The following is a 111833-nucleotide window of genomic DNA, read 5'->3' as shown; positions in this document are numbered from 1 at the left end:
TGCGTGGATGCGGAAGAACCGCAAGATACGCAGATAGTCCTCGGCGATGCGCTGATCCGGATCGCCGATGAACCGCACCCGCCGCGCGGCGATGTCGTCGAGGCCGCCGACATGGTCGTGCACCACGCCGTCGGCGGAGACCGACAGCCCGTTGATGGTGAAGTCGCGGCGCTGGGCGTCGCGGACCCAGTCGCGGCCGAACGCGACCTTGGCCTTGCGGCCGAAGGTCTCGACATCCTCGCGCAGCGTGGTGATCTCGAAGCCGTGGCCATCGAGCACCAGCGTCACGGTGCCGTGCTCGATTCCGGTCGGAACGGCCTTGATGCCGGCCGCCCTGGCGCGGCGAACGACCTCGTCGGGCAATGCGGTGGTGGCGATGTCGACGTCGCCGATCGGCAGCTTCAGCAGCGCGTTGCGCACTGCGCCGCCGACCACACGCGCTTCCTCACCATGGCCGTCGAGCAGTGCGAGAACCTGGGCAGCCGGGCCGACATGCAGCCACGGCGCGTCGGCGCGCACCGCTGCGGTCATTTTTCGACTCCGGGAACGAGCCGGCCGTCCTCGATATGCGCGGGCACATAAGTCGCGCCCGGCGGAGCGCCGGAATAGTGCACGAGCAACAGCAGGCTGACGATCACCAACATCAGCGCCGACAACAGCAGCCAGCCGACAACGCGCAGCGGCCATGACGAGCGATGCGTCAGCGCCGAACGCGTGATCACCAGATAGGCCGCGTAGAGAATGAAGGGGATGAGGAAGACTGCGACTTCCGTCAGTACGGCACGAATCATGGCAGGCAGATCCGTTCGTATAATACCCGCAGGATGCCTGCGGTCGCGCCCCAAATGTAACGCTCGGCGAACGGCATCGCGTAGTAGGAGCGCTGCGCGCCGCGGAATTCCTTGCTGTGCAACTGGTGATTACCCGGGTTCATCAGGAACGACAACGGCACCTCGAAGGCGTCGTCGACTTCCGATTTGTTGATGGTCAGTTCGAAGCCGGGCCGCACGCGCGCGACCGTCGGCAGAATGCGGAAACCGAAGCCGGTGCCGTAGACGTCGAGATAGCCGATCGGTTCGACATAGGAGCGGTCGAGGCCGATCTCCTCTTCCGCCTCCCGCAGCGCGGCGTCGAGCGGCGAATTGTCGGTAGCGTCGATCTTGCCGCCGGGAAATGCGATCTGCCCGGCATGATCGTTGAGATGCGCGGCGCGCATCGTCAGCAGCACGGTCGGCTCGGCGTGTTCGATCACCGGGATCAACACTGCGGCGGGCCGGATCGGCTGCTCCTGCGCGATCAGCCGAAGCATCCGGTCGGTGCCGTGATCGCCGCTTGCGGGAATGACGCTGGCGTCGGTCAGCGCCGGAGGCACGTCGAACCGCAACCGCCGCAGCGCGCGATCGAAGAAGTCGGCCGAACTGATGCTGCCCAAGGCAGACTCAATCCCCATCATCGGCTCGTTCAAAGTGCTTCCGGCCCGTTCAAAGTGCTTCCCTCATCTGCTCCGCGTCGGCCATCGCGAAGAACGCGCCGCCGGAAGCAATTCCATATTTCGGATGACCATCGACCACCCGCTCCTCGCCGATGTCAACCAGATCGTAATACAACGCCCGCGTCACCTTGGCCCAGAGGTCGGCGCGGACGTGCAGATAGGGCACGATTCCGCCATCGGCGGCGGTTTCGAATCGCAATCCGTGATCCGCGTCGCACGTGATCCAGTCGTCGACATTGGTGCGGAAGCGCAGCACGCGCCCGAGCGCATCCTCGTCCTTGACCATTTCAACCGCCAGAAACGGCGCATCATCGACCTTGATGCCGACCTTCTCGACCGGTGTCACCAGAAAGTGTTTGCCATCCTCGCGCTTGAGGATGGTCGAGAACAGCCGCACCAAGGCCGGCCGGCCGATCGGCGTGCCGAGATAAAACCAGGTTCCATCGCTCGCGATGCGCATGTCGAGGTCGCCGCAGAACGGCGGATTCCACAGATGCACCGGCGGCAGGCCCTTGCCGGTCGCGGATCGGCCCGCAGCCTCACGCGCGGCTTCGGTCAATCCGTCGAGACTGTGGTTTGCGGTCTGCCCTTGCTTCGCCATGGTTTACCCTGACCCTGATCTCCAAGAAATTGCACGATAGCTGCGCATCTTTGCCAACGTACGGCGCGATTCAACTCTCCACATCGTGATGGGCGCAAATCCGCGATGCTCATAATGTGGGGATAGATTTGGCTAATAAAACCATAGCCTTCGCTTCGCCGCAGCGGCAGCCTAGCATGGCTGCGGAAATCGCACGACGCCGCTGCGACAGGTCGGACCGGTCGACAGGCGAACGTGAACAGGAGAGACTGGATGGCAGGCGCGGACAGTGTCGAGAAACTTGAAGACGTCATCGTGCGCTCTGCCGAGCAGGTCGCCAGCGACGTCCGCGCCGCCAAAGAGTCGATCTCCACGGTTATTTTCGGCCAGGACCGCGTCGTCGAGAACACGCTGATCACGATTCTCGCAGGTGGCCACGCGCTGCTGATCGGCGTGCCGGGCCTCGCGAAGACCAAGCTGGTGGAAACCTTGGGTGTGACGCTCGGTCTCGACGCCAAGCGCATCCAGTTCACGCCCGACCTGATGCCGTCCGACATTCTCGGCGCCGAAGTGCTCGACGAGACCGCCGCCGGCAAGCGCTCTTTCCGATTTATCGCCGGGCCGGTGTTCGCACAGCTGCTGATGGCCGACGAGATCAACCGCGCCAGCCCGCGCACGCAGTCGGCGCTGCTGCAGGCGATGCAGGAACAGCACATCACCGTGGCCGGCGCACGGCACGACCTGCCGAAGCCGTTCCACGTGCTCGCAACCCAGAACCCGCTGGAGCAGGAAGGCACCTATCCGCTGCCAGAGGCCCAACTCGACCGCTTCCTGATGGAGATCGACGTCGACTATCCGGATCGCGACGCCGAGCGCCGCATCCTGTTCGACACCACCGGCGCCGAGCACGCGGTCCCCAAAACGACGATGAATGCCGAGCTTCTGGTTTCGGCGCAGCGGTTGGTGCGCAGGCTGCCGGTCGGCGACTCGGTGGTCGAAGCGATCCTCTCGCTGGTTCGTTCGGCGCGTCCCGGTCCGGAGGCCGGCGATCTCGGCAAGCTGATCGCCTGGGGGCCCGGCCCGCGCGCCAGCCAGTCGCTGATGCTGGCGGTGCGCGGCCGCGCGCTGCTCGACGGCCGGCTCGCGCCGTCGATCGACGACGTGCTCGACCTCGCCGAACCCGTGCTGAAGCACCGGATGGCTCTGACCTTCTCGGCCCGCGCCGAAGGCCGCACTATTCCGGACGTGATCCGGCAGCTCAAGAGCCGGATCGGTTGATGGCGCAGGCGACCGAGCAACCGAACAAGGAGACGCTTGCAGTCCGACGCGCGGATGGCGAAAGCCGCACGCTCGCCGCGTCACTGCCGCGGCTGATGCTCGAGGCCCGCCGGATCGCCAACAACGTCACCCACGGCCTGCACGGACGCCGCCGCGCCGGCGCCGGCGAGAATTTCTGGCAGTATCGCCGCTTCGTATCCGGCGAGCCGGCGCAAAACGTCGACTGGCGCCGCTCGGCGCGCGACGATCATCTTTACGTCCGCGAACTGGAGTGGGAGGCGGCGCATACGGTGTGGCTGTGGCCGGACCGTTCGGCCTCGATGGCCTACGCCTCAAAGGGCGCACGCGACAGCAAGCTCGAGCGTGCGCTGATCGTGACGTTCGCGCTGGCCGAACTGCTGGTCGCCGGCGGCGAGCGCGTCGGCATTCCCGGGCTGATGAACCCGACCTCGAACAACAACGTGATCGACCGGATGGCGCAGGCGATCCTGCACGACACCCGTTCGCGCGACAGTCTGCCGCCGTCCTTCGCGCCGTCGTCGCTGGCCGAAATCGTGGTACTGTCGGACTTCTGGTCGCCGATCGGCGAGATCCGGCAGATGCTCGCCGGGCTGTCCTCGTCCGGCGCGCACGGCACCCTGGTGCAGGTTGTCGATCCTGCGGAAGAGAGCTTTCCGTTCTCCGGCCGTGTCGAATTCGTCGAACCCGAAGGCGGCGGCGCGATCACCGCCGGCCGCGCCGAGACCTGGGCGGCCGATTATGTGGCGCTGGTGGCGGCGCATCGCGACCAGATCCGGATCGAAACCGGCAAGCTCGACTGGCTGTTTTCGACTCACACCACCAGCCGCTCGACCGCTGAGCTGCTGCTGTTCCTGCACGCCGGAATGACCTCAGCCAAGGGCGTCGAACGCGGCGCCAAAGCGGGGCTCGGCGCATGATCGGCGGTTTGCCTCTGTCCTTCGCCGAACCGTTGCTGCTGATCGGGCTCGCTGCGCTGCCGGCGCTGTGGTGGCTGCTGCGGGTGACGCCGCCGCGGCCACGCCGCATCGACTTTCCGCCGACCCGGCTGCTGTTCGAGATCGCCCCCAGGGAAGAAACGCCGTCGCGCACGCCGTGGTGGCTGACCGCGTTGCGGATGCTCGCCGCGGCGCTGGTGATCATCGCGCTTGCCGGCCCGATCTGGAATCCGCAGACCGCCGCAGGCAACAGCCGCGCGCCGCTGCTGATCATGCTCGACGACGGCTGGAGTTCGGCGTCGAACTGGGAGATGCGGATCAAGGCCGCAGACGAACTGATCGCCGAAGCCGATAGTTCGCGCCGCGCCGTCGCGCTGGCGCCGTTGTCGGAAGCGACGCGCGATCCGACCTTGATGCCGGCGGGCACCGCGCGGGTGTCGCTGCGCCAGCTCGCGCCGAAACCCTACGCGGTCGAACGCGTCGAGGCGCTGCCGCCGATCGAGCGCTTCCTGAAGGCCTCAGGCGACGCCGAGATCGTTTGGTTGACGGACGGCGTCGACACCGGACGCGGCGGCGAATTCGTCCAAGGCCTGAACAAACTGGTGCAGAACCGCAGCGTCACCATCGTCGAGGGCGGCGCGCCGCCGGCCCATGCGCTCGCCGCCGCGGAGAACGCGGCCGCCAAGATGACGGTCAAGGTGCTGCGTTCGCAGGCTGGCGGCCTCGACACCGGCACGGTGCGGGCGCTCGACGCCAAGGGTGCGCCGATCGGCGAGGCGCGCTTCAGTTTTCCGCCGCAGGATCGCGAGACCGACGCCGCTTTCGAGCTACCGGTCGAGCTGCGCAACGATATCGCGCGGCTGGAAATCGCCGGCGAACGCTCTGCCGGCGCCGTGCAGTTGCTCGACAAGCGCTGGCGCCGCCGCGCCATCGGCATCGTCTCAGGCGCGAGCTCCGACACCGCGCAGCCACTGCTGGCGCCGACCTTCTACCTCGCCCGCGCATTGTCGCCGTTCGCCGACGTCCGGCTCGGCGACCGCGCCGCGCCGCAGCAGGCCATTGCGCAGTTTCTCGATCAGAAGCTGCCGATGATGGTGATGGCCGATGTCGGCGCGCTGTCGCCGGAGCTTCGCCAGCGGCTCGACGCCTGGATCGAACAGGGCGGCGTGCTGGTGCGGTTCGCGGGGCCACGGCTTGCGCGCCAGAACGACGACGATCTGGTGCCGGTGAAGCTGCGGCGCGGCGGCCGCAGCCTCGGCGGCAGCCTGACCTGGGAGAAGCCGCAGCACCTCGCGTCATTTGCGGCCGATGGCCCATTCGCGGGGATTGCTGTGCCGGCCGACGTCACCGTCAATCGCCAGGTGCTGGCCGAGCCCGACGCGGTGCTGGCGACAAAAAGCTGGGCCTCGCTCGCCGATGGTACGCCGCTGGTCACCGGCGAACATCGCGGCAAAGGCCTGGTGACGCTGTTCCACGTCAGCGCCGACATGCGCTGGTCCGATCTGCCAATGTCCGGCACCTTCGTCGAAATGCTGCGGAGGCTGGTCGACATGTCCGGCTACACCTCGACGCCGGGCGCCGGCGTCGCCACCGAGACCAACGCCGCCGAGACCGTGGCGCCGCTGCGCACGCTCGACGGCTTCGGCGCATTCGGCCCGCCGCCGGCCTCGGCCAAGCCGATCCCGGTCGCGTACCGCGACCGCGGCAGCGCCGACCACCCACCCGGCTTCTACGGCCCGGCCGACGGTCCGCTCGCCGTGAATACGCTGGCCGCCGCCGACCGAATCGCGCCGCTCGACACCGCGGCGATCAATGCGCGGCGCGCGGACTACACCAATGCCGAACCGCGCGATCTGCGCGGGATTCTGCTCGCCTCCTCGCTTGGCCTGTTCTTGCTCGACGCGCTGATCGTGGCGCTGCTCGGCGGCGGTCTGATCGCGCTGCTGATGCGCCGCCGCCGCGCGGCCACCGCCGCATTGGCGCTGATGCTCGCGCTGCCGCTGGCGACGACGCCGTGGCCGTCTTATGCCGACGGCCCCAAGGATGAGTTCGCGATCAAGTCGACGTCGCAAACTCACCTTGCCTATGTGGTGACCGGCAATCCGGACGTGGATTCGATCGTCAAGGCCGGGATGAGCGGGCTGACGCTGTTCCTGGCGCAGCGCACCGCGCTCGAAGCCGGCGAGCCGATCGGCATCGATCCGGCGCGCGACGAGCTGTCGTTCTTCCCGCTGATCTACTGGCCGGTGATCGCGGGTGCGCCGAAGCCGCCGCAGGACGCGCTCAACAAGATCGACGCCTATATGAAGCAGGGCGGCACCGTGATCTTCGACACCCGCGACGCGATCGAGGCGCCGGCGGGCCCGAACGGCGCATCTCAGACGCCCGGCATGTTGACGCTGCGCAACGTGTTGTCCTCGCTCGACATCCCCGAGCTTGAACCGGTGCCGCGCGAGCACGTGCTGACCAAAACGTTCTATCTGCTGCGCGACTTCCCCGGCCGTTTCACCGCAGGCGAGACCTGGGTCGAGGTGCTGCCGCGCGAGAACGACGACGAGGACTCCGCGCGGCCGGCGCGCGGCGGCGACGGGGTGTCGCCGATCATCATCACCTCGAACGATTTCGCCGGCGCCTGGGCGATGCGGCCGGACGGCCAGCCGATGCTGCCGCTGACGCCGGGCGAGCCGCGCCAGCGCGAATTCGCGTTCCGCGCCGGCGTCAACATCGTGATGTACACGCTGACCGGCAATTACAAAGCCGACCAGGTCCACGCCCCCGCGCTGATCGAACGGCTCGGGCAGTGATGCGGGCAAACAATTCGCCTCATCATTCCGGGATGCGCCGCACTCGCGGCGCGGACCCGGAATCCATACTCCCTGCAGGGGTTATGGATTCCGGGTTCGCGCAAAACGGCGCGCCCCGGAATGACGATGGCGGAGGGAGCAATTGATGCAATACGGCATCGCCTTCGCGCCTCTGGTTCCTGCGGCCGTGCTGTGGGTCGCGCTCGCCGCTGTCGCGGTCATCGCGGCTATCCTTCTGCTCGGCCGTTCGCGCGGCGCGCTGGTGCGGATCGCGGCGCTGGCGCTGATCCTGCTCGCGCTGTCCAATCCATCCTTCACCCGTGAGGAGCGCGAGCCGCTGTCGTCGGTCGCGGCCGTCGTCGTCGACAAGAGCCCGAGCCAGAATTTCGGCAGCCGCACTCAGGAAGCCGAACAGGCCAAGGAAGCGCTGGTCGAGCGGCTGAAGCAGCTGAAGGGCGTCGAAGTTCGCGTCGTCGAGGCCGGCCAGGCCGACGGCGAGACCGACGGCACCAAGCTGTTCGGCGCGCTGACCTCGGCGTTGTCCGACGTGCCGACCGACCGCGTCGCCGGCGCCTTTCTGATCACCGACGGCCGGGTCCACGACATCCCGGCGAACGCCGCGGCGCTCGGCTTCCAGGCGCCGGTGCACGCGCTGATCACCGGGCGCAGCAACGAACGCGATCGCCGGATCGCGATCGTCGCCGCACCGCGCTTCGGCATTGTCGGCCAGACCCAGACCATCACCTACCGGCTCGACGACCAGGGCATCTCCGGAGAACGCGCTCGCGTGGTGGTGCGCCGCGACGGCGAAATGCTGAACGAGCGCAGCGTCGGCAGCGGGCAGACTGTCACTGTCGACGTCGAGATCAAGCACGCCGGCCCGAACATCGTCGAGATCGAAGCCTCGCCGGTCGCGAACGAACTGACCATGGTCAATAATCGCGCGGTGGTCTCGATCGACGGCGTCCGCGACAAGCTGCGCGTGCTGCTGGTGTCCGGCGAGCCGCATTCCGGCGAGCGCACCTGGCGCAATCTGCTGAAGTCCGACGCCAGCGTCGACCTCGTGCATTTCACCATCCTGCGGCCGCCGGAGAAGCAGGACGGCACGCCGATCAACGAATTGTCGCTGATCGCGTTTCCGACCCGCGAGCTGTTCCAGCAGAAGATCAACGAGTTTCAGCTGATCATCTTCGACCGCTACGCACGCCAGGGCGTGCTGCCGATCGCGTATTTCGACAACATCGCGCGCTATGTGAAGAACGGCGGCGCGGTGCTGGTCTCGGCCGGGCCGGACTACGCCTCGACCACTTCGATCTGGCGCACGCCGCTCGATCAATTGCTGCCGGCGGAGCCGGTCGGCGTCACCGAGAAGCCGTTCTATGCGCATCTGTCCGACGCCGGCAAACGCCACCCGGTGACGCGCGGGCTGGAGGGCTCGAACTCCGAGCCGCCGAAATGGAGCCGCTTCTTCCGCACCATCGACACCCGCAACACCACCACGCCGCCGCTGATGACTGGCGCCGACAACATGCCGCTGCTGCTGCTCTCGCATTTCGGCGAGGGCCGTGTCGCGCTGCTGCTGTCCGATCACATCTGGCTGTGGGCGCGCGGCTACGAAGGCGGCGGCCCGCATCTCGATCTTTTGCGGCGGATGTCGCATTGGCTGATGAAGCAGCCCGACCTCGACGAGGAGGCGCTGCGGCTGAAGGTCGAAGGCAAGGACCTGCAGGTGATCCGCCAGACCATGGCGGACGACGTGCCGCCGGTGACCGTCACTTCGCCGTCCGGCAAAACCCGGCAGTTCAGCCTGAACTCGAACGATCCCGGCACTTGGCGCGCGACGCTGCCGGCCGACGAACTCGGACTGTGGCAGGCGACCGACGGCACGCTGAAGGCGCTGATCAATGTCGGGCCGGTCAATCCAAAGGAATTCTCCGAAGTCACCTCGACCCCCGACACGCTGAAGCCCTTGACGCAGGCAACCGGCGGCGATTCACGGCGGATCGCCGATAGCGGCAGCATCGAGTTGCCGCGGATCGTGCCGGTGCAATCCGCGACGCTGTTCCGCGGCGACGGCTGGCTCGGCGTGCGGATGCGCGACGCCAGCGTGGTCCGCGGCGTCGGCGTGCTGCCGGTGTTCACCGGGCTGATCGGCCTGCTGCTGCTGCTCGGCGCCTTCGCGGCGACCTGGTTGCGCGAGGGTCGCTAAGAGCCCGACCAATCCTTGAAACGCTTGGTGAAGGCGTCGACATCGATCAGACCGCGGATGTGGCGGCCATCGCCGACCCTGCGGGTGCCGACATAGCAGGCGACCTCGAAGCTCACCGTGCGCTGCTCGACCGCTGTCACGCGCGAGACCGTCCGCACCACATGGCCGACCAACGCCGGCGTCAAATGGCGGATGTCGACGCCAGTGCCGACGGTGACCCAGCCGTCCGGCAATTTCGGATGGACCGCCTCGCCGGAGGCCATTTCCATTTCGAGGATCATCAGCGGCGTCGCGAACACCGCCGGCATATACGGCACGAAATGCTGCACCGTCTGCTCCGGCGCCACCGTGATCTGCCGCTCGGCGCTCATGCCGACGGTGAGTACATCGCGCGCGTCCATCAGGGCCTCTGCAATTTCGACAATCAATGCGTGTGTGCTCGTCATTCCGGGGCGCTCACGAAGTGAGCGAACCCGGAATCCATATTCCCAGTGTCGATGAGAAGGACAAGCGTTGCAATGTCCACACTCGACCGCAAGTCCAGGGGGTATGGATTCCGGGTTCGCGAGCTTCGCTCGCGCCCCGGAATGACGAACGAGACGTCGTCGAAAAGGCCTACTTGCCCTGCTCGGCCTTGCGTTCGATGAAGGTCTTGCCGCCCTTCATCTTGTTGCTGAGCGGCGCTTCGTTGATCTGAATCACCACGGCCTCGGCATCGACGCCGAGATGCGTCACCAGCGCCTGGGTGATGTCGCGCATCATCGCCGCCTTCTGCTCGTCGGTGCGGCCGGCAGCCATGTTGACGGTGATCTCGGGCATCCGGATTCTCTCCCTGTTGTGCGCGTTGGCTGCGCGGTTGTTCTTCCTTCTCCCCTCGTGGGAGAAGGAGGCGCGGACGAAGTCCGCGACGATGAGGGGGACTTGGCGAAGGCCCTCGACCCCTCACCCCGCTTTGCTTCGCAAAGCGACCCTCTCCCACAAGGGGAGAGGGTTCAATCCGCCCCTTGCCGAACTAATTCCACTTCACGCTGTGCCGCGCCAGCACATCGCGGACCTTGGCGACGAGATCATCCACGCCGCAGGAGAACTGCGCATCGGCCTGTTTCTTCAGATACTCCTCACGATCCTTCTCCAGCGACGCCAGTTCGGCACCGAGGATCAGGTCCTTGATCTGAACTTCGCCACGCTCTTTTTCGTCGGAGCCCTGGATGATGGCGCAGGGCGAGTTGCGCTTGTCGGCGTATTTCATCTGCTGGCCGAGCGAGTGCTTGGGGTTGCCGAGATACAATTCGGCGCGAATGCCGGCCTGGCGCAGCGTCGACACCATTTTTTGATAGCCGGCGATATCGCCGCCGAACACCGTGACGACGACGGGGCCGTAGCTCGGCTGTTTCGGCTTGTCCCGGTTGACGATCTCCAGCGCCGCCTGCAGCCGCGACACGCCGATCGAGAAACCGGTCGCCGGCACCGGCTCGCCGCGGAAACGCGACACCAGACCATCATAACGCCCGCCGCCGCCGACCGAGCCGAACCGAATCGGTCGGCCCTTCTCGTCCTTGGTGTCGAGCAGCAGTTCGACCTCGTAGACCGGACCGGTGTAGTATTCGAGGCCGCGGACGACGGAAGGGTCGATGAGAATTCTCATCTGATCATATCCTCCCGCAGCCGCAAGCCGAGCTATCTCGGCAAGCTCATCTAGCCCTTGCTGTGCGGTCGGCGAGTCCCCGAAAGAGTCTTTGAGTCCAGATACCACCTCTTCGTTCGACCGACGCAGTTCGCTCGGATTGCGATTCTGTATCGAGCCGGCAAAATTTGAGTCACCTGGCGAGGTAGAAAGCACAGCCCCAAACGAAACATAATTGAAGATGCGCAGCATCTGCTCTTCAGTCAGGCCAGCGCCTTTAGTGAAGTCACCTTTGCCTTCCTCACCACCATCCCACCGACCGTTTCCGAGTAGCTTCTCGATTTCCGTGATCGGAAACTTGTCCAGCTTATCGATGGCCCTCAGAACGGTCAGCCTGCGACCAGCATTTTCTTCGCCGCCAAGCCCAATGGCCTCCAGCACGCCATCAAGCACCTTGCGGTTATTCACCTTCACCACATAGCTGCCGCGCGGGATGCCGAGGGCTTCCATGGTGTCCGCCGCCATCATGCACATCTCGGCGTCGGCGGCGGCGGTCGGCGCGCCCACAGTGTCGGCGTCGAACTGCATGAACTGGCGGAAGCGGCCGGGACCGGGCTTTTCGTTGCGGAACACCCAGCCGAAGCGGTAGCTGCGATACGGCTTCGGCAGTGCATCAAAATTCTCCGCGACGTAGCGGGCGAGCGGCGCGGTCAGGTCGTAGCGCAGGCTGATCCACTGCTCGTCGTCGTCCTGCAGCGAGAACACGCCCTCGTTGGGGCGGTCCTGGTCGGGCAGGAACTTGCCGAGGGCGTCGGTGTATTCGAACGCCGGGGTCTCGACCGGCTCGAAGCCGTAGCGCTCATAGACCTCGCGGATGATCTCGACCATCGACCGCGTCGCTGCGATCTCGGCGGGGCCGCGGTCGGCCAGCCCGCGCGGCAGCCGGGCGCGGAGTTTCTGCGTTTTCTTCGGTTTTTCAGCCATTGTCGTCTTTCAGCGTCGGGCCGGGTTGGTACCAGCCGCCCTGCTCCACAGCAAGGCTGGGTTGTGTGATCCAGCGCAAATCGGCCGCGCCCGGATGGTCTATCGCAGGATAGGAGACCCACGTAAAATTGCTGGCTCGTGGCGTTCCCGTGATCCCCCGAAGCTGCTAGCCTGCGACGCCGTCCGCAACCCGCCCGCGCATGCATGAGGAGCGCTATGTTAGACAAGAGCAAGCCTACGTCCGCCGTCAACGTGCCGAACGACCTCGAGGCGTTCTGGATGCCGTTCACGGCGAACCGGGCCTTCAAGCGCGCGCCGAAAATGATCGCGGGCGCCAAGGACATGCATTATTTCACCACCGACGGGCGCAAGATCATCGACGCCGCCTCGGGAATGTGGTGCTCCAACGCCGGTCACGGTCGCACCGAGATTTCGGCTGCGATCGCCGCCCAGGCCGAGGCGCTCGACTTCTCGCCGCCGTTCCAGTTCGGCCAGCCGAAGGCGTTCGAACTCGCCAGCCGCATCGTCGAGCTGGCGCCGGACGGGCTCGACCACGTGTTCTTCTGCAATTCCGGCTCGGAAGCCGCGGACACCGCGTTGAAGATCGCGATGGCCTGGCAGCAGATCCGCGGCCAGGGCTCGCGCACCCGCTTCATCGGCCGCGAGCGCGGCTATCACGGCGTCGGCTTCGGCGGCACCGCGGTCGGCGGCATCGGCAACAACCGCAAGATGTTCGGCACGCTCCTGAACGGCGTCGACCATCTGCCTGCGACCTATGACCGCGACAAGCAAGCGTTCAGCAAGGGCGAGCCGGAATACGGCGCGCATTTCGCCGACGCGCTGGAGGGCCTCGTCAATCTGCACGGCGCCAACACCATCGCCGCGGTGATCGTCGAGCCGATGGCCGGTTCCACCGGCGTGCTGCCGGCGCCGAAGGGCTATCTGAAAAAGCTGCGCGAGATCACCAAGAAGCACGGCATCCTGCTGATCTTCGACGAGGTGATCACCGGGTTCGGCCGCCTCGGCCACGCCTTCGCCGCGGAGCGCTATGGCGTCACCCCGGACATGATCACCTTCGCCAAGGGCGTCACCAACGGCGCAGTGCCAATGGGCGGCGTGATCGCCAGCGCCGAGATCCACGATGCCTTCATGAGCGGACCGGATTACGCGGTGGAGTTGTTCCACGGCTACACCTATTCGGCGCATCCGCTGGCCTGCGCCGCTGGCCTCGCCACACTCGACATCTACCGCGACGAGAAGCTGTTCGAGCGCGCCAAGGCGCTCGAGCCGAAGTTCGCCGACGCGGTGATGGCGCTGCGGTCGGAGCCGAACGTGCTCGATATCCGCACCATCGGCCTCACCGCCGGAATCGACCTCGCTCCGCTTTCGGACGGACCCGGCAAGCGCGGCTACGAGGCGATGAACTCGGCGTTTCACGACCACGAGCTGATGCTGCGGATCGCCGGCGACACCCTGGCGCTGACCCCGCCGCTGATCCTCAGCGAGGACCATATCGGCGAAATCGCCGACAAGGTCGCCAAGGTGATCCGCGCCGTCGCCTGACGCTGCCTGCCTCGCTTCCTGTCTAGGCGGACGAATCCAGTGGACTCGTCCGCCGAATCACCAATGATGGCGGGATCGGCAGGACAACCGGCGCTAAATGTTCCGAATCTCGACCATTTTCATTGCCATCTGCATGGTACTGGTCTCCGTGTCGCTCGGCACGGTGGTGTATTCGCTCGCCGGGTTCAGCGCGGGCGAATCCGCGATCGTCGCGCTCGCGACGCTGACCTTCTTCGTTCTTTACAGCGCCGTGTCGATGCGGCTCAGCGACCGCGCCGACCCCAGTCACCAGATCGCCGACCTGTCACGCGGCACCGCCGACCTTGCCCGCCAGATCGCCGAATTCGGCCGCCGGCTCGCCGTTGTCGAGGGCAAGGTGGTCGCCGCCAATGCGACCAATCAAGACCGCATCCAGGTCGCGATGGGTGAGATCGGCGAGCTCGGGCTGCTGGTGAAGCAGCTCGCCGCCTCGGTCGCGACCCACGAGGACATGCTGGCCGGAGCCGCGCCAGGCGCGCCGCCGCGGCGAACTCCGTTGCTCGATCCGGAAGCGCCGGTGCAGATCCAGCAGATCGCCGACAATCAGGCCGAACAGCCCGGGGCAACGGACGTCGTTCCCGCTCCCGCCGCGCCGTCGTCGCTCCTGCCCCAGCCGGCGCGCGATCCGGCACAAATCCTGACCGCAGTGAAGAACGCCGTCGAGGCTGGTCGGCTCGACATCTATCTGCAGCCGCTGGTGACGCTGCCGCAGCGCAAGGTGCGCTTCTACGAGATCGTGACGCGGTTGCGCGACGGCAAGGATCAGGTGCTGACCGCCGACGAGTTTCTTCCCGTCGCAGAATCCGCCGGAATGATGGGCCGCATCGATCACGAGGTGATGCTGCGCGCGGTCCAGGTGCTGCGCCGCCTGATGGTGCGCAACAAAGAGGTCGGCGTGTTCGTCAATGTCGCCGGGGCGACGCTGTCGGACGCCGATGCGTTTTCACAATGTCTCGATTTTCTCGAGGCCAACCGGGCGTTGGCGCCGTCTTTCGTGCTGGAATTCAAGCAAAGCACGCTGCGCAACCTCGGGCCGCGCGAGAGCGAGCACCTCGCGGCGCTGGCGCAGCGGGGCTTCCGGTTCTCGATTGACCACGTCACCGACCTGCGGTTCGAGCCGCGCGAACTCGCCGATCGCGGCGTGCGCTTCATCAAGGTGCCGGCGTCGCTGCTGCTCGACCAGCGCGAGCATCCGGCGGCCGACATCCACCCCGCGGATCTGTCCGACCTGCTCGGCAGGTTCGGCATCGACCTGATCGCCGAGCGGATCGAGGGTGAGCGCGCGGTGGTCGACCTGCTTGACTACGATGTGAGGTTTGGGCAGGGGTTCTTGTTCGCAGCGCCCCGGCCGCTGCGACCCGAGACCGCCCCATCGCCTGCGCCGATATCTTCCGGCGACAAGGCCAAGCAGGACACCGCCACTCCGCATGATTCAGGCCCCTCCCCGAAGGGCGAACTCGCCCGGATCGATCCGCCGCGCGCCGCCACTGGCGTCGCCGCTCTGGCGCGCCGCGCCGTCGGCCCGGTCTGACCGCTTCACCGCATGACCACACTTCGTTTCGTCGATCACCTGCACGAACTGATGGGCTCTGTCGATGTCGTGTTGAGCGACATCTGGGGCGTCGTCCATAACGGCCTGGAATCGTTTCCCGAGGCTTGCGACGCGCTGCGCACCGCGCGCAACGAAGGCCGCACTGTGGTGCTGATCACCAATGCGCCGCGCCCGGCCGACTCGGTGCAACGCCAGCTCCGCAAGCTGCACGTGCCCGACGATTGCTACGACGCCATCGTCTCGTCCGGCGACCTCACGCGCGCTTACGTCGCCGAGCACCCCGGTCAGTCGGTGTTCTGGCTGGGCCCGGATCGCGACAATTCGATTTATCGCGGCCTCGACGCTGTTCTGACGCCGCTGGACCAGGCCGACTACATCATCTGCACCGGCCCGTTCGACGACGAGACCGAGTCGGCCGAGGACTATCGTGAGATGATGGGCGAAGCTCTGCAGCGCAAGCTGAGGCTGATCTGCGCCAACCCCGACATCGTGGTCGAGCGCGGCGACCGGCTGATCTATTGCGCCGGCGCGATCGCCGAACTCTATCGCGAACTCGGCGGCGATGTCATTTTCTACGGCAAGCCGCATCGGCCGATCTACGACCGCGCCATGGCGATCGCACGTGAACTGCGCAACGCCGAGACGCCGTTGCAGCGCGTGCTGGCGATCGGCGACTCGGTGCGCACGGACCTTGCCGGCGCGCAGAGCTACGGCATCGATCTGCTGTTCGTCACCCGCGGCATCCATTCCGACGCCTTCGAAGGCATCGACCGGCTGGACACCGACGCTGTCAGCGAGCTGTTCGGCCACCCGCCGCTGGCGCTGACCCGCGAATTACGGTGGTAACAGCGTCGCTCCTCACCTCGACGGGTCATTCCGGGATGCACTGCGCCAGCTGCGCAGACCCGGAGTCCCCAGATTGGTGCAAAGAGAGATTCCGGGTTCGCGCTTTGCGCGCTCCGGAATGACGGCGCGGGACGGCGCAAAGAAAACGCGCCCCGTTGCCGGAGCGCGTTTTGAAAAATCGGTGGCCGTGATGTCGCGCGTTACGCCGCGACGTGATCCGGGAACACCGCCTCGATCTTCGTCTTCAGGGTCGCGGCGTTGAACGGCTTCACGATGTAGTTGTTCACACCCGCCTTCTTGGCGGCGATCACGTTCTCGGTCTTGGATTCCGCGGTGATCATGATGAATGGCGTCTGCGACAGGTTCGGGTCGGCGCGAACTTCCTTCAGCAGGTCGTAGCCCGTCATCGGCTCCATGTTCCAGTCCGAGATCACCAGACCGTACTTCTTGACGCGCATCTTTTCGAGCGCCGCCGAGCCGTCGCTGGCATCGTCGATATGCTCGAAGCCGAGTTGCTTCAGAAGATTACGAATGATCCGGATCATGGTGCTGTAGTCGTCCACCACCAGGACCGACATTGACAAATCAACCGCCATCTTCAACTCCCAAGGGGCACCGCAACGGTGCGCCGAAACGCCCCAACGGTGGGCTCAATTTGGTTCTCAGGAAAACCCGACGTTCGAAACGTCCGGCCCCATCCGGAGCCCAGAACTAGCACCGCTGATTAAACAGCCCGTTAACCGGGGTATCATGAGCGTCGCGGACGTCGCCGCGGAAGTCACGATGAACCGCTGGTTTGCCGCATATTTGGATTGTCCGGCGGTTTCCCGTAGTCTTACGAGTGTGCTGGCGTGATGGAAAGCAGGGCGGCGTCATGCCTGGCCGTCATGGCGGTTGATCGCGGCGGCTGCTAGAGCATTTGCCAGCGAAGCGATTGCCGGTTCGCGTGAAGACTCCGCGTCCAACCTAAAATCTAGAGCTTCGGTTCTGGTTCGATCAGAGCCGAAAGAGCTCTAGGGAGTGCCGATGAATTATCGCCATGCCTTCCACGCCGGCAATTTCGCCGACGTCATCAAGCACATCGTCCTGGTCCGGATCCTGACCTATCTGCAGGAGAAGCCGGCGCCGTTCCGGGTGATCGACAGCCATGCCGGCGCCGGGCTTTACGACCTCACCGGCGAAGAAGCCATCCGCGGCGGCGAGTGGGCCACGGGCATCGCCCGGGTGCTGCAGGCGCGGTTCACCGACGCCGCGGGCGACCTGATCAAGCCGTATCTCGACATCGTCCGCGCCTTCAACCCGCAGCGTGACATGACTGCCTATCCGGGGTCGCCGCTGATCGCCCGCGCCCTGCTGCGGCCGCAGGACAGCATGGTCGCGAGCGAACTGGAGCCGCTGGCGCGCAAGCAACTGATCAACGCGCTGCGCCGCGACACCCAGGCCCGGGTGGTCGATCTCGACGGCTGGCAGGCGCTGACGGCGTTCGTGCCGCCGAAAGAACGCCGCGGTCTGGTGCTGATCGATCCATCGTTCGAACAGAAGGACGAGTTCGAGCGACTGGCCGCGGGCTTCAGCACGGCTTACGCGAAATGGCCGACCGGCACCTATCAGTTGTGGTACCCGGCAAAGAATCGCCGCCTCACCGAGGCATTGGCCGACCACGTCGCAACCGTCGCCGCTGCGGGTGGCGAGGGAAAGTGTCTGCGGCTGGAATTCAGCGTCGCACCGCAACAGCCGGACGGCGCACTGACGTCGACCGGTCTGCTGGTGGTGAACCCGCCATGGACGCTGGCGTCGGAGTTGAGAGTCATTCTCCCCGAATTGGAGAGACCGCTCGGCCAGGGCGGCGTCAGCCGCTATCGGCTCGAGCTACCCAGATCGTGACCACCCGATCAGTGATCGCTTCCAGCACGAAAAGTCTCATTTGAACGTAGTCAATCCGCGTCAATCCGTATTATGCTGACTCATTGGACTGGCTTTACGTTCCGCTTCCGCGAATGGGGGCGGCGGAGTGACAAGGCCGTACTACCTCGGACCGGCATTTAGCGGGTCCAGCTTTCGGCCAAGCTTTCCGGCAGCGCAATGTCAGGTCGCACCGAAGCGCCGGCGCGCGACGGAAAGCATGCGGGAGGGGTTTCCGGAATGTCTATGACGGGAACGGTGAAGTTCTTTAATGGAGAGCGCGGCTATGGCTTCATCAAGCCAGATGACGGTGGCCGCGATGTATTTGTTCATATCACTGCAGTCGAGCGTGCCGGCTTGAAGGATCTGACTGAAGGTCAGCGCATTTCGTTCGAGGTCGAGCCAGACAAGAAGGGCAAGGGCCCCAAGGCGGTCAATCTGGTGATTTCATAACCGCAGCCGCCGGCTTCGCTCGGGCCAGCGCGACAGCCCTGGCAGCGATCGCTTAGACGCGACGGATTTTATGTAGCAGATGATGGCGCACCGGATGGTGCGCCACGACGATCAATTGTGCGCGCGGTCCGCGTCGTCTCGATGCACGATTCGGCGCGACGTGCCGATCGAATCCAGCAAAAAAATCCCGGCCACAAGGGCCGGGAATGATGATCGCCGAGTTTCTTGGTCGCGATGATTTCGTCGCGAGGTTTAGAAGTGATAGTTGATGCCCGCGCGCACCACCCCGAAATTGTAGCCGTTCGGGGCACCGGTGATGAAGAAGTTATTGGTGGACAGGCTGCCGTAAAGATACTCGACCTTGGCGCTGAGTTTCGGCGCGAAGGCGAATTCGGCGCCGGCGCCGACCGTCCAGCCCGCGGAACTGTGGCTCTCTGTCGACAGCAGGCGCTCGCCCTTCAACTGACCGAAAGCGAAACCGCCGGTGGCGTAGATCAGCAGGTCGTTCATCGCGTAGCCGACACGACCACGCGCGGTCCCGAACCAGGGGTTCGAAAACTTGTAAGGCGCGAAGGTGTCGTCCGCGGTCGAGAACTGAATGTCGCCCTCGAGGCCGAAGACGATGTTTCCGCTCTGCCAGTTATAGCCGCCCTGAACGCCACCGTTGAAGCCGGACGGCTTGGTGATGTTGTTGGTGACATTGCCGAAAGAGTAGCCGAGGTTGCCGCCCAGATACGGCCCGGCCCAGCTGAAGGCATTCAGCGGCTGATTGACGGTGTAGGGCGTCCGCGAGCCGTAATAGCCCATGTCCGCGGCCTGTGCCGTCGAAGCTCCTGCGGCGAGAATGGTCGCCGCGGCCATTGCAAATTTACGCATCTTACTCTCCTCGACGGCAGGAACGCGGCTTTCGCGCGCCGTCCGCCCAGCCACCGGCCATCGTTGGCCGAGGGAAAAAGCATCCGGGATGGTTACGGATTTCCACTTTTTTCCAGTAAGATTTATCGAGAGTTTTAAGTTAAGCGGTTGTTAAACCGGCCGCGGTTCCAGATGTCGTTGTTAACAAAAGCTTACTTCCCAAGCTTCGCGGCGACAGCATGGCGGCCGGCCGCAATGCGCGCGCGATGTGGGTTCCCGGCGTGCAGCGCTGGCACCGCACGCCCCGAACGCCTAATTTAGGACCATGAATCAAGACCCCGCCGAGACCCGCGACACGGCGGCCCCGCCGCCCGCGGACACCGCATCCCCATCGCCCGTCTCACCTGAATTGGAGCCCCGCTCCGCGCCCGGCGCGCAGGACATCGACGCCGCGTCCGCCTCGCTGACGGTGGAGGAGGACGACGAGGCGCGCCTGCCGGAGATCGACGACGATAGCGCCGAGGTCGCCGACGGACCGCTCGCGGTCGGCCGCGCCGCGATCGAGCAGGCGGTTCGGCTGGCGCCGACCTCCCCCGGGGTCTACCGGATGCTGAATACCGCCGACGACGTGCTCTATGTCGGCAAGGCAAAGAACGTAAAGAAGCGGCTGTCGTCCTATGCGCGGCCGACCGGGCACGTCGTCCGGATCGCGCGGATGATCGCCGCGACCGTGACCGTCGAGATCATCTCGACGTCGACCGAGACCGAAGCGCTGCTGCTCGAAGCCAATCTGATCAAGCAGCTCCGGCCGCGCTTCAACGTGCTGCTGCGCGACGACAAGTCGTTCCCCTATATCCTGATCACCGGCGACCATTGGGCGCCTCAGATCCTCAAGCATCGCGGCGCACAGAGCCGCCCGGGGCGCTATTTCGGCCCGTTCGCCTCGGTCGGCGCGGTCAACCGCACCATCACCGCGCTGCAGCGCGCGTTCCTGGTGCGCTCCTGTACCGACTCGTTCTTCGAGAGCCGCACCCGCCCGTGCCTTTTGTATCAAATCCGGCGCTGCGCCGGCCCATGCACCGGCGAGGTCGATTTTCCCGGCTATACCGAGCTGGTGCGCGAGGCGACCGACTTTCTGTCCGGCCGCAGCCGGGCGGTGAAGCAGGAACTTGCCGTCGAAATGGAGAAGGCGTCGAACGAGCTCGAATTCGAGACCGCGGCGCTGTATCGCGACCGCCTTGCCGCGCTGTCGGCGATCCAGTCCCAGCAGGGCATCAATCCGCGCACCGTCGAGGAAGCCGACGTGTTCGCGATCCATCAGGAGGGCGGCTATTCCTGCGTCGAGGTGTTCTTCTTCCGCACCGGCCAGAACTGGGGCAACCGCGCCTACTTCCCGCGCGCCGAGAAGTCGTTCACGCCGGAGGAGGTGCTGGCGTCGTTCCTGGCGCAATTCTACGACGACAAGCCGCCGCCCAAGCTGATCCTGCTGTCGCACGATATCGAGGAGTGCGAACTTTTGGCCAACGCGCTGTGCATCAAGGCCGGCCGCAAGGTCGAGGTCGCGGCGCCGAAGCGCGGCGAGAAGAAGGAGCTGGTCGCGCACGCGCTCACCAACGCCCGCGAGGCGCTCGGCCGCAAGCTCGCCGACACCGCGACCCAGACCCGACTGATGCAGGGGCTCGCCACGACACTAGGCCTGCCGAGGCCGCCGCAGCGGATCGAGGTCTACGACAACAGCCACATCCAGGGCACCAACGCGGTCGGCGCGATGATCGTCGCCGGCCCGGACGGCTTCATCAAGAACCAGTACCGCAAATTCAACATCCGCTCCGAAGGCCTCACCCCGGGCGACGACTATGCGATGATGCGCGAGGTGTTGCAGCGCCGGTTCAAGCGGCTGGCGGCCGCGAAGGCCGAAGGCGATGCGGCGAAGCCGAAGGAGGACGATACCCCGCTATGGCCCGACCTCGTGATCATCGACGGCGGCCGCGGCCAACTCAACGCCGCGCGCGGGGTGCTGACCGAACTCGGCCTCGGGGCGGAGGTGACGCTGCTCGGCGTCGCCAAGGGACCGGACCGCGACGCCGGCCGCGAGACGCTGTTCATGCCGGAGCGCGAGGCAATCAAGCTCGAGCCGCGCGACCCGGTGCTGTATTTCATCCAGCGGCTGCGCGACGAAGCGCATCGCTTCGTGATCGGCTCGCACCGCAAGCTGCGCAAGAAGGACATCCGCGAGGCCGGATTGCAGGAGATTCCCGGCATCGGCCCGACGCGCAAGCGCGCATTGCTCCACCATTTCGGCACCTTGAAGGAGATCGAACGCGCCTCGATCGGCGACCTCGGCAAGGTTCCGGGCATCAGTGCCGAGAGTGCCCGGCGGATTTTCGATTTCTTCCATCCGGGTCCGGGCTGAAGGTGGCGCGGCTCGACCAAAGTCGGCTGCGGCGCGGCCCCATGCGGCCCATGCGGATTTCACCTTTTCCTGATAGGGATCGCGGAGCGCCTTCGTGGGAGTTGACCTTCCGGCGCGGGCAGTATTGGTAAGCTCGATGAACGATGTTTCTACCAGAGCGCCAGCGCGTGGAACGAAGTCGCTGACGCTTCCGAATATCCTGACCTATGCCCGGATCGCAGCGATCCCGGTGGTGGTCGGCTGCATCTTCGCCCAGTCGATCCTGGGCGGCCCGCTTTCGCTACGCTGGGTGGCTTTGGCGGTGTTCATCGCCGCGGCGATCACCGACTTTCTCGACGGCTATTATGCCCGGATCTGGGACCAGCACTCGGCGTTCGGCCGGATGCTCGACCCGATCGCCGACAAGCTGCTGGTAGCATCCTGCCTGCTGATGCTCGCGGCCGATGGCATCATCCACGGCTGGACGCTGTGGGCGGCGATCGTGATCCTGTGCCGCGAAATCCTGGTCTCGGGCCTGCGGGAATATCTCGCGGCGCTGCGGGTCAGCTTGCCGGTCACCAAGCTCGCGAAATGGAAGACCACGGTGCAACTGGTGGCGATCGGCTTCCTGCTCGCAGGCGACGCCGGCGACGAGGTGCTGCCCTACACCACCCAGATCGGCCTCATCCTGCTGTGGATCTCCGCGCTGGTGACGATGTACACCGGCTACGACTATTTCCGCGCCGGCATCCATCATCTCATCGAGGAAGACTCGCGATGAGGGTGAAGTATTTCGCCTGGGTCCGCGAACGCATCGGCCTCGACGAGGAAACCATCGAACCGCCGGCCGACATCGCAACCGTCGCCGATCTGATCGGCTGGCTGTCGGCGCGCGGCGAAGGCTATGCCGCGGCGTTCGAGAAGCCGACGGTGATCCGCACCGCGATCGACCGCACCCATGTCCGCCCGGAGACGCCGATCAAGGGCGCCCGCGAAGTCGCCTTTTTCCCGCCAATGACCGGCGGCTGAGCGCTGCGCGCACGGGATGATCCGATGACCGTTCCGGTGACGATCCGTATTCAGGAAGCCGATTTCGATATCGCCGCCGAGATCGCGGCGATGACCGCCGGACGTACCGATATCGGCGCGGTGGTAAGTTTCAGCGGCATCTGTCGGGGAGCCGAGGGTGACGATGCGGTCGCCGCCCTGACGCTCGAACACTATCCCGGCATGGCGGAAGACGAGATCGGACGCCACGCCGCTGCAGCGGTGACGCGCTGGCCGGTCACCGCGCTGACCATCGTGCACCGCGTCGGACGAATGCGGCCCGGCGACAATATCGTGCTGGTGCTGGCCGCTTCGGCGCATCGGCAGGCGGCGTTTTCCGCGGCCGAATTCCTGATGGATTATCTGAAAGCCAACGCGCCGTTCTGGAAACGCGAGGAGCGCGCCGACGGCACGCGGTGGGTCGAGGCGCACGACCGCGACGACGCGGCCGCCGCGCGATGGGACAAGGACTGATGGCGAAAAAAGCGAAGGCGAAAGCCGCAAAGACGAAGCAGCCGGCAAAGCGACGCGCCGCGACCGCAAAATCCCGAGCGGCCGTAAGCGCGCCGAAGGTCGCGGCGGGCGAACTCGTCACCCTGCTCGACTTCGTGCGCTATGCGGTCAGCCGTTTCGCCGAAGCGGGCGTCGTGTTCGCGCACGGCACCACCGATCCGATCGCGGAAGCGGTGTTCCTGGTCGGCGAAGCGCTGCATCTGCATCCGGATCAGTTCGAGATGTTCGCGACCGCGCGCGTCACCGTACGCGAGGCGACTGCGATCCTCGGCCTGATCGAGCGCCGCGTCGCCACGAGGCTGCCGGCCGCCTATCTCGTCAACAAGATCTACATGCGCGGCGTCCAGTTCTATGTCGACGAACGCGTGATCGTGCCGCGCTCTTACATCGGCGAATTGCTGGAGTCGCATTTCGACGGCGGCGCGACCTCTCTGATCGGCGATCCGGAGGCGGTCGAACGCGTCCTCGACCTGTGCACCGGCTCCGGCTGCCTGGCGATCCTCGCGGCCCGCAATTTTCCGCACGCCGAGATCGACGCCGTCGATCTGTCGAAGGACGCGCTCGCGGTCGCGGCAAAGAACGTCGCCGATCATGGCGTCGGAGAACGGCTGACGCTGCATCACGGCAACCTGTTCGCGCCGCTCGGCGAAGCGCGCTACGACCTGATCATCACCAACCCGCCTTATGTCGACGCCGAAGGTATGGCGAGCCTGCCGGCCGAATGCCGCGCCGAGCCGGCAATGGCGTTCGACGGCGGCGACGACGGCCTCGACATCATCCGCCGCATTCTCGACGAGGCAAAAGACCATCTCACGCCGGACGGCGGACTGCTGTGCGAAGTCGGCCGCGGCCGCGCATTGATCGAGGAAGAATTCTCGAACCTGCCGCTGCTGTGGCTCGATACGGAAGAGTCCAACGGCGAAGTATTCTGGATCGCCGCGTCGGATCTGTAGTTACTTCCAAGCACAGCTTTTCAACGTCATTCCGGGGCGCGAACGAAGTTCGCGAACCCGGAATTGATGGTGGTCCGTGAGCAACACCGATCAGGCGCGCTGAAGGCGGCAGGCAACGTTTCCGTTCACATGGGCTCCGAGGCCCAATTCGACGCCGCCGATTGTCGCAGCCTCTTGGCGGCAACAGCGGCTGATCGACGCCGTCGCGCGCGTGGAATTCGGTAATTCTACGGATACATTGCGGCTCAGGATTTCCCCCACTCTCGGTTCAAACAAAACGGGAGGAAATCATGACGACAGGATATCTTTGGAATACCCTCTATGGCTGGGTCGACACCGGAACCGGAAGTCTTGCCGCGGCCAATCTCGCCGAGCGGATGCAGCCGATCTCGCATCATCTCGCACATTCCGACACCAAGCGTCGGTTTCATGAGCTCGTCTCCGTATCGGGGTTGCGGGATAACTTGGTCGATGTCGTCGCCCGGCCTGCGACCGATGCCGACATCCTGCGGGTGCATACCGAAGAACATCTGAGCATCATCAAGGAAATAAGTGCACGGCCGACCGGAGGCATCGCCGGCGATGGTGTGACGATGCTAGGCAATGGCGGTCTCGACATCGCCCTGCTGTCGGCGGGCGGCGCGATCGAACTGGTGAAACAGGTGGTCGCGGGCGAGCTGCGCAACGGATATGCGTTGGTCAACCCGCCCGGACACCATGCCCCGCGCAATCAGGCGATGGGATTCTGCATCTTCAACAATACCTCGGTTGCCGCGGCCTATGCCCGCAACGTCCTCGGCCTGGACCGGGTCGCGATCGTGGATTGGGACGTCCACCACGGCAACGGCACGCAGGACATCTGGTGGACCGACCCTTCGGTGCTGACGATCTCGATTCATCAGCATTTGTGCTTCCCCGCCAATATGGGCTTCGTGACCGAGCGCGGCGAAGGCGATGGCCATGGCTACAATCTGAACATCCCGTTGCCTCCGGGAAGCGGCAACGCGGCGTATCAGCACGCCTTCGAGCGGGTGGTGATTCCGGCGCTGGAAGCCTACCGGCCACAGCTGATCATCGTCGGGTCTGGCTTCGACGCCAGCATCCTCGATCCGTTGGCGCGGATGATGGTGACCGCGGCCGGCTTCCGCAAGCTCGCGCGCATGGTGATCGACTGTGCCGATCGAATTTGCGGCGGCAAGATCGCCTGTGTGCAGGAAGGTGGATACAGCCCGCATTATCTGCCGTTCTGCGGCCTGGCGGTGATCGAGGAACTGGCCGAGGTCAGGCTGCTCGACGATCCGTACCAGGGATTCATCTCGACCATGGGCGGCGACACCTTGCAGCAGCATGAGCGCGAATGGATCGAGAACGCGGCCGTGCTGGTCAAGGATATCACCTGCTGACCGCGGCGACGGAACTGGTCCCGGCATCCGGATCGACGGGCGTCGTCGTTCCGGATGCACCGGATGCTTGTCGGATGATCCAGCTTTGTGACAGCATGATCGCGCCAGACGGCATCGGAGGACAGCCATGGGAGCAGACAAGGCGTCGGGTCTTCTCGCGGCCCAGATTGTTTCGCTTCGTCACCTGATAGCGTTCGACGCCGTCCAGGTGCTTTGCCGTCCTGCACCGCAGGACAATCACCTGATCCTGCTCTGTGAAGGCTATGGCTGCGCCAGCCGGAGGGCGCTGGCGGAAGCCTTTCCCGCACTCTACCCGCCCGGTTTCACCGAGCTGTTCTCTCCCGGTGACGGCCTGCCGCCTTCGATTTGCGAATCCGACGATGTAATGCAGCCGGCGTTTCGTGCGACCGAAATCTATATCGAGGCGCTGAGCCGCGAGGGATTCCAGGACGGGCTGACCATCGAACTGCGCAGCGGTACGGACTATTTCGGATTGGCGCATTTCTCCGCGCGGCGGCCGACGACCTTCACCCGCGACGTCCGTATGATGGCGCGCGGCTTTCAGGTGTCTCTGGAAGCGACGCTCGGGTCGCTGATGCCTCGACCCGACAAGGCCATCGTGGCGGTGCTGCGCAGACGCGGCAACGCGCTAGTCGCGGTCGAAGCTGTGCGGGACCAAGGCTCGGTCGTCACTAACCGGTTGCTGACGACGCTGTCGTGCCTGCCGCCGGAGGCGATGCCGCTGCAATGCTGCTGGGTCTGCGAGCGCCCGTATCTGCTCAAGGCTACGCCAGTGGGCAACGAGGATCTGCTGATCGAATTGCTGCCGCAGCCATTGCCGGTCGGGCTGAGCTATCGCGAGATGGTGGTGCTGAGCTGGCTGATGATCGGCATGGCGGATCGCGACATCGCGGCCGAGATGTTCATCAGCGAACGCACCGTGCACTCTCACGTCACCGCGCTGCTGCGCAAGCTCAAGGTCAAGCGCCGATCACAAGCAGCGATCATCGCCGCGCTGAACCGCTGGTTCATCCCTGATCCGGCGGGGAAGATCGCAAGCGGTTACGCGAGTGTGATGCGTTGAAGCAGGCCGGCAGATAGCAATCAGCAGGCGTCAGTCCGACGCGCAGCCGCCGTTGCTCGGGCGCAAAGCCCCCAGTCCGTGAGTATGATTCCAGGTTCGCGCTGCGCGCGCCCCGGAATGACGAACGAGAGGCAAGAAGTTGAATCCACGTCACAGATTGGTCCGAAGCCCAACTACGTCGCGACTTTCAGGATCGTGAACTCGGTGTCGTCATAGCTGCGGCGCTCCAGCTCGGCGAAACCGTCGGGCGCTGCAAACCCGGCGTCCTTGGCTTCCTCGACGATCACCAGCGCATCGGGCGTGAGCCAGCCGCCGTCGCGCAGTGACGCCAGCGCTTTCTCGGCGAGTTGCATCCGATAGGGCGGATCGAGGAACACCAGCGAAAACGGCTCGACCGGATGCGCCGGACCAAGATTGGCAGCGTCGCGGCGATACACCTTGCTGACGCCGCCCAAGCCCAGCGCCTCGACATTGGCGCGGAGCAGCGCGCGCGCCTCGGCGCCATTGTCAACGAACAGGGTGAACTTGGCGCCGCGCGAGGCCGCCTCGATGCCGAGCGCGCCGGTGCCGGCGAACAGATCGAGCACGCGCGCGTCGCTGATCGGATCGCCATAGGCATGCATCAGAATGTTGAACAGCGACTCGCGCAGGCGATCCGCCGTCGGGCGGATGTCGCGCGACGACGGCGCCACCAGATTGCGGCCACGCAGCCTTCCGCCGATCACGCGCATCGCTAGTCCTCGCGAGGTGCCGGTTCGCGCTTGCCGTGGTAGCGGCGGGCGGGGCCGCGGGAGGGGTCGCGGTCGCCGCTGCCGGTGCGCTCGACCTTGACCTTGCGGCCCTTGCGGTCCTCGACGGCGCCGCGCTTGACCACGGCCTTCTTCTTCGGCGCGGGGCCGTTCTCGGCGGCGACGGGCTTGCCCGGGCGCGGCTTCGGCTTCGTCTCGCTCGGCGACGGCCCGCCGAAATCGGCCTCGGCGAGCTTGATGATCTTCTCGCCGAGCTGCTCGCGCAGCACCCGCGTCTTGACCTCCTCGACCTGGCCTTCCTCGATCTCGAGCAGCTGGAACGGGCCGTAGGAGACGCGGATCAGCCGGTTCACCTCGAGCCCGAGATGCGCCAGCACGTTGCGGACTTCGCGGTTCTTGCCTTCGCGGATCGCGAACACCAGCCAGACATTGGCGCCCTGGTCGCGTTCGAGCTTGGCCTCGATCGGACCGTATTTGACGCCGTCGACCTCGACGCCGCTGGCGAGCTGATCGAGCTGCGCCTGGGTCACTTCGCCATGCGCGCGGACGCGATAGCGCCGCAGCCAGCCGGTCTCCGGCAATTCGAGCGCACGCGCCAGCCCACCGTCATTGGTGAGCAGCAACAGGCCTTCGGTGTTGAAGTCGAGCCGGCCGATCGAAATCAGGCGCGGCAGGTCTTCGGGCAGATTGTCGAACACCGTCGGCCGGCCCTCGGGGTCGGCGTGGGTGGTCATCAGGCCACGCGGCTTGTGGTACAAAAACAGCCGGGTGCGCTCGCGCTCCGGCAACGGCTTGCCGTCGACGGTGATGACGTCCGAATAGGTGACGTCGAGCGCCGGACTATCGATGACGCGGCCGTTGACCGCGACGCGGCCCTCGACGATCCAGGCCTCGGCGTCGCGGCGCGAGCACAGGCCGGCGCGGGCGACTACCTTGGCGATGCGGTCGCCGGCCTTATCGGCCTTGGCCGGGGCCGGAGCGGCGCGCCGCTCGGTCTTCGAACGGTCGGTTTTGGGACGCTCGCGATAGGCGCCGCGGCCGCCGAAGGCGGGGCGCTTGGCGAAGATCTTGCTCTCGTCCTCGTTTTCACGGCGCGGCCGGTCGAAGCCGCGCTCGCCATTGTCCCGGCTGCGTGGACGATCCGACGAAGGGCCTTCGCTGCGCGGATGCTCGTGCCAGTCGCCGGTACGCTCGCGGCGCTCGAATTTGGGACGATCGTCGCGCGAGAATCGCGGGCGATCGCCGCCGCGTTCCTCGCGTGGCTTGTCGAACCGCGGCTTGTCGAAGCTGCGCCCGCGCTCGGCGGAGTCGCCGTCGCGCTTCTGCCACGGTTTGGCGTCGCCGCGGTCGCCGCCGCGATCGGGACGGCTGCCGAAATCCTTGCGCGGGCCGCGATCCGGCGCGCCGCGGCCGAATTTCTTGTCGCCGCCGAACTTGCCGTCACGCGCCGGGCGGGCGCCAAACGGGCGATCCCCTGTGGGCCGCGACCGCTCGCCATCCTTGCGGAAGCCTTCGCCGCGCGGGGTATAGGGCCGCTTTTCGCCGCCCTCACGGGGCGCGTAAGAGCGCTTTTCGCCACCGTCACGGGGCGTATACGGACGCTTCTCGCCACCGTCACGGGCTGCGTAAGGCTGCTTTTCGCCGCCTTCACGCGGCGTATAGGGACGTTTCTCACCACCCTCGCGGGGCGCGTAAGAGCGCTTCTCGCCACCGTCGCGAGCTGCGTAAGGCCGCTTCTCGCCGCCTTCACGCGGCGTATAGGGGCGTTTCTCACCGCCCTCGCGGGGCGTATACGGACGCTTGTCGCCACCCTCGCGCGGTGTGTAGGGCCGCTTCTCGCCACCCTCGCGGGGCGTGAAAGGCCGCTTCTCGCCGAACTTCTTGTCACCGAACTTCTTGTCGCCGAACCGTCCTGCCGGGCGGGCGTCGTCGCCGCGGTCGCGGCGCGGGGCGCGATCGTCGCGTTTGAACGGCCGATCGCCGCCGCGGTCGTCGCGCGGCGGGCGCGGCGTATAGGGGCGCTTCTCGCCGCCCTCGCGGGGCGCGAATGCGCGCTTTTCGCCGAACTCCTTGCGCGGGCCGCGCTCCGGGCGATCGCCGCCGCTGCGCGCGGGGCGCTCGTCGCGGTTGAAGCGCGGACGCGGCGCGTCGCCATCGTCGCGGCGCGGCCGATCGGCGAAATCGCGGCGCGGGGCTGCGCCGTCGCGCTTCACATAAGGCCGCTTGCCCTCGCCGCCGAACGCGCGCTTGGCGTCGCCGCCGAAGGTTTTCTTGGCGAACGGCTTGTCGGCGCGGGCCTCGAAGGTCCCCTCGCCGCGCTTGGCGAATTTCTTCTCGGGGCCGCGGGCCGCTCCGGAACGACCTTTGCCGCCGCCCGCGCTTTTGCCGCCAAAGCCGCCTTTGCCCCCGAAACCGCCTTTACCGCCCGAAGACGCCTTGCCTCCGCCGGGTCGATCGCGGCGGCCCCGCGCGGAGGCGTTGTTTTTATCGGTGTCGCGGGGCATGACTGGTCTTTCTGCAGGATCCGTCAGGGATCGGGAATGGGGCTCAAGCTGTCGGGAACGGGCTCGCACGACGCTGACGTGCGCTCTCGTTGAAGGCGCATAGTCCACGCAAAACCGGCATCCACTTTTGCTGAATGGGGTCTCCTAGCAGAGTTTTTCGCAACATACGAGCCATATGACGACGCCCTCTTTCATGGATCTGGCGCTGGCCGCCGCGAACATCGCCGGTCAATCGGGCGAAGTGCCGATCGGCTGCGTCATCGTCCGCGCCAATGAGGTGATCGCGACCGCCGGTAACCGCACCTTGACCGACCGCGATCCGACCGCCCACGCCGAATTGCTGGCGATCCGCGAAGCCGCGCAAAAACTCGGCAGCGAGCGGCTGCCGGACTGCGATCTCTACGTCACGCTCGAGCCGTGTACGATGTGCGCCGGCGCGATCTCGTTCGCGCGGATCCGGCGGCTGTATTTCGGCGCATTCGATCCGAAGGGCGGCGCGGTGGAGAGCGGCGTGCGGTTCTTCGGCCAACCGACCTGCCACCACGCCCCCGAGGTCTATTCCGGCGTCGGCGAGCGCGAAGCCGCGACGATGCTGCGGGCGTTTTTCAGGGCAAGGCGGTGAGGCTGTCGCCGCACGTTAGGTTCTGGTGCGGCGCCATAACGCAACGCGCGTGCCCCAAAGTAAGCCGTCATCCCCGCGAAAGCGGGGATCCAGTATTCCAGAGCGTTCGCGGCAGACGCACTGCGCACCCAACAGACGCTCTGGGATACTGGGTCGCCCGGTCGGAGCCGGGCGATGACAGCCACGGTGTCGTGCACGGCCGTGCCTCGTCGCGATGTTCGGATTGAATTGTCAAACAGCCACGGCAATTCCCTCTCGCGGCTCCGTTGAGCCCGAGTTGTGCACCCGTCGCTTCATAGCGAGGGGTGGGGGCGCGCCGCGAGGCGCGGGGTTTGGTGGTTCTCGCGATTACTTCGATGAAGCAATCGCGCAACGCCTCGTCAGCGCGCCACCGCGGCGGTTTTGGGCGTCGGGACCGTTCTTCCGGGGGCAGGGAGATTTCGGGGATTTCCCCCGCCTCTGCTGCGCCCGTCCAGCCACGAAAGCGGCAGCCGCTCATATTAGCGGCGGACGGTGACCTTCTGCCTCCCGGACGCGTGCTTGCGAGGCACAGCGCGCAGGACGCCGCGTCCAGCCGACATCGCCAGCAAGCTGGCCACGCCGGGTTATCACGGAGGCCAGTCACCCGGCCTTCGTGATCTGTCCCGCTTTAGCAACGCCTCGCGAAGCGCCCCTCACGGACAGGACGGCGCGGATTATAGTCATAATAGGAATATTGTCAATATGCAGGATTCACGATTGCGGCGCAACGGTCATCAGCTAGCCTGAAGACTTGCAAACATGATTTTTGTATATACAATAATTAGGCCACTCGCGCATGAGGATCACCTTTGATCCAGCCAAACGCGACGAGACAATTCGTTCGCGAGGCATCGACTTTGCCGACGCGGCGACGATCTTCGCGGGCGACACGCTGGATTACCCCGATCTTCGCAAGGACTACGGGGAAGTCCGGATGATCACCGTCGGCCGACTTCGCGGCCGTATGGTGGTGATGGTCTGGACCCAGCGCGGCGACGCGCGGCACGTCATTTCATTGAGGAAGGCCAATGCCCGGGAGCAAGCGCGTTTCGCGAACAGACTTGGACAAGGTTGATCGGCACGTCATCACGGCGGAAGAGTACGAGGAAATTCCTGAGCTCACCGACGAATGGTTCGCTGCAGCGGATCTTTATCGCGGCGGCAAGCTGATCCAACGCGGCCGGCCCAAATCAGTCGCCCCGAAACAGGCCGTTTCGCTGCGGCTCGATCCCGAAGTGCTGCGCTGGTTCAAGAGCACCGGCCCCGGCTATCAGGCGCGGATGGGCGAGGTGTTGAAGCAGCATATGACAAGGAAGAAAGTGGCGGGGAAGAAGTCGGATTCGTAGGGCGCAATAGCGAAGCGTATTGCGCCGATGCAATGGCGGATGACGCTGCGCTCATCCGCTATACGATCTCGACGGGGCTCGATCGCGTGCCGTTTCCAGCATGGCGTTTCCAGCAAGGCGGTGGGCTCGCTTCGCTCTGCCCACCCTATTGTCGCCCCGCCCCTACAACCACTTCTTCCACTTGAAGAACATATACGGCACCACGGCGGCGGCGAGCATCATGCCGAGGGCCATGGTGTAGCCGTGGGCCCATTCGAGTTCGGGCATGAACTTGAAGTTCATGCCGTAAACCGACGCGATCAGGGTCGGCGGCATCAGCACGACGGCCATCACCGAGAACAGCTTGATGATGTTGTTCTGCTCGAGATTGACGACGCCGAGCATCGCGTCGAGCACGAAGGTGGTCTTGTTCGACAGATAGCTCGCATGGTCGGTCAGCGAGATCACGTCGCGCTGCATGGTCTTGAGCTGGGTACGGCTGTCCTTCGGCCATTTCAGGCCCTCGCCCTCGACGGTGAGGAAGGCGACCAGCCGGCCGATCGAGACCAGACTTTCGCGGACCTTGGAGACCAAGTCGCCCTTGCGACCGATCGCGATCAGAATGTCGGAATAGCGCTTGGGGTGGCCGGCGCGCGCCGGGCCCTCCGGTTCGAAGATCGCGCGGCTGACGTCGTCGACGTCGGCGCCGGCTCGCTCCAGAATGTCGGCGCAGCGGTCGATCACGGCGTCGAGCAATTCGAGCAGCACCGACTCGCCGGACGCGCCGAACGACGGCGTGCGCGCGAGCCTGTTCTCGACCAACGCGAACGGCCGCAGCTCGTCGTAGCGAACCGTCACCAGCCGCCGGCCGGACAGGATAAAGGTCACCGGGGTCAGCCGCGGCGAGGTGGTGTCCGCGCCGCACATCAAGGTGGCGGTCATGTAGCGGGCGCCGTTCTCGATATAGAGACGGCTGGAGATTTCGATCTCCTGCATGTCCTCGCGGGTCGGCACCGCGATCCCGGCCAGCTTCTCCACCGCGCGATCCTCGATCGGGGTCGGCTTGTCCAGATCGATCCACACCGCATCGTCCGGCAGCGCGTCGAAATCGAGCGGGGCTACGCGCTTCAGCGCGGCGTCGGCGGGGGCGAAAAGCGCGAGCATGAAGACTCCGGAGCTGGCGGGAGTGATGGCGGAGGCGACTCTGGAGTGCCGCAACTCTGCGGGGGTTGGCAAGGTCCGCCGGCGCCGGGCGAGACGGTTTTCATCGGCAGGGCAGAGATGGGCTGCGGCGGAGCCGCCACAGGTCTTGCCTGGAAGTTAATCACCTACCGCAGTTCTGCGGCAGAAATACAACAACTATGGGCTCGCGATGCGGCACACTCGCAGAAATGCTGGCCAAACGGCGGCTTTCAGCGATACTAAAGCCTTAGGAATCGTCATGGGCGATGTCTTTTTCCGGCGCGTTTTAGCGTGCCGATTGCGATTGGAACGATAATGGCGTCTCTCGGAAAGAAGCTGGGACTTTTGGTTTGCGCGGGCCTTTTGTTGTCCGCCTGCACGCAGACCACCTATCAGGAGACGTCGTCGACGGTGTTCAAGCCGCGCGACAAGGAGCTGCTCGCCAAGGTGTCCTACGTCAAGACGCCGACGCCGGAAGCGTTCCGCCGCGCTATCGTCGACTATCACCGCAAGGAAACGCCCGGCTCGATCGTGGTCGATTCCGATAATCACTATCTGTATTACGTCCAGGACGGCGGCAAAGCGATCCGCTACGGCATCACCGTGGGCGAAGAGGCGATGGCCTGGTCGGGCATCGCCAAGGTCGGCGCGATGGCCGAATGGCCGGCCTGGCATCCGACCCCCAGCGAGATTTCCCGTCTCGGCGTGCCACGATTCGTCGCTCCCGGCCCGGACAATCCGATGGGCTCGCGCGCCATCTATCTGTATTCGGGCGGCAAGGACACGCTGTTCCGCATCCACGGCACCAACCAGCCGGAATATATCGGCGCCTCGATCTCGTCGGGCTGCATCCGCATGACCAACGAGGACGTCATCGACCTCTACAACCGCGTCAAGATGGGCGCGATCGTCGTGGTGCTGGAGCCGAAGCACGGCGACTCGCCGTATAATTCCAAGATGGCGCTGCAGGGCGGCGGCAGCACGCTGTAGGTCAGCCGATCGCGGACCGGCCTCGCCGATCCGCTCGATCGCCCAGACCGGATCGGCTTAGCCGATCCGCAATATCTCGAAAATGCTCAAAGGCGCTGGTCAGTCCGGCGCCTTTTCTTTGTCGCCTGCTTCGCCGGCGGCGGCGCAGGCGCCTGCTCGGCTTCGCGCTGCTCGGCCTGCTCCGGATCGCCTTGCTGCGGCGCGGCGCGCTCTTGCTCCCGGTCCGCCGGCTGATCGGCGACCTCGCGCGGCGGCGCCTCGGCCGGCCGCGCCGCCGGCAACAGCGGCGCGATCGCAGGCAGCGGCTCCCACACCTCCCATTGGCAGATCTTGTAGCCACCGCGCCGCTCGGCCAGATCGAGATGGATGTGGTCCTCGTGATAGCCGTCCGAGCCCGGCCCGAGCACGGTGGAGAATCGGGCGCACACCGATTGCAGCACGCTCTCGCGCACCGCGCGCGGCGTCGCGCGATCGGTCAGCGACAGCATCCGGCCATTGGCGAGCTTGAGGCCGCGCAGATCGAGCGCATTGGCGCGGCCATGCTCGGACAGCTTCGCGCCGAACACCCGGTTGCGGCCGCGGCAGTCATACGAGTCGAAATTGTCGAGCGCGGCAAGCCGCTGGTCGAACGAGGCCGCGAGCGGCGCGATGTCGGTGCGGACCCAGGCCGCGAGCGCGCTGGCCATCTGGCAGCGCAACGTCGCCGCCGGCGTCACCGCGACGCGGCTGCCGTCGGGCAGAACGATCGCTTCGAGCCGGACCAGATCGGGGCCGCCGCAACTGCCGGGACCGGTGATGTCGGGGATGCTGGGCGCCACCGCAATCGCATCGGTCAGCGCCAGCCGGCACGCCGAGGGCGGCTTCGACTCGGGGCTGGGCGGCGGCTTGGCCGCCTCTGCCTGCGGCGGCGCGTCGGACTCCGGCTTGTCGGCCGCGCGCTCGTCGTCGGGCGCAGGCGCCTCGGCCGGCCGAGGCTTCGGCAACGGTATCTTGTCCCGCGCCAGCGCGGGCGGCGCGCATAGCGCCACCGCCACCGCGATCAGCACCGCGAGCGTCGACGCTTTGCCGCGGAACAGCGCATGACAAGACCGTTTTCCGCTGGCCTTGTCCGCGCTAATGTCGCTGCCAATCCATGAGGGATAACAATCAGGAGGAACGTTCTTATGCTTGGACTGATGCAAGACTGGCCTTTGTTGTGTCACCGGATCATCGAGCATGCGGCGCAGGTTCACGGCAACCAGGAAGTGGTTACCCGTTCGGTCGAGGGACCGATCGTGCGCACGACCTACGCGCAGATTCATCAACGGTCGCTGAAGGTGAGCCAGATGCTGGATCGCGCCGGCATCAAACTCGGAGACCGCGTCGCCACCATCGCCTGGAACACCGCCCGGCATCTGGAATGCTGGTATGGTATTATGGGAATCGGCGCGATTTGCCATACGGTCAATCCGCGGCTTTTTCCGGACCAGATCGTCTGGATCGTCAACCACGCCCAGGACCGGGTGATGATCACCGATCTCACCTTCGTCCCGATCCTCGAAAAGATCGCCGACAAGCTGCCGACCGTGGAGCGCTTCATCGTGCTCACCGATGCCGAGCACATGCCGCAGACCACGCTGAAGAACGCGATCGCCTATGAGGAATGGCTGAAGGAGGCCGACGGCGACTTCCAGTGGAAGAGCTTCGACGAGAACACCGCGGCGGCGATGTGCTACACCTCGGGCACCACCGGCGATCCGAAGGGCGTGCTGTATTCGCATCGCTCCAACGTGCTGCACGCGCTGATGGCCAACAACGGCGACTCGCTCGGCACCCGCGCCAAGGACGTGATGCTGCCGGTGGTGCCGCTGTTCCACGCCAACAGCTGGGGCATCGCGTTCTCGGCGCCGTCGATGGGCACCAAGCTGGTGATGCCCGGCGCCAAGCTCGACGGCGCTTCGGTCTATGAGCTGCTGTCGACCGAGAAGGTGACGCACACCGCCGGCGTGCCCACGGTGTGGCTGATGCTGCTGCAATACATGGCCAAAGAGAAGCTGACGCTGCCGGACCTGAAGATGGTGGTGTGCGGCGGCTCGGCGATGCCGCGCTCGATGATCAAGGCGTTCGTCGACATGGGCTGCGAGGCGCGCCATGCCTGGGGCATGACCGAGATGAGCCCGATCGGCACGCTGGCGGCGCTGAAGCCGCCATTCGACACGCTGACAGGCGATGCGCGGCTCGATGTGCTGGCCACCCAGGGCTATCCGCCGTTCGGCGTGCAGATGAAGATCACCGACGACGCCGGCAAAGACGTGCCATGGGACGGCAAGACCTTCGGCCGGCTCAAGGTCTCCGGACCCGCGGTGTCGAAGGCGTATTTCCGGGTCGATACCGAGATCCTCGACGATGCGGGCTTCTTCGACACCGGCGACGTCGCCACCGTCGACGCAGACGCCTATATGCGGATCACCGACCGCTCCAAGGACGTGATCAAGTCCGGCGGCGAATGGATTTCCTCGATCGATCTGGAAAATCTCGCAGTCGGCCACCCCAAGGTGGCGGAGGCCGCCGTGATCGGCGTGTATCACCCGAAATGGGACGAGCGGCCGCTGCTGATCTGCCAGCTCAAGCCGGACGTGACCTGCACGCGTGACGAGATTCTGCAGTACATGGACGGCAAGATCGCCAAATGGTGGATGCCCGACGACATCGTGTTCGTCGAAGCGATCCCCCACACCGCCACCGGCAAGATCCTGAAGACCGCGCTACGCGATCAGTTCAAGACCTACAGCCTGCCGAACGCGGCGGCCTGAGGACGGCTTTTCCCGAAAGCCGTCGAGGCCGGACCGGAGCAACCTCTCCCGCTTGCGGGGGAGGTCGACGCGCGTGGCGCGGCGGGTGGGGGAAGCAGCGGCGCAACCCACGCGGCGCCGGGTTGAGAAGGCCACATCGACTGAGCCCGTGTCGCCCCCACCCCGGCCCTCCCCCGCAAGCGGGAGAGGGAGCAGCCCGTGCTCACTGACCGGCAGAGCATCATGCTACGCGGCGACACGCGCGCCTCCGCGCCCCATTCCGTGGAAACACAGGCTCTCTCAGGCCCTACGGAAGGCGCATTCGACCGTTTGATGAATGAACGAAGAGCACCAGGTCACGGAGTTTGCCCTGGCGTTGCGGTTCAGCTAGTTTCCGCGCATGCAATCTGACAAGCGCATCCCGGAACTGGACGGCCTGCGAGGAATCGCGGCTATCATGGTTCTGGTTTGGCACTTCACCGGATCGCTGCTCGATCCAGCACTTGGTTGGATCGCCTCCACGACCTACGCGGCCACCATCTTCGGCCGCACCGGCGTCGATCTCTTCTTCGTGCTGTCCGGCTTTCTGATCGTCGGAATCCTGATCGACAACCGGCAGTCTCCCTCCTACTTCAAGACCTTCTATATCCGGCGAGCAGCCCGGATCTTCCCGCCGTATTTCGCGCTGATGGCGATCTACTGGCTCTGCTTCCACCTGACAGGGCCGAACGCCGCTTTCAACGCCAACCCGAACTTCCCCGTTCAGTTCGCGGCGCAGTCGCTGTTCTCCTACAACATCCTGATGGCCGCCGCCGACAGCTACGTATCCCGCGGTTTTTCCGTGACGTGGTCGGTCGCCATCGAGGAACAGTTCTACCTCGTTGCGCCGCTTGTTCTGTGGCTCACCCCGGTCAAACATCTCCGGAAGCTGATCATCATCGTCGGCCTGACCTCAGCGCTTCTTCGAGCGGCGACATATCTCGCATTTCCGAAGTATGGCTTGCCGATCTACGTCTTTACCCCGTTCCGTTTGGACTGCCTCTGCGCAGGAGCATTTGTCGCCACCATCTGGCGCGACCCGCAGATCATGAAGGCAATCCGGGAACGGGCCGCGCAAGTCAGCGCCGCCGTTGTCGGCCTCGCCTGTATTGCCCCGATCATGGTCTATGCCATTCTCCAGGACATCTGGTGGCACATGCATGTTTGGGGGCACTTCTATCTGGCGGTGCTCTACGGCGTCCTGCTGATGTGGATTCTGCTGCGCATCGACACCGGTGTTCGCCTTCTAAGAATAAGGCCCCTGCAAGAGGCCGGCCGAATTTCCTACGCGCTGTATCTGTTTCACTCTCTTTTCCTCAGCCTGGCATTCATTCTCGCCGCACGGCCGGAACGGGTCACCAACTGGCCCGACGCCGCCATCGCCCTCGGCGCATTGGTGGCTTCCGTTCTGGCGTCGTATCTCAGCTACCATCTGCTCGAGAAACCGATCCGAGCGATTGGTCATCGCTGGCGGTATGAACCTGGTTTCCCGCCTGCGCGTCCCGTCCCGGTCACCGGGGTCTACGGTCGACTGCCCGGCAGCTAGACAATCACATGCTCCGCGGCGGTCTGGCGCTCGCTCGCCTTGCCGCCACATCGTCGAATGTGAATGCCGGAACCGGTCCGGCAAGCGCCGTGCAGCCCTCGGCGTTTCGCTGCAGTAATCCGGCCTTGAATTTCCACAGCCGCCATGGTCTCAACGGATCGGCTTGCGGCGCGGCCCGATGGCGGCAGGCGCAGTCTCCTACCCGGCAGAACGAACAGCGATGGCGCGCAGATTTTCCGCTCCCTATCAGATGGAGCCCGTATCGCGCCTCGCCAGCTGGGCGCGTATGCTGGCGGTGTTCGCGGCCATCGCGGCCGTGGTCTCGACCCTTGTGGTTCGGTTCGACTTCCTCGAAGTGCGCCCGGCGATGGCCACGTTCTTCGGCGCGCTGGCGCTGGCCGGGCTCTCGATCGTGCTGGCGCTGGCCGGCTTCGCCTCGATCTGGCAGAACGGATCGCGCGGCATGGCGCGCATCCTGCTGGCGCTGTTGATCGATGTGCTGATCCTCGCCTACCCGTCTTATCTCGGCTGGCAGTATCGGACGCTGCCCGCGATCCACGACATCACCACCGACGCGATCGACCCGCCGAAATTCGAGACGCTGGCGCGGCTGCGCGTCGGCGACGGCGCCAACACCGCGGTCTATGCCGGCCTGTACTCCGCCGAGCTGCAGCACACGGCCTACCCGGCGATCGAGACCGTGCAGGTCGATCTGCCTGTGCAGCGCGCCTATGAGCTGGCGCTGAATCTGGTCAACCGCCGCAAATGGCGGGTGGTCGATGCGCGGCCGCCGCAGCTGCCGCGGCGCGAGGGACACATCGAGGCGGTCGCGCGCACCATGGTGATGGGCCTGCCCGAAGACGTCGCAATCCGCATCCTGCCGGACGGCGACGGCGCCAGGATCGATATCCGCTCCGCCTCGCGCTACTTCGAAAGCGACCTCGGCAGCAACGCCGCGCGCATCGCCAAGCTCAGCGAAGACATCACCACCGCCGCCGAGAACGCGCCGACGCCAAAGCCCGACCCGGCCGCAAAGCAGCCGGCGAAGGGCAAGGCGGCGCCGAAGAAGTAGGGCAGCGTCGCGCGAGACAGAAGAAGTGGCACGTCCGCGGGATCATTGTCGTCACCGGCCTTGCCGCGCAGACGGCGCGCTCCCTCTCCCGCTTGCGGAACAGGGTCGGACGATACGGGCACTGACTGAGCAAGTGCGGAGCGGAGTGCCTCACCCGGATCGCGACGCGATCCGACCTCTCCCGCAAGCGGGAGAGGTCGGGCTGTGCCGGCTCGACTGCGGTCTATGACCGACAGCGCAATACAGGCCGTGCCTGTTACTTCGCCAGCCGGTAGCGCCCGCCGATCACCGGGTCGCCCTCCGTCGCGACGATGCCGCGCAACACCAGATCTTCGAGATGCGCCAGCACGGAATAGCCGGCGGCGGTCATCAGCCGCGGGTCGATGCCGATATAGATCGCGCGCACAATCGTCGGGATGTCGGTCTCGCCTTTCGCCAATCGGTACAGGATCGAGGCTTCGCGGGCGAGGCGATGGCGCTTCAGGAAGTGCGAGTAGCGCGGGCCTTCGAGGATCTCGGCGCCGTGGCCGGACAGATAGAGCTGCTCGGAGCGCGCGATCAGAAGGTCGATCGAATTCATGTAATCGACCATCGAGCCGTCCGGCGGCGCCACGATCGAGGTCGACCAGCCCATGATGTGGTCGCCGACGAACAGCGCGTCGCGCTCGCGCCAGGCGAACGCCATGTGGTTGGCGGTGCGCCCCGGCGTCGCCACCGCTTCCACCGTCCAGCCGTCGCCTTCGATCACATCGCCGTCGCGGATCGCGACGTCGGGTTTGAAGTTGCGGTCGGCGCCGGATTCGGTCGAGACCTTCTCGCTCTCGAAATACGGCCGCGAGGCGCGGTGCGGGCCTTCGGCATAAACCGTCGCGCCGGTCGCGGCCTTGAGCCGCGGCGTGCCGGGCGAATGATCCTTGTGGGTGTGGGTGACGAGGATGTGGGTGACGGTCTCGCCCTTCACCGCATCGATCAGCGCATTCGCATGCGCCTCGCTGTCGGGGCCAGGATCGATGATCGCCACCTTGCCGGTACCCACGATGTAGCTGACCGTGCCGGTGAAGGTGAAGGGCGAAGGGTTGTCGCACAGCACGCGGCGCAGGCCGGGGCGGACCTCCTCGACGACGCCCGGCTTCAGCGGAAAGTCGCGGTTGAACGGAACGTCGTCGGGGTTGGCACTGGCGTCGCTCATGGCGTTTCCCGGTTTGTTTGTTGTTATCGTGGTACCGAGCGCAGCGAGACCAATCTATGAGTTCGTCATTCCGGGGCGCGCGCAGCGCGAACCCGGAATCCATAACCACCGCCGGGAGTATGGATTCCGGGTCTGCGCCCAAGAGGGCGCATCCCGGAATGACGTCGCAAGGTGGTGCTCACTCGCCTTACGAAAACGCCTGAATCCCGGTGATGGCGCGGCCGAGGATCAAGGCGTGGACGTCGTGGGTGCCCTCGTAGGTATTCACGGTCTCGAGGTTCTGGGCATGGCGCATCACGTGGTACTCGATCTGGATGCCGTTGCCGCCGTGCATATCGCGAGCGACGCGGGCGATGTCGAGCGCCTTGCCGCAATTGTTGCGTTTGACGATCGAGATCATCTCCGGCGCGACCTTGCCCTCGTCCATCAGCCGGCCGACGCGCAAGCTCGCCTGCACGCCGAGCGCGATCTCGGTCTGCATGTCGGCGAGCTTCTTCTGCACCAGCTGGGTCGCCGCGAGCGGGCGGTTGAACTGCTTGCGGTCCAGCGTATACTGCCGGGCGCGCTGCATACAGTCTTCCGCGGCGCCCATCACGCCCCAGGAAATGCCGTAGCGGGCGCGGTTGAGGCAGCCGAACGGACCCTTGAGGCCGGAGACGTTGGGCAGCAGCGCCTCTTCCGGCACCACGACGCCATCCATCACGATCTCGCCGGTGATCGAGGCGCGCAACGAGAGCTTGCCGCCGATCTTCGGCGCCGACAGGCCCTTCATGCCCTTCTCGAGGATGAAGCCGCGGATCTGGTTGTCGTGCGCGGCCGACTTCGCCCACACCACGAACACGTCGGCGATCGGCGCGTTGGAGATCCACATCTTGCTGCCGCTGAGACGATAGCCATCGGCGACCTTCTCGGCCTTGGTCTTCATGCCGCCGGGATCGGAGCCGGCGTCGGGCTCGGTCAGACCGAAGCACCCGACCCATTCGCCGGAGGCGAGCTTGGGCAGATACTTCTTGCGCTGGGTCTCGTCGCCGTAAGCGTAGATCGGATACATCACCAGTGACGACTGCACCGAGTTCATCGAGCGATAGCCGCTATCGACCCGCTCGATCTCGCGCGCCACCAGGCCGTAGGCAACATAGCTGGCATTGGCGCAGCCATAGTCCTCGGGCAGCGTGACGCCGATCAGGCCGAGCGAACCCATCTCGTTGAAGATCTCGCGGTCGGTCTTCTCTTCGAGATAGGCCTGCGAGACGCGCGGCAACAGCTTGTCCTGCGCATAGGCGCGGGCGGTGTCGCGGATCATCCGCTCGTCTTCGGTGAGCTGGTCTTCCAGAAGCAGCGGGTCGTCCCACTTGAAGCTCGCGGGAGCCGGCTTGTCCTTGGTTTGCGCACGCACGCTCATCGATCATCCTTTCACGACGCTGCCGCGTGTTGCGACGGCAGGAAGGTAAAACGTTGGTCAGGCGCCTTCAAGGTGCTCGCTCGAGACGATCTCGATCCCGAAACCCGACAGACCCTTGTAGTCGAGGTGCGACGAGGTGAGATGCCGGATCGAGCTGACGCCGAGGTCGCGCAGGATCTGGGCGCCGACGCCGATCTCGCGCCACTGTCGGTGGCGATCGGCCTCGGCCGAACTCGCCTCGTCGATCGGCGCGACGGGAACGCCGGCGGCGCCGTCGCGCAGATAGATCAGCACGCCGGAGCCGTTGTTGCGGAAATGCTCGAGCACCGCCTCGATCCGGCGCGGACCGGTGAAGATCTCTTTCACGATGTTCGGCTTGTGGAACCGCACCAGCACGTTCCGCCCGTCGCCGACGCCGTTATAGACGCAGGCGACGTGGGCGATCTCGTCGAAGGGCGAGCGATAGGCGTAGCCCTGCATCGGACCGATCGGGCTTTCCATCGTGAACATCGCCACGCGTTCGATCAATTTCTCGCGCGCCTGACGATGCGCGATCAGGTCGGCGATCGTGACCAGCTTGAGGTTGTGCTTCTTGGCGAATTCGACGACCTGCGCGCCCTTGGTGACGGTGCCGTCGTCGTTCATCAATTCGCTGATGACGCCAACCGGCGGCAGGCCGGCGAGCCGGCACAGATCGACCGCGGCCTCGGTGTGGCCGGATCGCAGCAGCACGCCGCCGTCGCGGGCGATCAGCGGGAAGATGTGGCCGGGGCGCGCGAAGTCGGCGGCGCCGGCGTTCGGATTGGCCAGCGCGCGGCAGCACGAGGCGCGCTCTTCCGCCGAAATACCGGTGCCGTTATCGGGCTTGTAGTCGATCGAAACGGTGAAGGCGGTGGTGTGATTGCTGTCGTTGTGCGCGACCATCGGATCGAGCCGCAGCCGGCGGGCGTCGTCCATGGTGATCGGAGCGCAGACGATGCCCGAGGTGTGGCGGATGATGAACGCCATCTTCTCGGAGTTGCACAGCGAGGCCGCGACGACGAGATCGCCCTCACCCTCGCGATCATCGTCATCGGTGACGACGACGATTTCGCCGGCGGCAAATGCTTGGAGAACGTCCTGTATCGGGTGCGCCATGGTCACTCTCTGGGTAGACGAGTAGACCATATGACGCAGCGCGCGCGGCGACGCAACCCGCGCGGCTGCGGGTTGGCTGCGGCTACCGCACAGCGGAATTGGCGGCTTCCGCTGCGGCCTTTTTCTGCGCGAACTGATCGTAGGCCTCGACCGCCTGCGCCGCGTACATCACGCTGGGACCGGCGCCCATGTAGATCGCCATCCCCATCGTTTCCATGATCTCGTCGCGGGTCGCGCCGTGCTTGACCGCGGCCTCGGCGTGAAAGCCGATGCAGCCGTCGCAGCGGGTGGCGACCGAGATCGCAAGCGCGATCAATTCCTTGGTCTTGGTGTCGAGCGCGTTGGCTTTCAGCGCGGCCTGCGCGATCGCGGAGAAGCCCTTCATCACGTCCGGCGCGCCGCCGCGCACTTCGCGCAGCGCCACCGAAAGCTCGCCAGTCAGATCGATCCAGTTCTTGTGCATTTTCTCACCTGAAAGAGAACAACTCTCGGGATCGGGCCGTACCCGATTCCGAGAGTTCTAACAAACCCCTGTAAATCAGGGCTGCTTGACGGGGCAGGTCTTGATGCCGAGCAGCGTGTAGGCAGGGCAGAAACCGATCGCCGCGGTCAACAGCGGCACGACGCCGACCCACGCCCAGATCGGGCCGCCGGTCAGCGCCCAATAGATCAGTCCGGCGCCGACGATGGCGCGCAGCAGGCGGTCGATCATTCCAACATTGACGGTCATCTTGTTTCCCCTCGCTTGGTTGAGTGACGCATGATGTCTACGACCCCGGGGGCGATCGGTCTGTGACGAAGTCACCGCCGCAGCAAGAGGCGATCCGGCTCAGCGGCCAGCCTGCGCCGCCGCGCGCAGCGGGGCTGCGTTGCGCAGCTCGACCCGGCCGCGGCCGAGGCTGACCCAGCCACGCCGCTCGAACGCCTTGAGATGCCGGCTGACCACTTCGCGCGCTGTGCCGATCTCGGCGGCGAGTTGCTGATGGGTGATCGACAGCCCGCGATTGCCGTCGGCGAGCACCAGCAGCCGCGCGGCGAGACGGGCATCGATCGAGGCGAAAGCCACGTTCTGGATCACCGCCATCAGGTCGGCCATCCGCGCCGCCTGGGCATGGAACACGAAGCTGCGGAATTGCGCCGACCGCGCCATCAGGTCATTGAAGGTCAAAGCCGGAAGGCCGACCGCTTCGACCGGCGTCTCGGTGACGGCGAAGGCGGTGTAGCTGTCGGCGGCGAGCAGCGCCAGCGTGGTCAGGATGCAGATGCTGCCGGGACCGAGCCGATACAGCACGATCTCGTTGCCCTCGGCGTCGAGCTGAAACACCCTCACGCTGCCGCCGGTCACCAGGATGAATGCGCCGCAGGGCTGATCCGGTGCGAACACCGTAGCGCCGGCGGGAAGGCTCATCGCCATCGCGCCGCCGGTCAGCGGCGCGCGTTCGCTCTCGGGCATCCCGGCCAAAGCCGGAAAGCGCTGCAACCAGTCGAGATTGGGCAGGCTCATCGCGACCGCCGGGTTCACCACATCCTGCTGCTATATGCGGCACCGCTACCGGCCCCCGATTGATCCCCATCAATCGGGGACGGCGGCCAACCGCCGCGGCTCAGCTTCTGGCGGCGAGCTGCTGCTGCCGGCGCCAGTACCGCGCCTGCAGACGCGGCGCAATCATCCACGACAGCGGGGCCGAAATGATGAAGCTGCCGAGCACAACGATCGGAATCAAGTCGAATGCGTGGCGCGCGAGCGACGGGAACGTCAGCACCGAGACGAGGCCGACGCCGAAGACGACCGCATTGGTCATCATGAACACCAGCGACGCAATCTGAAAGCGGATCGACATTGCAAACCTCCTGTTTGCAAGTCAAATCCCTGAGCGCACGCTGGTTCCTTGCAACTCACCGCCGGCTCGGGCGGAACCTTTCGCTTATGTCGGGCGATAGCGTTTTCGAGCGAAGTGGATGCCGGTTCGCGTCAAGAAAACGCGTCAGAACATCGAGTTAGAGCTTCGGTTCTGATTCAATCAGAACCGAAAAAGCTCTAGCGCGCGGGAGCCCGCGAGGTGATACATCAGCGGACGGGTGCGCAAAGCGGATGGGCGATCGATGGGTTTGGGACTGGAACGCAAGCTGCAACGCTGGCTCGACGATCACAGCCTGCCGGCGATCATCGCCGGGGTGCTGGGGGTGATCGTGACGCTGGCCCTGATCCTGGTGGTCGGCGGATATTGGCTGGTGACGCCTTGACGGCAGCGGCCGCTGCGACGGCGCTCCGCATTCACGGCGGCCGCGTCGATCTCGCAGCAAGCGCCTATCCTGACGCGCCGCAGCCCTGGATCGATCTTTCGACCGGCATCAATCCGACCGCCTATCCGATCCCGACGCTCGCAGCAGCGGCCTTTGCACGGCTGCCGCTGACGACGGAACTCGACGAATTATGCGCGGCCGCGGCCGAAGCCTATGGGCTGCCCGGCGGCGCAGTGGTGCTTCCCGCGCCGGGCAGCGAGATCGCAATCCGGCTGGCGCCGCTCGTGCTGACGCCGCCACAGCCATCGATCGCGCAAGTCGGCATCCTGGGACCGACCTATGGCTCGCACGCCGCCGCCTGGCGCGCGGCAGGCGCGCAGGTGCATGAGCTCGGCGCCCTGCCCGATCCGCAGGCGCACTTCGATGTCGTGGTGCTCGTCAACCCGAACAATCCGGATGGACACCTGATCGCGCCGGAGCCACTTGCGGACTTTGCCGAGTGCTGGACCGCATCGGGCAAACGCCTGGTGATCGACGAAGCGTTCGGCGACCTCAGGCCGGAATTGTCGGTGCTTGGCGGCGCGGCGTTGCCGCGCGGGGTGGTGGTGCTGCGGTCGCTCGGAAAATTCTTCGGGCTGGCAGGACTGCGGCTCGGCTTCGTGGTGGTCAATGCCGGCGATGCGCCGCGATGGCGTGATCTGCTCGGCGACTGGGCCGCGTCCGGACCGGCCTGCACGATCGCAACCGCTGCGCTGCGCGACAAGGCATGGATCGCGGCGACGCGCAGCCGGCTTGCCGCCGACCGCGGCCGGCTCGACGCAACACTCGCCGCAGCGCAGCTCGAACCGCGCGGCGGAACCGATCTGTTCGGGTTCTACGAAAGCGCGGACGACGGCGATCTGGTCGACCGGTTCGCGCGCGCCGGCATCTTGATCCGCGGCTTCGATCACAGCCCACGGCTTTATCGCTTCGGCCTGCCCGCGGACGAGCCCGCCTGGCAACGGCTGCAGCGGAACTGCGATACTCTTTCGGGATAGAGCTTTTCCGGTTCTGATAGAATCAGAACCGGAACTCTAACTTTTTGTTCTGACGCGTTTTCTTGACGCGAACCGGTCCCCACTTCGCTCGAAAACGCTATTAGCATCTGAACCCGGTCGCGCGGCGCGACCGGGTTTGCAATCTCCGTTCAGGCGGCGCGCCGGATGACCTGCTGGCGGGGCGGCGGCGCCGGCATCGCAACGGTTGTGCGCGAGGAGCGACTGTCGAACGCATCGGGCGCGGTCAGCAGCACCAGGCCCGACAGGCCGGCCCCGGCGCCGATCAGCGCCAGCGTGATCACCAGCGGATAGCCGATGAAATAGATGAGTCCGACGAACAGCACGGCCATGTTAAAGGCAAAGAAGTACTTCGCCTCCGGCGAGCCATGAACGGCATCCTTTGTCAGCCAGCCGATCACCGGCACATGATAGAACGTCCGAGCCAAAGCCTTCACATCCATGCTCCTGCGGTTGCGCGTCGCTCCAGTCGCGATGGTCAGCGGCGGCCGTGAGAGCCGATCGGCCCCGATTTGCTTTCGCGTTTCAATCCGAACTGGATTGCCCATCAGTTGAGCGCAGTGCAGCATTTGTCAATGGAGCACGGCGTCCCACGCGATTGAAACGAGGTCGCAGGAAGGGTTTCCACACCAAATTACCGTACGGGTCGACCGGCCGGTGCCTGTTGGTTCCCGGGATCAAGCCCGCTCGCCAGCCGCCCGACGCCGGGCGGCGATCTGCTCGGCTTCCTGGGTCAATAGCCGGCGATCCGGCTTGTTGGTGGCGGACAGCGGGATGGCGGGCCGGAACTCGACGAAACGCGGGTGGGCGAAGGCCGGGCCGTTGTCGATCGTGAACTTCTTCACGGCCGCCTCGTCGAGTTTGGCGCCATCCTGAAGCACCACGAAGGCGAATGGCAGCGTGCCCTTGATCTCGTCCGGCACCGGCACGATCGCGGCCTGATGCACGCCGGGCACGCGCTCGACCAGCTTCTCGACCTCGCCCGGCCAGACATTTTCACCGCCGACCACGAACATGTCGTCGGCGCGGCCGAGGAAATGGAAGAAGCCGTTCGCATCGCGACGCATGATGTCGCCGGAGCGATACCAGCCGTCCCTCATCACCTCGGCGGTCTTCTCGGGCCGGTTGTTGTAGCCCTCCATCAGCATCGGGTTCTTCATGTAGAGCACGCCCTCGTCCGGCGACGGGCCCTCGCGCAATTCGGCCTGCGCGCCCGCGGTCGGATAGCCGACCGCCGTGTCCGGCCGCGGCAGACCGTCCGGATGCGGACCGAACACGCCGGGACCGGCTTCCGTGGTGCCGTAGGCGTTGCTGATCGCGGCGCCGGGAAACAGGCCCTGAACCTTCTCGACCAGCGGCTTGGTGAGCGGCGCGGAGCCCATCATCACATGGGTCACCGAGGAGAAATCGAGCTGGCCGATCAGATCATGCTCGCGCGCCATCATCGCCATCATGGTCGGCACCGAGGTCAGCCAGGTGACGCGATATCTGGCGATCGCCCGCGCATAGAGCCGCGCATCGAACGACGGCATCAGCACCATCGATGCGCCGGCATGGAGCGCGGTCTTGGCGCTGATCGTCGCGTTCATGTGGAACATCGGCGCGGCGACGATGTAGCGATGCTGCGAACGATCGCTGGCCCGCGCCGCGGTCTCCAGCGCCCACATCTGGGATTCGTGCGATAGCAGCACGCCCTTCGGCATTCCGGTCGAGCCCGAGGTGTACAGGATGGTGGCGACCTCGCGCCCCTGCGGCTCGAACGCGGTGAAGGGTCCGTGGTCGCACAGCGCGGCGTAGCCGTCGGGCGTGTCGAAATCGATGGCGAGCAGATCGTCCGGCACCAGCGAGCGCCGCTCGTGATCGTGGAACACGGCGCGCAGATCGGCATCCTTGACGATGTAGTCGACGGTCTCCCGCGCCAGCTTGAACGAAATCGGCACCGCGACCAGGCCGGCGCGCATGATGCCGAGATACGCCGCGATCATCGGCGCGGAATTCAGCGACATGATGCCGACGCGATCGCCGCGCTTCAGCCCCTTGCCGAGCAGCCCGCGCGCCACCGCGTCGCACGCCGCGTCGAGCGCCGCATAGGCGACTTCCACCGGCCGTTCGGGATCGCGCAAATCGATGATCGCGACTTTGTCGGGATCTTTCGACGGATCGAAGCAGCAGCCGAGATTGCGGGACGGCCAGGACATCAAACAGGCTCCAAACGTGTCGTCATCATGATGGGATCGAGACGCATACGGACCTCGATCCGGGTCGACAAACTCAAGTTCGTCATGCCCGGCCTTGTGCCGGGCATGACGGGGTGAGAGTCCAGAAGCTCCTGCATATCCGAACTTGCTGGACCGCAATCGTCGCTCGGCGAACGCCGCTTACTTCTTCACCAGCGGGCAGGCGCTCTCCGACAGCGGCCGGAATGCCTGATCGCCCGGGATCGTCGCGAGGATGTTGTAGAAATCCCACGGGCCCTTCGACTCCGAAGGCTTCTTCACTTCCGCCAGATACATGTCGTGCACCATGCGGCCGTCGATCCGGATCTTGCCGCCTTTGGCGAAGAAGTCGTCGACCGGGGTGTCGCGCATCTTGGCCATCACCGTCTGCGCATCGAGCGTGCCGGCGGCGGCGACCGCCTTGAGGTAGTGCATCGTCGACGAGTAGTCGCCGGCCTGGGTCGAGGTCGGCATCTTGCCGAACTTCTCCTGGAAGCGCTTCGACCAGGCGCGGGTCTCGTCGTTGCGATCCCAGTAGAACGCTTCGGTCAGCAGCAATCCCTGCGCGGCGTCGAGGCCGAGCGCCTTGGTGTCGTTGAGGTTGATCGCGAGCCCGACCACCTGTTGCTTGCCGCCGCGGCCGATGCCGAACTCGGCCGCCGACTTGATCGAATTGATGGTATCGGCCCCGCCATTGGCCAGCGCGATCACGTCCGCGCCGGAGCTCTGCGCCTGGAGCAGGAAGGAGGAGAAGTCGCTGGTGTTGATCGGGTGCTTGATCTCCGAGACGACCGCGCCGCCGGCGGCTTCGACGAAGCGGCGGCTGTCATTGGCGAGCTGGTGGCCATATGCGAAATCGGCTTCAAGCAGCGCCCACTTCTTCTTGCCGCGGTTGACCACCGCATTGGCCGTGCCGCGGGCGAGCGCATAGGTGTCCCAGGTGTAGTGGATGCTGTTCGGCGTGCACTTCTCGTTGGTGATCACCGAGGTGCTGGCGCCGTTGACGATGGCGATCCGGTCCTTGTTCCTGGTGAGCTCCATCACGCCGAGCGCGACCGAGGAATTCATCAGGTCGGCCAGCATCACCACGTTCTTCTCGTCGATCCACGCGCGCGCCAGCGACAGGCCGACGTCGGCCTTGTTCTGGTGGTCGGCGGAGAGAACCTCGATCGGACGCCCGAGCACCTTGCCGCCGAAATCATCGACCGCCATTTTGACGGCGATCACCGCACCGTGGCCGGAGATGTCGGCGAACAGCCCCGACATGTCGGTGAGCACGCCGATCCGCACCGGCGAGGTGTCGGCGGACTGCTGCGCCGCAGCCCCGCCGATGCCCAGACCTGCAACGCCGAGACTTGTAACACCCAGACTTGCAACACCGAGACCTGCCCAGAGCGCCACCGTCGTCAGCCGCCCGATCACCGCCATGCGATAAGTTCCCATCATCGTCTCTCCCTCCGCCGTTCGTTGTGATTTTTTCAGTTTCTCGTCGCGCATGTCGCCACGATGCGCATCAGACGTCCGCATAATTGAGCGGCAGCGCGGTCGAATATTTGATCGTCTCCATCGCGAAACTGGAGCTGACGTCGAACAGTTCGGCCGCGCTGATCAACCGCTTGTAGACGTTGTCGTAGGCGGCGACGTCCGGCACCACGATCCGCAGCAGATAGTCGACTTCGCCGCTCATGCGATAGAATTCGGTGACCTCGGGGATCTTGGCGATCTCGCGCGCGAACGACGTCATCCATTTGCTGTGATGCTTGTTGGTCTTCAGCGTCACGAACACCGTCACCGGCACGTTGACCAAATTGGCGTCGAGCAGCGCGACCCGGCGCCGGATGATTTTCTTCTCGATCAGCGCCTGGATCCGCCGCCAGCACGGCGAGGTCGACAACCCCGCCTTCTCGGCCACGGCCGCGACCGGCATCATGGCGTCTTCCTGCAAGCAACCGAGAATCTTGAGATCGATGCGATCCATCAACGACCTACCTTTGGCGCGGAACCCGCGCCCTCTCTACAGGATGCCTCGCGTGACAAGAAAGGGAGGCCGACCTCTCGCAGCACTTTGAAAAATCCCGCGCCTGATGAGCAGCGCGGAAGCAAAATCTTCCGTTGATGTCCGGCATCGAACAAAACCATTCGCTGCCGGACATCGAGATCATAGCCGCTGACCGCCGCTGGCTTCGATCGTCTCGCCGGTGATCCAGCCGCCGTTGCGCGAGGCGAGGAAGGCGACGATCGGCGCGATGTCCTCCGGCCCGGCGATGCGGCCGAGCGCGACGCTGTCGCGGATCGCTTCGCTGTGCTGCGGATCCGACGCGGCAGGATTGAGATCGGTCGCGGTCGCCCCCGGCGCCACGGTGTTCACGGTGATGCAGCGCGGGCCGAGATGCACGGCGAGGATGCGGCTCAGCGTCGACAGCGCCGCCTTGGTCGGCGCGTAGACCGGCATGGTCGGAAACGACAGCCGCGTCGCCATCGAGGAGATATTGATGATGCGGCCGCCGTTCGCCAGCACCGGCAGCAGCTTCTGGATCAGGAAGAACGGCGACTTCAGATTGACCTGCACCATGCGATCAAAGTCGGCTTCGGTCACCTGATCGATGGTCTTGCGGTCGTCGATGCCGGCGTTGTTGACGAGGATGTCGAGCGTCGCCGGAATCCGCAGGGTGCGCAGTTCGGCGATCAACTCATCGGCGAGGTGTGCGGCGCCTGCGGCATCGGCGAGATCGGCCGCGACGACAAAGCCCTTGCCGCCTTGGCTCCGGATCAGTTCGAGCGTCTGCTCCGCCTTGTCGCGCTCGGCGCGATAATGGATGCCAACGATCGCGCCGTCCTGCGCCAGCCTGACGGCAATCGCTCGACCGATGCCACGGCTTGCGCCTGTGACGAGAGCGATCCTGTCGGTGAGTGGCTTCATCGTGGCTCCAGTGTCGATATCATCAGATCAGATTGCATAGGTGGCGCGCCCGATCGCGATCAGGGCGCCCTTTTCGTCATGGACGTCGACATCGGCGACGCCGACAGTGCGCCCGAGCCGTCGCACGCGGCCGGTGGTGATCAAAGCGGTGTCGATCGCCGGCCTGAAGTAATCGACACGGAAATTGATGGTCGGCAACCCGCGGCCGACGAACATCACCAGCGCGTAGTCTCCGACGGTGTCGATGATCGACGCGATCGGCCCGCCGTGCCACTGCTTGGTGCCGGGCTCGCGCTCGAACTCCGGCCGCATCGGCGATCGCATCACGATCTCCTGCTTGGCGGCGTCGAGCGCCTGCACCGTCAGGCCGAGAAAGGAGATGAACGGCGACGCCTGCAGCATCGCCTCGATCTGAACCTGATCGAGCGGTTCGGTCATGGCGTCACCACGACCTTGCCGAACACGGTGCGGTCTTCCAGCATCCGCAGCGCGTCCGCCGCCTGCTCGAGCGGGAAGGCCTTGTCGACCTGGGCGCGGAGCTTGCCGGAGGCCAGCAACGCGAACAGCTTCTCGATGTCGTCGCGCTCCCAGCCGTTGGAGCCGCGGACCTGCAGCTCGAACGTCCAGATCACGCGCAGATCTTCGGCCGGATCGTAGCCCGCGGTCGCGCCGCAGGTCAGGATACGGCCGCCGAGCTTCAGCGTGCGAAGCGATTTGACCCAGGTGTCGCCGCCGGTGAAGTTGACCACGACATCGACGCCGCCGTTTTCGGACGAGCCGCCGCCGACCCGCTGCGGCCGGCCGTGGCGCTGACGCACCACCTGCATGAAGTCTTCCTTGGTGTAGAGGATGACTTCGTCGGCGCCGACCTCCTTCAGGCGCTGGCCTTTTTCTTCGGAGCCGGCGCAGGCGATCACATAGGCGCCGGCGATCTTGGCGAGCTGCACGCAGCACACGCCGACGCCGCCGCTGGCGCCCAGGATCAGCACCTTCTCGCCGGCCTTGACGTGACCGTTTGTGGTCATCATGCGATGCGCGGTGCCGTAGGCGACCGGCAGCGCCGCGGCCTGCTCGAAGCTGACATTGTCGGGAATGCGCACGAGCTGATGCGCGCGCGCCTTGCACAGCTCGGCGAGACCGCCGTTCATGGTCTCGCCCATCAGCCCGCCTTCGACGCGGTTGAGCGGATCGACCAGCACGCGGTCGCCGGCCTTCCAGCCTTCGACGCCCTCACCGACCTTCACGATCTCGCCCGCGACGTCGAGCCCCATGATCACCGGCAGCGGGATCTTGATGCCCGGCATGCCGCGACGGGTGAAGATATCGTGATAGTTCAGCGACGTTGCACGCACGCGCAGCAGAACGTCGCCGGGTCCGATATCCGGATCGGGAAAATTCGAATCGAACGAGAGCTTCTCCAGCCCTCCATGTTCCCGCAAGACCATTGCGCGCATTCTTGAACGTCTCCCCTCAGGCTGCGTCGGCGTGGCTGGAAGGCCCGTCGCCGAGTGCGAAATCGACTGCCGCATCGGCATGGAGCAGCGTCGAATCGAATGCCGGTAAATCAATGTTCTCCGGCTGGATCAAGAGGCCGATTTCGGTGCAGCCGAGAATCACGCTGTCGGCGCCCGCGGCGCGGCCGCGCGCGATGACATCCATGTAGCGCTCGCGCGAACCGTCGCGGATAATTCCGCAGCACAACTCGGAGAAGATGATGTCGTGCACCGCGGTGCGGTCGTCCGCATCGGGCACGATGGTCTCGACGCCGTGGCGGCTCATCCGCTCGCGATAGAAATCATGCTCCATCGTGTAGCGGGTTGCGAGCAGCAGCGGCTTGCGCGCGCCGGCCGCCTTCAACTCCAGCGCGCAAATGTCGATGATGTTCAGCAGCGGAACGTCGATCGCGCTCTGCACCGCGTCGGCGAGCTTGTGCATCGTGTTGGTGCAGATCAGCACGCAATCCGCGCCGGCGGCCTGCAATTCACGCGCGATCTTCTGCAGCACCTTCGCGGCGCCGTCCCAATCGTCTGCTTTCTGCATTGCGACGATGCTGTCGAAATCGATCGAGCGCATCAGAATCTCGGCGGAATGCAGCCCGCCGCGGACATTGCGGACCTGTTCGTTGAGCCGGCGATAGTACACCGCCGTACTTTCCCAGCTCATGCCGCCAATCAAGCCGATCGTCTTCATCATCCGTCCTCGCATTCCAGCGGCCGCTCGCGCAACCTGCATCGCGATGATCGTGGCGGAGCGTGAGTCCGGCGCGCCACGCGATCACCGATCGTACGAAAACTCTAACACCGGATGACGATCGACCGGTTTCGTTCTCGCTGCCCGGACGGATTCGTTTTGGAATTGATTTTCTCATGGAGACTTTTGAAGGCATCTGATTCCAATCAGTGGCCACGCATCACAGATGGGTTTCAAGAATGCCGCTCCTTTTGGATTGGCCCAGCTTCGGTGGCGGTTGCCGGTTTGTCCATCCTTGACGACCAAGGGGGCTGGGAAGCCGCCGGTCCCGGACGCGCCTTCGACAATGGCGAGCGTTCGTGCCTATAAAGGTGCGCAACCATCCATGCGAGATGGGCGAACGCGATGAACACATCGGGAGGACGACAAAAATGAAGACTGCATATGCAGCCCGCCAGACCCCCTATACGCTTGCCCCCGAAGACGAATTGAACGACCTGCGGATGTCGGAGCGGGTTCGGCCGCTCTACGACCACGTCAAGAAATTCATCGCGACCACCGTCGAGCCGATGTCGCACGAGTTCGAGATGGCCGAGCAGAAGAACACCGATCGCTGGTCGTTCTCGCCAGAACAGCTCGATATTCTCGGCAAGGCCAAGACCAAGGCCAAGGAAGAAGGTCTGTGGAACTTCTTCCTGCCCGATGCGGAGACCGGCGAGGGGCTGAAGAATCTCGACTACGCCTATATCGCGGCTGAACTCGGCAAGAATCCGCTGGCGTCCGAGACCATGAACTGCTCCGCGCCGGACACCGGCAATATGGAAGTGCTGGAGCGCGTCGGCACGCCCGCGCAAAAAGAAAAGTGGCTGAAGCCGCTGCTCGCCGGCGAGATCCGCTCCGCTTATGTGATGACCGAGCCCAACGTCGCCTCATCGGACGCCAAGAACATCTCGACCAGCGCAAAGCTCGACGGCGACGAGTGGGTGATCAACGGCGAGAAGTACTACATCTCCGGCCTCGGCGATCCGCGCTGCAAGATCATGATCGTGATGGTCAAGACCAATCCGGGCGCAGCGCCGAGCAAGCAGCAGTCGCAGATCCTGGTTCCGGTCGACACCCCCGGCGTCGAGGTGATCGGGCCGATGCACGTGTTCGGCCATGATCACGCCCCGCGCGGCCACATGCATATGCGCTTCAACAATGTCCGCGTGCCGAAGGAGAACATCCTGCTCGGCGAGGGCCGCGGCTTCGAGATCTCGCAGCTCCGCCTCGGCCCCGGCCGCATCCATCATTGCATGCGCACCATCGGCAAGGCCGAGAAGGCGCTCGACATGATGGTGTCGCGGGGTCTCACGCGGGAAGCGTTCGGCCAGAAGATCGCGCATCTGGGCGGCAATCTGCAGATCATCGCGCAGGCCCGCTGCGAAATCGAGGCGATGCGGCTAATGGTGCTGAAGGCCGCCAAGGCGATGGACGTGCTCGGCAACAAGGAAGCGCGCATCTGGGTCAGCATGGTCAAGGCCATGGTGCCCGAGCGCGCCTGCAAGATCATCGATCAGGCGATTCAGATGCACGGCGCGACCGGCATCTCGCAATGGACGCCGCTGGCCGAAATGTACACCGACGTGCGCCATCTGCGATTCGCCGACGGCCCCGACGAAGTCCACTGGATGGTCGTCGGCCGTCACGAACTCACGCTGTAGACCGGGTCGTACCGCCTCGGCCAAGCAACCAAAGCAGCCTCGGTCCGGATTCGCTCCGGACCGAAGCGCCCCCGGTGCCCGCCGACCAGCCCCGGACCGCCCCGGAAGCCGGGAACAACCCGCATCCGCCCCGCGACGGCGCACGATCGCTGCTGGCGGCACGCATCTGCAGGCGTTCGGCCTACGAGGTTTCAAAGCAGCCGTAGAGCAAGAACGACGCTCGGGGCTTGTGCACAGGCTTGGGCACAGCATGACTTGCTGCTCATCCGGCTGCTCGATCTCAATCACTTCTTTGACGACAAGACGGTCAGTTGCGTCCCGAAGATTACCCTGCCGACGAAGGCGGAGGGCCGCTATCGCTGGCTGACGCGGAACGAGGCCGCGAGATTGCTCGGCGCTGCGATCGGCGTCGTCTGGGATGGCGAGCGTGCGTCGTGGAGGCGTAAACACGACGGCGCTTTTGCGCCGCGACCGCTGAATCATCCGCCGCCGCTATCCCGCTGCGCGATTCTGTCTGATGGGCCTGTACGGCGCGCGCCGGGAAGAGACCGTCCGGACTTCCAGGAAGAGGCTGCGGAGGCGTTCGGGGGGCGTCGGTCGTCGCGCCCAACCGTTACTCCTTCGGCTTCGGCGTTAGTCGATATCTTCCGCCGTGATATCGCGGCTGGCGTGCAGGATACGTACAACCTCGACCCCGTTGCCGTCCGGGAGATAGAACACGGAGTAGTTTCCAACGGGGAAGCTGCGAATGTTGTTGCCCAGTTCAGGACGTTCGCGGCCCGCCTTGGGGTTTTCCGCGAGCATCTGGATGGTCCGGTCTATCCGGTGAACGACGGAGCTTGCGGCGGACTCGTTGTCGTCGGCGATGAATAACCAGATTTCGATGAGGTCTTCGCGTGCCTGCGGACGGCGTGTCTGGCTATTTGCCATGACTGTTGGCGGCCTTACGTTGCTTCGCCTCAGCCACCATTTCGTCGATGTCCCAGGCTTCGGCCGGACCACTGTCGAGGCCGTTCTGGATTTCGCCGCGTAGCGCTTCAAGCTTGGCCTTGCGGCGTTCTTCGCGTTCCTCGATGAGGCGTAATCCGTCGCGCATGACCTCGCTGGCCGTGCTGTATCGACCGCTTTCCACGAGGCTCTTGATGAAAGCCTCGTAGTGCTTTCCGACGGTGTAGCTGGTGGCCATGTGCCCTCCCTCTTCTCATAAAGTAATACTTAATGAGGCAGAGGACAATACTGTACTGAAGTACCGCCCGCAGCGCCGGATGCGGTGACGCCTTCGAGAGCCTGGAGGTATAGCGCGCAAAACAAATGGCACGGCGCGCAAGATCATATGGCAACGGTTTTGGAACGGCTTGAAGCCGCCTTCACCGCCTCTTCAATACGGGGAAATCGTCGCAGCCACCGATGATCCAGTCGAACTCCGTGCCATGACCAAGTTGATCGTCGCCCAAACTGCGGGCGGAAATTCGAAGCGCGCAGGCCGAGCCCGGCGCCGGCAAAGCCTCGGCCTGATGCTGGTGCGCGGACTTGTTCTAATTGAGACATTTCTCGACAAGATGGTAGCGTAGCGCAATTGCCACTTGGGATTGGGCGCCTGATTTTGGCAAGGATAGGTAACGGAAATGGCTTGTTTGAAGAGCTTCTCGACAGCTCCCGCGGCTTGGCTGCTGCTGACCATTGGTGCCGCTGCAGGCGATCCGCCGGTCAGCGCCGAGAAGGCCATGATGCAGGTCGACGCGGTCCTTCAGGCACAGAGGCCGGCGACGCCAGATGCTAAGACCGAACCTGCGGCACCGCCTGACTTCAGGGCGACACTCAACGACATCCGCAACGCCGAGCGCCTAGTCATGGCGGCGTTTAAGACCGGCGACGACGGGGAACTGACCGTTCAATCGAGGCGGCTCTTTCAAATCGAGTCGCGGCTGTTGCAAGCAACCAAGCCGGGCGACGTTCGCGCGGCCTGCTGGATGGGCGGCCGGCGATCTCTCCGCTATTGTGTCGGCGATCAAGCGCGCTGCGAGAAACGAAAGCCCCGCCAAGTCGCTGGTGGCAGCCGAGACGCTCGAACAATCCTATCGCCGCAGTCTGACGGCCTGCGAGCGCGCGATCGGCTCCAGCAGCGGCGGCAGCCGGTGAAGCGCCAGACGTAAAGCGGATTTCGGAGGCGGCGGCGTTTCAGCCGGCCGCCGCATCGAAGTCGTAGGTGGGGTTTGAAGATGGCCCGCGTCAGAGTTCCGGCGGCGATCCAGAGAGCGAGAGACGCGAGATCGCACGGAATATCAATGGTTTTCAGTGTTTTCGCCGATTTGATGCGAACTCTGACGTTAGGTCAGAGTTCGGCGTGCCCGATCACTGATTTATCGGGGTTTTCCGGAAGCGCCGCCCGGCGCGGCGGCGCTAGAACTGCCATTTGATCTTGCGCGGCGACCGGGTCCCACGGGACTACTCACGGGCCGTCTAAAGCGTTGCGGCGTCTCACAATATCCCGGAACGTCCCGCCAAATCCCGCCTAACCATCCCCTGCCATATGATCTTGCGCGTTACAGCATTTTGGGATTTTGAGCGGGGATGAAGTGCGCGAGACGCCCGCGTCGGGCTCTCTCAAGCGCTGGAAATCTTGGTCGGAGTGGCAGGATTTGAACCTGCGACCCCTGCGTCCCGAACGCAGTGCTCTACCGGGCTGAGCCACACTCCGACAAGAGGCCGGCTTATAGCGTCGACCTTCGCCCTCCGCAAGCGTCCGAATTGCGATATGAACGAAGGATGACCCTCGATTTGAAAACAAAGACCCTCCCGGCCGGGCCAGACGCGGCCGCGGAGGCTGCGGAGTGCCTGCGCGGCGGCGGATTGATCGGATTTCCGACCGAAACCGTCTACGGGCTCGGCGCCGACGCCGCCAATCCGGCCGCCGTGGCCCGGCTCTACGCCGCCAAGGGCCGACCGTCGTTCAATCCGCTGATCGCCCACGTCGCGAGCCTCGATTCCGCACGCGGGCTCGCCCGATTCGACGCCACAGCGCTGCGCCTCGCCGAGGCCTTCTGGCCCGGGCCGCTGACGCTGGTGCTGCCGAAGGCGCCGGGCTGCACAGTCTCAGACCTCGCCACGGCCGGGCTCGACACCGTTGCGGTGCGGATTCCGGCGCATCCGGTGGCGCAGGCGATCCTGCGCGCATTCGGCGGCGCGGTGGTGGCGCCCTCGGCGAATCGCTCCGGCCATGTCTCGCCGACCACCGCGGCCCATGTCCGGGCCGATCTCGACGGCCGAATCGACCTGATCGTCGATGGCGGGCCGGTCGAGGTCGGGGTCGAATCGACGATTCTGGGCTGCCTTGGCGCGCCGGTGCTGCTGCGGCCCGGCGGTGCGCCGCGCGAGGCGATCGAGCGCCTGCTCGGCTTTGCGCTGGCCGAGCCGGCCGCCGCGCCGGCCGGCGATCACGCCCCGCTGGCGCCGGGGATGCTGGCGTCACATTACGCCCCGGGCGCGCAGGTCCGGCTCGACGCCCGCGACGTCCGCCCCGGCGAGGCGTTGCTGGGCTTCGGCCCCGTCGCGCTGCCGGGCGCCGAGGCCGCCTCCGCGATCCGCAACCTGTCGCCGGCCGGCGATCTCGCCGAGGCGGCAGCGCATCTGTTCGGCTTTCTGCGCGAGCTGGACGCCAGCGGCGCGCACGCGATCGCAGTGATGCCGATCCCGCATCAGGGTCTCGGCGAAGCGATCAACGACCGTCTGCGCCGGGCCGCCGCGCCGCGGGATTGATCGCGCGCGCAGAGTGGTGAAGGGTGACTGCGCACCTCCCGGAGTGATGGGAGGGCGAGGACAGAATCAGGCTCGACGGACAGCTCGCATGAACATCGCCAATCCGCCGCCGATCGTTGCGTTGCCGCCCGAGCTGATCGCGCGCTTTGCCGCTCTCATCGGCGACAAATACGCGGTGACCGACCCGGCCGAGCTGGAAGCCTACGTCACCGAGGAACGTAATCTGTACCGCGGCCACTCGCCGCTGGTGCTGCGGCCGGGCTCGACGGCGGAAATCGCGGCGATCTGCAAGCTCGCCAGCGAGACGCGCGTCGCGCTGGTGCCGCAGGGCGGCAACACCGGCCTGGTCGGCGGCCAGACGCCGCTCAACGGCGAAATCGTGATCTCGCTGAAGCGGATGGACAACATCCGCGAGGTCGACACCTCGTCGAACACCATGACGGTCGAGGCCGGCGTCATCCTGCAGCACGCCCAGGAGCGCGCCGCCAGCGTCGACCGTCTGTTTCCGCTGTCGCTCGGCGCGCAGGGCAGCTGCACCATCGGCGGCAACCTCTCGACCAATGCCGGCGGCACCGCCGCGCTGGCCTATGGGCTGGCACGCGACATGGCGCTCGGGCTCGAAGTGGTGCTGGCCGACGGCCGCATTCTGAACCTGCTGTCGAAGCTGAAGAAGGACAACACCGGCTACGATCTGCGCGATCTGTTCATCGGCGCCGAAGGCACGCTCGGCATCATCACCGCGGCGACGCTGAAGCTGTTTCCGAAGCCGCGCGCGGTCGAGACCGCGTTCGTCGGGCTGCAATCGCCGGCCGACGCCCTGAAGCTGCTCGGCATCGCGCAGGCGGAAGCCGCCGGCAATCTCACCAGCTTCGAGCTGATCGCCGAGATCGCGCTCGACTTCTCGGTGCGCCACGGCCACAACCGCGACCCGCTGCAGAGCCGGCATCCGTGGTACGTGCTGATCGAATTATCGTCGATGCGCGACGACGCGCGTGGCGCGCTGGAGGCGATCCTGGAGCGCGGCTTCGAGGAGGGCGTCGTCGTCGACGCCGCGATCGCGACGTCGCTCACGCAGCAGCAGGCGTTCTGGAAGCTGCGCGAGGAGATTTCTCCGGCGCAGAAGCCGGAAGGCGGCTCGATCAAGCACGACGTCTCGGTGCCCGTCGCGGCGGTGCCGCAGTTCATCGACGAAGCCAATGCGGCGGTGGTGGGGCTGATCCCCGGCGCGCGGCCGGTGCCGTTCGGCCATCTCGGCGACGGCAACATCCACTACAACGTCACCCAGCCGGTCGGCGCCGACAAAGCGGCATTTCTCGGGCGCTGGCACGAGGTCAACACCGTCGTGTTCGCGATCGTCATGAGACTGGGCGGCTCGATCTCGGCCGAGCACGGCATCGGCGTGATGAAGCGCGACGAGCTCCCCGGCGTGAAGGACCAGACCGCGATCGAGCTGATGCGCGCGATCAAGGCGATGCTCGATCCGCAGGGCATCATGAATCCGGGCAAGGTGCTGTAGCCGCCTCGTCGCGCGACACGTCGGCGACCACCGCCAAAACAACGAGCCTCAGAACAACGATCCCTTAAAACAACGAGCCCTGCCCGTCGTCATCGGATGACGCCGGCTTGCTGTTCGGTACGGGTTTGGACTTCGCGCGTTTCGCCGCGCCGGCTCGGGCTTCCGACTCCATCTCCTCTGCGGCGATCGGCAGGATCAGCTGCGCATTGTCGTTGGCGACGCGGTTGACGGCGGTCGAGACCGGATGCCAGACGAACACGCCTTCGGCCGGCGGGCGCAACAGCGACCAGGCGCTCTCGGCGTCGACGTCGGCACAGTCGAGCCAGCGCGCGTAGTCGGACGGCGCGATCGTCACCGGCACGCGGTCGTGCAGATCAGCGAGCCCGCCGCTCGCCGCGGTCGTGACGATCGCGATGGTATCGAGTTCCTCGCCGTTGGGTCCGACCCAGGTCTCCCACAGCGCGGCAAACCCGACCGGCCCGCCGTCGCGCGGATGAATGAAATACGGCTGCTTGTGGGAGCCCGCCGGCTTCCATTCAAAGTAGCCGTCGCTCGGAACCAGGCAGCGCCGCCGCTTGATCGCGTTCCGGAACGCTGGCTTGTCCAGCACAGTCTCAGCCCTTGCATTGATCAACAGCGTGAATTTTCGCGGATCCTTAACCCAGGATGGCAAAAGCCCCCAGCGCATCAGGCGAAACCGGCGGACGCCGTTTTCGACGATGACGACCGGGATGGGTTGCGTCGGTGCGATGTTGTAGCGCGCTGGGAAATTCGGCTGATCGGCATAGCCGAACGCTTCCCTGATCGCGGCTGGCGCCGAAGTAATGACAAAGCGTCCGCACATTCCGCAATCTTCCGAGCCGGATTCTTCAGGGCCTATTAACTCCGGTAATTCAAAAATACTAATGATGGCCTCGACGCAACCAACCCCCTCACCGCGCCCCAGCACTCCGGGCGGCGCAGACGCCGTCGCGCGTGCGGCGCAGCTTGCGGCTGCCAACATCAATCCGAACACCGGGCTGGCGACCGACTATCTGAACCACTTCAACGAAGCCGTCATGTTGCTCGAAATGATCCCGGACATGCCGGAGTGTTCGGAGGATTTTCTCGGCTGGCAACCGCTGTCCTATGCCGAGCATTTCAGGGCATCGAACTTCAAGGGCCGCGACCTCGCCATCGAGGCCTATGACAATGCCGATCCCGGCATCCGTTCCGACTTCGACGACATCGTCAACACCATGACCAGCATCCTCACGGCGGTCGGCGACGCGATGCGCGGCGCCCAGCAGGACGCCACCCGCGCCAGGCTCGCCGAAGAAGCGGTCGGCTGGATCAAGCCGCTGATCGGCCGCGCCGGCGGGGTCATCAACGGCCAGGGCAGCGAAGCCGACGTCGACTACATCATGGCGCACTGATCGCCGTGACGCCGCCTGAGCCGCCCCGCCATCCCCAGATCGCCGTCAGCGCCTCGATCTTTCGCGACGGCGATGTGCTGCTGGTTCGCCGGGCGCGGTCGCCTGGGCGGGGGCTCTACTCGCTGCCGGGCGGGCGGGTCGAATTTGGCGAGACGCTCGAGGCCGCTCTGGAGCGCGAGGTCCGCGAGGAGACCGCGCTGACGATCGGGATCGCCGGCTTTGCCGGATGGCGCGAGGTGGTGCCCGGACCGGCCAATGCAGGGCACTACGTGATCCTGTCTTTCGCGGCGCGCTGGATCGCCGGCGAGCCGGTGCTGAACGACGAACTCGACGACGCCGTCTGGGTTGCTCCGGAGGCGATCGGCGATTTCAAGGTCACCGAAGGCCTGCCCGCCATCGTCGCCGCCGCGCGCCGTCTGATCGGAACCTGAGCGGCCAGCCGGCTTGCCGGTGCGGCCGAAAAAGCCTATCAGGCCGCGACGGGATCCCCTGATGCTGAAGCGCCTGCTCGCCATTTTTCTCGTGGTTGCGACCTGTGGCCTGGCTGCGGCGCTCGCTCCCGCGCGGGCGCAGGATGGCGCCGCGCCGTTCGACGCCGACCTGCAGCGATTCGCCGAAATCCTCGGAACGCTGCATTATCTGCGCGGCGTCTGCGGCAGCAACGAAGGCGCCAAATGGCGCAACGAGATGCAGGCGCTGATCGACGCCGAAACCCCCTCCGGCGAACGCCGGACCAGGCTGATCGCCGGCTTCAACCGCGGCTACAACGGGTTCCAGCAGACCTATCGGACCTGCACGCCGGCCGCTCGGGTGGCGATCCGCCGTTATCTCGAGGAAGGCTCGCGGATCTCCCGCGACCTCACCGCCCGATACGCGAATTGAAAGCCGGTCTGGGGCGTTTATCCCGGGCCATTAACCTTTCCTAAAGAACTGCCCTAGCCCCGCGCACCGCTCGTGGTAACACTTCGACATCGCCGATCCGCAGTGGATCGCGCCCCACCTTGTTGAGTTTCATGAGCCTCACGACTTATCCGACCGATCGCGACATGCAGGCTGACCGCGAGCAGAAGCAGACGGCGCTCAGCTATCTCAGCGAAGCCTGGGCCGAAGCTCTGCATGACGGGGTGGACGGCGATTGCCTGGCGCAGGCCAGCCTGTTCACCGCCTTCGCGGAACTCGTCGGAACCTATGGCGAGGACGCCGTGGCCAAGTTCGTCGAAGGCTTGCCCGGGCGGGTGCGGAACGGCGAGTTTTCGGTCGCGATGGCCAAGCAGTAGCGGCCGTCGCCGGTCGACCCGGCGATCCGTCTGCCTTGCGAAAGCGTGATGATTGCCCGGATCAAGTCCGAGCATCCCGCATGACGATCGACCGCCGTCTGGATCAGTGAGGCGCGAACGCCTGCAGACCCTTGAAGGTCAGCCGCTTCGGGTCCTTGATCCCGGCCAGATAGGACCGACGGATGAATTCGGTCACCACCGTCCGGTCACCTCCGGTCAAGGCGACGATGGCTTCGACCGCGATCTTCTGAGCTTCCATCTGGAATCCCTCTCCGCGTATCCGTCACTCGACGACCCGGCGATCGTTGCGAATTCGAAGTAAGCGCCTGTTTCGTTGATTTGCTGTTAACCAAACGTTCTCAAGCCCGCTTCGGCGTGCGCGGCCGAATCGTCCCGACGATCGTCGCTGAAAATGCTCGCTTGGGGGATACGCAGAATCCCTGACTGCGGTTCCGTGCCGCAGGCGCCGCCGGGGTGCGGCATCTCGTCCGCCGGCGCAGCGCCATCTCCTGTTGGGATCGATCCTGCTGCGTCAGGACTTCAGCGTCTCGAGGAAGCGCACCGGCTCGCCGGTCGATGGCGTCGTCAATTCGCCCTGCCACATCACCTTGGCGCCGCGCACGAAAGTGCCGACCGGCCAGCCGGTGACGCGGACGCCGTCATAGGGCGTCCAGCCGGCCCGCGAGGCGACCTGCTCGTTGGTGATGGTCTCGCTGCGCTTGAGGTCGACCACGGTGAAATCGGCGTCGTAGCCGGCGGCGATCCGGCCCTTGCAGGCGATGTCGAACAGCCGCGCCGGCCCGGCGCTGGTGAGATCGACGAAGCGGGCCAGCGACAATTTCCCGGCATTGACGTGATCCAGCATGGTCGGCACCAGCGTCTGCACGCCGGTCATGCCGGAGGGCGAGGCCGGGTAGGTCTTGGCCTTCTCCTCGATCGTGTGCGGCGCATGATCGGAGCCGAGCACGTCGACGACGCCCTGCGCCAGCCCGTGCCACAGGCCATCGCGATGCCAGGCGTCGCGCACCGGCGGGTTCATCTGCGCGCGGGTGCCGAGCCGCTCGTAGCAGTCCGGCGCCACCAGCGTGAGGTGGTGCGGCGTCACTTCGACCGAAGCGACGTCCTTGTGGTCGCGCAAAAACTCCATCTCCTGTCGGGTCGAGATGTGCAGCACGTGGATGCGCTTACCTGTCTCGCGCGCGATCGCCACCAGCCGCTGCGTCGCGGTCAAGGCGGCGATGTCGTCGCGCCACACCGGATGCGAGCGCGGATCGCCCTCGATCCGTTCGCCCTTGCGGTCGTTGAGGCGATACTCATCCTCGGCATGAAATGCGGCGCGACGCTGGATCACGCTGAGGATCCGCCGCAGGCTCGGATCGTCCTCGACCAGCAGGCTGCCGGTCGACGAGCCGATGAACACCTTCACGCCGGCGCAGCCGCGGGCGCGCTCGAGCTGCGGCAGCTCATCGACATTGTCGCGGGTGCCGCCGATGAAGAAGGCGAAGTCGCAATGCATCCGGTGTTCGGCACGCTTCACCTTGTCGGCGAAAGTCTCCGCCGTCACCGTGAGCGGATTGGTATTCGGCATCTCGAACACCGCGGTGACGCCCCCCAGCACCGCGCTGCGCGAGCCGGTTTCGAGATCTTCCTTGTGGGTCAGACCCGGCTCGCGGAAATGCACCTGGGTATCGATCACGCCGGGCAGCACGTGCAGCCCACGGCAGTCGATCGTCTCTCCCGCCGACGCAGCGCCGAGCGAGCCCAGCGCCGCAATCCGGCCGCCGGTGATGCCGATGTCGCCGACGCCCTCGCCATCGTGGTTGACGATGGTGGCGCCCTTCAGAACGGTGTCGAATGTCGCGGTCATGGGTGCTCAGTGCCCTCTACTCTTGTTGGCCGAAGCCGGGCCGCTTACCTTGGGATGTCTTATCCAGCCGGTGCGTTTCCGCAAGGAAGTTCCTGACCGGCGCCACGAGAGAATGCAATGAAGGCAGCCTTTCTCCCCGACCGCGGCGTGATCAAGATCAGCGGCGCCGACGCGCGCCACCTGCTGAACGGCCTGGTCACCACCGATCTGACACTGCTGAAGCCGGGACTCGGCCGGTTCGGGGCGTTGCTGACGCCGCAGGGCAAGATCGTCGCCGATTTCCTCATCACCGAAAGCGCGGCGGCGGACGACGGCGGTTTCCTGATCGACTGCCCGAAAGCCCTGGCGCAGCCACTCGCCGACAAGCTGAAATTCTACAAGCTGCGCGCCAAGGTGCTGATCGAGAACCTGTCCGACCGGCTCGGCGTGCTCGCGGCGTGGGGCGGCGCGCCGGCCGAGACGCCGGAACTCGCCTTCGCCGATCCGCGCCACGACGATCTCGGCTGGCGTATCCTCACGCCCGAGCTGCTGGCGCAGAAGACCGCCGCCGCGATCGGTGCGGAACTGGTGGACGTTGCGGCCTATGAGGCGCATCGCATCGCCTGCGGCGCGCCGGCGGGCGGCGTCGACTTCGCCTATGGCGACGCCTTCCCGCACGAGTCCAATATGGACCGGCTGCACGGCGTCGACTTCGGCAAGGGCTGCTACATCGGCCAGGAGGTGGTGTCGCGGATGCATCATCGCGGCACCGCGCGCACCCGCATCGTGCGCGTGCTGCTCGACGGCGCGGGGCCGGAAGCAGGCGCCGAAATCATCGCCGGCGAGAAATCGGTCGGCACCATGGGCTCCTCGGTCGATGGCCACGGATTAGCTCTGCTGCGGATCGACCGCGTCGCCGATGCGCGCGACGCGTCGCTGCCGATTAGCGCCGGAGGCATCACGTTGCGCCTCGCCGATCCGGACGAGCTGAAGCCGATCACGCGCAGGACCGTTGCATGACCGCTGCGCGCCTGCACGACGACGGATTGACGCGTTGCCCGTGGCCCGGCGACGATCCGCTTTACGTCGCGTATCACGACAATGAATGGGGCGTGCCGGAATATGACGACCGCGCATTGTTCGAGAAACTGATCCTCGACGGCTTCCAGGCCGGGCTGTCGTGGATCACGATCCTGCGCAAGCGCGACAACTTCCGTCGGGCCTTCGACGATTTCGATCCCGCGAAGATCGCCCGCTACGACGCGGCCAAGATTCAGGAGCTGATGAACGACGTCGGCATCGTCCGCAACCGCGCCAAGATCGACGGCGCGATCGGCAGCGCCAAGGCGTGGCTGAAGATCCAGGAAGAGGGACCGGGCTTTTCGAAATTGCTGTGGGACTTTGTCGGCGGCGCGCCGAAGGTCAACGCGTTCAAGACCACCGCGGGCGTGCCGGCCTCGACGCCGCTGTCGGTGAAGATTTCAAAGGAGCTTTCCGCGCGCGGCTTCAAATTCGTCGGTCCGACGATCGTCTACGCATTCATGCAGGCGGTCGGCATGGTCAACGACCATCTGGTGAGCTGCCACTGCCATGCGCGCTGCGGCGCGATGCAACGGCCGGCGCGACGTTCTGCGGCGCCGGCGCGTCAGACTGCAAGGCGTCAGCGCTGATCGGCGACCCGCTTGATCACCAGCTCCGACAGGCTCACCACCAGCTCTTTCAGAGAATCGTTTTCCTGTTGCAGTTCTTGCAACGGCACTTCCGGAGCGGCCTGACGGCTTCCGTCTTCGGCCTGTGATCGGTCCGCCTCGCGGCGATCGGTCATCCCCATGGCATTCCCCCTTGGTGCAACGCGCCCACCAGCACAAGGATGATCAGCCTATCCACAAGATCGTGCAGAACTGAGCCGAGACGGTGGCTTAGTTCGGGCAGACTGCTGGAGCTGAATGCCGGATCTTCGCATTGTCATGCAGCTCTAGATTCTTGTTCGAGCATGATTTTTTCGAAAGAACCGGCGCCCATTTTTCGGGATCATGTTCTATATGTCGGTGACGCCGCCGCGGCTTCCGCGATGGCCGCACCGGAACCCGGACGTCGCCTCGACCTGCCATGACCACCCTTCCCAAGACATCGCAAGCCGCAGGCCGGGTCTGGCAGCGGATGCTGTCGGGCCGCCGGCTCGATCTGCTCGACCCCTCGCCGCTCGATGTCGAAGTCGAGGACATCGCCCACGGCCTGGCGCGGGTGGCGCGCTGGAACGGACAGACCAGCGGCGCCCATATCTTCTCGGTGGCGCAGCACACCCTGCTGGTCGAGGCGGTGATGCGCGAGCGCAATCCCAGGATCGACGCGCGGTTGCGGCTGGCGGCCCTGCTGCACGACGCCCCAGAATACGTGATCGGCGACATGATCTCGCCGTTCAAGGCGGTGATCGGCGAATCCTACAAGGCCGTCGAGCGGCGGCTGCTGGCAGCGATCCACATCCGATTCGGCCTGCCGGCCGCGCTCGACGAGGCGATCGAACGCCAGATCAAGGCCGCCGACCGCGGCGCCGCCTATCTCGAAGCCACCAGCCTCGCCGGCTTCACCAAGGCCGAGGCCAAGCGGCTGTTCGGCAGCGATCCCGGCCTGCCGCAGACGATGCAGGACGACTATCTGACGCCGTGGTCGGCCGGAAAGGCCGAGAAACGCTTTCTGACGCGGTTCCAGGCGCTGTGCGAGCCAGGTTCCTGACGCGTTTCATCCCGCAAACCGGCTTCGCTCGACGCGGGGCGCGCGCCGTCATCGCGCTTTCACCGCAAGCGGCGCAGGATTAAGATCGCGCCAACTCCGGAAGGCCTCATGATTCACGTCTGCTCGCTCGCAGCATTGCATCCGACCGTCGCCGCGACCCGCGCCAGCCACGTGCTGTCGGTGATGGCCGATGTCGGCCAGGTCAAGCGGCCGCCGTCGGTGCTGGAGGCCAACCATCTGCGCATCTCGATGGACGACATCACCGAACAGATCGACGGCTTCGTCGCGCCCAACGATGAGCACATCGTCCAGGTGCTGGAGTTCGTCCGCGCCTGGGACCGCGCCGCGCCGCTGGTGGTGCATTGCTACGCCGGCATCAGCCGCTCCACGGCGAGCGCCTTCGCGGCCGCCTGCGCGCTGAACCCGCATCGCGACGAGGCGGTGATCGCACAGCAGATCCGCGACGCGTCGCCGAGCGCCTCCCCGAACCGGCTGATCGTCACGCTGGCCGATCGCGCGCTCGGTCGCGATGGGCGAATGCTGCGGGCGTTGGATAGGATCGGTCCCGGCAGTATCAGCGTCGACGGCCAGCCGTTCCGCATCGATCTCGAATGACGATCGCAGCCGCATGAGCGACAAGCCCTCGACCGGCGACAGTCTCCCGATTCCGATCGAGATCGGGCTGACCGCAGCCATCGTCGCAATCGAGAACAACGAGCCGCTGATTCTGACGGCGTCAGGCGGCAACAACCTGATCGGCCTGCCCTACGGCCCGTTCGACGCGATCTCCCATCGCACGCTTGAAATCGGGCTGCGCGCCTGGGTGGAGGAACAGACCGGGCTGCGGTTGGGCTATGTCGAGCAGCTCTACACCTTCGGCGACCGCGGCCGCCATGCGCGGCTCGGTGACACCGACGTCCATGTCGCCTCGATCGGCTATCTGGCGCTGACCCGCGCGGTCGACAACGCCGCCGGCGCGACCTTCGAGCCGTGGTACCGCTTCTTTCCGTGGGAAGACTGGCGCGAGAACCGGCCGGAGATCATCGAGCGCGACATCATCCCCGAACTCACCGCATGGGCCGGGCAAGCCGAGCAGGCCGACACCGCGCGCGCGCTCGCCCGCAGGGATCGCGTCCGGCTGTATTTCGGCATCGACGGCGCACAATGGGACGAGGAACGCGTGCTCGATCGCTACGAACTGCTCTACGAAGCCGGCCTGATCGAAGAGGCGCGGCGCGATGGCCGACCCGCAGCGCTTTCGCGCGCCAAGGTGCCGCCGCTCGGCCTGGCGATGCGGTTCGACCATCGCCGGATTCTCGCCACCGCGATCGCGCGGCTGCGCGCCAAGCTGAAGTACCGACCGGTGGTGTTTGAACTTCTGCCGCCGGAATTCACACTCACCGAGTTGCAACATACCGTGGAAGCGATCTCGGGGCGTCATCTGCACAAACAGAATTTCCGCCGGCTGGTCGAGGCCGGCGCGCTGGTCGAACCGACCGGCGAGATGTCGACACGAACAGGCGGACGGCCCGCGGCGTTGTTCCGCTTCCGCCGCGAGGTGCTGCAGGAGCGCCCGGCGCCCGGCCTGCGCGTGCGCGGCCGGCGCTGACCTGATCGGATGTTCAGAGCAACCCATAATGGTACTAGACGCCCCACACAATTTGCGATGAAATACGCTCTATTACAAATCTGATGTTTGCGAACTGGGGTCATGGGGCGATTGCTAGATTCTTGGGATTTGGAGGATTTTGCTCCACCTCCGGCACGTGCACCTGAATTTTTCGATTTCTGGGAGCCACACTCAACCGACCCGACCGAAGCGTCTCAGCTCCTAGCCGCTTCAAAGATTGGAATTGAGGCCAATTCACCTCAAGATGCCGATACAAACCACTACCCGCCCCTCGAACGAAATGCAGACAGACAGGTCTGGTTCGATTATTGGGATCCTCTGCCCGAGGCTCGCCGAGCTTCCCTTTCTTCGGTTCAAACAGCATCTTGGTACGACGAAGTCGTCATCCCAGCATTTGATCCCGCGGGCCACGAACCGCCCTTCGTGCTGGACTTGCCCCTTAGCTCAAGGGAAAGCGTCGCACTTAAGTGCTCCGCAGCCATCTTAGCTCTCGCAGGCCTCATCGGAAAAGCACAGGATCGCCTAATCGGACGATTCGTAGATTTGTTTACAGACTACCCCCACCCCTCCACCTACTTGGCGATAGCGACTCTTATCCGAGAGGAAGATGCATCTCCCGATCAAGTACTAGCAACATACGATTTCAAGAAAGCATGGAACGACAATCCTAATTACTCCGCGATCAGGCAGAAAAGGGGCAACCTAAGCCTCATCGAAAACAGAGATGGACTCATGTATTGGCGCCTCGCTTTTCGGTTAGTCGTTCAAACGCGTGGCACTCCGCCGGAAACGATAATTGACGCATCATGGATCGATGAATGGCTGGACTTACCCAGCGGCGACCCGCTTCGGTTTCGATTTATTGATTACGTCTGCGCCCGCCTGCAGGCATTTGAAGAAGGCGCACTTGATGAACCACCAACGCGCCGCCGACCGATAAACCGCCTTGAAGATCCTCCCGCCGGACGAATGTACCCCCGCTTCCAATACGGAAGGGAGTCCCTCAAAGACATTGCAACAATCGACGGATATCAAATCTCGAACAACGGCTCACGAACTGCCCTACTGATGAACACCTACACAAATCCTCTAGGCAACTACTCATCCGCAATCAACAAAGCGAACACTAAAAACACAGAGACTGCGGAGGAAATGGATGTCTGACCTTGTTCCGATTGTCGGTTCGTGGATCTGCAAACGAGATGATCCAGACAAAATTGGAGTTGTCTTACACGTCGCGAATCGCAACGGTAGAACAGCAATTGAGGCTGACTTTGGGCCATTTGGAAGATCGTGGATTGCGCAACATGAGTGGGGGTCTGGCCTCAGACCCGGCTTTACGGTCCAAGACATACCGCTTTCTAGCGTGAGACGTACACTTGGTACAGGAACGGTCGTCGAAATCCGTGAACTAGCAACGCGCGAACAGGCGTTAGTTCAATTCCATCAATCCGGAAAGCTGATTTGGCTGCCATTTGAACGGCTTAAACGCGTGAAGGATCCTTCGCTGCGATTCAAGCGTTCTGAACCGATCGAGGACCGCGCTGCGGAACGAACGTCACTCAATATTATCGCTCAAGCACTGAAAAGCTGGAATGAAGCCACCGGCGCGCTCGATCGCCTTGACGTAGATCCCCTTCCTCACCAAATCGCACTCGTGCATCACATTATAAACTCAGGTCAAACTAACTGGCTTATTGCAGACGACGTGGGTCTCGGAAAGACAATTGAGGTTGGACTTCTTATGGCTGGACTCGAGCGAAGGGAGACCCTTCGCCGCATCTTACTAGTCGTGCCGTCTGGGCTGACCCGTCAATGGAAGGATGAAATGCTCCTGAAATTCGATCGACGCTTCCTTATTTACGGAGTCGACTTTCGAGTTTCTGACCATAAAGAGTGGGGGCTCTATGAGAGAGTAATCGTATCGCTGGATCTCGCAAAGCCTCGATCTTCCGATGACGACGGAGCCGACTTAGATAGCAATTTTGGAATGTTACTGGCTGCCGGAAGTTGGGACATCGTCATATTTGACGAAGCACATAGATTGGCTCGTAACGATAGAGGCCAATCCACCCTGCGGTTCAAACTTGCCCAAGCCCTCCGAAAGAAAACCGACTCGTTAGTTCTCCTTTCCGGCACCCCACATCAGGGAGATAATGGAAAATTCCGCAACCTTCTTTCTTTGGTCCGCCCAGATCTTAAGCCAGCGATTGATCAGCTTGAAGAAAACAGCGACGTAGTGAGGGAGATCGTCCTCAGAAATCGGAAGATTGACACAGTCGACATCGAGGGCAATTTTCTATTTAAGGGCGTCTCCGTGAAACGGATTGAAGTGAGTCACGATCCGGCCTTTGCGGAGATGGAGCGCGAACTTAAGACCTATCTGCGGACGGGCTACCAAGCCGGAGAGGCCATGGGTGGCTCAGAGGGGCGCGCCATCGGCTTCGTCATGACAATCTACCGGAAGCTCGCATCTTCTTCTGTCGCGGCACTACACATGTCGCTGAAGCGACGCCTTGAACGAATTGAGGAAGCGAATGGATCGGAAACGCTCAACCCATCAGAAGATGACGATGTAGACGACGACCTTAGCAATCGACCAGCCACAGCCAGCCCACATCAGTTCTTTGATGGAGAAATTGAATTAATTCAACGGCTATTGGGAAAGACCACCGACTGCATGAGAACCGATAGGAAGTGCCAGGAATTGGTCGAACTGATCAATCGGCTAGTCAATGCAGAGGGAGAAAAAGTACTGATCTTCACCGAATATCGTGCAACTCAGGCATTCATCCTCTACATGCTTCGCTCAGTCCTAAAGGTCGAACCTCTCTTGATACACGGGGGCCACTCCGCGGACGAAAAACGTGATGCAGTGCAGAGATTTGAAGAAGACGCTCAAGTTTTGATTTCCACCGAGGCCGGCGGCGAAGGCCTAAATATGCATCGAAGCTGCCATATCCTGATCAATTACGATTTACCCTGGAACCCCAGCCGCATCAGCCAACGTATCGGGCGCCTCTACCGCTATGGACAAATGAAGAAGGTGATCGTTTTCAATTTTTGCGCTCGAGACACAATAGACAACGAAATACTTGGGGTTTTGTTTGATCGCTTAGAAGCGATCGTGTCAGCCATGTCTCGAGTCAGCACGGAATTCTCCGATTACGACACGTATGCTGCGGAGGTAATGGGAGAACTTCTTGACCGCGTTGACATTTCTTTACTTCTCGAAGAGGCAAAATCCGGGAAAATCGAACGTCCAACTGAGAGGGTCGACGCGGCCCTAGCGGAGGCGCGAAAAGCAAAGAAGATGCAGGATGAAGTCCTACTTACCATGACTGATTTGGAGCTCAAAAATGCTATTACAAATTCATTCACTACCGAAGAAGTCTGCTCGATAATAAAGCGGGCACTTCCCTTTTTTGGGATCGAATTCTCTTCGGAAAGCGGGCGAGAGAAGTTTGTGATCCGCCTGCCGGACCAACTTAAAGGAGAATTTCCGGAATTCGGCACAAGGACTGTGATCCCGGTAACAACGAAGCGTGCCGATTGGCGCCCCCACACTGATGTAGTGCTTCTCGACTTTTCGTCATCATTCGTTGACTTCATCGTCAACTCCATCACCTCTCCGGAATTTGAAGGAGGCTATGGCGCCTTTGAAGATCCATCGCTTCCTGAATTTTTCGCCGCGTTCCTCGCAAGATTCCAGAACGATCAAGGAAGAACTCAATCTGAACGCCTCATTCTCGTAGAGCGGGGTCCGGACGGACGCTACAGTGCCGCAAACCACTTGGTAAAGCAGCTCTTAAATGGCACCGCAGCTGAGGGTTTGCCCATCAACAAGAGCCCTGCAACAAAGCAGACTGAATTGGGAGCCGCGAGGGATCGGGCGGAAGTATTGATGGCAGAGGACCTGAGTAAGTTCCTTCATCCCAACGACCTAGTTCTACTGGCGGCAGCAGAAAGGAACCAATCAAACGGTCCGAAAGAAGTGGAGGATGCTGGAATCGAGACGGCGGCTTCGATGCCGCCTGTCTAGGCTGATCAGTGGGTGCCTAGGCCTCGTTTCTTGTAACTACAGTGACTGAAGCACCGGATCGCCAATTGCGTTTCGTCCGCCGCGAGGTGCTGCAGGAGCGGCCGGCGCTGAAGTTGTGATAGGAAGCGAAACGTCCCGCGTCCGGGCCGGTCGCCTGGAGATGTCATGTTCGAACTACTGACGCTCGTGATTGCCATTGTGGCGCTGGTGCTGGCGCGCAAGGCGAACAATCGCTCCCAGGAATTGCAGGCCCGGCTCGCGGCGCTGGAAACAGGCCAGCCGCTGGCTCGTCGCACGCGCCCGGCGACGGCCGCAGCAAGTGAAAGTGTCGTCGCGGAAGCGCCGCTTCCGCAGGACGTTGAGCCCGCTTTGTCCGAGGCCATGGTTGCGGAGTCCGCAAGCGCCGACAGCATCGCTTCGGCGGATGAACCGATCGCCCCTCCGCCGCCAGCATCGCCGCCGCGCCCTCCGCACGCCAAGCCCGGCTTTGAAGAGCGCATCGGCACCCGCTGGGTGGTGTGGGTCGGCGGCCTGACGCTGGCGCTCGGCGGCTTCTTCATGGTGCGCTACTCGATCGAACAAGGCCTGCTCGGTCCCGGCGTGCGCGTGCTGCTCGGCGGCCTGTTCGCACTGGCGCTGCTCGGCGCCGGCGAATGGACCCGGCGCAAGGAGAGCATCTCGCAGATCGCCGCGCTGCCGATCGCCAACATTCCGGCGATCCTCACCGCGGCCGGCACCGCGGTGGCGTTCGCCACCGTCTACGCGGCTTACGCGCTGTACGACTTCCTCGCGCCCGCCAGCGCGTTCATCCTGCTCGGGCTGGTCGCACTCGGCACCATGGCGGCGGCGCTGCTGCACGGCCCGGCGCTGGCCGGGCTCGGCGTCGTCGCCGCCTTCGTCACGCCGGTGCTGGTGTCGTCGGAGAAGCCCGATTACTGGGCGCTGTACATCTATCTCGCGGTGGTGACCGCTGCGGCGTTCGGCCTCGCCCGGATCCGGCTGTGGCGCTGGCTCGCGGTGAGCACGATCGTGCTGGCGTTCCTGTGGACGCTGCCGGGCCTAGAAGACGGACTGGCCGCACTCGCGCCGCATGCCTTCCATGTCATCGCCGGCTTCGCGCTCGCCGCGCTGCTGGTGGTGTGCGGCTTCCTGTTCGGCCCGTCACTGGAGGATGGCCGGATCGAGCCGGTGTCGTCCGGCTCGCTCGCCGCTTATCTGCTGGCGGCCGCGCTGATCGTGGTCGACAGCGCTCATGCGGACAGCGCCGTGATCGTGTTCGCGCTGCTGGTCGCGGCGACGCTGATCGTGGCGTGGCGCGCCGCGGCGGCGACCGCGGCGGTCGGCGCGGCGGCCGGGCTGGTCGCGCTGGTGTTCCTGCTCTGGGTGATCCGCAGCGCGCCCGACTTGCTGACGCTGCCCGGCGGACCGCTGCCCGGCATCGGCACCGATCCGATCGCCGGCCCGGTGACCACGCATCTGATCACCGCGGCGGTTTTCGCGATCGGCTTCGGCGTCGCCGGCGTGCTGGCGCAGGGCCGTTCGGTCAGCGCGGTGGTGCCGGTGATCTGGGCCGCCGCAGGCGTATTCACGCCGCTGGCGCTGCTGATCGCGCTGTACGCGCGGATCGCGCATCTCGACCGCTCGATCCCGTTCGCGATTGTCGCGGTGCTAATCGCCGCCGCGTTCGGCGCCGCGACCGAAGCGCTGAGCAAGCGAGAGACGAGACCCGGGCTTGCGATCTCGACCGCGCTGTTCGCCACCGGGACGCTCGGCGCGCTGGCGCTGGCTCTGACCTTCGCGCTCGAGAAGGGCTGGCTGACGATCGCGCTGGCGCTGATGGCGGCGGGCACCGCGTGGATCTCGCTGCAACGGCCGATCCCGTTCCTGCGCTGGCTCGCCGCGATCCTCGCCGGCATCGTCGTGCTGCGGATCGGCTGGGAGCCGCGGATCGTCGGCGACGCGGTCGGCGCCACGCCGATCTTCAACTGGCTGCTGTGGGGCTACGGCGTGCCGGCGCTGTCGTTCTGGACCGCCAGCCACTGGATGCGCCGGCGCGGCGACGACGTCCCGCTGCGGATGATGGAATCCGCAGCGATCCTGTTCACCGTGCTGCTGGCGTTTCTGCAGATCCGCCACGCCGTCAATGGCGGCGACGTCTATCGCGACAGCGCCGGACTGACCGAGGTCGCGCTGCAAGTCTGCGTCGCGTTGGCGATGGCGATCGGCCTCGAGCGACTGCGGGTCCGCAGCCGCAGCATCGTCCACAACGTCGCGGCGATCCTGCTTGCCGTGTTCGCGGCACTCGCCAGCGTCGGCGGCCTGCTGCTGTTCGAAAACCCGATGCTGTGGTGGTCGGCCGACATCGGCGGCCTGCTGCTGAACACCTTGCTGCTCGGCTATGCGGCCCCGGCGCTGCTGGCGCTGCTGCTGTCCTACGCGGTCGCGGGACTGCGCCGGCCGGCCTACGCCAACAGCTTCGCAGGTCTCGCGCTGGTGATGGGGCTGGCCTACGTCACGCTGGAGATCCGCAGGCTGTATCATGGCCCGGTGCTGTGGCGCGGCGTCACCGGCGACGCCGAGCAGTACACCTACTCGCTGGCCTGGCTCGGCTGCGGCGTATTGCTGCTCGGCGCCGGCATCCTGTTCAATTCGCAGCGCGCCCGACTCGCCTCCGCCGTGGTGATCGGGCTGACCATCGTCAAGGCGTTCGTGATCGACATGTCGACGCTGACCGGCGTGTACCGGGCGTTGTCATTCATGGGGCTGGGACTGGTGCTGGTGGCGATCGGCTGGCTGTACCAGCGCATCCTGTTTCGGTCGCGGGCGACGCCGGCCGAAGACGCGACGATGACCCCCTCGCCGTGAGGCGAGGGTTCAGGCGGTCACAGGCTGAGGTGAACTCAGTCGGTCGAGCGGCGCAGTTCGGAAGCGGCTTCGACCTTTGAAGCCTCGACCTTCGGCGGATCGAGCCGGGCCGCTTCGACGCGCGGCGTCGGCACGCGGGACGTCACCTCGGTGTGGCGCGAGGCATCGGCCTGGCGAGTGCCCGGGGCCTGCAACGAGCGGGGCTGCGAGCGCGACAGCGCGCGCGCCATCATCATCTGGCCAGCGCCATGATGGCGGAAGTCGCAATAAGCGAATCCCATGCCGGACACCGAGCCGCGGAAGCTGCGCTCGCTGGTCTTGTCGAGATTGAAGCAGGGATCGAACGGGATGCCCTTGATCGACGCGCAGATCGACTGGCCGCGCACCTGCAGCGTATTGCCCGGAAGCCGCATGAACCGGTTCGGACCGGAGCCCGAGAACTGCACAGCGCCCGCAGCGCCGCCATCGTCGAACACCCGGCCTGCGCCCTTGGTGCCGTCGAAGCAGGTGAAGGCGAACACCTTACCGGCGACGAATTTGCGCGCCTCGTCTGCGTTCATCGACCCTGCCACCGCCGGCAGGACCGCCGCACCGGCCATCAGGGCTCCGTAGACGAAACGCGCAAACATGCCTGAACTCCTACTGGCGCGGGTCTTATCCGTTAACCCGCTCCTTACCATACAAACTGCGGCAACATTGGCGCAGCTTGGTTGGTAAAGTCTGAACAGCTACGCAATTTTCACCACGATTCGACCGCGGACTTGACCGGCCAGCACCCGGGCGCCGGCGTCGATGACGTCGTCGAGGCCGATTTCCTGGGTGATTTCGGCCAGTTTGGCGCGATCCAGATCGCTCGCGAGCCGCGACCAGGCCTGTTTGCGGTTCGGCAGCGGGCACATCACCGAATCGATGCCGTAAAGACACACCCCGCGCAAAATGAAGGGCGCGACCGAGCCCGGCAGATCCATCCCGGCGGCGAGGCCGCAGGCGGCGATCGCGCCGCGATATTTGGTCATCGACAGCAGATTGGCCAGCGTGGTCGAGCCGACGCTGTCGATGCCGCCAGCCCAGCGCTCCTTCGCCAGCGGCTTGGCCGGACCCGACAGCTCATTGCGGTCGATGATCTCGGCAGCGCCGAGGTCGCGCAGATAGGGCTCCTCGGAGACCCGGCCGGTCGAGGCGATGACGTGAAAGCCGAGCTTGGACAAAAGCGCGATCGCCACCGAGCCGACGCCGCCTGCGGCGCCGGTCACGACGACCGGGCCGTCCTTCGGCGTCAGGCCGTGCTTTTCGAGCGCCAGCACGCTGAGCATCGCGGTGTAGCCGGCGGTGCCGATCGCCATCGCGTCGCGCGCCGATACGCCGTCCGGCAGCCGGACCAGCCAATCGCCCTTGACGCGGGCCTTCTCGGCAAGGGCGCCGAGATGGGTCTCGCCCATGCCCCAGCCGTTGCAGACGACCTTGTCCCCAGATTTCCAGTCGGGATGCGACGACTCCAGAACAGTGCCGGCGAAGTCGATGCCGGCGATCATCGGAAACCGCCGCACCACCGGCGCCTTGCCGGTGAGCGCCAGGCCGTCTTTGTAGTTGAGCGTCGACCATTCGACCGCGACGGTGACGTCGCCGTCCATCAGCTCGGAATCGTCGAACTGGGTCAGCGCCGCAGTGGTGCCCTTCTCGGCCTTCTCGATCCTGATCGCCCTGAACGTCGCCATTCCGCTCCCCTTGTTTTGTGCTTGCCGATGCCGAGTTGAGTTAGAGAAACAGCGGCCCGCCTGTAAAGATCACGTTGCGCTGCAGCGATGCAATTCCAGTGATCTGCCGTGACGATTTAGCCAAATCGACCTCTGGCGGAACCCAACCTCACATGCTATATTAGATTTGCTCGTTATGAGGATAAGTATTCTCATATGTCCCGAAACCGGCGCAGCATCTGCGCTGGATCGGGAAGCCCAGACGTAGCAGTTGGTTAATACCGCCGGCCCTGAGTGGCCGGATTTCTCTAACCCAACATATGCTCACAATGAGTATATTTGGTGCGTACAGGAGGCCATGATGCCGCTTGCTGAACTCTATGGCCCGGAGCACTTCGGCCAGCCGGCACACGGACGGTCGTCCCCCCTCGCCCGCGCGCCGCTGAGCGCCGCCGAAAAGGCGCGCGCTTTGCCGATGCCGTCGCTGGAATGGACCCCGGAGGTCGAGCGCGCGACCGCGCCGCTGTATGCGCGCGTGCAGAAGGTGATTCCGCCGGTCGAATGGCCGTTCATGGCGCCCTACATCAAGGCGATCAACGAGCTGAAGATTCAGCGCGACGCGGTGATCCTGGCGCACAATTACCAGACGCCGGAGATCTTCCATTGCGTCGCCGACATCGTCGGCGACTCGCTGCAGCTCGCGATCGAGGCGACGAAAGTGAAAGCGTCGACGATCGTGCAATGCGGCGTGCACTTCATGGCGGAGACCTCGAAGATCCTCAATCCGGAGAAGCGCGTGCTGATCCCGGATTCGCGCGCCGGCTGCTCACTCGCCTCCAGCATCACCGGCGCCGACGTCCGTCTGTTGCGCGAACGCTTCCCCGGCGTGCCGGTGGTGGCTTACGTCAACACTTCGGCCGACGTGAAGGCGGAGGTCGACATCTGCTGCACCTCGTCGAATGCGGTGCAGGTGGTGGAGAGCCTCGGCGTCGACCGGGTGATCTTCGTGCCGGATCAGTATCTGGCGAAGTACGTGGCGTCGCAGACCACGGTGAAGATCATCGCCTGGAAGGGCGCGTGCGAAGTGCACGAGCGCTTCACCGGCGACGAGCTGCGCAGCTATCGCGAGGCCGACCCGAGCGTGCAGATCATCGCCCATCCGGAATGCCCGCCGGACGTGCTGGCCGAAGCCGACTTCACCGGCTCGACCGCGCACATGATCAACTGGGTGCGCAACAAGCACCCGAAGCGGGTGGTGATGATCACCGAATGCTCGATGGCCGACAACGTCCAGGCCGAGCTGCCCGACGTCGAAATGGTCCGGCCGTGCAACCTGTGCCCGCACATGAAGCGGATCACGCTGGCGAAGATCCTCGACAGCCTGGTGTATCTGCGTGAGGACGTCACGGTCGATCCGGCCATCATCGCGCCGGCGCGACGCTCGGTGGAGCGGATGATCAATCTGAAGAACTGAGCCGCAGGTCGCGGCTCGATCGGCGGCGGCCCGCCCGGCCGCCCCCGCATCTGTCACAGGCGTTCGCGGGTCATCGGCGTTCGCGGGCATCGCCTCAGAGTTGGACCGCCGCATGAGCACCACAACTGAAATCGGATCGCTCGGCGCCCATGGCGACATCGTCATCGTCGGCGGTGGCCTCGCAGGGCTGTTCTGCGCGCTCAAGCTGGCGCCGCGGCCGGTGACGGTGATCAGCGCGGCGCCGCTCGGCCAAGGCGCCTCGACGGCGTGGGCGCAGGGCGGCATCGCCGCCGCGGTCGGCGAAGGCGACACCGCGGAATCCCATGCTGCCGACACCATCGCGGTCGGCGCCGGGCTGGTCGACGAGGCGATCGCGCTCGGGCTCGCACAGGAAGCCTCGGCGCGCATCCATGATCTGCTGGAATATGGCGTGCCGTTCGATCGCGACCTCGAAGGCCGGCTGGCGGTGGCGCGCGAGGCGGCGCATTCGGCGCGGCGCATCGTGCATGTGCGCGGCGACATGGCCGGCAAGGCGATCATCACCGCGCTGACCGAGGCGGTGCGCGCGACGCCGTCGATCCGCGTGATCGAAGGCTGGTTCGCCGAAGCTCTGCTGACCGACGGCGACGCCGTCGCCGGGCTGCAATTGCGCAAGGCCGGTCACGTCCTCACCGCGCCGGTGACGATCCCGGCGCGCGCCGTGGTGCTCGCCACCGGCGGCATCGGGCATTTGTATGCGGTGACGACCAATCCGCCGGAAGCCTCCGGCCAGGGCCTGGCGATCGCCGCCCGCGCCGGCGCCGTGATCGCCGATCCGGAGTTCGTGCAGTTTCACCCGACCGCGATCATGGTCGGCCGCGATCCGGCGCCGCTCGCCACCGAGGCGCTGCGCGGCGAAGGCGCGACGTTGATCAACGGCCGCGGCGAGCGCTTCATGCTGGCGCTGAATCCGCTCGCCGAACTGGCGCCGCGCGACATCGTCGCCCGCGGCGTGTTCGCCGAGGTCGCTTCCGGACGCGGCGCATTCCTCGACGCGACGACCGCGCTCGGCGCGCATTTCGCCAAGGAATTCCCGACCGTCTATGAGAGCTGCATCTCCGCCGGCATCGATCCGGCGACGCAGCCGATCCCGATCGCCCCGGCGGCGCATTATCACATGGGCGGCGTCGCGGTGGATGCGCGCGGCAGAACCTCGCTGAACGGCCTGTGGGCGGCCGGCGAAGTGTCCTGCACCGGCGCCCATGGCGCCAACCGGCTCGCCTCGAACTCGCTGCTCGAAGCCGTGGTCTATGCAGCGCGGATCGCCGAAGACATCGGCGGCGCGGAGCTGCGTGCGGCGACCGGCCGGTTCGATCCGGCGGCGCGGATGCGCGATGCGGCGCTCGACCCGGCGCAGGAGCGGGACTTGCGTGCGATGATGTCGGCCAAGGTCGGCGTGATCCGCGACCGCGACGGCCTCACCGAAGCGGTGCGCGCCTTCGCGGCGCTGGAAGCCGATGCGACCTCGACCGCGCTCGCCAACATGGCGACGGCGGCGCTGCTGGTCGCGACCGCCGCGCTTGCGCGGACCGAGAGCCGCGGCGCGCATTATCGCTCCGACTATCCGGCGGAGAATCCAACGCTCGCCGAGCGCAGCATGACCACGCTCGCGCAGGCCCGCGAACGCGCAGGCGCGCTGGCCGGCGGCGGCGCGACGATCAGGCCGTTGCACACCCACACCGCCCTCGCCTGATCCATTCCCATTCTCTGCTCAGGAACAGCCCGATGAATCCGACGACTTTGCTGCATCCCGATGCATTCCTGTCCCATTTGGCGATCGAACAGGCCGTGCACCGCGCGCTCGACGAGGATCTCGGCCGCGCCGGCGACGTGACGTCGATCGCGACGATTCCGGAGACGACCCAAGCGCACGCCATCATGGTGGCGCGGCAGTCGGGCGTGATCGCCGGGCTGCCGCTGGCGGTCGAGGCGTTTCGGCGGCTGTCGCCCGACATCCACATCGCCGCCCATGTCCGCGACGGCGACGCGGTCGCCGCCGGCATCCATGTGCTGACGATGTCCGGCCCGGCGCGGGCGGTGCTGTCCGGCGAGCGGACCGCGCTGAATTTCGTCGGCCGGCTGTCGGGCATCGCCACGCTCACCTCGGACTACGTCCGCCACACCGCCGGCAGCAAGCTGCGGATCTGCTGCACCCGCAAGACCACCCCCGGGCTTCGTGCGCTGGAGAAATACGCGGTGCGCTGCGGCGGCGGCTTCAACCACCGCTTCGGGCTCGACGACGCCATCCTGATCAAGGACAACCACATCGCGGTCGCCGGCGGCATCCGCCCGGTGCTGGAGCGCGCGCGGGCGAAGATCGGCCATCTGGTCAAGATCGAGATCGAGGTCGACACGCTGGACCAGCTTCAGGACGTACTCGACACCGGCATGGCCGACGTCGTGCTGCTCGACAACATGGACATCGCCACGCTGAAGCGCGCCGTGTCCATGGCGCAAGGCCGCGTCGTGCTGGAAGCCTCCGGCGGCGTCACCCGCGACTCGATCCGCGCCATCGCCGAGACCGGCGTCGACTACGCATCCGCCGGCGCGCTGACGCATTCGGCGCCGAATTTCGACATCGCGCTGGATATCGACGCGTAGTTCACGACGCCCTCTCCTTCATTCCGGGGCGCCGCGTAGCACCGCGCAACCTCTCCCGCTTGCGGGAGAGGTCGGATCGCGCAGCGATCCGGGTGAGGGCACTCCGCTACGCGCTTGCCGAGTCAGTGCTTGCGTCGCCCTCACCCCAACCCTCTCCCGCAAGCGGGAGAGGGAGCGCGCTGCCGGTGGCGCAGGCTCAATGCTTGTCAGCCAGCAACTCAATTCTTCGCGTTGATCTCGGCCGAGCTCTTCGCCGCTTCGGCGAGTTGGGCGCTGATGGCTGCGGTTTCCGACGCGTCGCCCCAGCTCGGCGCTTCGCTGCCGTCGCCCCAGTTGCGCGGTCGGTAGAAGGTGTGCACGCCGGTGCGATACATCTTCTTCATCTCGTGCACCCAGGACGGCCGCACCCAATAGGCATGATAGTGCGTCGACTTGGCGACTTCCGGCAGCCACAGCTTGCCGTCGAGGCTCGCCTTGGCGATCTTGCGGGCGCGATCCCACATTTCCGGCTCGCGGACGACGTCGGCGACGCGGTCGCAGGCGAAGGTGAATTGGCAGGCGAGCCGCCTGTGCTTGTTCTGGTACACCACGCCGCAGACATTGTTCGGGTAGAAGCCCGAGAAGGCGCGGTTGAGCACGACCTGCGCGACCGCGATCTGGCCGCGCACCTTCTCGCCGCGCGATTCGAAATACACCGCCTCGGCAAGGCATTTCTCGTGCTTGGCGCGCAGCTTCGCGTCGAACAGGCCGAGCCGCTCGGCGGGCGTCTTGGCGTGATGATCGGCGTTGACCTCGCCCTTGCCGGCGACGGATAGGCCGGCCGCTTCCGGATCGACCGCGGTCGCCGACAGCAGCGGCGACTTCATCTCCGGATCGGCGCCGTGCGGCGTGACGATCATCGGCTCTTCGCCAGGTTGCCACTGTTCGAGCGATTCCTCGGGGCCGCCGAGCGAGCCGGTGCCGAAGAAAAGGCTCGACGTCTTGAAGGTGAACGGATCGCGAGGCGGCGCGGCGGCCGTCTCGGCATGATCAGTCGACTTGGGATGCAGCGCGACATGCAGCGCGTCCGCCTCGAGCGCATGCGCAGCGTCGTATTGCGGCAAAGGCTCGGACTTCAGCGCTTCTGCGAGTTCCGGATCGAGCGGCGCATTGTCGGTGGGCACCAGTTCGGCGGTTTTGGCGCCGGCGACGTTCGGCGCGTTCGGATCGTCGCTCGCCGATGGCGCGGCGTCATCCGGCGTCGCAGTCCCCGGCTTGAAGATCGCGAGACGATCGCCCTTCAGCGTGCGATCGACGGCGGGAAAATCGGACGCCTGATAGCGCGACGGCGGCTGCGCCAGCGGATTGCGGGTCAGCGCGCCGACCAGACCGAGCTTGCCGTCGAGGCTGGCGAGACGAGAGTCGGCGCCCTGCGGCGCCCAGGTGCCGATCGGACGGCCGAACGAAAAGGTCGCGACCTGGATCGAGCCGAACGACGAGGCGAACATCCGCTTCTGCCAACGCTCGGTGACGCCCGGCTGGCGAACCAGCAGCGAGGCGATATCCTGATAGCCGATTTCGGTCGGGAACACCGCGAACACGCAGAGCCCGAGACCGAAGGACGCAATCCGTGCGCCCTTCGGCCGGTTACGCATGACTGACATCGATACGCTCACGCAACGCTTACTGGAACCAACCTGTCGTTTCGAACAAGTTGATCTTCTCTGTTGTTATTCGATTAAAGTTGCTTGTGCGTTAATCGCCGATGCAGCAGCGCCACACGCAACAACAAGCGATTAGTTCGCAGAACTTCCGCGAGCCTTGGTAAACCGCAACTTCATTGTAGTGGTTAAGATTGCGTCAAGGCACGACGTCGACGGAACCTCTCAATTATCACGCGCGCGACTCGGTTCCCGCTCGGCCGACACACACACGCCATTCGATCCACAAGCGTCGCCTACAAGCGTCGACTGCCCGCACGTGCGAGCAATCACCACGCAAGCAAATGGCCGGGACTTGCCCGGCCATTGCAATCAGTTATCAGGATCGCTCGCGCGAGACGCTCAGGCCTGGCCGGCAGCCGCCTTGCCGAGCGCGGCCTGCGCCGCCGCCAGCCGCGCGATCGGCACGCGATAGGGCGAGCACGACACGTAGTTGAGACCGACCTCGTGGCAGAAGGCGACCGAGGCGGGATCGCCGCCGTGCTCGCCGCAGATGCCGACCTTGAGGTCCGGCCGGGTCTTGCGGCCGCGCTCGACGCCGATCTTCACCAGTTCGCCGACGCCGTCGCGGTCCACCGACACGAACGGATCGACCGCGAAGATGCCCTTCTCGATATAGGTGCCGAGGAAGCTCGCGGCGTCGTCACGGCTGATGCCGTAGGTGGTCTGGGTCAGGTCGTTGGTGCCGAACGAGAAGAACTCGGCGGTCTCGGCGACGTCGCCAGCCATCAGGCAGGCGCGCGGCAGCTCGATCATGGTGCCGACCTGGTACTTGAGTTGGGCTCCGGTCTCGCGCGACACCGCATGCGCGGTGGCGTCGATCCGGGCCTTGACCAGGTCGAACTCCGCACGGGTCGCGATCAGCGGCACCATCACTTCGAGCCCGACCGCTTCGCCGGTGCGCTTCTCGGCCTCGACCGCGGCCTCGAAGATGGCGCGGGCCTGCATCTCGGCGATCTCCGGATAGGCGATCGCCAGACGGCAACCGCGGAAGCCGAGCATCGGATTGAACTCGGCGAGATCGCGGGCGCGATCGGCGAGCCGTCGCGGATCTGCGTTCATCGCACGCGCGACTTCCTCGACTTCGGCGTGGCTGTGCGGCAGGAACTCGTGCAGCGGCGGATCGAGCAGCCGGATCGTGACCGGCAGGCCCTTCATGATCTCGAACAGCTCGACGAAGTCGGCGCGCTGCATCGGCAGCAGCTTGGCCAGCGCCGCGCGGCGCGACTGCTCGTCCTCGGCGAGGATCATCTCGCGCACGGTGCGGATGCGGGTCTCCTCGAAGAACATGTGCTCGGTGCGGCACAGACCGATGCCTTCGGCGCCGAACTTGATCGCGGTGCGCGCATCGACCGGGGTGTCGGCGTTGACGCGGACCTTGAGCTTGCGGACCTGATCGGCCCAGCCCATCAGCGTGGTGAAATCGCCCGACAATTCGGGCTCGATCATCGGCATCCGGCCGGCCAGCACCTGGCCGATCGAGCCGTCGATGGTGATGATGTCGCCGGTCTTGAAGGTGCGCGCGCCGATCGTCATCGTGCCGCGGCCATAATCGACGCGGATCGCGCCGCAGCCGGACACGCAGGGCTTGCCCATGCCGCGCGCGACCACCGCGGCGTGCGAGGTCATGCCGCCGCGGGTGGTGAGAATGCCTTCAGAGGCGTGCATCCCGTGAATGTCTTCGGGGCTGGTCTCGATCCGGACCAGAATGACTTTGCGTCCGTCGGCCTGGAGCTTGGCGGCTTCGTCCGAGGAGAACACGATCTCGCCCGAAGCGGCGCCCGGCGACGCCGGCAGGCCGGTCGCGATGACGTCGCGTTTGGCGTGCGGATCGATCGTCGGATGCAGCAGCTGGTCGAGCGAACTCGGCTCGATACGGGCCACAGCGTCGATCTTGCTGATCAGGCCTTCATGCGCGAGTTCGACCGCGATCCGCAACGCCGCCTTGGCGGTGCGCTTGCCGCCGCGGGTCTGCAGCATCCACAGCTTGCCCTGCTCGACGGTGAATTCCATGTCCTGCATGTCGCGGTAGTGCTTTTCCAGCAGGGTGTAGATCCGCGTCAGTTCCTGGAAGGCGTCGGGCATCGCGACTTCCATCGACGGCTTGTCGGAGCCGGATTCGAGGCGCGCGTACTCGGTGATGTCCTGCGGGGTGCGGATGCCGGCGACGACGTCCTCGCCTTGCGCATTGATCAGGAACTCGCCGTACAGCCGGCTCTCGCCGGTCGACGGATTGCGGGTGAAGGCGACGCCGGTGGCCGAGGTCTCGCCCATGTTGCCGAACACCATCGCCTGCACGTTGACGGCGGTGCCCCAGGATTCCGGAATGTCGTGCAGACGGCGATAGGTCACCGCGCGCGCATTCATCCAGGACGAGAACACCGCGCCGATCGCACCCCACAGCTGATCGTTCGGATCCTGCGGGAAGTCCTGACCGATCTCGCGCGCGACGGCGTCCTTGTACTGGCCGACCAGCAGGACCCAGTCGTCGCCAGTGAGGTCGGTGTCGAGCGTGTAGCCCTTGCTGTCCTTGTAGCTATCGAGGATTTCCTCGAAATGATGATGCTCGAGCCCGAGCACCACGTCGGAATACATCGTGATGAAGCGGCGATAGCTGTCATAGGCGAAGCGGCGATCGCCGGACATCAGCGCCACGGCCTCGACGGTCTCATCGTTGAGCCCGAGGTTGAGCACGGTGTCCATCATGCCCGGCATCGACGCACGGCCGCCGGATCGGACCGAAACCAGCAACGGATTCTTCGGATCGCCGAAGCGCTTGCCGGTCAGCTTGCCGACATATTCCAGCGAACGCTCGACCTGCGCCTTCAGCTCCTTCGGATAGGTTTTGTCGTTGGCGTAGAAGTAGGTGCAGACCGAGGTCGGAATGGTGAAGCCCGGGGGCACCGGCAGGCCGAGATTGGCCATCTCGGCGAGGTTGGCGCCCTTGCCGCCGAGCAGGTCGCGCATACTCGCCTTGCCATCGGCCTTGCCGTCACCGAAGGTGTAGACCCACTTGCCGGCCTTCGGCGCGCTGACTGCCTTCGCCGCGGTCTTGCTGCTGGCGGCCTTCGCCACCGGCTTGCTCTTGGCGACGCTCTTCGCGGACGGCTTTGCCACCGACTTGGCGACCGGCTTGGCGACCGGCTTGCTAACAGCCTTCTTGGCGGCCTTCGGAGCCTGCTTCGGCGGAGTCTTCGTCAGCGCCTTGCGGGCGCTCGGCGCAGCGGTCTTGCCACGCGCGGGCGCCGAGGACTTCGGCGCCGAAGACTTGGACGCCGAAGACTTGGACGCCTGAGACTTTGACGCCGAAGATTTGGACGCCGAAGATTTTGGTGCCGAAGACTTAGATGCCGAAGACTTGGATGCCGAAGACTTTAAGGCTGAAGATTTGAGGGTCTTCTTGGTCTTGGAAGCGGCTTTGGCCATGGCTCTCAACGGTCCGCAAGAGGGGGAAAGATTTCGGCGCTATACACCACGTTTTGGCCGTTGCAAGCAAGCTGGCCGGCCCTCTGCCGACTAAAGGTGCAAGAAGCGAAGCACGCCGAGACCGATCAGTCCGATGCAGATCAGGTAGATCGCCACCACGATGTTGAGCAGACGCGGCATGATCAGAATCAGGATACCGGCGATCAGCGCGACGATGGCGGGAATGTGGGCAGCGGTGATTGTCATGGCAGTTGGCTCCGGCTGAGGGATATCGAGATCGAATCGCAAACGGATTTGTAGCGGGCGGGTGGGGTCATGGATACTGGCGCCTGACGACGCCGATCAGGTCGCCTGAGTTCCACTCCGCACAAAATCGCGCGCGCATGCAGCTTTCTCAGGAACATCACGCCGCGGCGGGCATTGCTTCGGTGACTGCTGCGGACAACTGGCCCAACGAGGGCGCTCGCCGGAGCACCGCAGTTCGAGATCGTTCAGGTGGACGAAGAAGTCGCCGGAACGAGATCCGGGCGCGAACGCTGCGACTGGATCAGAGAACCCCGCCCCGCCCCCCGCCCGGGCGGGGTTCTTCTGTTTGCGCCTGCGAGTTGCACGCAGCCTGCGCGAGCGCGATGAAAAGGGCGGGCGCAACGCCGGGCTGGTGGTGCTGCTGCTCAATGAGGCGCGCGGGCTGGATGCCGGGGCTCGGCGGGCTGTATTCGTCGACCGCGACCGCGCGCGGGGCGATCTGAGCGCCGATCAGCCGCCCTTCAGCATCGACAGCAGCGTCGTCGTCGCCTTGTAGCTCTGCACCGCATTGTCGCGGAACGCCGGCGTCCAGTTCGCTGCGGTGCGCTCCTCTGCGCTCATCGCCGAATAGGAATTGAGCAGCCCGAGGCTGAAATCGGCCGGATTGCCCGAGGTCTGGCTTTGCTTCAGCGCCGTGAGAATACTGGCGCGATTGCGGCTGTCGAGCTCTTGCTTGGCCGCGAAGGTCTCTTCCTTGGAGAACAGCTGATCCTGATTGAGCGAGATCGCCGACAGCGAGCGGTTGTCGAGCGACGACAGATCGGCCATCTGCCCGACCTTGCGGCCGGGGTCGTAGATCAGCTCTTTGCCGGCAGCGGCGGCCTGCTTGGCCTGATCGTCGAGCGCGGCGCGCGCCGAGTTGGCGACGCTGGCGAAGCTCTGCGTGTTGGTCGGGCTGCCCGACGGATATTGCGCCAGATAGGACGCGACTGGATCACCGGAGATGCCCGAGGGCGCCTTGGTCGGATCGCTCTGCGTCGCGGTGAGGCCCTTGGCGATGGCCGCCCGCTCGGCCTGCCAGGTCGACGTCGCCTTCTCCTCGCTCGAGGCGCCGTCGAGATAGTCCGCGGCCGCCTTGTAGATCGTATTGTAGTTGTCGGTCAGCTTCGCGGTCTGCGCCGCCGGCGACAGCGCCGCGTTGAAACCGGCGATCCGCGTCACCGCGGCGAGCGTCTGCTCGGCCTCGGTGAACTTGCCGCCGGCGTTCGACGCCACCGCGAACAGCGCGCGGCGATCGAGCGAGGATGGATCGATCGTCGGCTTGCCGCTCGCATCATACGGGCCGGTGACGCCCGCCGCCTTGTAAAGCTTGTCGAGCGCGGCGCGGCTGTCGCTGATGACGGCGGTGAAGTCCTTCGCGGCGGTGGCGTTGGCGAGCTGCGCCCGCGCCGCTGCCGACAGCGTCAGATTGGTCGCGGAATTATTCGAGGTGAACGGGTCGTCGCCGGTCGAAGCCAGCACGCCGGCCAGCGAATTCTGCGACACCGCCGTGCGGGCATAGGCCGCGCCATATTGCGCGCAGGAATTGAGGCCGGTGGTAACCGTTGTCATGGGCGACGTCCCGCTGCGAGTAAGGCGGTTAAGAAACCCTTACCGGCCGCCAACTTTTCAGGACATGGTTAACGACACGTAAATATTTCCGAATTGCTGGAAATATCGGGGACGCGTTGCAGGCACTCAGCGCCGTAATTCCGGGGCGCGCGCAAAGCGCGCGAACCCGGAATCCGGAGCTTCAGGGCATCTCGGGATTCCGGGCTCGCTCGCTGCGCGAGCGCCCCGGAATGACCGACGATCAATCCTGGATCTTCGAGAAATCCGCCACCGCGCGCGTCGCGGCGCGGATTTCGCCCAGCAGCTTCAGGCGGTTTTCGCGGACGGCTTTCTCGTCCGCGTTGACCGTGACCTTGTCGAAGAACGCATCGACCGCCGGCCGCAGGCCCGCCATCGCGGTCATCGCGGCGGCGAAGTCTTCGCGCGCCACCGCCTCGGTCGCCTCCGCCCGCGCCCGATCGATCGCGGCCGCCAGCGCCTTCTCCTCGTCCTGCGCGTAGAGCGACGCATCCGGCACGCCATCGAAGGCGCGGCCGTCCTTCTTCTCCTCGATCCGCAGGATGTTGGCGGCGCGTTTGGCGCCGGCGAGCAGGTTCTTGCCGTCGTCAGTGGCGAGGAACGCCGCCAACGCTTCGACCCGGCGGACGATCATCAGGATGTCGTCCTGGCCCTCTAGCGCGAACACCGCGTCGACGAGATCGTGACGAGCGCCTTGATCGCGGAGCTGGACTTTGAGGCGGTCGGCGAAGAAGGCAAGGAGATCACCGCATCGCGAGCTAACAAGCTCGCGAAGCTCGGCATGCTTTTTAGGATCTCGAATTACTTCCGATTCAGTTTGCGGATTCCACTCCCTAAATGCACCCAACTTCTTATCGTAGGAGGCACTGATGATGGGAAAAATCTCCTCCGCAAGCCCCTCCTCATTGGCCAGCGCCATGATTTTTTGAACATTCTCCGATTTCATCCACTCATGGAAAACGAACAAACTTGCTTGAGGACGAATGATCGTCATTAGATTCAGGCGAAGGCTATTCTCTAGCACTAGCCTGATCACCCCCAGCGCCGCGCGTCGCAACGCAAACGGGTCCTTGCTGCCCGTCGGCTTCTCGTCGATCGCCCAGAACCCGACCAGCGTGTCCAACTTGTCCGCCAAGGCCACCGCTATCGAGACAGAATCGGTGGGGACGCGGTCGGTCGGGCCCTGCGGCTTGTAGTGCTCTTCGCAGGCGGCGGCGACGCTCAGGTCTTCACCCTGCGCCAGCGCATAGTACTTGCCCATCAGGCCTTGCAGTTCGGGGAATTCGCCGACCATTTCAGTCAGCAAATCGGCCTTGCACAACTCACCAGCGCGTTTCGCCTTCTCAACATCGGCGCCGACCAGCGGCGCGATCTTTGCAGCGAAGCTCTTGATACGTTTAATGCGCACTGCCTGCGTGCCGAGCTTTTCGTGGAACACGATCTGATCGAATTTCGGCAGCCGGTCTTCCAGCTTGGTCTTCAGATCGGTGTCGTAGAAGAACTTCGCGTCGCTCAATCGCGCGCGGATCACACGCTCGTTGCCGGCGGTGATCGCGGCGCCGCCGTCGCTGGCTTCGATATTCGATGTGAGGATGAATTTGTTGGCCAGCTTAGCCGTCGCGGGATCGGCGACCACGAAGCACTTCTGGTTGGCGCGGATGGTGGCGCGGATCACTTCGCCGGGGATCGACAGGAAGTCCGCGTCGAACGAGCCCATCAGCGCAACCGGCCATTCGACCAGCCCGGAGACTTCGTCGAGCAGTCCCTGATCCTCGACCAGTTCGTAGTTCTGCGCCTGCGCCAGGGTTTTCGCATCCGCCAGAATGATGTCCTTGCGGCGCTGCGGATCGAGCACGACCTTGGCGGCATAGAGCTTCGCCTCGTAGTCCTCGAAGCGGCGCACACTGATCTCGTCCGGGGCCATGAAGCGATGGCCGCGCGTCACCTGCCCGGCCTTGATGCCGCTGACGTCGAACGCCACCACCTCGGGTTCCTCGGTGTCGATGCCGAAGGTCGCGACGATCGAATGCAGCGGCCGCACCCATTGCAGCGCGCCGGGCTTGGCGGAACGCTCGCCCCAGCGCATCGATTTCGGCCACGGGAAGGTGCGCACGATCACCGGCAGGATGTCGGCGAGCACATCGATCGCAGGCTTGCCCGGCTTCTCGATCAGCGCGATGTAGAAATCCCCCTTCTTCGGATCGCGCTGGATCTTGGCCTCGTCGAGCGAGGCGAGCCCGGTGGCTTTCAGAAAGCCCTGCACGGCGGCGTCCGGCGCGCCGACCTTCGGCCCCTTGCGCTCGTCCTTCAGATCCGGCTGCCGCGCCGGAATGCCATGCACCGTCAACGCCAGCCGCCGCGGCGTCGCGAACGCCTTGGCGCCCTCATAGACGAGGCCCTCGGCGACCAGCTTTTCGGTCACCATGCGGCGCAGATCGTCAGCAGCCTTGGCCTGCATCCGCGCCGGGATTTCTTCGGAGAACAGTTCGAGAAGGAGGTCAGGCATTTAGTTTGAAATCCTGGTGCGAGAACGGCGCGGCTTGCGGGGAGCGCGCGGTTTTGGCTCCCCTCCCCCTTGCGGGGAGGGGTCGGGGGTGGGGGTCAACGCGGACTGAATCTCGGCGAGGACACCATCGAGGTTGCCGAGCACATCGTTGTTCCAGAAGCGAAGGACGCGATAGCCCTCGGCTTCGATGAAGCGACTGCGCGCTTCGTCGGCGACGTGCTGCTCATCATGCTGACCGCCATCAAGTTCGATCACCAGCCTGGCGCCGCGGCTGGCAAAATCGACGATGTAGGGCCCGATCGCGGCCTGCCGGCGGAAGTGTGAGTTGGACAGCACGACGTCGTGCCGCAGGCGCTGCCACAGCAAGCGCTCCGCGTCCGTCGGGTTCTGGCGCATCGTGTGCGCGAAGTAACGCTGGCGATCAGTGGTCATCGCTGGCGATCCAAACATCGAAGTCTGCATCCGTGGACCCCCACCCCCGACCCCTCCCCGCAAGGGGGAGGGGAGCAGGAGCGCTTCCTATTAGTCCGCCCCGCCCGCTTCCGTGTGCAACCAGGCTTCGCCGCAGGCTTTGGCCAGTTCGCGGACGCGCAGGATGTAGCTTTGGCGTTCGGTCACCGAGATCACGCCGCGGGCGTCGAGCAGGTTGAAGACGTGGCTGGCCTTGATGCACTGGTCGTAGGCCGGCAGCGCCATCGCGTGCGCTTCGCGCTTGTCGCTTACCCAGCCGGCGTCGAGATATTTCTTGCAGGCGGCTTCGGCCATCTTGAACTGTTCGAACAGCATCTCGGTGTCGGCGACTTCGAAATTGTGCTTCGAATATTCCTTCTCGGCCTGCAGGAAGACGTCGCCATAGGTGACTTTGTCGGCGCCGTCGCGGCCGTTGAAGTTGAGGTCGTAGACCCGGTCGATGCCCTGCACATACATCGCCAGCCGCTCGAGGCCGTAAGTCAGTTCGCCGGCGACCGGGGCGCATTCGACGCCCGCGACCTGCTGGAAATAGGTGAACTGGCTGACTTCCATGCCGTCGCACCAGCACTCCCAGCCGAGTCCCCAGGCGCCGAGCGTCGGGCTCTCCCAATCGTCCTCGACGAAGCGCACGTCGTGCAGCGCGGTATCGACGCCGATCGCGGCCAGCGATTTGAGATAGAGATCCTGCAGGTCCGGCGGCGACGGCTTCAGGATCACCTGGAACTGGTAATAATGCTGCAGCCGGTTCGGGTTCTCGCCATAGCGGCCGTCCTTCGGACGCCGCGACGGCTGCACATAGGCGGCGTTCCAGCGTTTCGGGCCGAGCGCCCGCAGCGTGGTCGCCGGATGGAACGTGCCGGCGCCGACCTCCATGTCGTAGGGCTGCAGGATCACGCAGCCGTAATCGGCCCAGAAACGCTGCAGCGTCAGGATCAGGCCCTGGAACGAGCGTTCCGGGCGCATGTGCGGAGGCGTCGGGTCCATGATCGGCTTTGGATTCGCAAGGGTTTTCGGAAAGAGGGCGGACCGTATCGGTGCAGCCCCGCCGAATCAAGGCGATACGGGCGTCAAACCACCCCGCGGACGGCCATTTACCCGCTGTTAACCATCCCGGTTGCGCCCGGACGCGACGCCGAAAATCATTAGCAATTGCTGGGTAACGATCGGACCGTGGGATCTGCGTGCGGCTGGGGGGCGGTGCGCAAAGATCGACGGGAGCCGGAAATGACGACAATTCAGATGATCGGCGCGCTGATGATCGTGCTCACGGTTGCGCCGCTGCTCGGCGGCGAGATCGGCGGCCGTCGCTAAAGTGACCGGGTGCGGGAGCGCGCCCGACCAGTTGCAACCTCCAAGGTTGCGTGCCGGCCTTGCGGGCGATGCCCCCGCCCCAGGGCCGGCGCCAGGGTTTCAGACGAGAACGCCGCGGGTGATCAGCCCGGCCGGTAGGCGCCGGTCACCGGGTCCTGGCGCAGCGTCGGAAGCTCGACCGGCTGCGGCTCGGCGAAGATCGCCGACCGGGCCTCATCCAGTTCCTGATTGATTCGCCCGGCGCTCCGGAACGCCCAGCGCACGAAGGCTATTCCGACGAGGCTTCCGGCGAGTACGAGCAGCGGCGGCATTGGTCGGTCCTTATCTTAAGTGACGTCACGCCCCACAACACTCTTTCTGAATCGACCCCGCCACGCAATCGCATCCGGCGGGGCGAAACAGCGCGCCCACATGTTCCAGAGCAGGATCACGCCTCTTAGGGTCGTCATCCTGCCCTGGAGTCATGTTTGAGCATGACAAGTTCCGAAAACCAGTCTCCGCTTTTCGGGGGCATGCGTTAGAAGCCGTATTTCGCCCAGATCGCGCGCGTTTCCAGCGCCGAGATCAGCGATTCGGGGAGCGCCGCGAGCCCATCGAGCGATGCCTCCGCGCCGGACGATCGACGCATGAAGCTCGCCAGCAGGCCGGACGGCGGCGCCACCACCGGCGTGCGCACCTTGTCGCCGAAGCGCGCGCGGAGCACCGCGCGCAGATCGCCGATCGCGTCGCTGAGGCCGAGCGACACCGAGGTCGCGCCGGCCCAGTACTCGCCGGAGAACAGCAAATCCTCGGCGCCCTTCAGCCGCGCGCCGCGGCTGTCCTTCACCAGCGAGATGAACAGCGCGTGGATCTCACGCTGCAAGGCCTTCACCCGGGCGACGTCAGCCGGGTCCTCGGGCAGAAACGGATCGAGCTGCGCCTTGTGGTCCCCGGCCGTGTACAGTCTGCGCTCGACGCCGATCTTCTTGATCAGTTCCTGAAAGCCGAAGCCGCCGCCGACCACGCCGATCGAGCCGACGATCGACGACGGATCGCAATAGATCTCGTCGGCGGCGCAGGCGATCATGTAGCCGCCGGACGCGGCGACGTCTTCGACGAAGGCGATCACCGGCAGTTTCTTTTCCGCCGCGAGCGCGCGGATGCGCAGATAGATCAGCCGCGACTGAACCGGCGAACCGCCGGGCGAATTGATCGCCAGCGCCACCGCCTTGGCGTTACGCGTCGCGAATGCGCGCTCCAGCAGCCTGGCCACTCCCGCGAGAGTCATGCCCGGGCGAAGCGGCGTGACGGCGCCGATCACACCCGACAAACGCACCACCGGAACCACCGGAATATCGGAGCGAAACCGTGCCGGAATCAGTTTGCCGAACCCCGCGAGCACGCCCGAGGAGCTGCGACCTGTCGCCGCGTCATTCATACGGTTACCCAAATGTTGATCATTTTTCGATAGCCCAACTCAGTGTGTGATCTGGAACGCGTTTTGCAAAGCCCAGTTGCATATAGGCACGTGGCTGCAATGACGCAGCGGAGAGAGCCATGAAAATCTATCTGTTGATGCTGCTGATCGGGGCGATTTTGGCCTCTGTTCACTTCACCGCGAGGGCGGATCAGCGGACCAAGACGCTTCCGCACTAATCAGTCTGCGCAATTTTTGCACAGTGCTCGCGATTATGTGAGCACCAGCGGAAGGGTCTGCTCACCAGCCAGAACGGCACGCGCCACAGCGGTCGGCGCGCCGGAGGCCTCGTTCAAAATCAGCGCCGCGTGAATCCGGAGCGGCGCCCGGCTGCCCTTCACCGCACGTACCAGCACCCGAATCGCAGGCTCGTTCGGGTTGCCATGAACGGGTATCAAGGCGACGCCGCCAAAGCCGCGGCCGAGCGCCGCCAGCACCTCCGCCAATCCATCGGCGCGCCAGATCAGATTCAATTCGCCCCCCGATTTCAGAACGCGTCGCGCCGCGTGAACCCACGACTGCAACGTCGACTGGGTCGCGACATGGGCGATCTGCCGGGCTTCGTCCGGCGAACCCCGATGTCGCGACGGATCGTTGAACGGCGGGTTCATCAGCACGACATCGACGCTGTCGGGCGCAAGACCGGCGGCCGCGAAGGCCTCCGCGCCGGCGGCAACGTCCAGCGCGATGGCCGTGGCGCGAATGCCGTTGGCCGCGGCGTTTCCCCGCGCCAGATCGGCGAGGCCTGGATCGAGTTCGACCAACGCGAGATCGAGATCCGCGATCCGCGCCGCGACCGCGAGGCCGGCCGTGCCGACCCCGGCGCCGAACTCGACCACCCGGTCGCCTGGCCGGGCTACGGTCGCCGCCGCCAGCAGAACGGCGTCGTGGCCGGCGCGGTGGCCGGAAACCGGCTGCCGAAGCCGCAGCCGCCCGCCGAGAAAGCCGTCCTCGGTGGTCGGATACGGCGCTCGCGCGGTCTGATCACTCATCGGTGCGAAGTTCATGGGCGAGGCCCGCATCCGTCAAAACCTGACGCGCCGAGCTCAAATCGTCGGGATGGACCAGAACACGCCGCGGAATGACCCCGACCGAGCCCTCCAGGATGCTCATATTCTGGTCCATGACCAGATAGTGGATATGGGCGCCGTCCATCAGCGCCCCGATCGCCGAGATCAGCACCACGTCATTGGTCCTCACCAGTTCCCGCAACCTTGCGCCTCCCCTGATCCGTGCATTATAGCTCCCAGCGACCTTCACGGGCGAATGCTCGGCTCGTGAGCGGGCCGGTCCCATGATATAGTGGGGATCACGTCGAAGAGCGAAATCGCCGGCCGGCGCCGCGTCGGCACCCAATTCGCCTCGAACAACGAAATCAGGAGTTTTCGAGCGGATTCCATTTGCCCGAAAATCTCCCCGAATGTGGAGACTGAGCGTGGCCGTAGTCGTACCTTTCGAAGGCCCCCCGCCGGCGACGATCGACCAATTGGTCGGTCTCGTCGCTGCGGATATGGAGCGGGTCAACGCCACCATCCTGTCGCGCACCGGCTCAGACGTCACGATGATCCCCGAGGTCGCGAATCATCTGATCTCCTCGGGCGGCAAACGGCTGCGGCCGATCCTGACGCTGGCGATGGCCAACCTCACCGGCTATGCCGGCGACGGCCACATCAAGCTCGCCGCCGCGGTGGAATTCATGCACACCGCAACGCTGCTGCACGACGACGTCGTCGACGAGAGCGAGATGCGCCGCGGCAAGAAATCGGCGCGGATGCTGTGGGGCAACGAGGCCAGCGTGCTGGTCGGCGACTTCCTGCTCGGTCAGGCGTTCCGGATGATGGTCGAGGTCGGCAGCTTGCGCGCGCTCGACATTCTGTCGGCGGCGTCGGCGACGATCGCCGAAGGCGAAGTGATGCAACTCGCCGCCGCCAAGAACACCGCCACCACCGAGGACGAATATCTCGCGGTGATTCGCGGCAAGACCGCCGAGCTGTTCGCGGCGGCCTGCGAAGTCGGTCCGACGATCGCCGACCGGCCGAAGGCCGAGCAGTCGGCGTGCCGCTCGTTCGGGATGAACATCGGCATCGCCTTCCAATTGGTCGACGACGTGCTGGATTACGGCGGCAAGGCCGCCAAGCTCGGCAAGAACGTCGGCGACGATTTCCGCGAGGGCAAGATCACGCTGCCGGTGGTGTTGGCGTTCCGCCGCGGCAACGACGCCGAGCGCGCGTTCTGGATCAAGGCGCTGGAGCGCGGCGAAATCACTGAAACCGATCTCGATCAGGCGATCGCGCTGATGGCCAAGCATCGCGCGCTCGAGGACACCATCCAGCGCGCGCATCATTACGGCGCGATGGCGGTCGACGCTTTGGCGCTGTTCCCGTCCTCGCCGATGAAGACCGCGCTCGAGCAGGTGGTCGCGTTCTGCCTGGCAAGGTCGCACTGAGCGCGGCGCCTCTCCGCTGGCCGCCGCATCGCCACACAGCAGGCCGTCATCCCCCGCCCATGCGGGGGAACCAGTATCCCAGAGCGCCAATGGTGAAGCGAAGCGGTGCGCTCGCGCCGCCCTCCACCATCGCTGGCGCTCTGGCATACTGGGTCGCCCGGACAAGCCGGGCGATGACGACTGTGATCGGGGTCCCCCTCTCGGTCATTCCGAGGCGCCGCGTAGCGGCGAACCCGGAATCCATAACCACAGGTTGGAGTTGGGCCGAGGCCGCTCGCCCATCTCGCTCACCAGCGAGGCCAGGGGCTATGGATTCCGGGTTCGCGCTGCGCGCGCCCCGGAATGACGAGAGCTTTTGATCAGCTCAGCGCGCCGGCGTGAACCCACCAGCCGGGCTGCGCGGCCTTCAGCAGTTGCGCGCCGGCCTGCGCGTCGTCGTCATTGGCGAACAGCGCGAAGCAGGTCGCGCCGGAGCCGGACATCCGCGACAACCGCACGCCCGGCAGCGCGGCCAGCGCCCGCAGCACCTCGCCGACGATCGACTCGACCTTCAGCGCCGGCGCTTCGAGATCGTTGGTGCCGCGCTTGACCGCCGCAATCCAGTCGGCGGCGGAGGAGCCGTCGGTCGGCCAGCCGGTCGATTTCAGCAAATCGACGACGCCGACGTTGAGCTGGCCGGCGCGCAGGCCAAGCGCGGCGAACACCTCCTTGGTCGCCACCGGCACGCGCGGATTGACCATCACCGCAGGCAACCGCGGCAATTGCAGCGGGGACAGATTTTCACCGACGCCGGTCATGACGCAGGGCTTGGACGGCAGGCAGACCGGCACGTCAGCGCCGGTGAGCCGCGCCGCCTCGACCACGCGCGGATCGTCGGCGGACAACTCGTTGGCGCGGGCGAGCAGCCGTAACGCCGCCGCCGCGTCGGCCGAGCCACCGCCGATTCCGGCGGCGACCGGCAGATGCTTGTCGAGGACAAAGCCGCCGGTGCGCAGGTTCGGCACGCGTTCGGCGAGCAGGCGGGTCGCCTTCAGCACCAGATTGTCGGAGGTGTCGCCGCAATCCTGCGCGCCCGGCCCGGACGTGACCAGACTGAGCTCGGCGCCGGGTTGCAGCGTCAGGCGATCGGCGCAATCGGCGAACGCCACCACGCTTTCGAGATCGTGATAACCGTCGACGCGCCGGCCCACCACCCGCAGGGTCAGGTTGACCTTGGCGCGCGCCTGCTCGCTCAGCGCAGTCATCGGCAATCCGTCACTCACGTCAGCCGCCCTTGCCGTCTTCTTTTTTCTTGTCCGCCGAGGCCGCCGACGAGGTGTCGTCCGGCAGGCCGTTGGCGAGCTTGGCCTCGATCTTCGGTAGTTCTTCCGGATCGGGCTTGAGGTCGCGGGCGTGCGCCCACTGGAAACGCGCCTCCAGCGTGCGACCGACGCGCCAGTAAGCGTCGCCGAGATGATCGTTGATGGTCGGATCTTCCGGCTTCAGATCAATCGCGCGTTCCAGCGTCTTCACCGCATCCTCGAAATTGCCGATGCGGAAATATGCCCAGCCGAGCGAATCGACGATGTAGCCGTCGTCGGGACGCTGATCGACGGCGCGCTTGATCATCTTCATCGCTTCGTCGAGATTGATGCCCTGGTCGATCCAGGAATAGCCGAGATAATTGAGAACGTGCGGCTGCTCCGGCTGGAGCTGCAGCGCCTTCTTCATGTCGATCTCGGCCTTGGCCCACTGCTTGGAGCGCTCCTCGCAGATGCCGCGGAAGTAGTAATAAACCCAGCTGTTCTTCTCGGCCCCGGACAGCGCGTCGATGCCCTGCGAATAGGTCACGGCGCAGTCGGCGAACTTCTTGCGGCCGCGCTCGATATTGCCGAGCGCCATGATCGCTTCCAGATCCTTGCCGTCTTCGGCAATCACGGTCTTCAGGATCTTGATCGCCTCCTCGCTGCGGTCGGTCGCATCGAGATCGGTGGCGAGCTGGATTTGAGCGTTGCGCTTCAGCGGCGAATTCGCCGGCACGCGCTCGTAGACCTTCACCGCCATCTGCGGCTTCTTGACCGACTCGTAGAGGTCGCCGAGCGCCAGCAGCGCCAGCGCGTGATCGGGCTGCAGATACAGCGCGAGCTGCAGATAGACCAGGGCGAGGTCTTCGCCGCCGCGGCGGGTCAGCGACGCGCCGATGCCGTACAGCGCCTCGGCCGCGCCGGCCTGCGGACTGTCGACCAGCGGCGGCAGCTTCTTGCCGGCCTTGGTGTCGTTCAGGCCTTCGACAACCAGCGGATGACGGGACAGCTTCTTGTCGAAGCTCTCATAGACGGCCACCGCGGACTTGTCGTCCTTGTTGCGCGACAGCCAGCGCGCATAGGCGTCCATCACCCGAAGCGCGGAATCGTCGAGCTTGTAGGCGCGTTCGAAGCGAACGCCAGCGTCCTTCTGACGGTTCGCGAGTTCGAGGATCATACCGGAATGGAGATCCTTGAAGATCGGATACCATTCCGGACCGGCGAGCTTGTCGATATTGGCCACCGCGCCCTTGACGTCGCCGGCTCCCTCCATCGCCCAGCTCGCGAGCAGGGTCGCGATCAGGTCGGTGATCGGGCCGCGGACCGACAGATTCACGTTCTGAATCGCGGACGCGTATTTCTTTGTCTTGAGGTCCCGAGCGCCGAGCACGAGACGAGCGACGCGGTTGGTCTTGTCGATCTTGAGGATGCGATCGGCGAGCTTGACGGCCTCGTCGATATTGCCTTCGGCCAGCGAAGAGATGAAGGCGCGGTCGAGCAGCTCGTTGTTCTTCGGATCGGTGCGCAGCGCCGAACGATAGAACGCCGCCGCCGCGGCGGCGTCGCGCTCGACGCTGGCGTGACGGGCGGCCAGATAGCTGCCGGCCGTCGTCATCGACCGCAAATCCTGGCCGGACGGAAACTGCGCCGAATTGTCAGCGGGATGGTCCGGGGTCTGCGCCAGCGCCTGACCCGCGATCGGCAGTGCCGCGACGGTGACGGCGACAAACATCGAGCGACGGAGTCGGTGAAGAAGCATCAAATTGCCTAGCTCCAGGAAAGGGCTCGGATGTCCCGGCCGCCGAGCCGGCAGCGTCTGGCCGATGACAATGACGGTTTTAGCGCCCAACCGCAAGGATTGGACCAGGCACGCATCGAAGCCGCAGCACCGCAAAGTGTCGCGGCGCGGCCCTCGATCCGATTGAGACTGCCGCAACATGGCAGCATCGTGGCCGGGGCATTTCTCTCCGGCCGCAACCGCTCACGACATCGTGGTCACATGCCCTGATAATTCGGCCCGCCGCCACCTTCCGGCGGCACCCAGGTGATGTTGCCGTTCGGATCCTTGATGTCGCAGGTTTTGCAGTGGACGCAGTTCTGCGCATTGATCACGAAGCGCGGCCCCGACGGGTCCTCGACCCATTCATACACCGCCGCCGGGCAATAGCGCCCGGACGGTCCGGCGAAGACGTCGTGCTCCGACTTCTTCTGCAGGGCCATGTCGGCAACCTTCAGATGCACCGGCTGGTCTTCCTCGTGATTGGTGTTCGACAGGAACACCGAGGACAGCCGATCGAAGGTCAGCTTGCCGTCCGGCTTCGGTCCCGGATGCGGCTCGTGCGACTGGGCAGGATCGAGCGTCGAGCGGTCGGGCTTGCCGTGCGACAGCGTGCCGAACACCGAGAAGCCGAGCGTCGAACACCACATCTCGAAGCCGGCCAGCACCACGCCGACCGCGGTGCCGAATTTCGACCACAGCGGCTTGACGTTGCGGATCCTGAACAGATCGCGGCCGATCGCGGAATCGCGCCACGACTCCTCGTAACTCTTCACCTCGTCATTGCTGCGCCCTTCGGCGAGCGCCGCCGCGACATGTTCCGCAGCCAGCATGCCGGAGCCGAGCGCGTTGTGAACGCCCTTGATGCGCGGCACGTTGACGAAGCCCGCGGCGCAGCCGACCAGCGCGCCGCCGGGGAAGGTCAGACGCGGCACCGACTGATAGCCGCCCTCGGTGATGGCACGGGCGCCGTAGGAGATCCGCTTGCCGCCCTCGAAGATCGGCGCGACCGAACGGTGCGTCTTGAACTTCTGGAACTGCTCGAACGGCGACAGATACGGATCGTCGTAGTTGAGATGCACGACGAAGCCGACCGCAACCAGATTCGCGCCGTAGTGATACAGGAACGAGCCGCCGCCGATGTTGTTGCTGAGCGGCCAGCCGAACGAATGCGCGATCCGGCCCTTGCGGTGCTTCGACGGATCGATCTCCCAGACTTCCTTGAGCCCGATGCCGAATTTGGGCGGATCGCTGTCCTTGTCGAGCTTGTATTTCGCGATCAGCTGCTTCGCCAGGCTGCCGCGTGCGCCTTCCGCGAACAGCGTGTACTTGCCGAGCAGTTCCATGCCGCGCGTGAATGAATCCTTGGGCTGGCCGTCGCGGCCGATGCCCATGTCGCCGGTCGCGACGCCGCGCACTTCACCGTTGTCGCCGTACAGCACTTCGGTCGCGGCGAAGCCGGGATAGATCTCGACGCCGAGTTCCTCGGCCTTGGGCCCGAGCCACCGGCACAGATCGCCGAGCGAGCCGATGAAGTTCTGGTGGTTGTTGAGCATCGGCGGGACCATGATGCTCGGGACCTTGTAGGCCTTCTCCGACGTCATGACGTAGAAATGATCGTCCTCGACATGCGTCTTGAGCGGACAGGCCTCGTCCTCGCGCCAGCCCGGCATCAGCTTGTCGAGCGGCGTCACGTCGATGACCGCACCCGAGAGGATGTGCGCGCCGACCTCGGAGCCCTTCTCGACGACGACCACCGACAGCTCCGGATTGAGCTGTTTCAGGCGGATTGCGGAAGCCAGTCCCGAAGGTCCCGCCCCCACGATCACAACGTCGAATTCCATCGATTCGCGGGGCGGCAGCGTTTCGTCGCTCATGTATTTTCTCGCAGAGGCACTCTTGAACGTTTCCTACAGGTGTTCTTTCTTATTTTTATCGGAAGGACAACCACCCAAATGTACCTGCCGCCCGATCGTTCCGGCTTTCACGCCGCGTTTTTCTCGGGCACAGTTCGCTGTGCGAAATGCGAACTCATCCCGCTTTCTTCACTCCGTCCTCGATCGATCGCCCGTCATGACACCTGAACCCGCGCCGAGCTTGCAGCAGTTGCTGGCGTTCTATCTCGAAGCCGGCGTCGACTGCGCACTGAACGATGAGCCGATCAACCGGCTACTCGACGACGCGATCGTTGTACCGGTTCAAGCCGAAGCCAGCGAGGCTGCGCCCCGGCCGGACTCGGAAAAAATTCGATCGCTCGCGCCACGACCGAGGACCCAACCGGCCGGCGCCATTCCGCCGTTACCGGAAGCTGCGATTGTTTCGGCCCGCGAGGCGGCCGCGACCGCACCTTCACTTGAGGCTTTGCGCGCGCTGATGGAGCAGTTCGACGGCTGCGCGCTGCGATCGACTGCCACAAGGTTGGTGTTCGCCGACGGTAATCCGAAGGCCAGTATCATGCTGGTCGGCGAAGCGCCGGGCCGCGAGGAGGACATCGAAGGGCTGCCGTTCGTCGGCCGCTCCGGCAAGTTGCTCGACCTGATGCTCGCGGCGATCGGCCTCGACCGCAGCAAGGTCTACATCGCCAATGTGATTCCATGGCGACCGCCGGGCAACCGCACGCCGACGCCCCAGGAGACCCAGATCTGCCTGCCGTTCATCAGGCGGCAGATCGAGTTGGTCGATCCTGCGATTCTGGTGACGCTCGGCAATCCCTCGACCCAGGCGCTGCTATCGACCCGCGACGGCATCATGCGCACGCGCGGGCGCTGGTTCGATTACCACAACGGCGCGCGCACGATCCGCGCGCTGCCGACGCTGCACCCGGCCTATCTGCTGCGACAGCCGACCTACAAACGACTGGCGTGGCAAGATCTGCGCGCGATCGCCACCGCATTCGCGGCGCTGGAATCGCCGGTGAACTGACGGGCGATGGATCTTAAGGCGCCGCTTTCGGCCGCACGATCGCCCAACCGATCCGCAGCAAGGGCTGACGCCCGGCGATCATCCGTTCGAACGCGCGCGGTAGCTCCGGCACGATATCGGGAAACCGCATGGCGAGTTCCGGCGGCGGCCTGCCGGCGGTATCGGCGGCGCGCCAAACCACCACGCCGCCGCGCTCGTTGAACGTCGCCGGCGTCACCCAGGGCGTGCGCGACGGCGTCGCGTCGAGAAACAGATGTGGCCGCGACGCGCCCATCGCGATCAGACCGGCAAGCTCTGGATCGCCCGCCACCGCCGATAGCGGCCGGCCGGTGCGGCGCTCGAAACTGTCGCCGAAATAGCGGGCGATGTCCTTGGCGGGCAGCGATGTGGCGAGTTCGGTCTGGCTGACCCAGGGCTGAACCACGGACGCCACAATCACCGCCAGCGCCGGCGCCGCCACCAGCGCGGCCCACGCCGCGCGCAGCACGCGCTGCCGGCGCAGATGGATGAGGTCGCCGGTCGCGATCACCACCGCGAGTCCGACCATCAGCAGAGCGATCCCCGCCCCGCCAATGACGTGCTTCAGCCCGAACAGGCCGGCGACGATGGCGCCGAGCAGCGCCGGCGCGAGTGCGAAGAAGTACACGAACTGCCGGGCCAACGGATCGACCGGTGCGCGGTACACGACCGGCGCGTCGTCCGGCCTCGGGTCAAAACGGCTGGTATTGAGCAGCACCAGCAGCGCCATCCCGCCGATTGCGACCAGCAGCCCGCCGAACAGTTCGGCGCCGAGCAGCGCACGATCGCCGAGATCGCCCAACGCGGGCAGCGGCGGCAGCGCGAAAATGTCGGCGCGTAGCAGCCAGATCCCATAGGGCAGCACCAGCACTGCGACCACCAGCAGGCTGAACAGCGGATCCAGCGACATCAAAGCGCGCCGGCTGCGCGCGGTCGACAGCGCGAAGCCGATCGGCAGCAGCAGCAGGGCCGGCGCGGCCACCGTGGTCAGCAGCAACAGCCCGACCTCGATCGACAGCGCGAACCAGGCGCTGCGCCGGCCGCGGCCGATGATTTCCCAGCTGTGCCACAACACCAGCGCCCAGAGCGGCCGCGCCAGGACCAGCGGACCGAATTCGGCGCCCTGCTCCGCAAAGGCGGTCACCGTCGACGTCAGCAGCACGGCGATCACCGCGTGCTGCGGGCCGACCATGCTGCGCGCGAGCTGAAACAGCCCGTAGAAGGTGATGATGAAACAGACCTGCGCCAGCAGATAGACGCCCACCATATGGCCGCCCGCGGCGCGAAACGCGATATCGGCGAGCCAGAACGCCAGCGGCGGCCCGAGGTCGCTGCCGACCTGATACTCGCGGCCATAGGCGAGGACCGTGGCGACGCCTTCGGGCGGACTGGAATAGACCAGCAGCGGCACCAGCACCCAGAGCAGCGCCTGCGCCGACACCACCAGCCAGAACATCAGCCGCGGCCGGGCGCGGATCAGCTCGATGATCAGGGAGGTAAAGCGCATGAGGGGCCAGCGGAGTTCGGTTGGCCCGTGATAGAGCCCGCCGCCGCCACAGGCAACCAGCTTGGCCGCGCTCACAGCGTGGCGGCGATCCCTGCGTCGACTGGGGTTTCGAACAGGTCGCCGGTGACACCGGTCTGCTCGGCCGGCACGCCCTCGATTTTTCGCCATGCGGCGGCGACCGGGGCGAAGAACCGGCGGTGATGCACTGTCGGGCCGAGCCGCGCCAAGGCTGCGAGATGCTCGGGCACGCCATAGCCCTTGTGGGATTCGAAGCCGTAGCCGGGGCATTCCTGCGCGAGATGGCACATCAGGCGGTCGCGCGACACTTTGGCGATGATCGAGGCCGCCGCGATCGACGCGATCAGGCCGTCGCCGCCGACCACCGCCTCGCTTTCGCACCGCGTCGCCAGCCGGTCGCGGCCATCGACGAAAACGTGCTGCGGCAGATCCGGCAGCGCGTGCACGGCGCGGGTCAGCGCCCACAGCGAGGCACGCAGGATGTTGTCGCGGTTGATCCGCTCCGGCGAGGCGTAAGCGACCGCGACCTGCGCGGTGGCGCAGATTTCCTCGAACAGCTCCTCGCGCCTGTCCGCGGTGAGCCGCTTGGAGTCGTCGAGCCCCTTGGGCACGCGCTTCGGGTCGAGCACCACCGCCGCCGCGACGACGGGGCCGGCGAGCGGTCCGCGTCCGGCCTCGTCGCAGCCGGCGACCGGCCAGACGCCGCGCTTGATCAGCGCCCGTTCACGCCGAAAGCTCGGCTGCGCCACCGCAATGACGCCCTTGCCGAGGCCTTTGGTACGCGGTTTTGCAGCACCAGCATCGGCCCCGGCTTTGGAAGACGCAGCCTTGGAAGACGAAGCCTTGCTAGAAGTTGCCTTGGTAGACGTCGCCTTGGCGACCGATGGTCGCGCCCGCAGGGCCGACGACTTCGACGCGGCCTTGGCGGACTTCTGGGGTTCCCGAATCATGCCGGGATGCTGCGGGCTCGACGCCTCCCGCGCAACCCGGAACCGTCAATCAGCCCCGCAATCCAACGGCGCTACGACGACAGATCGACCCGGCCATCGTCTCTCACGTCGACGCCGGGTGCGGTGACGACTTCCCAGACGTGCTGGTCCGGATCGGTGAAATAGCCGCGATAGCCGCCATAATGGGTCGCGCCAGCCGCTCGCAACAGCTGCGCGCCCGTCTCAACCGCAAAAGCGAGCACGGCGTCGACCTCTTCCGGAGTCCGGCAGTTCCAGGCCAAGGTGGCACCCCTGAATGCAGCGGGCCGCGGCTGATCCGCCTGCGTCGCATCCTCAGCCAGCAGCTTCCAGGAATAGAGCGCCAGCGCACTGGCGCCGGTGTCGAAGAATGCAACCTGGTCGCCGCCGCCCGGGGCCCGCACGAAGCCGAGCCGTTCGTAGAATGCAGCACTGGTTTTCACGTCGTCGACGCCGAGCGTGATGACGGTCAGCCGTGGCCTCAGAGATTCGATCAAGTGCTTCCTCCGCTTCAGAACAAACTCAACTGCTGCCCGGCCCGCTCAGGTTTCGCGAAATGGTCCGTGGTGAGTTTCGAGCGACGCTTGTTCAGTCCGAGCCGGGCGCAGGCGGTCTCGAACCGGCGGCCGATCATCCAGGCGATCGGGCCGGTGCCCTTCATCCGCGTGCCCCATTGCGAGTCATAGTCGCGGCCGCCGCGCATGTCGCGGATCATGGTGAAGACATGGCGATAACGGTCCGGATAGTTCGCCATCAGCCATTCGCGGAACAAATCGCGGACTTCGAGCGGCAGCCGCAGCATCACATAGCTCGCTTCCTTGACGCCGGCATGGGCGGCGGCGTCCAGAATGCGCTCGATCTCGATGTCGTTCAGCGCCGGGATCACCGGCGCCACCATCACCGTGGTCGGGATGCCCGCGTCGGACAAACGCTTCAGCGCCTCGAGCCGGTTCGCCGGCGAGGACGCGCGGGGCTCCATGGAGCGCGCGAGCTTGGGATCGAGCGACGTCACCGACAGCGCGACCTTGGCGAGCTGACGCTTCGCCATCCGCGCCAGGATATCGATATCGCGCGTCACCAACGCCGATTTGGTGACGATGCCGACCGGATGCCCGGTCTTCTCCAGCACTTCGAGGATGCCGCGCATGATCTTCCGCTCGCGCTCGATCGGCTGATACGGATCGGTGTTGGTGCCGATCGCGATCATCCGCGGCTCGTAATCGGCGGCGGCGAGCTCCTTCTCCAGTAGCGCCGGCGCATCCGGCTTGGCGAACAGCCGCGACTCGAAATCCAGCCCCGGCGACAGCCCGAGAAAAGCGTGGGTCGGCCGCGCGAAGCAATACACGCAGCCATGCTCGCAGCCGCGATACGGATTGATCGAACGGTCGAAGCCGATATCCGGCGACTCGTTGCGGGTGATCACTTTGCGCGCGGTGTCCAGCGCGACGGTGGTCTTGAACGGCGGCAATTCGTCGAGGCTCTGCCAGCCGTCGTCGAACGCGACCCGCGCTTCGGCCTCGAAGCGGCCGCTGTCGTTCGATTGCGCGCCGCGACCACGTCGTCGCTGCTTGTCGATCGCAACCTCGATCGCGGGAAAAGGGGAGATTGCGCCCACCGGCTCGGAGGGCGCCTTGACCGGCGGGCGCTTGAGGGCATTGGATGCTCTGCTCATGCCTCGAAGATAGCGAGTCACAGGAACAAAGCAAGAACATAATCCAGCAACTCACAATGTTGCAGCCCGGCTGTTGCGCGCTCGCTTTTTGGGCACGCCACAATTCCGGGCTGATTTCGGCGCGTCGAAGTGCTAAGCGTGCGCCGCACTGTCGCAACAGGTCATCCGGCGGACATGCTGAGCGTCATCATTCCCACTGAAGGTGTTGAGCGAACCGCGGTCGCCACTTTGGCGGCGCTGGTCCCCGGCGCGGCTGCGGGCGTGGTCCGCGAGGTTCTGTTGGTGGACCGCAAGGATGACGGCGTGATCGAACGGGTCGCCGACGTCGCCGGCTGCAGCTTTCTCGCGGTGCAGGGCAGCCGCGCCGCAGCCCTCGCCGCCGGCGCGCAGCAATCGCGGTCGCCATGGCTGATGTTTCTCCATGCCGGGGCAGTGCTGGATTCGGGGTGGATCGAGGAAACCGCGCAGTTCATCCAGGGCGTGTCGCTCAGCGGCCGGCCGCGCGCCGGCATCTTCCGCTATGCGCGCTCGCCCTATGCGGAGCCGAGCTGGCGCGAAACGTTCAGCGCCTTGCTGCGACAGATCGCGGGACCGCAGGCGGATCAGGGCCTGCTGATCGCACGCGAGCATTACGACCGCCTCGGCGGTCACGATCCCGAGCGCTCCGAAGGCCGACTCCTGCGCCAGCTCGGCCGCTCCTCACGGACCCTGCTGCGCAGCCGGATCGTGCTGGTCTGACGGCGCCCCGTCGGACTTCGCTGACCGCTCTTGCGCGATCGCGCCATGCAATCCGACGTCACGCGGCGCGATCGGCCACCAGCGTCTCAGCGAATTGCGGATAGCATTCGGCGAGTTCGGCGGTGACGCGGCCGCGCAGCAGCGCCAGCGTCTCCGCATCCGGCTCCGGGGTGATCGGCACGATTTCCGGCGCGTCGTAGTCGAAGCCGGTGTTGGCGCGAACGTCTTCCGCCGAGCCGCCACGATGCACGCTGCGCAGCCGGAACCGCTTCGTCTCCTTGTCGAAGTCGAACAGCGCGAGGCCCGTGAGCAGCGCGTGGGGACCGCCGGTGCGATGAATCGCTTCGCTCGATCCCGGCGCGCTGACGAAATCGACCTTGTCGACCAACACGCGCGGCGAATGCTCCTCGCGGAACAGGATCACGCGCGGGATCAGATAGTACATGAAGGCCGAGCCGAACGAGCCCGGCCAACGTACGGTGCTGGTGGGATAGTCACCCGTGCCGACCAGATTGATGTTGGCTTCGCCGTCGATCTGGCCGCCGCCCAGAAAGAACGCATCGATCCGCCCCTGCGCGGTGGCGTCGAACAGTTCGAACGAACCGTTGGTGAAGAAATTGTGCTCGCGCGAGCCGAGCACGATCACCCGCACGCGCTCGCGGCCGCGCTGCTCGTTGCGGGCGCGCAGCAGCATCGCGCCGGCGGCCGGGATCGGCGACGACGCGCCGACCGCGACGGTGCGAACGCCGTCGAGCAGGTCGGCGATGGTCGCAATCAGGATTTCACGCGATGTCGCAGGCCTCGCGCTCATGCCACCGCCTCGAAGCGCTGGGCGAAGCCTTTCATATAGGCCGCGAAGCCCTCGGCCGAGCGGGCCATCCTGGCGTAGCGGGCGACTTCGGCGGAGTCGGTGACATATTCGCCGGCCAGTCCGAGCGGCCATGCGCCGTTTTTTGCCTCGGCGATCGCCCCGACATAGAGCGCCGGGAGCACGCCTGCGGCGCTGCGCTCATCGGCGAGCAACGAGGTCTCGACGATGCGCTCGACCGTCACCAGCGTGGTCTTGGCGGCATAGGCCATCGCGGCGAGCTCGGCCTGCCGGCCGATCCGCACATTGCCGAACCGGTCGGCCTCGGGCGCGTGAAACAGCGCGACGTCGGGCCGGATCGCGGACACCACGACGATCGGGTCGTCCTCGGCGAACGGATTGTCGATGATCTTCCAGTCCGGCCGCGATTTCAGCAGGTCGCTGCCGATGATGCCGCGGATCGGCATGAAGGGCACGCCCTTCTGCCCGGCGACGAGGCCCGCAAGGATCGCCGGACAGGTCGCGTCCTTCATCGTGAAGGCGCGGTTCCGGATGCCGTCGGCGAAGCGCGGCGCGCCGCCGGCCTCGCCGAGCGTCACCGCGCTGGTCTCGAGCGTGCCGACCAGCCCCTCGCCGATCAGCATGTCGGCTTGGATACCGCTGATCGGGACGCATACCAGATGCAGGTTGTTCGGGCGGTTGGCGAGGATCGCGGCGGTGGCGGCCATCGCGACCCCGGCGTGATCGGACGACAGCGCGACCGTCATGCCGTCGCGCACCTGCGCGGCCAATTGCTCCAGCGAAACGATGTCTCCCAAAGCCCCCTCCTTCGCCGCTGCGTGACGATCGCGGCTGTCCTTATCGGGCGATGGTTTCGCGAGGGGGCGTGGCTGTCAAGGCGCGGCGCGGCTGATCGCCCATGCGCAAGGCTTAAGCCTTGTCGCGGCGCAGATGCTCGTCGAGCCGGGGCATGATCTCGACGAAATTGCACGGCCGGGTGCGGTAATCGAGCTGGGCGGCGAGAATGCCGTCCCAGCCGTCGCGGCAGGCGCCGGGCGAACCGGGCAGGCAGAAGATGTAGGTCGCGCCTGCGACGCCGGCGGTGGCGCGGCTCTGGATCGTCGAAGTGCCGATCTTGCCGTAGCTCATCATTTGAAAGACGATCGAGAAGCCGTCCATCCGCTTCTCGAACAGCGGCTCGATCGCCTCGGGCGTGACGTCGCGGCCGGTGAAGCCGGTGCCGCCGGTCGTGATGATCGCGTCGATGCCGGGATCTGCAATCCAGCGCCGCACCACCGCACGAATCGCCTCGATGTCATCGGGCACGATCTCGCGCGACGCGAGACGGTGTCCGGCCGTGGTCAGCCGGTCGACCAGAGTGGCGCCGGATTTGTCATCGCCGAGCGCGCGGGTATCGGAGACCGTCAGCACCGCGATGTTGAGCGGGATGAACGTTTTCGGTTGTTCGACGGAAGCCATCATGAAGTCCCTGCTGCGCAATTGGCGCAATGATCGTCATCCTGCGAGGCCCGCCCTGCAGGCCAGCGCCCAGGATGACGGCGCTGCAAGAGAGCCTTACAGCTTCTCGGCTGCGAACGTGTTGCACGCCTGCACGGTGCCCTGCTGATAGCCGGTCATGAACCAGCGCTTGCGCTGTTCGGCCGAACCGTGGGTGAAGGAATCCGGCACGACCTCCCGGCCCGCCTTGCGCTGCAGCGTGTCGTCGCCGATCGCGCTCGCCGTGGTCAGCGCCGCGTCGATGTCGCCTTCCTCGAGGAAGTTCGGCCGCTTCTTCTGCTCGCGATTGACCCAGACGCCGGACAGGCAGTCGGCCTGCAATTCGACGCGGACCTGCAACGCATTGGACTCGCTCTTGGAGCCCGCCTGCTCCTGCAGCCGCGTCACACGCGGCAGGATGCCCAGCAGGTTCTGCACGTGATGCCCCGCCTCATGGGCGATGATGTAGGCTGCGGTAAATCGGCAGGCGCTGCCGGAACAGCCTTTGAAGCGCGTCTCGACCTGCTTGAAGAAATTGGTGTCGATGTAGATCTGCTTGTCCGGCGGGCAATAGAACGGCCCCATCGCCGATTGCGCCATGCCGCAGCGGCCGCCATTGGTGGAATTGCGGAACAGCACGATCCTCGGCCCGACATAGGTCTGGCCGTTGGCCTTGAAGATCTCGGTCCAGCGATCGTCGATCTCGCCGAGCACGCCGGAAATCATGCTGCCCATTTCGTCGGTCGGTGCGCCCTGCTTGCCGGGGGACGCCCGCTCGCTCTGTTGAGTCGGCGCACCGCCGGTCAGGACTTCGGCGCCGCTGATCAGCAGGCGCGGGTCGATCCCGAACGCCCATCCGACCAGGCCGAGGACGACGATGGTGCCGATGCCGAGGCCGCCGCCGCCCATCGGAAATCCGAAGCCGCCGCCGCCGCCCCCGCCGCCTTCACGCCGGTCGTCAATGTTGTCGCTGCGACGGAAATCATCGTCACGCATCAGCTTTTCCTCGGGTTCACGACGGCGGGCCGTCCGCACCATGCGGCCGGAATCAACAAGTCCGCGACAAACAGAATTAACCTGCCCGGCAAATATTGCCTAGTGCGGACGTCAAACGTCCGTCCTATCGCCATTTGCAGCCGC

At 65.3% G+C, this 111833-nt stretch carries 109 protein-coding genes and 1 tRNA gene (1 of these 110 only partly in view); 51 read left to right on the top strand and 59 right to left on the bottom strand.

All coding sequences use genetic code 11. The features are described 5' to 3' along the window. The 4 genes in view from BMY71_RS04935 to BMY71_RS04920 are tightly spaced (at most 28 nt apart) and all read right to left on the bottom strand, a layout consistent with a single transcriptional unit that may run on beyond the window. A protein-coding gene (locus BMY71_RS04935) for a CCA tRNA nucleotidyltransferase (RefSeq protein ID WP_092682136.1) crosses the window boundary here: on the bottom strand, positions 1-531 show its beginning. The gene continues 723 nt to the left of window position 1, outside the view; 531 of the gene's 1254 nt are visible here — the first part of the coding sequence; it begins with the start codon at positions 529-531; its stop codon lies off the left edge, out of view. Next, positions 528-791 carry a DUF6111 family protein gene (locus BMY71_RS04930; RefSeq protein ID WP_092682134.1) on the bottom strand — a complete coding sequence of 88 codons (264 nt, stop codon included), beginning with the start codon at positions 789-791 and terminating at the stop codon, positions 528-530. Before BMY71_RS04930 ends, BMY71_RS04935 begins: the two co-directional genes overlap by 4 nt. After that, a complete protein-coding gene (locus BMY71_RS04925) occupies positions 788-1453 on the bottom strand; it encodes a CoA pyrophosphatase (RefSeq protein WP_080506356.1) in 666 nt (221 codons plus the stop codon). Before BMY71_RS04925 ends, BMY71_RS04930 begins: the two co-directional genes overlap by 4 nt. A gap of 28 nt (positions 1454-1481) precedes the next feature. Then, positions 1482-2093: a DUF1285 domain-containing protein gene (locus tag BMY71_RS04920; protein ID WP_092682132.1), complete on the bottom strand. Its 612-nt coding sequence runs from the start codon at positions 2091-2093 to the stop codon at positions 1482-1484. 252 nt (positions 2094-2345) lie between these two features. Here BMY71_RS04920 and BMY71_RS04915 point away from each other — a divergent pair, with 252 nt between their 5' ends. The 4 genes from BMY71_RS04915 (at position 2346) to BMY71_RS04900 (ending at position 9319) form a co-directional block, all read left to right on the top strand. Beyond that, on the top strand, positions 2346-3350 hold the full coding sequence (locus BMY71_RS04915; RefSeq protein WP_011501717.1) for an AAA family ATPase: 1005 nt from the start codon (positions 2346-2348) through the stop codon (positions 3348-3350). After that, the gene (locus tag BMY71_RS04910) at positions 3350-4288 is read left to right on the top strand and encodes a DUF58 domain-containing protein (protein WP_092682130.1); all 939 of its coding nucleotides are present in this window, start codon (positions 3350-3352) and stop codon (positions 4286-4288) included. Before BMY71_RS04915 ends, BMY71_RS04910 begins: the two co-directional genes overlap by 1 nt. Beyond that, positions 4285-7110, top strand: a complete 2826-nt coding sequence (locus BMY71_RS04905) for a DUF4159 domain-containing protein (RefSeq protein ID WP_092682128.1) — start codon at positions 4285-4287, stop codon at positions 7108-7110. Before BMY71_RS04910 ends, BMY71_RS04905 begins: the two co-directional genes overlap by 4 nt. A gap of 145 nt (positions 7111-7255) precedes the next feature. Beyond that, on the top strand, positions 7256-9319 hold the full coding sequence (locus tag BMY71_RS04900; protein WP_092682127.1) for a hypothetical protein: 2064 nt from the start codon (positions 7256-7258) through the stop codon (positions 9317-9319). Here the strand turns inward: BMY71_RS04900 and BMY71_RS04895 are convergent. From BMY71_RS04895 to hisS, 3 genes are all read right to left on the bottom strand, one after another. Next, positions 9316-9720 (bottom strand): thioesterase family protein, encoded by a 405-nt coding sequence (locus BMY71_RS04895; protein ID WP_092682125.1) that lies wholly within the window; start codon positions 9718-9720, stop codon positions 9316-9318. The genes BMY71_RS04900 and BMY71_RS04895 overlap by 4 nt on opposite strands. Before the next feature lie 214 nt (positions 9721-9934). Beyond that, positions 9935-10138 carry a tautomerase family protein gene (locus tag BMY71_RS04890; RefSeq protein ID WP_011501712.1) on the bottom strand — a complete coding sequence of 68 codons (204 nt, stop codon included), beginning with the start codon at positions 10136-10138 and terminating at the stop codon, positions 9935-9937. Positions 10139-10331: 193 nt separating this feature from the next. After that, on the bottom strand, positions 10332-11927 hold the full coding sequence (hisS, locus tag BMY71_RS04885; RefSeq protein ID WP_092682123.1) for a histidine--tRNA ligase: 1596 nt from the start codon (positions 11925-11927) through the stop codon (positions 10332-10334). A gap of 216 nt (positions 11928-12143) precedes the next feature. Here hisS and aptA point away from each other — a divergent pair, with 216 nt between their 5' ends. The 3 genes from aptA (at position 12144) to BMY71_RS04870 (ending at position 15927) form a co-directional block, all read left to right on the top strand. Next, positions 12144-13490, top strand: coding sequence for an omega-aminotransferase AptA (aptA, locus tag BMY71_RS04880; protein ID WP_011501710.1), 1347 nt, complete (start codon positions 12144-12146; stop codon positions 13488-13490). A 97-nt stretch (positions 13491-13587) separates the two neighbouring features. After that, positions 13588-15060 carry an EAL domain-containing protein gene (locus BMY71_RS04875; protein WP_092682121.1) on the top strand — a complete coding sequence of 491 codons (1473 nt, stop codon included), beginning with the start codon at positions 13588-13590 and terminating at the stop codon, positions 15058-15060. 12 nt (positions 15061-15072) lie between these two features. Beyond that, positions 15073-15927 carry a TIGR01459 family HAD-type hydrolase gene (locus BMY71_RS04870; protein ID WP_092682120.1) on the top strand — a complete coding sequence of 285 codons (855 nt, stop codon included), beginning with the start codon at positions 15073-15075 and terminating at the stop codon, positions 15925-15927. Between the two features lie 200 nt (positions 15928-16127). On the opposite strand, the gene BMY71_RS04865 is transcribed toward BMY71_RS04870, so the two are convergent. Further along, a complete protein-coding gene (locus BMY71_RS04865; RefSeq protein WP_011501707.1) occupies positions 16128-16523 on the bottom strand; it encodes a response regulator in 396 nt (131 codons plus the stop codon). Positions 16524-16953: 430 nt separating this feature from the next. Here BMY71_RS04865 and BMY71_RS04860 point away from each other — a divergent pair, with 430 nt between their 5' ends. Together BMY71_RS04860 and BMY71_RS04855 are read left to right on the top strand one after the other, a co-directional pair. Next, complete coding sequence (locus BMY71_RS04860; protein ID WP_092682119.1) at positions 16954-17811, top strand: 23S rRNA (adenine(2030)-N(6))-methyltransferase RlmJ; 858 nt, start codon at positions 16954-16956, stop codon at positions 17809-17811. Positions 17812-18069: 258 nt separating this feature from the next. Then, entirely contained in the window at positions 18070-18282 is a 213-nt protein-coding gene (locus BMY71_RS04855) for a cold-shock protein (RefSeq protein WP_011501705.1), read from the top strand. A 252-nt stretch (positions 18283-18534) separates the two neighbouring features. Here the strand turns inward: BMY71_RS04855 and BMY71_RS04850 are convergent, their stop codons facing one another. Next, positions 18535-19158 (bottom strand): outer membrane protein, encoded by a 624-nt coding sequence (locus tag BMY71_RS04850; RefSeq protein WP_092682118.1) that lies wholly within the window; start codon positions 19156-19158, stop codon positions 18535-18537. 304 nt (positions 19159-19462) lie between these two features. Here BMY71_RS04850 and uvrC point away from each other — a divergent pair, with 304 nt between their 5' ends. The 7 genes from uvrC to BMY71_RS04815 all read left to right on the top strand — a co-directional run bounded on the left by uvrC (position 19463) and on the right by BMY71_RS04815 (position 26529). Continuing rightward, complete coding sequence (uvrC, locus tag BMY71_RS04845; protein WP_092682117.1) at positions 19463-21550, top strand: excinuclease ABC subunit UvrC; 2088 nt, start codon at positions 19463-19465, stop codon at positions 21548-21550. A 136-nt stretch (positions 21551-21686) separates the two neighbouring features. Then, a complete protein-coding gene (pgsA, locus tag BMY71_RS04840) occupies positions 21687-22310 on the top strand; it encodes a CDP-diacylglycerol--glycerol-3-phosphate 3-phosphatidyltransferase (protein WP_041805178.1) in 624 nt (207 codons plus the stop codon). Continuing rightward, complete coding sequence (moaD, locus tag BMY71_RS04835; RefSeq protein WP_011501701.1) at positions 22307-22558, top strand: molybdopterin converting factor subunit 1; 252 nt, start codon at positions 22307-22309, stop codon at positions 22556-22558. The genes pgsA and moaD overlap by 4 nt, the downstream gene beginning before the upstream one ends. Positions 22559-22582: 24 nt before the next feature. Then, positions 22583-23050, top strand: a complete 468-nt coding sequence (locus BMY71_RS04830; protein WP_092682116.1) for a molybdenum cofactor biosynthesis protein MoaE — start codon at positions 22583-22585, stop codon at positions 23048-23050. After that, complete coding sequence (gene prmB, locus BMY71_RS04825; RefSeq protein ID WP_092682114.1) at positions 23050-24042, top strand: 50S ribosomal protein L3 N(5)-glutamine methyltransferase; 993 nt, start codon at positions 23050-23052, stop codon at positions 24040-24042. Before BMY71_RS04830 ends, prmB begins: the two co-directional genes overlap by 1 nt. A 290-nt stretch (positions 24043-24332) precedes the next feature. Then, positions 24333-25445 carry a class II histone deacetylase gene (locus tag BMY71_RS04820; protein ID WP_092682112.1) on the top strand — a complete coding sequence of 371 codons (1113 nt, stop codon included), beginning with the start codon at positions 24333-24335 and terminating at the stop codon, positions 25443-25445. 127 nt (positions 25446-25572) lie between these two features. Beyond that, positions 25573-26529: a helix-turn-helix transcriptional regulator gene (locus BMY71_RS04815; RefSeq protein WP_092682111.1), complete on the top strand. Its 957-nt coding sequence runs from the start codon at positions 25573-25575 to the stop codon at positions 26527-26529. 173 nt (positions 26530-26702) lie between these two features. On the opposite strand, the gene rsmD is transcribed toward BMY71_RS04815, so the two are convergent. Beyond that, the gene (rsmD, locus tag BMY71_RS04810) at positions 26703-27260 is read right to left on the bottom strand and encodes a 16S rRNA (guanine(966)-N(2))-methyltransferase RsmD (protein ID WP_092682109.1); all 558 of its coding nucleotides are present in this window, start codon (positions 27258-27260) and stop codon (positions 26703-26705) included. Between the two features lie 2 nt (positions 27261-27262). Then, entirely contained in the window at positions 27263-29782 is a 2520-nt protein-coding gene (locus tag BMY71_RS04805) for a pseudouridine synthase (protein WP_092682107.1), read from the bottom strand. 175 nt (positions 29783-29957) lie between these two features. Here BMY71_RS04805 and BMY71_RS04800 point away from each other — a divergent pair, with 175 nt between their 5' ends. From BMY71_RS04800 to BMY71_RS04790, 3 genes are all read left to right on the top strand, one after another. Next, positions 29958-30404, top strand: coding sequence for a nucleoside deaminase (locus tag BMY71_RS04800; protein WP_092682105.1), 447 nt, complete (start codon positions 29958-29960; stop codon positions 30402-30404). Between the two features lie 817 nt (positions 30405-31221). Beyond that, positions 31222-31500 carry a BrnT family toxin gene (locus BMY71_RS04795; RefSeq protein ID WP_092682103.1) on the top strand — a complete coding sequence of 93 codons (279 nt, stop codon included), beginning with the start codon at positions 31222-31224 and terminating at the stop codon, positions 31498-31500. Further along, entirely contained in the window at positions 31454-31771 is a 318-nt protein-coding gene (locus BMY71_RS04790; protein WP_092682102.1) for a BrnA antitoxin family protein, read from the top strand. Before BMY71_RS04795 ends, BMY71_RS04790 begins: the two co-directional genes overlap by 47 nt. A 162-nt stretch (positions 31772-31933) precedes the next feature. On the opposite strand, the gene BMY71_RS04785 is transcribed toward BMY71_RS04790, so the two are convergent. Continuing rightward, complete coding sequence (locus BMY71_RS04785) at positions 31934-32914, bottom strand: magnesium transporter CorA family protein (RefSeq protein WP_011501692.1); 981 nt, start codon at positions 32912-32914, stop codon at positions 31934-31936. A 333-nt stretch (positions 32915-33247) separates the two neighbouring features. Between BMY71_RS04785 and BMY71_RS04780 the strand changes: the two genes are divergently transcribed. Next, the gene (locus BMY71_RS04780) at positions 33248-33922 is read left to right on the top strand and encodes a L,D-transpeptidase (protein WP_011501691.1); all 675 of its coding nucleotides are present in this window, start codon (positions 33248-33250) and stop codon (positions 33920-33922) included. Positions 33923-34008: 86 nt separating this feature from the next. Here BMY71_RS04780 and BMY71_RS04775 read toward each other — a convergent pair whose 3' ends face one another. Then, positions 34009-34968, bottom strand: a complete 960-nt coding sequence (locus BMY71_RS04775; RefSeq protein WP_092682463.1) for an extensin-like domain-containing protein — start codon at positions 34966-34968, stop codon at positions 34009-34011. Positions 34969-35085: 117 nt separating this feature from the next. On the opposite strand from BMY71_RS04775, the gene BMY71_RS04770 reads away from it, so the two are divergent. The 3 genes from BMY71_RS04770 to BMY71_RS04760 all read left to right on the top strand — a co-directional run bounded on the left by BMY71_RS04770 (position 35086) and on the right by BMY71_RS04760 (position 39350). Then, a complete protein-coding gene (locus BMY71_RS04770) occupies positions 35086-36714 on the top strand; it encodes a fatty-acid--CoA ligase (RefSeq protein WP_011501689.1) in 1629 nt (542 codons plus the stop codon). A 379-nt stretch (positions 36715-37093) separates the two neighbouring features. Beyond that, a complete protein-coding gene (locus BMY71_RS04765) occupies positions 37094-38278 on the top strand; it encodes an acyltransferase family protein (RefSeq protein ID WP_092682100.1) in 1185 nt (394 codons plus the stop codon). A gap of 220 nt (positions 38279-38498) precedes the next feature. Beyond that, complete coding sequence (locus BMY71_RS04760; RefSeq protein ID WP_092682098.1) at positions 38499-39350, top strand: DUF1499 domain-containing protein; 852 nt, start codon at positions 38499-38501, stop codon at positions 39348-39350. A 256-nt stretch (positions 39351-39606) separates the two neighbouring features. Here the strand turns inward: BMY71_RS04760 and BMY71_RS04755 are convergent, their stop codons facing one another. The 7 genes from BMY71_RS04755 to BMY71_RS04725 all read right to left on the bottom strand — a co-directional run bounded on the left by BMY71_RS04755 (position 39607) and on the right by BMY71_RS04725 (position 44919). Further along, a complete protein-coding gene (locus BMY71_RS04755) occupies positions 39607-40539 on the bottom strand; it encodes an MBL fold metallo-hydrolase (RefSeq protein ID WP_092682096.1) in 933 nt (310 codons plus the stop codon). Between the two features lie 187 nt (positions 40540-40726). Next, positions 40727-41941, bottom strand: coding sequence for an acyl-CoA dehydrogenase (locus BMY71_RS04750; RefSeq protein ID WP_011501686.1), 1215 nt, complete (start codon positions 41939-41941; stop codon positions 40727-40729). A 57-nt stretch (positions 41942-41998) separates the two neighbouring features. After that, positions 41999-43078, bottom strand: coding sequence for a 3,4-dihydroxy-2-butanone-4-phosphate synthase (ribB, locus tag BMY71_RS04745; RefSeq protein WP_041805175.1), 1080 nt, complete (start codon positions 43076-43078; stop codon positions 41999-42001). An 82-nt stretch (positions 43079-43160) separates the two neighbouring features. Continuing rightward, positions 43161-43541 carry a carboxymuconolactone decarboxylase family protein gene (locus BMY71_RS04740; protein ID WP_011501684.1) on the bottom strand — a complete coding sequence of 127 codons (381 nt, stop codon included), beginning with the start codon at positions 43539-43541 and terminating at the stop codon, positions 43161-43163. A gap of 75 nt (positions 43542-43616) precedes the next feature. Then, positions 43617-43808 (bottom strand): YgaP family membrane protein, encoded by a 192-nt coding sequence (locus BMY71_RS04735; protein ID WP_011501683.1) that lies wholly within the window; start codon positions 43806-43808, stop codon positions 43617-43619. Between the two features lie 99 nt (positions 43809-43907). Further along, positions 43908-44582, bottom strand: coding sequence for a Crp/Fnr family transcriptional regulator (locus BMY71_RS04730; protein WP_041805729.1), 675 nt, complete (start codon positions 44580-44582; stop codon positions 43908-43910). Between the two features lie 100 nt (positions 44583-44682). Continuing rightward, positions 44683-44919 carry a hypothetical protein gene (locus BMY71_RS04725; protein WP_092682094.1) on the bottom strand — a complete coding sequence of 79 codons (237 nt, stop codon included), beginning with the start codon at positions 44917-44919 and terminating at the stop codon, positions 44683-44685. 262 nt (positions 44920-45181) lie between these two features. Between BMY71_RS04725 and BMY71_RS24800 the strand changes: the two genes are divergently transcribed. Both BMY71_RS24800 and cobD read left to right on the top strand, forming a co-directional pair. Further along, on the top strand, positions 45182-45322 hold the full coding sequence (locus tag BMY71_RS24800) for a hypothetical protein (protein WP_175557612.1): 141 nt from the start codon (positions 45182-45184) through the stop codon (positions 45320-45322). Beyond that, the gene (gene cobD / locus BMY71_RS04720) at positions 45319-46359 is read left to right on the top strand and encodes a threonine-phosphate decarboxylase CobD (protein WP_092682092.1); all 1041 of its coding nucleotides are present in this window, start codon (positions 45319-45321) and stop codon (positions 46357-46359) included. Before BMY71_RS24800 ends, cobD begins: the two co-directional genes overlap by 4 nt. Positions 46360-46508: 149 nt before the next feature. Here the strand turns inward: cobD and BMY71_RS04715 are convergent, their stop codons facing one another. From BMY71_RS04715 to BMY71_RS04680, 8 genes are all read right to left on the bottom strand, one after another. Beyond that, the gene (locus BMY71_RS04715; protein ID WP_049760675.1) at positions 46509-46820 is read right to left on the bottom strand and encodes a hypothetical protein; all 312 of its coding nucleotides are present in this window, start codon (positions 46818-46820) and stop codon (positions 46509-46511) included. Between the two features lie 234 nt (positions 46821-47054). Next, the gene (locus BMY71_RS04710) at positions 47055-48575 is read right to left on the bottom strand and encodes a class I adenylate-forming enzyme family protein (protein WP_092682090.1); all 1521 of its coding nucleotides are present in this window, start codon (positions 48573-48575) and stop codon (positions 47055-47057) included. A 180-nt stretch (positions 48576-48755) separates the two neighbouring features. Next, positions 48756-50039 (bottom strand): ABC transporter substrate-binding protein, encoded by a 1284-nt coding sequence (locus BMY71_RS04705; RefSeq protein WP_092682461.1) that lies wholly within the window; start codon positions 50037-50039, stop codon positions 48756-48758. A 67-nt stretch (positions 50040-50106) separates the two neighbouring features. After that, the gene (locus BMY71_RS04700; RefSeq protein WP_011501675.1) at positions 50107-50571 is read right to left on the bottom strand and encodes an Lrp/AsnC family transcriptional regulator; all 465 of its coding nucleotides are present in this window, start codon (positions 50569-50571) and stop codon (positions 50107-50109) included. Between the two features lie 180 nt (positions 50572-50751). After that, positions 50752-51513, bottom strand: a complete 762-nt coding sequence (locus BMY71_RS04695) for an SDR family NAD(P)-dependent oxidoreductase (protein WP_011501674.1) — start codon at positions 51511-51513, stop codon at positions 50752-50754. A 27-nt stretch (positions 51514-51540) separates the two neighbouring features. Beyond that, a complete protein-coding gene (locus BMY71_RS04690) occupies positions 51541-51951 on the bottom strand; it encodes a PaaI family thioesterase (RefSeq protein WP_092682088.1) in 411 nt (136 codons plus the stop codon). Continuing rightward, positions 51948-52967 (bottom strand): zinc-binding dehydrogenase, encoded by a 1020-nt coding sequence (locus BMY71_RS04685; protein ID WP_011501672.1) that lies wholly within the window; start codon positions 52965-52967, stop codon positions 51948-51950. Before BMY71_RS04685 ends, BMY71_RS04690 begins: the two co-directional genes overlap by 4 nt. 16 nt (positions 52968-52983) lie before the next feature. Beyond that, on the bottom strand, positions 52984-53703 hold the full coding sequence (locus BMY71_RS04680; RefSeq protein WP_092682459.1) for an aspartate/glutamate racemase family protein: 720 nt from the start codon (positions 53701-53703) through the stop codon (positions 52984-52986). 431 nt (positions 53704-54134) lie between these two features. Here BMY71_RS04680 and BMY71_RS04675 point away from each other — a divergent pair, with 431 nt between their 5' ends. Beyond that, positions 54135-55406, top strand: a complete 1272-nt coding sequence (locus tag BMY71_RS04675; RefSeq protein WP_092682086.1) for an acyl-CoA dehydrogenase family protein — start codon at positions 54135-54137, stop codon at positions 55404-55406. Positions 55407-56039: 633 nt separating this feature from the next. On the opposite strand, the gene BMY71_RS04670 is transcribed toward BMY71_RS04675, so the two are convergent. Together BMY71_RS04670 and BMY71_RS04665 are read right to left on the bottom strand one after the other, a co-directional pair. Then, entirely contained in the window at positions 56040-56336 is a 297-nt protein-coding gene (locus BMY71_RS04670; protein WP_092682084.1) for a type II toxin-antitoxin system RelE/ParE family toxin, read from the bottom strand. After that, positions 56326-56592, bottom strand: coding sequence for a type II toxin-antitoxin system ParD family antitoxin (locus tag BMY71_RS04665; RefSeq protein WP_092682082.1), 267 nt, complete (start codon positions 56590-56592; stop codon positions 56326-56328). Before BMY71_RS04665 ends, BMY71_RS04670 begins: the two co-directional genes overlap by 11 nt. A 244-nt stretch (positions 56593-56836) precedes the next feature. Between BMY71_RS04665 and BMY71_RS24795 the strand changes: the two genes are divergently transcribed. Both BMY71_RS24795 and BMY71_RS04660 read left to right on the top strand, forming a co-directional pair. Further along, positions 56837-56977, top strand: coding sequence for a hypothetical protein (locus BMY71_RS24795; RefSeq protein WP_175557611.1), 141 nt, complete (start codon positions 56837-56839; stop codon positions 56975-56977). A gap of 63 nt (positions 56978-57040) precedes the next feature. Beyond that, positions 57041-57559, top strand: a complete 519-nt coding sequence (locus BMY71_RS04660; protein ID WP_139202598.1) for a hypothetical protein — start codon at positions 57041-57043, stop codon at positions 57557-57559. A 468-nt stretch (positions 57560-58027) separates the two neighbouring features. On the opposite strand, the gene BMY71_RS04655 is transcribed toward BMY71_RS04660, so the two are convergent. Next, positions 58028-58104, bottom strand: a tRNA-Pro gene (locus BMY71_RS04655). Positions 58105-58172: 68 nt separating this feature from the next. On the opposite strand from BMY71_RS04655, the gene BMY71_RS04650 reads away from it, so the two are divergent. Together BMY71_RS04650 and BMY71_RS04645 are read left to right on the top strand one after the other, a co-directional pair. Then, positions 58173-59162 carry an L-threonylcarbamoyladenylate synthase gene (locus BMY71_RS04650; protein ID WP_092682078.1) on the top strand — a complete coding sequence of 330 codons (990 nt, stop codon included), beginning with the start codon at positions 58173-58175 and terminating at the stop codon, positions 59160-59162. Between the two features lie 88 nt (positions 59163-59250). After that, entirely contained in the window at positions 59251-60678 is a 1428-nt protein-coding gene (locus BMY71_RS04645) for an FAD-binding oxidoreductase (protein ID WP_092682076.1), read from the top strand. Positions 60679-60742: 64 nt separating this feature from the next. Here the strand turns inward: BMY71_RS04645 and BMY71_RS04640 are convergent, their stop codons facing one another. Continuing rightward, positions 60743-61522, bottom strand: coding sequence for an SOS response-associated peptidase (locus BMY71_RS04640; protein WP_092682074.1), 780 nt, complete (start codon positions 61520-61522; stop codon positions 60743-60745). Positions 61523-61586: 64 nt separating this feature from the next. Here BMY71_RS04640 and BMY71_RS04635 point away from each other — a divergent pair, with 64 nt between their 5' ends. The 4 genes from BMY71_RS04635 to BMY71_RS04620 all read left to right on the top strand — a co-directional run bounded on the left by BMY71_RS04635 (position 61587) and on the right by BMY71_RS04620 (position 63370). After that, positions 61587-62093, top strand: coding sequence for a hypothetical protein (locus tag BMY71_RS04635; protein ID WP_041805726.1), 507 nt, complete (start codon positions 61587-61589; stop codon positions 62091-62093). Between the two features lie 5 nt (positions 62094-62098). Then, entirely contained in the window at positions 62099-62524 is a 426-nt protein-coding gene (locus BMY71_RS04630) for an NUDIX hydrolase (RefSeq protein ID WP_092682072.1), read from the top strand. 61 nt (positions 62525-62585) lie between these two features. Continuing rightward, the gene (locus BMY71_RS04625) at positions 62586-62975 is read left to right on the top strand and encodes a TIGR02301 family protein (RefSeq protein ID WP_011501664.1); all 390 of its coding nucleotides are present in this window, start codon (positions 62586-62588) and stop codon (positions 62973-62975) included. Between the two features lie 131 nt (positions 62976-63106). Next, the gene (locus BMY71_RS04620) at positions 63107-63370 is read left to right on the top strand and encodes a hypothetical protein (protein ID WP_011501663.1); all 264 of its coding nucleotides are present in this window, start codon (positions 63107-63109) and stop codon (positions 63368-63370) included. Positions 63371-63473: 103 nt separating this feature from the next. On the opposite strand, the gene BMY71_RS24790 is transcribed toward BMY71_RS04620, so the two are convergent. Further along, a complete protein-coding gene (locus tag BMY71_RS24790) occupies positions 63474-63629 on the bottom strand; it encodes a hypothetical protein (RefSeq protein WP_011501662.1) in 156 nt (51 codons plus the stop codon). 273 nt (positions 63630-63902) lie between these two features. Further along, entirely contained in the window at positions 63903-65237 is a 1335-nt protein-coding gene (locus tag BMY71_RS04615; protein ID WP_092682070.1) for a dihydroorotase, read from the bottom strand. Between the two features lie 117 nt (positions 65238-65354). Here BMY71_RS04615 and ygfZ point away from each other — a divergent pair, with 117 nt between their 5' ends. Continuing rightward, positions 65355-66236, top strand: coding sequence for a CAF17-like 4Fe-4S cluster assembly/insertion protein YgfZ (gene ygfZ / locus BMY71_RS04610; RefSeq protein ID WP_092682068.1), 882 nt, complete (start codon positions 65355-65357; stop codon positions 66234-66236). Next, a complete protein-coding gene (locus BMY71_RS04605) occupies positions 66233-66886 on the top strand; it encodes a DNA-3-methyladenine glycosylase I (RefSeq protein WP_092682066.1) in 654 nt (217 codons plus the stop codon). Before ygfZ ends, BMY71_RS04605 begins: the two co-directional genes overlap by 4 nt. Here BMY71_RS04605 and BMY71_RS24785 read toward each other — a convergent pair. Further along, a complete protein-coding gene (locus tag BMY71_RS24785; RefSeq protein WP_011501658.1) occupies positions 66877-67047 on the bottom strand; it encodes a hypothetical protein in 171 nt (56 codons plus the stop codon). The two genes, BMY71_RS04605 and BMY71_RS24785, sit on opposite strands and share 10 nt — an antisense overlap. A 278-nt stretch (positions 67048-67325) precedes the next feature. On the opposite strand from BMY71_RS24785, the gene BMY71_RS04600 reads away from it, so the two are divergent. The 6 genes from BMY71_RS04600 to BMY71_RS04580 all read left to right on the top strand — a co-directional run bounded on the left by BMY71_RS04600 (position 67326) and on the right by BMY71_RS04580 (position 76486). Continuing rightward, a complete protein-coding gene (locus BMY71_RS04600) occupies positions 67326-67949 on the top strand; it encodes a YfbR-like 5'-deoxynucleotidase (protein ID WP_092682064.1) in 624 nt (207 codons plus the stop codon). Between the two features lie 108 nt (positions 67950-68057). Then, on the top strand, positions 68058-68564 hold the full coding sequence (locus BMY71_RS04595) for a tyrosine phosphatase family protein (protein WP_092682062.1): 507 nt from the start codon (positions 68058-68060) through the stop codon (positions 68562-68564). 13 nt (positions 68565-68577) lie between these two features. Continuing rightward, entirely contained in the window at positions 68578-69558 is a 981-nt protein-coding gene (locus BMY71_RS04590) for an NUDIX hydrolase (protein ID WP_011501655.1), read from the top strand. A 102-nt stretch (positions 69559-69660) separates the two neighbouring features. After that, positions 69661-70743, top strand: coding sequence for a hypothetical protein (locus BMY71_RS24290; protein ID WP_139202597.1), 1083 nt, complete (start codon positions 69661-69663; stop codon positions 70741-70743). Then, complete coding sequence (locus BMY71_RS04585; RefSeq protein WP_092682060.1) at positions 70736-73621, top strand: DEAD/DEAH box helicase; 2886 nt, start codon at positions 70736-70738, stop codon at positions 73619-73621. The genes BMY71_RS24290 and BMY71_RS04585 overlap by 8 nt, the downstream gene beginning before the upstream one ends. 165 nt (positions 73622-73786) lie before the next feature. Continuing rightward, complete coding sequence (locus tag BMY71_RS04580; protein ID WP_092682058.1) at positions 73787-76486, top strand: DUF2339 domain-containing protein; 2700 nt, start codon at positions 73787-73789, stop codon at positions 76484-76486. A gap of 35 nt (positions 76487-76521) precedes the next feature. Here BMY71_RS04580 and BMY71_RS04575 read toward each other — a convergent pair whose 3' ends face one another. Together BMY71_RS04575 and acuI are read right to left on the bottom strand one after the other, a co-directional pair. Beyond that, positions 76522-77115 (bottom strand): hypothetical protein, encoded by a 594-nt coding sequence (locus BMY71_RS04575; RefSeq protein ID WP_092682056.1) that lies wholly within the window; start codon positions 77113-77115, stop codon positions 76522-76524. Positions 77116-77214: 99 nt separating this feature from the next. Next, positions 77215-78201 carry an acrylyl-CoA reductase (NADPH) gene (gene acuI, locus BMY71_RS04570; RefSeq protein ID WP_092682054.1) on the bottom strand — a complete coding sequence of 329 codons (987 nt, stop codon included), beginning with the start codon at positions 78199-78201 and terminating at the stop codon, positions 77215-77217. Between the two features lie 340 nt (positions 78202-78541). On the opposite strand from acuI, the gene nadA reads away from it, so the two are divergent. The 3 genes from nadA (at position 78542) to nadC (ending at position 82294) form a co-directional block, all read left to right on the top strand. Then, positions 78542-79654, top strand: coding sequence for a quinolinate synthase NadA (gene nadA, locus BMY71_RS04565; RefSeq protein WP_092682457.1), 1113 nt, complete (start codon positions 78542-78544; stop codon positions 79652-79654). 112 nt (positions 79655-79766) lie between these two features. Continuing rightward, positions 79767-81386 carry an L-aspartate oxidase gene (locus BMY71_RS04560; RefSeq protein ID WP_092682052.1) on the top strand — a complete coding sequence of 540 codons (1620 nt, stop codon included), beginning with the start codon at positions 79767-79769 and terminating at the stop codon, positions 81384-81386. A gap of 32 nt (positions 81387-81418) precedes the next feature. Then, positions 81419-82294, top strand: a complete 876-nt coding sequence (gene nadC / locus BMY71_RS04555) for a carboxylating nicotinate-nucleotide diphosphorylase (protein WP_092682050.1) — start codon at positions 81419-81421, stop codon at positions 82292-82294. A gap of 218 nt (positions 82295-82512) precedes the next feature. On the opposite strand, the gene BMY71_RS04550 is transcribed toward nadC, so the two are convergent. Then, the gene (locus BMY71_RS04550; protein WP_092682048.1) at positions 82513-83937 is read right to left on the bottom strand and encodes a cell wall hydrolase; all 1425 of its coding nucleotides are present in this window, start codon (positions 83935-83937) and stop codon (positions 82513-82515) included. Between the two features lie 399 nt (positions 83938-84336). Further along, on the bottom strand, positions 84337-87069 hold the full coding sequence (gene ppdK, locus BMY71_RS04545) for a pyruvate, phosphate dikinase (protein ID WP_244525976.1): 2733 nt from the start codon (positions 87067-87069) through the stop codon (positions 84337-84339). Between the two features lie 10 nt (positions 87070-87079). On the opposite strand from ppdK, the gene BMY71_RS25180 reads away from it, so the two are divergent. Beyond that, positions 87080-87289, top strand: coding sequence for a hypothetical protein (locus tag BMY71_RS25180; protein ID WP_244525975.1), 210 nt, complete (start codon positions 87080-87082; stop codon positions 87287-87289). 221 nt (positions 87290-87510) lie between these two features. On the opposite strand, the gene BMY71_RS04540 is transcribed toward BMY71_RS25180, so the two are convergent. After that, positions 87511-87666: a DUF3096 domain-containing protein gene (locus tag BMY71_RS04540; protein WP_011501645.1), complete on the bottom strand. Its 156-nt coding sequence runs from the start codon at positions 87664-87666 to the stop codon at positions 87511-87513. A 346-nt stretch (positions 87667-88012) separates the two neighbouring features. Between BMY71_RS04540 and BMY71_RS04535 the strand changes: the two genes are divergently transcribed. Continuing rightward, a complete protein-coding gene (locus BMY71_RS04535; protein WP_092682044.1) occupies positions 88013-88222 on the top strand; it encodes a hypothetical protein in 210 nt (69 codons plus the stop codon). Here the strand turns inward: BMY71_RS04535 and BMY71_RS04530 are convergent. The 4 genes from BMY71_RS04530 to BMY71_RS04515 form a co-directional block, all read right to left on the bottom strand. Further along, a complete protein-coding gene (locus BMY71_RS04530; RefSeq protein WP_092682042.1) occupies positions 88177-89277 on the bottom strand; it encodes a hypothetical protein in 1101 nt (366 codons plus the stop codon). The genes BMY71_RS04535 and BMY71_RS04530 overlap by 46 nt on opposite strands. Before the next feature lie 241 nt (positions 89278-89518). Then, the gene (glyS, locus tag BMY71_RS04525) at positions 89519-91801 is read right to left on the bottom strand and encodes a glycine--tRNA ligase subunit beta (protein ID WP_092682040.1); all 2283 of its coding nucleotides are present in this window, start codon (positions 91799-91801) and stop codon (positions 89519-89521) included. Next, complete coding sequence (locus BMY71_RS04520; RefSeq protein ID WP_092682038.1) at positions 91802-92233, bottom strand: endonuclease domain-containing protein; 432 nt, start codon at positions 92231-92233, stop codon at positions 91802-91804. 90 nt (positions 92234-92323) lie between these two features. Beyond that, on the bottom strand, positions 92324-93256 hold the full coding sequence (locus BMY71_RS04515) for a glycine--tRNA ligase subunit alpha (protein WP_092682036.1): 933 nt from the start codon (positions 93254-93256) through the stop codon (positions 92324-92326). A gap of 186 nt (positions 93257-93442) precedes the next feature. Here BMY71_RS04515 and BMY71_RS24780 point away from each other — a divergent pair, with 186 nt between their 5' ends. Further along, on the top strand, positions 93443-93583 hold the full coding sequence (locus BMY71_RS24780) for a hypothetical protein (protein WP_175557610.1): 141 nt from the start codon (positions 93443-93445) through the stop codon (positions 93581-93583). A 122-nt stretch (positions 93584-93705) separates the two neighbouring features. On the opposite strand, the gene BMY71_RS04510 is transcribed toward BMY71_RS24780, so the two are convergent. The 4 genes from BMY71_RS04510 to BMY71_RS04495 all read right to left on the bottom strand — a co-directional run bounded on the left by BMY71_RS04510 (position 93706) and on the right by BMY71_RS04495 (position 96251). Further along, positions 93706-93894, bottom strand: a complete 189-nt coding sequence (locus BMY71_RS04510) for a hypothetical protein (protein WP_092682034.1) — start codon at positions 93892-93894, stop codon at positions 93706-93708. A gap of 206 nt (positions 93895-94100) precedes the next feature. Next, positions 94101-95000, bottom strand: coding sequence for a S49 family peptidase (locus BMY71_RS04505; protein ID WP_092682032.1), 900 nt, complete (start codon positions 94998-95000; stop codon positions 94101-94103). Between the two features lie 251 nt (positions 95001-95251). Beyond that, positions 95252-96031 (bottom strand): tRNA1(Val) (adenine(37)-N6)-methyltransferase, encoded by a 780-nt coding sequence (locus BMY71_RS04500; RefSeq protein WP_092682030.1) that lies wholly within the window; start codon positions 96029-96031, stop codon positions 95252-95254. Further along, positions 96024-96251, bottom strand: coding sequence for a putative signal transducing protein (locus BMY71_RS04495; protein WP_092682028.1), 228 nt, complete (start codon positions 96249-96251; stop codon positions 96024-96026). Before BMY71_RS04495 ends, BMY71_RS04500 begins: the two co-directional genes overlap by 8 nt. A gap of 223 nt (positions 96252-96474) precedes the next feature. Here BMY71_RS04495 and BMY71_RS04490 point away from each other — a divergent pair, with 223 nt between their 5' ends. Then, on the top strand, positions 96475-97485 hold the full coding sequence (locus BMY71_RS04490; RefSeq protein ID WP_011501636.1) for a polyprenyl synthetase family protein: 1011 nt from the start codon (positions 96475-96477) through the stop codon (positions 97483-97485). Positions 97486-97844: 359 nt separating this feature from the next. Here BMY71_RS04490 and BMY71_RS04480 read toward each other — a convergent pair whose 3' ends face one another. From BMY71_RS04480 to BMY71_RS04470, 3 genes are all read right to left on the bottom strand, one after another. Then, entirely contained in the window at positions 97845-98729 is an 885-nt protein-coding gene (locus BMY71_RS04480; RefSeq protein WP_175557609.1) for a 4-(cytidine 5'-diphospho)-2-C-methyl-D-erythritol kinase, read from the bottom strand. Positions 98730-98748: 19 nt separating this feature from the next. Then, the gene (locus tag BMY71_RS04475) at positions 98749-100527 is read right to left on the bottom strand and encodes a tetratricopeptide repeat protein (RefSeq protein ID WP_092682022.1); all 1779 of its coding nucleotides are present in this window, start codon (positions 100525-100527) and stop codon (positions 98749-98751) included. 236 nt (positions 100528-100763) lie between these two features. After that, a complete protein-coding gene (locus tag BMY71_RS04470) occupies positions 100764-102422 on the bottom strand; it encodes an electron transfer flavoprotein-ubiquinone oxidoreductase (RefSeq protein ID WP_011501633.1) in 1659 nt (552 codons plus the stop codon). Between the two features lie 196 nt (positions 102423-102618). On the opposite strand from BMY71_RS04470, the gene BMY71_RS04465 reads away from it, so the two are divergent. After that, entirely contained in the window at positions 102619-103467 is an 849-nt protein-coding gene (locus tag BMY71_RS04465; RefSeq protein ID WP_092682020.1) for a uracil-DNA glycosylase, read from the top strand. Positions 103468-103480: 13 nt separating this feature from the next. Here the strand turns inward: BMY71_RS04465 and BMY71_RS04460 are convergent, their stop codons facing one another. From BMY71_RS04460 to BMY71_RS04445, 4 genes are all read right to left on the bottom strand, one after another. Next, positions 103481-104992 carry a glycosyltransferase family 39 protein gene (locus BMY71_RS04460; protein WP_092682455.1) on the bottom strand — a complete coding sequence of 504 codons (1512 nt, stop codon included), beginning with the start codon at positions 104990-104992 and terminating at the stop codon, positions 103481-103483. A gap of 71 nt (positions 104993-105063) precedes the next feature. Beyond that, a complete protein-coding gene (gene rnhB / locus BMY71_RS04455; RefSeq protein WP_092682018.1) occupies positions 105064-105960 on the bottom strand; it encodes a ribonuclease HII in 897 nt (298 codons plus the stop codon). Positions 105961-106031: 71 nt separating this feature from the next. Next, the gene (locus BMY71_RS04450) at positions 106032-106475 is read right to left on the bottom strand and encodes a VOC family protein (protein ID WP_092682016.1); all 444 of its coding nucleotides are present in this window, start codon (positions 106473-106475) and stop codon (positions 106032-106034) included. 14 nt (positions 106476-106489) lie between these two features. Beyond that, positions 106490-107650 carry a PA0069 family radical SAM protein gene (locus BMY71_RS04445; protein WP_041805168.1) on the bottom strand — a complete coding sequence of 387 codons (1161 nt, stop codon included), beginning with the start codon at positions 107648-107650 and terminating at the stop codon, positions 106490-106492. A 174-nt stretch (positions 107651-107824) separates the two neighbouring features. Between BMY71_RS04445 and BMY71_RS04440 the strand changes: the two genes are divergently transcribed. Continuing rightward, positions 107825-108388: a glycosyltransferase family protein gene (locus BMY71_RS04440; RefSeq protein ID WP_092682453.1), complete on the top strand. Its 564-nt coding sequence runs from the start codon at positions 107825-107827 to the stop codon at positions 108386-108388. A gap of 58 nt (positions 108389-108446) precedes the next feature. Here the strand turns inward: BMY71_RS04440 and BMY71_RS04435 are convergent, their stop codons facing one another. The 4 genes from BMY71_RS04435 to ypfJ form a co-directional block, all read right to left on the bottom strand. Continuing rightward, positions 108447-109199, bottom strand: a complete 753-nt coding sequence (locus tag BMY71_RS04435; protein WP_092682014.1) for a CoA transferase — start codon at positions 109197-109199, stop codon at positions 108447-108449. After that, positions 109196-110014, bottom strand: a complete 819-nt coding sequence (locus BMY71_RS04430) for a CoA transferase subunit A (RefSeq protein WP_092682012.1) — start codon at positions 110012-110014, stop codon at positions 109196-109198. Before BMY71_RS04430 ends, BMY71_RS04435 begins: the two co-directional genes overlap by 4 nt. A 112-nt stretch (positions 110015-110126) precedes the next feature. Next, positions 110127-110675, bottom strand: a complete 549-nt coding sequence (gene moaB / locus BMY71_RS04425) for a molybdenum cofactor biosynthesis protein B (protein WP_041805723.1) — start codon at positions 110673-110675, stop codon at positions 110127-110129. A 96-nt stretch (positions 110676-110771) separates the two neighbouring features. After that, the gene (ypfJ, locus tag BMY71_RS04420; protein WP_041805721.1) at positions 110772-111689 is read right to left on the bottom strand and encodes a KPN_02809 family neutral zinc metallopeptidase; all 918 of its coding nucleotides are present in this window, start codon (positions 111687-111689) and stop codon (positions 110772-110774) included. Positions 111690-111833: the final 144 nt, after the last annotated feature.

Origin of the sequence: Rhodopseudomonas pseudopalustris (genome assembly GCF_900110435.1) — a bacterium.
GTDB lineage: Bacteria > Pseudomonadota > Alphaproteobacteria > Rhizobiales > Xanthobacteraceae > Rhodopseudomonas > Rhodopseudomonas pseudopalustris.
Note: the sequence above shows the minus strand (reverse complement) of the source record. Positions and strands in the feature narration are given on the sequence as shown.

Coding starts and splice junctions, on each gene's coding strand:
- BMY71_RS04930 (WP_092682134.1), bottom strand. CDS start 791: ATGATTCGTGCCGTACTGACGGAAGTCGCAGTCTTCCTCATCCCCTTC.
- BMY71_RS04925 (WP_080506356.1), bottom strand. CDS start 1,453: ATGATGGGGATTGAGTCTGCCTTGGGCAGCATCAGTTCGGCCGACTTC.
- BMY71_RS04920 (WP_092682132.1), bottom strand. CDS start 2,093: ATGGCGAAGCAAGGGCAGACCGCAAACCACAGTCTCGACGGATTGACC.
- BMY71_RS04915 (WP_011501717.1), top strand. CDS start 2,346: ATGGCAGGCGCGGACAGTGTCGAGAAACTTGAAGACGTCATCGTGCGC.
- BMY71_RS04910 (WP_092682130.1), top strand. CDS start 3,350: ATGGCGCAGGCGACCGAGCAACCGAACAAGGAGACGCTTGCAGTCCGA.
- BMY71_RS04905 (WP_092682128.1), top strand. CDS start 4,285: ATGATCGGCGGTTTGCCTCTGTCCTTCGCCGAACCGTTGCTGCTGATC.
- BMY71_RS04900 (WP_092682127.1), top strand. CDS start 7,256: ATGCAATACGGCATCGCCTTCGCGCCTCTGGTTCCTGCGGCCGTGCTG.
- BMY71_RS04895 (WP_092682125.1), bottom strand. CDS start 9,720: ATGGACGCGCGCGATGTACTCACCGTCGGCATGAGCGCCGAGCGGCAG.
- BMY71_RS04890 (WP_011501712.1), bottom strand. CDS start 10,138: ATGCCCGAGATCACCGTCAACATGGCTGCCGGCCGCACCGACGAGCAG.
- hisS (WP_092682123.1), bottom strand. CDS start 11,927: ATGGCTGAAAAACCGAAGAAAACGCAGAAACTCCGCGCCCGGCTGCCG.
- aptA (WP_011501710.1), top strand. CDS start 12,144: ATGTTAGACAAGAGCAAGCCTACGTCCGCCGTCAACGTGCCGAACGAC.
- BMY71_RS04875 (WP_092682121.1), top strand. CDS start 13,588: ATGTTCCGAATCTCGACCATTTTCATTGCCATCTGCATGGTACTGGTC.
- BMY71_RS04870 (WP_092682120.1), top strand. CDS start 15,073: ATGACCACACTTCGTTTCGTCGATCACCTGCACGAACTGATGGGCTCT.
- BMY71_RS04865 (WP_011501707.1), bottom strand. CDS start 16,523: ATGGCGGTTGATTTGTCAATGTCGGTCCTGGTGGTGGACGACTACAGC.
- BMY71_RS04860 (WP_092682119.1), top strand. CDS start 16,954: ATGAATTATCGCCATGCCTTCCACGCCGGCAATTTCGCCGACGTCATC.
- BMY71_RS04855 (WP_011501705.1), top strand. CDS start 18,070: ATGTCTATGACGGGAACGGTGAAGTTCTTTAATGGAGAGCGCGGCTAT.
- BMY71_RS04850 (WP_092682118.1), bottom strand. CDS start 19,158: ATGCGTAAATTTGCAATGGCCGCGGCGACCATTCTCGCCGCAGGAGCT.
- uvrC (WP_092682117.1), top strand. CDS start 19,463: ATGAATCAAGACCCCGCCGAGACCCGCGACACGGCGGCCCCGCCGCCC.
- pgsA (WP_041805178.1), top strand. CDS start 21,687: ATGAACGATGTTTCTACCAGAGCGCCAGCGCGTGGAACGAAGTCGCTG.
- moaD (WP_011501701.1), top strand. CDS start 22,307: ATGAGGGTGAAGTATTTCGCCTGGGTCCGCGAACGCATCGGCCTCGAC.
- BMY71_RS04830 (WP_092682116.1), top strand. CDS start 22,583: ATGACCGTTCCGGTGACGATCCGTATTCAGGAAGCCGATTTCGATATC.
- prmB (WP_092682114.1), top strand. CDS start 23,050: ATGGCGAAAAAAGCGAAGGCGAAAGCCGCAAAGACGAAGCAGCCGGCA.
- BMY71_RS04820 (WP_092682112.1), top strand. CDS start 24,333: ATGACGACAGGATATCTTTGGAATACCCTCTATGGCTGGGTCGACACC.
- BMY71_RS04815 (WP_092682111.1), top strand. CDS start 25,573: ATGGGAGCAGACAAGGCGTCGGGTCTTCTCGCGGCCCAGATTGTTTCG.
- rsmD (WP_092682109.1), bottom strand. CDS start 27,260: ATGCGCGTGATCGGCGGAAGGCTGCGTGGCCGCAATCTGGTGGCGCCG.
- BMY71_RS04805 (WP_092682107.1), bottom strand. CDS start 29,782: ATGCCCCGCGACACCGATAAAAACAACGCCTCCGCGCGGGGCCGCCGC.
- BMY71_RS04800 (WP_092682105.1), top strand. CDS start 29,958: ATGACGACGCCCTCTTTCATGGATCTGGCGCTGGCCGCCGCGAACATC.
- BMY71_RS04795 (WP_092682103.1), top strand. CDS start 31,222: ATGAGGATCACCTTTGATCCAGCCAAACGCGACGAGACAATTCGTTCG.
- BMY71_RS04790 (WP_092682102.1), top strand. CDS start 31,454: ATGCCCGGGAGCAAGCGCGTTTCGCGAACAGACTTGGACAAGGTTGAT.
- BMY71_RS04785 (WP_011501692.1), bottom strand. CDS start 32,914: ATGCTCGCGCTTTTCGCCCCCGCCGACGCCGCGCTGAAGCGCGTAGCC.
- BMY71_RS04780 (WP_011501691.1), top strand. CDS start 33,248: ATGGCGTCTCTCGGAAAGAAGCTGGGACTTTTGGTTTGCGCGGGCCTT.
- BMY71_RS04770 (WP_011501689.1), top strand. CDS start 35,086: ATGCTTGGACTGATGCAAGACTGGCCTTTGTTGTGTCACCGGATCATC.
- BMY71_RS04765 (WP_092682100.1), top strand. CDS start 37,094: ATGCAATCTGACAAGCGCATCCCGGAACTGGACGGCCTGCGAGGAATC.
- BMY71_RS04760 (WP_092682098.1), top strand. CDS start 38,499: ATGGCGCGCAGATTTTCCGCTCCCTATCAGATGGAGCCCGTATCGCGC.
- BMY71_RS04755 (WP_092682096.1), bottom strand. CDS start 40,539: ATGAGCGACGCCAGTGCCAACCCCGACGACGTTCCGTTCAACCGCGAC.
- BMY71_RS04750 (WP_011501686.1), bottom strand. CDS start 41,941: ATGAGCGTGCGTGCGCAAACCAAGGACAAGCCGGCTCCCGCGAGCTTC.
- ribB (WP_041805175.1), bottom strand. CDS start 43,078: ATGGCGCACCCGATACAGGACGTTCTCCAAGCATTTGCCGCCGGCGAA.
- BMY71_RS04740 (WP_011501684.1), bottom strand. CDS start 43,541: ATGCACAAGAACTGGATCGATCTGACTGGCGAGCTTTCGGTGGCGCTG.
- BMY71_RS04735 (WP_011501683.1), bottom strand. CDS start 43,808: ATGACCGTCAATGTTGGAATGATCGACCGCCTGCTGCGCGCCATCGTC.
- BMY71_RS04730 (WP_041805729.1), bottom strand. CDS start 44,582: ATGAGCCTGCCCAATCTCGACTGGTTGCAGCGCTTTCCGGCTTTGGCC.
- BMY71_RS04725 (WP_092682094.1), bottom strand. CDS start 44,919: ATGTCGATCCGCTTTCAGATTGCGTCGCTGGTGTTCATGATGACCAAT.
- BMY71_RS24800 (WP_175557612.1), top strand. CDS start 45,182: ATGGGTTTGGGACTGGAACGCAAGCTGCAACGCTGGCTCGACGATCAC.
- BMY71_RS04715 (WP_049760675.1), bottom strand. CDS start 46,820: ATGGATGTGAAGGCTTTGGCTCGGACGTTCTATCATGTGCCGGTGATC.
- BMY71_RS04710 (WP_092682090.1), bottom strand. CDS start 48,575: ATGTCCTGGCCGTCCCGCAATCTCGGCTGCTGCTTCGATCCGTCGAAA.
- BMY71_RS04705 (WP_092682461.1), bottom strand. CDS start 50,039: ATGATGGGAACTTATCGCATGGCGGTGATCGGGCGGCTGACGACGGTG.
- BMY71_RS04700 (WP_011501675.1), bottom strand. CDS start 50,571: ATGGATCGCATCGATCTCAAGATTCTCGGTTGCTTGCAGGAAGACGCC.
- BMY71_RS04695 (WP_011501674.1), bottom strand. CDS start 51,513: ATGAAGCCACTCACCGACAGGATCGCTCTCGTCACAGGCGCAAGCCGT.
- BMY71_RS04690 (WP_092682088.1), bottom strand. CDS start 51,951: ATGACCGAACCGCTCGATCAGGTTCAGATCGAGGCGATGCTGCAGGCG.
- BMY71_RS04685 (WP_011501672.1), bottom strand. CDS start 52,967: ATGCGCGCAATGGTCTTGCGGGAACATGGAGGGCTGGAGAAGCTCTCG.
- BMY71_RS04680 (WP_092682459.1), bottom strand. CDS start 53,703: ATGAAGACGATCGGCTTGATTGGCGGCATGAGCTGGGAAAGTACGGCG.
- BMY71_RS04675 (WP_092682086.1), top strand. CDS start 54,135: ATGAAGACTGCATATGCAGCCCGCCAGACCCCCTATACGCTTGCCCCC.
- BMY71_RS04670 (WP_092682084.1), bottom strand. CDS start 56,336: ATGGCAAATAGCCAGACACGCCGTCCGCAGGCACGCGAAGACCTCATC.
- BMY71_RS04665 (WP_092682082.1), bottom strand. CDS start 56,592: ATGGCCACCAGCTACACCGTCGGAAAGCACTACGAGGCTTTCATCAAG.
- BMY71_RS24795 (WP_175557611.1), top strand. CDS start 56,837: ATGACCAAGTTGATCGTCGCCCAAACTGCGGGCGGAAATTCGAAGCGC.
- BMY71_RS04650 (WP_092682078.1), top strand. CDS start 58,173: ATGACCCTCGATTTGAAAACAAAGACCCTCCCGGCCGGGCCAGACGCG.
- BMY71_RS04645 (WP_092682076.1), top strand. CDS start 59,251: ATGAACATCGCCAATCCGCCGCCGATCGTTGCGTTGCCGCCCGAGCTG.
- BMY71_RS04640 (WP_092682074.1), bottom strand. CDS start 61,522: ATGTGCGGACGCTTTGTCATTACTTCGGCGCCAGCCGCGATCAGGGAA.
- BMY71_RS04635 (WP_041805726.1), top strand. CDS start 61,587: ATGGCCTCGACGCAACCAACCCCCTCACCGCGCCCCAGCACTCCGGGC.
- BMY71_RS04625 (WP_011501664.1), top strand. CDS start 62,586: ATGCTGAAGCGCCTGCTCGCCATTTTTCTCGTGGTTGCGACCTGTGGC.
- BMY71_RS04620 (WP_011501663.1), top strand. CDS start 63,107: ATGAGCCTCACGACTTATCCGACCGATCGCGACATGCAGGCTGACCGC.
- BMY71_RS24790 (WP_011501662.1), bottom strand. CDS start 63,629: ATGGAAGCTCAGAAGATCGCGGTCGAAGCCATCGTCGCCTTGACCGGA.
- BMY71_RS04615 (WP_092682070.1), bottom strand. CDS start 65,237: ATGACCGCGACATTCGACACCGTTCTGAAGGGCGCCACCATCGTCAAC.
- ygfZ (WP_092682068.1), top strand. CDS start 65,355: ATGAAGGCAGCCTTTCTCCCCGACCGCGGCGTGATCAAGATCAGCGGC.
- BMY71_RS04605 (WP_092682066.1), top strand. CDS start 66,233: ATGACCGCTGCGCGCCTGCACGACGACGGATTGACGCGTTGCCCGTGG.
- BMY71_RS24785 (WP_011501658.1), bottom strand. CDS start 67,047: ATGGGGATGACCGATCGCCGCGAGGCGGACCGATCACAGGCCGAAGAC.
- BMY71_RS04600 (WP_092682064.1), top strand. CDS start 67,326: ATGACCACCCTTCCCAAGACATCGCAAGCCGCAGGCCGGGTCTGGCAG.
- BMY71_RS04595 (WP_092682062.1), top strand. CDS start 68,058: ATGATTCACGTCTGCTCGCTCGCAGCATTGCATCCGACCGTCGCCGCG.
- BMY71_RS04590 (WP_011501655.1), top strand. CDS start 68,578: ATGAGCGACAAGCCCTCGACCGGCGACAGTCTCCCGATTCCGATCGAG.
- BMY71_RS24290 (WP_139202597.1), top strand. CDS start 69,661: ATGGGGCGATTGCTAGATTCTTGGGATTTGGAGGATTTTGCTCCACCT.
- BMY71_RS04585 (WP_092682060.1), top strand. CDS start 70,736: ATGTCTGACCTTGTTCCGATTGTCGGTTCGTGGATCTGCAAACGAGAT.
- BMY71_RS04580 (WP_092682058.1), top strand. CDS start 73,787: ATGTTCGAACTACTGACGCTCGTGATTGCCATTGTGGCGCTGGTGCTG.
- BMY71_RS04575 (WP_092682056.1), bottom strand. CDS start 77,115: ATGTTTGCGCGTTTCGTCTACGGAGCCCTGATGGCCGGTGCGGCGGTC.
- acuI (WP_092682054.1), bottom strand. CDS start 78,201: ATGGCGACGTTCAGGGCGATCAGGATCGAGAAGGCCGAGAAGGGCACC.
- nadA (WP_092682457.1), top strand. CDS start 78,542: ATGCCGCTTGCTGAACTCTATGGCCCGGAGCACTTCGGCCAGCCGGCA.
- BMY71_RS04560 (WP_092682052.1), top strand. CDS start 79,767: ATGAGCACCACAACTGAAATCGGATCGCTCGGCGCCCATGGCGACATC.
- nadC (WP_092682050.1), top strand. CDS start 81,419: ATGAATCCGACGACTTTGCTGCATCCCGATGCATTCCTGTCCCATTTG.
- BMY71_RS04550 (WP_092682048.1), bottom strand. CDS start 83,937: ATGTCAGTCATGCGTAACCGGCCGAAGGGCGCACGGATTGCGTCCTTC.
- BMY71_RS04540 (WP_011501645.1), bottom strand. CDS start 87,666: ATGACAATCACCGCTGCCCACATTCCCGCCATCGTCGCGCTGATCGCC.
- BMY71_RS04530 (WP_092682042.1), bottom strand. CDS start 89,277: ATGACAACGGTTACCACCGGCCTCAATTCCTGCGCGCAATATGGCGCG.
- glyS (WP_092682040.1), bottom strand. CDS start 91,801: ATGCCTGACCTCCTTCTCGAACTGTTCTCCGAAGAAATCCCGGCGCGG.
- BMY71_RS04520 (WP_092682038.1), bottom strand. CDS start 92,233: ATGACCACTGATCGCCAGCGTTACTTCGCGCACACGATGCGCCAGAAC.
- BMY71_RS04515 (WP_092682036.1), bottom strand. CDS start 93,256: ATGGACCCGACGCCTCCGCACATGCGCCCGGAACGCTCGTTCCAGGGC.
- BMY71_RS04510 (WP_092682034.1), bottom strand. CDS start 93,894: ATGCCGCCGCTGCTCGTACTCGCCGGAAGCCTCGTCGGAATAGCCTTC.
- BMY71_RS04505 (WP_092682032.1), bottom strand. CDS start 95,000: ATGAATGACGCGGCGACAGGTCGCAGCTCCTCGGGCGTGCTCGCGGGG.
- BMY71_RS04500 (WP_092682030.1), bottom strand. CDS start 96,031: ATGAGTGATCAGACCGCGCGAGCGCCGTATCCGACCACCGAGGACGGC.
- BMY71_RS04480 (WP_175557609.1), bottom strand. CDS start 98,729: ATGACTGCGCTGAGCGAGCAGGCGCGCGCCAAGGTCAACCTGACCCTG.
- BMY71_RS04475 (WP_092682022.1), bottom strand. CDS start 100,527: ATGCTTCTTCACCGACTCCGTCGCTCGATGTTTGTCGCCGTCACCGTC.
- BMY71_RS04470 (WP_011501633.1), bottom strand. CDS start 102,422: ATGAGCGACGAAACGCTGCCGCCCCGCGAATCGATGGAATTCGACGTT.
- BMY71_RS04465 (WP_092682020.1), top strand. CDS start 102,619: ATGACACCTGAACCCGCGCCGAGCTTGCAGCAGTTGCTGGCGTTCTAT.
- BMY71_RS04460 (WP_092682455.1), bottom strand. CDS start 104,992: ATGCGCTTTACCTCCCTGATCATCGAGCTGATCCGCGCCCGGCCGCGG.
- rnhB (WP_092682018.1), bottom strand. CDS start 105,960: ATGATTCGGGAACCCCAGAAGTCCGCCAAGGCCGCGTCGAAGTCGTCG.
- BMY71_RS04445 (WP_041805168.1), bottom strand. CDS start 107,650: ATGAGCAGAGCATCCAATGCCCTCAAGCGCCCGCCGGTCAAGGCGCCC.
- BMY71_RS04440 (WP_092682453.1), top strand. CDS start 107,825: ATGCTGAGCGTCATCATTCCCACTGAAGGTGTTGAGCGAACCGCGGTC.
- BMY71_RS04435 (WP_092682014.1), bottom strand. CDS start 109,199: ATGAGCGCGAGGCCTGCGACATCGCGTGAAATCCTGATTGCGACCATC.
- moaB (WP_041805723.1), bottom strand. CDS start 110,675: ATGGCTTCCGTCGAACAACCGAAAACGTTCATCCCGCTCAACATCGCG.
- ypfJ (WP_041805721.1), bottom strand. CDS start 111,689: ATGCGTGACGATGATTTCCGTCGCAGCGACAACATTGACGACCGGCGT.